This is a genomic window from Acinetobacter portensis (genome assembly GCF_010646905.1).
GTDB classification, from domain to species: Bacteria; Pseudomonadota; Gammaproteobacteria; order Pseudomonadales; family Moraxellaceae; genus Acinetobacter; species Acinetobacter portensis.
The window spans coordinates 1,960,832-2,076,174 of record NZ_JAAARQ010000002.1 but is presented as its reverse complement, the minus strand read 5'-3'; the positions used below and the strand labels follow the sequence as shown (position 1 = coordinate 2,076,174).

Below are 115,343 nucleotides of genomic sequence, written 5' to 3'. Positions count from 1 at the left end.
TCAATATCAACAGTCCAAGTTCCATCTGAGTTTCGTTGAAGTGTTTCAGGTTTTAATACTCCACCATTAATAATAATATTTTCAACGGTGAATGACTTATTGCTAATTTCTTTATCAAATTCAAATATTGCTTTTGCGATATTCTCTGTAGCTTCAACATCTTTAGTAACAACAACAGTTACAGTTGGTGGTTGCGTATCAACTTCAACACTTTGAGTTGCAATATTCTGCCCACCCAATTGGTTAATAATTTTTGCAGTTACACTATTATTTCCACCTTCTAGAAAATCTGAAGCTTGAACATTTAAAAACCATGTACCATCCTTAGATACCAAAAGCCCATTATCAACAGTGTAGGTTTGTCCATTTACATGAACTGAAATGGTTACATCATACTTCGGATCTGACCAGCTACCCGTAAGCGTAATAATAGGATCATGACCTGAACTTTCTTTTAAGTTAATAATATTATCGTCTGTAATTGGGTCAACCGTAATACTTGGAATAACCGTATTATCCTGCACATCTACATCATCTTGATTTTTAGTTTTAGCGGATATCCCCCCCCATTTACTAAAATCTCATCTGTAGAAATACTCCAAATACCATCCTCATTAGATTGTGTAGTCAATTCTTTTAGTACCACACCACCATCAATTAAAACTTCGACCGATACAACGACTTCTTGATTAGGTGCAGTGATACCCTTAATAGTTGTTACATCTTTATCATTCACTTGATCCTTAGATGTATTGATTTCATTAATTTTAATTGTAATAAAATTATCGTAATTTTCATTACCCAGATTTCCAACTAAATCTGTATAACTTTCAGGCTTAACCGCCACTTTTACAAGTTGACCTTCTTTTTCTGGCTTAACGTCAATAGACCAGCGTCCATCATCATTCTTTTTTAAACTTTCAGGAATTAAAACACCACCATCTACTTTAATATCATCTACAGTAAATGAGTCCTCATTAATTTCTTTATCGAATGTAAAAAATGCTTTTACTTGTTGGTTGTCAACTTCTTCAATATCGACTGTTACTCTTGGTGCTTGCTTATCAATTACTGGTGTTCTTTCTGCAGTATTTGAAATTACAATTGGATTTCCAAAAGTATCTAATTTTTTAGGATCAATAGCTTGTGCAGTAACATTTATCGTGCTGCCTGCAAGCAAATTACCAGTTCCTGAAAGTTTTAATGCCCATGTACCATCTTCATTCACTGTAAGTTGAGGGCTTTTACCTTCTGTATATTCTGCACCCTCCACATTCACAACAAGTACAACATTTGGATAGTCTGGATTACTTAGTGTACCTGTGATTACGAGTGGCTTATTTTTACTGTATTCCTCTACCTCATTAATATTAAAAACATCATCTTCAGCAATTACTTTAATTGCAACAAATGGAAGCTTAACTTCATCTTGAATGTCTTTGTTATCTTCATTTTTAGTTACAGCAACAACTGTATTTCCATCAATTAACTCTTTATTCGTCTGAGCGATCCATTCACCTTCTGAATTTGATTTTGTATAAATTACCTCTCCACCAGGGATCTTCACCGCTACATATTGATCAGGTGCAGTTTGACCAATAATCTTCGTTATATTTTGGTTATTCTCATCTTTTGATGGTATGACACTTTCAATCTTAATTGTAATGTACTGATCGGATTCACCAAGTCCTAAATTACCCGCTTTATCGGTGTAACTTTCTGAAAGCACAGATACATCTAATAACTGACCTTTCTCAGTCTTAATTTCTACAGACCATCGTCCATCAACATTCTTATGTAAGCTTTCAGGGAAGATCACTCCACCATCTACTTTAATATCTGAGACATTAAATGTAGCTTCATCGATTTCTTCATCAAATGTAAAAAAAGCATCTACGCTTGAGCCATTTTTTTCAATTATTTCTACATGAACACTTGGCACGTTTATATCAATTTTAGGTGTTCTTTCAGAAGTGTTTGAAATAACCAATTTATCTTGATCAAATGCTTGCGCTGTAACTGTAAAATTTGTATTAGATAGTAAATCTTTAGTATCTGTAAGTGTTAATACCCAAGTACCATCTGTATTTACGCTCAGTTCCGGGCTTGATTTTTCTGTATATTTTTTACCATCTACATTTACTACTAGCACTACATTCGGGTAATCAGGATTACTAATCGTTCCCGTTATTTCCAAGGGCTTACCATTAGTATATTCATTAGTTTCTCTAATATTAAAAACGTCATCTTCTGCAATCTTGTTAATTACAACAAGTGGAAGTTTAATTTCATCTTGAATAACCTCATTATCTTGGTTCTTCGTTTTTGCTGTAACAGTATTGCCTTCTAACAAAGGCTCACTTGTTTGGACTTTCCATTCACCCTTTTCATTAGATGTGGTTAATAGAACTTGCCCCCCTGGAATAGTAACTTCTACCTCTTGGTTTGATGCCGTTTTTCCAGAAATTATCGTTATATCTTTACCATTCAAACTCTTTGAAGGTACAGCACCATCAATCTTAATCGAGATATATACATCAGAATTACCGCCCCCCACGTTACCTGCTAAATCTGTGTAACTTTCAGGAATCACAGATACATCTAGTAATTGACCTTTTTGGTAATTCACATCAACAGACCAACATCCATCATCATTCAGTTTCAAACTATCTTGAATAGTCTTTCCACCTTCAACCTTTATATCTTCAAGCGTGAAAGTTGTTTCGCGAATTTCTTCATCAAACTTAAAAAAAACTTGAGCAATAGATTCACTTTTCTCAACAATATCCACCTCTACATTAGGCACTTTTGTATCAATTTTAGGTGTTCTTTTAGCAGTATTTGAAATAACCAATGTGTCTTGACCAAATGCTTGTGCTGTAACTGTAAAATTTGTATTAGATAGTAAATCATTAGTGTCTGTAAGCATTAAGACCCAAGTACCATCTTTATTTAAATTCAGTTCTGGGTCTACATTACTAATATATTTTTTACCCTCCACATCTACAATAAGCACTACATTTGGGTAATCAGGATTACTCATTGTCCCTTTTATTTCTAGCGGTTTACCTTTAATGTATTCATTCTTTTCTGCAAGATTAATAAAATCATCTTCTGCTATTGTATGTATAGCAACATATGGAAGGTCCACTTCATCTTTATTAATTTCATTATTATCAACATCTCTTACAGTTGCGGTCACTTTTTTAATTTCATTAATATTTTTACTACTTTCAACAACCCACTCCCCATAATTATTTGAAGTCGTATAAATTTTTTCTTCGCTATCTAATTGAATAGAAACTATTTTATTGGGTTCTGTTTTTCCTTTAATAATAACTATATCTTGATTGTCTTAAACTTTAGATGGCACTACATCATTAATTTTTATGGAAATATACTGATTAGCTCCAGCAACTCCTTCATTCCCAGCCAAATCCTCATAACTTTTAGGCCGCACTGAGACCTGTAAACTATCACCTTTTTTAAATTCGATATAAGCAGTCCACTGATCATCTGTTTCTTTTTTCAAAGTTCCAGCAACTAACTTCCCACCATCTACTTTAATATCTGCTTCGGAAAAAGAATCCTCATTAATTTTTTCATCAAATGTAAATATCGCCTTTACAATATTTAAATTACCAGAACCATCAACTTCATTCACAATATTCACAATATTCACATCAACTTTTGGCACCCGCGTATCAACAAGCGCAAGCTGTGTTACTTCATTTCCAATACCTAACTTATGAATAATCTCCGCAGTCACATTATTATTCATCCCTTCGTTAAAGATAGAACTAGGTACTTTTAAATTCCATGTTCCATCCTTTGAAAGCAATAATCCATTATTTACAGTATAAATTTCACCATTAACGATAACTCTAATAGTTACATCATCCCCCGCCCCTACCCAAAAACCAGATAAGGGTACACCATCTTTCAGAGAGCTTTCTTTAGAATTAATAACATTATCCATTGCAATAAAGTCGATACTAATTTTTGGTCGCTCAACCTCATCTTTAGCTTGCGGTTGGTTTCCTTTATTCGAGGGTATTTCAGCAACAATATTTTCTAACTCAGTCATCTGTTTTGATGTTGGAATTTCCCAATTTCCATCTTCATCAGATTTAATTTCACCAAGAATTTCATTATTTACTTTCACAACAACATTTGAATTTGGTGTTGCTGCACCACTGATGACAGACCCACTTCCCCCTTTACCAACTTCAGAAGAATCTATTGGACTAATATTTGTAATTTTAATTTCAGGTGCAGGGGCTCTATCATTTGAACCTGAGCCACCACTACCCGCTGCGAGGCCACCTAAAAGCGCAGCCCCACCACCCAACAACCAAGGTGTCATACCACTAAACACAGATGTAGACATTGCTGGTAGTAATTCTTCTAAACCTGAAATTGATTTAAAACTTGCAATGCCATTTTCATAATTAAACCAAAGGAATGCGCACGCATCATCTTCAAAAACCAAATCTGAAGTTACATTCTCTTTATTTTTTTCAAAAAAGTTTTCTAAAGTTAAAATTTCACCATTTTTTAATTTAACAATCAAAGTATTGCCTTGCTGAATAAACTCAGCGACATCCTCTCTCTTAACTTTTAGATGAACAATTGAAGCTGTATTTAAGCTTAATTTCTCCTCATTAAAACTCTTTTTATCAAGTGAAAATTTATTTACTACAACTACATCTTTCATCTAAAAAATAACCATATCTTATGTAACATCTAGTAAACATATTAACAAAGTGTTATTTTTCACACAATATTTTTAATTAATACTATTGGTTCTCATTATTTTAATTAATTTTAAATTAATTGATTACTATATGGTTAATATTGTTTTAACAAAGGTCAAATATCGTGCTAAATAAAGTTATTTTTTATACAACCCTGTGTATTTTAATATCCTCTTGCAGTATATTAAATAAACAAAATAATTATAAAAAACCAATAGATTTATTATTTCAAAACAAAGAGATAGATAGTATAAAAATCCACGTCCAACGTGATGATAAATTATGCAAAGATGAAACAAACAATAATCAAGATTGTCCAATTAAATTATATGTAGATGATTTTAAATCTGGAGAATTCTTTACAAATAATGAAGCATCTTACTACTTAAAACCAAATGAACATATTTTAAAAGTTAAAAATTGCACAAATGAATGCTCAAAATACGAACTAAAAATAGATTTAAATAATCAGTTAAAATATGTAAATTATGTTTTATCGATCGATAATGAATCAAATCCAATCATTATCCAAAAATAAATATTTTAGTCAGTCTAATTATTTAAATTAGACTGACTTATTAATTATAAAAATATAGATGCTTTATTTTTAATATTTACACAGTACAATTGTTCCATCATTCATCTATAAATGATCATTCATGCACGAGTTAAGACGTCAAATTCGTAAGCAACGCAAACAGCTTTCTTCTTTTCAGCAAGTACAGGCTGAAAATTTTGCTTTGAATCATCTTCGACGTTTTCATCAGTTTCAATCTGCAAAGCATATTGGTATTTATTTAGATGCTTTTGGTGAAGTTAAAACAAAGAAAATCATTGAACTGGCTTTTCAACAATCTAAACGTGTTTATTTACCTGTTATTTGCAATATGAATCAAAAACTCGTTTGGGTTGAAATTTCACAACATCAATATAGAAATAAACGCTTTGCTAACCATATTTTAGGTATGCAAGAACCTCGAAAAAGTCGTGGTTTTCATGTTAATCAATTAGATTTACTGATTCTGCCCTTATTGGCATGTGACGCGGTTGGGACACGTATTGGCATGGGTGGTGGTTTTTATGATAAAACCTTAGCAAATTCTACTCACAAACCCTATCGTTTAGGTTTAGCGCATGAATTTCAATATATTAGACAAAAACTACAACGGCAAACATGGGATCAACCCTTAGATGCTTTACTTACACCGACAAAATTGTATCGGTTTAAACGCTAAATCATCTTTCAATCTATATGTATCACTTAAAAATCACATATTTAGTCAAATTTCATAGATTTTATTTCGCATTACCCTTGTAATTTTTTAAATACACATCACTATAAAAACATGGCAACACCGTTGTTACTCATTAGGAGTGCCCATGTCTGAAAATATTATGAATGAAGAAAGCTTAGAATCTCCAGTTCCAAGCATATTACCGCTTTTAGCGTTACGTGACGTGGTCGTTTACCCTCACATGCAAATTGCCTTATTTGTGGGTCGTGAAAAATCGATCAAGGCTGTTGATGTCGCTCGTAACAATGACAATTTAGTATTTGTTGTTGCACAAAGAGACTCTCTCACAGAAGAAATTGATCACGACAACTTATATCAATACGGTACTGTCGCGAAGATTGTCCAAGTTGTGAATCATGAAAATGATGAAAACTGTATAAAAGTATTAATTGAAGGTTTACATCGTTCTAAGCTCGTGAAAATTATCGATAACGATGATTATCTTACAGCGGAACATAGTTTAAGCGACATGACTGTTGCTGTTGATGCTGCAACGCAGTCTACTCGTATTGAAGAATTACGTGCTTTGTTTGCTCAATATGCTGAAGCAAAATTACGTAATGCACGTGAATTGATTGCTGCGGCAAATAAAATTGACGATTTATTGCAATTATTATTCTTTGTTGCAACACGTGTTCCTTTGAATATTGATGTAAAACAAAAGTTCTTAGAACACGATGAATTTGAAGCACATTTACAAGAAGTCATGATTTATTTATTGCAACAATCTGAAGAACAACAGATTGAGCAAACTTTGCATGATTCTGTAAAACGTCAAATGGAAAAGAATCAACGCGAATACTTCTTAAATGAAAAAATGAAGGTTATTCAGCGTGAACTTTCCGATATTAATGGCGGTGCTGAAGATGATGTTGCAGAAATTGAACGTCGTTTAGCAGAAGCAGATTTACCTGAACATGTGCGTAAAAAAGCTGAATCTGAATTCCGTAAATTAAAAGCAATGCAACCAGCTTCAAGTGAAGCGGCTGTCGTTCGTAATTATATCGAGGCAATTTTAGATACGCCTTGGAATAAAGCGAGCAAAGTCAGCATTAACTTAGCGAAAGCTCAAGATATTCTTGATACTGACCATTACGGCTTAGATGAAGTTAAAGAACGTATTGTTGAATATCTTGCTGTTCAATCACGTGTGAAAAAACTTCGTGGTCCTATCCTTTGTTTAGTTGGTCCTCCGGGTGTGGGTAAAACGTCGCTTGGTGAATCTGTAGCGAAAGCAACAGGTCGTGAATTTGTTCGTATGGCGCTTGGTGGCGTACGTGACGAAGCTGAAATTCGTGGTCACCGTCGTACTTATATTGGTGCGATGCCGGGTAAAATTGTTCAATCTTTAACAAAAGTTGGCGTTAAGAACCCATTGTTCTTACTCGATGAAATTGACAAGATGGCGCAAGATTACCGTGGCGACCCTGCTTCTGCATTACTTGAAGTGCTTGACCCATCACAAAATAGTAAGTTCAACGATCACTACTTAGATCTTGATTTAGACCTTTCTGAAGTGATGTTCATTTGTACTGCAAACAGTATGAATATTCCTGAAGCATTGCTTGACCGTATGGAAGTGATTCGTCTTCCGGGTTATACCGAAGATGAAAAAGTGAATATTGCAGACCGTTACCTTGTTCCTAAAGCAATTAAGAACAATGGTTTACGTGCGAAAGAATTGACTGTTCATGAAGAAGCAATTCGAGACATCGTACAGCGTTATACGCGTGAAGCAGGTGTTCGTAGCTTAGAGCGTGAAGTGTCTAAAATTGCACGTAAAGTGGTTAAAGAAGCGGTAAGCAAAAAAGCGAAGAATCTTCAAGTTGAAGTGACCTCTGCAAACTTGCCTGATTACTTAGGTCCGCATAAGTTTGACTTTGGTATGGCTGAAGAAGAAGCTCAAGTGGGTCGTGTCAATGGTCTTGCTTGGACTTCGGTTGGTGGTGAACTTCTGAATATTGAAGTTGCTGCTGTGCCAGGTAAAGGTAAGTTCATTACGACAGGTTCGCTTGGCGATGTCATGAAAGAGTCGATTACAGCAGCAATGACTGTGGTTCGTACTCGTGCAGATGAGCTTGGTATTGAAGCTTCTCGCTTTGAAGAAACTGACGTTCACGTGCATTTACCTGAAGGTGCAACACCGAAAGATGGTCCATCAGCAGGTTTGGCTTTAACACTTGCGCTTGTTTCTGCGTTTACTAAAATTGCGATTCGTCCTGATATTGCAATGACAGGTGAAACGAGCTTGAGCGGTCGTGCGATGCGTATTGGTGGTTTAAAAGAGAAGTTACTTGCTGCTCACCGTGGTGGTATTAAGCTTGTCTTTATTCCTCAAGAAAACGTTCGTGATTTAATTGAAATTCCTGACAATGTGAAAGAAGGATTGGAAATTAAAGCAGTTAAATCGATTGATGAGATTTTAGCTTTAGGTCTTGTTTCTACGCCTAAGCCGTTGGTGAAAGCGCCAATTGTTAAAGCGGTAGATGAAGCGAAAGCTGCCCGTCATTAATTTCACGAGCAAATAAAAAAAGTACACTTCGGTGTGCTTTTTTGTATCTGAAAGGTTCTAAAAATGATATTTTTTTAATATTTATAATTTATTTTTAATCATTAAATGAGAAAAATCAAACTCTTTTTAAAGGTAAGGACAGCAATTTTTCTATATTCCGCTGACACTCATAGACACTCTATAAAAATATTTGATATATTAAAAAAATGAGAACTACTTAACACATTTTATTAATAATTAATTTAAAGCTCAATTTTATAAAAAAGAAGATAAACATATGAAAGCGATTATTACTCAAGGCGCAACTACAACGCATGGTGGTGTAGTTTCTGAATTTTTAGATACTTTTACAATTGACGGTAAAAAAATTCATTTAGATGGTATGACCCATTATTGTCCATTATGTAAAAAGACCGTTTCTGCTATTGGTACAGATAGCACCAAAATAGTGATGGGTAAAAAAATGGTTTTTGAGGGTGATAAAACCAGTTGTGGTGCGACTTTTATTGGTAATCAAACTCTTGCTTTTAGTACAACTGGAAGTAAGGCGCTTGGTATGGATTTAATTAGTAGTCTGATTCTAAATAAAGAAAGTCATGAGTTTGCGGAACGTTTTTTATTACAAAGTGAAGTTACCAATGAGCCAGTACGTAATGGGAAATATGAAGTTTATAAAAATGGTCAACTCGTTTTAACGGGTACGACTGATGAAAACGGTATGACTCAACTCATTACAGGAACGAATAGTGAAAAAATAGATATTCGCATTGTTGGTAAAAGTAATGACTGAATGGTATCAAGCTGTATTAAAAAAAGCGAAAGAAGAAGCTGCTAAGAATCCAACGGTGATTAAAGTAGATAGTGATAGATATTTAACCAGCGGTGAAATATCTTTAGCTAAGTTGATTTATAAAAACTCTATTGATTATGAAAAAGTTAGAATTATTAATGGTGGGCTTTTAGGTATTCCAAATAGATCAAATAATGCTATGGCACCATATGGAAACATACATTTCCCTACAAAGCATTATGAAAAAATTAAAGATTTTTCAAAATCTACGTCATCAAATAAAATTTGGTTTATTCATGAAATAGCACATGTTTGGCAATATAGACTAGGTTTAAGTGTTGCCCTTAGAGGAATAGATATTGGTCTACGAGGTGGTTATTACAAGGCGAAAGCTTATGGTTATGATTTAATTTGTGATGATCAGTATCTAGAATTTAATCAATTTAATTTTGAGCAACAAGCTGAAATCATAAGCCATTATTTCGATGCTTTTTACTTGCCAGAAAAAGGTCATAACGATCTTGATTTACACAATAAAAATTTAAAACAGAAATTTGCATTACAAAAAGTTTTAAGTGTATTTATTAAAAATCCCTTAGATAAAAATTTAATCTCAAAGAACCATGGGAAACTTTATTATGGGAAAGAACCTATACAATACTAGAAATATTAGCTACATAATATTTTTACTGCTTCTTCCAAATTTTTCATACGCTATTTCTAATCCTTATAGAGGTGGGGCTGTAATAATTTCAATGAAGGATAATAGTCCTTGTTTTTCTGTAGATGATGAGAATAGGAAAAGTAGTTTTAGTGTGGTTGTTTCGGGTGAAAACCCTGAGGCTGGAGAAAGTTGGTCTTATGTAAACACTTCCCTAACTCAGCTCCCTAATACTAGTAACTGCATAAAAATAAAAGATTTTTCATTATTGGAGGCTAAGTTAGATACGCTTTATAATGTTACTTTAGGTGCTACTAACATAGCCTATCTGACAGATTTTTGTATAGCAAAAAAAAATGAGGATTATGTTATACAAGATTATGATTTTAAAAATAATAAATGTGTAGACAAAGAGTTGAGTTTTTGGGAAAAAATTAAGTCGTTTTTTAATAAAATTTTTTCACATTTATCTTAGTAATAAAATTGTTAGGGGCTGTAGTAGATTAACTTTGTGATAATCTACTACAGCCCCTAAATTTATATTTCTACAAATATTATTACCTGCTCACTGGGCTTTATATAAACTATAAAGTCCAATGAAATCTCATCATTTTATCCGTTATTTTTATTCCCCAATCCCAGCTTAACGCCCAAATAACAATCTCCCCCTCTCCCATTTCAAGGTATAATTCAATCCTGTTTTAAATATTTGCTTCTTATGAAAATTCGCATTCTCACCATCGGTCAAAAAATGCCTGCTTGGGTACTTACAGGTTTTGAAGACTACTTCAAACGCATCCAACCCTTTGTGCAAACTCAAATTATAGAATTGCCAATGGCAAAGCGTGGCAAAAATGATTCCGAAGCAGACATTTTAAAATACCGAAATATCGAAGGTGATAGCATTCTCAATGCTATGAAACAAAACGAAGTGCTTATTGCCTTAGAAGTAGGCGGACGTGAATTTAGCACCGAAAAACTTGCAGAAACCATGAAAAGTTGGATGCTAGAAGGCAATGACATTGTACTTGCAATTGGTGGGCCTGACGGTCACTCTGAAGCTGTACGTAAAGCCGCTGCATGGCACTGGTCATTATCTAAATTAACGCTTCCACACCCAATGGTACGTGTCATGCTCATTGAACAGTTGTATCGAGCGATGAGTATTAACAACAACCATCCATACCACCGTGCAGGCTAATCGACTTTGTTCCACTTTTAGAACGATTTGTTGATTATTTTGGATTTATCTTATTTTTATTATCTTAGATAATACCCATAGATTATTTATTTAGGCATAAAGTCATGAACTTACAAACTTTACCAGGATTGTTTATATCGCATGGTTCACCCATGCTTGCAGTTAATCCTGAACAAGTTGGCCCTGCATTAGAGCGTTTAAGCTTCAACCTTCCAAAACCTGAAGCCATTATTATCATGTCTGCACATTGGGAAAGTAACGCTCTAGAAGTAAGTTCAGCGGTACGTCCTGAAACTTGGCATGACTTCCGTGGCTTTCCACCTGAACTTTATGAAATTCGTTACCCTGCCCCGGGTCAACCTGAGTTAGCCGAAGAAATTTTGCATTTACTTGCACAAGCAGGTTTATCTGCACATGCAAATAGTACGCGCCCACGTGACCATGGTGTATGGATGCCACTGCTTCATATGTATCCTAACGCAGATATTCCTGTGGTTGAAATTTCATTACCAATGAATATGTCGGCTGAGGATATTTATAAAATTGGACAAACCCTTGCACCACTGCGTGAAAAGCAAATTTTAATGATTGGCTCGGGAAGTATCACGCATAATTTACGTGAACTATCTTGGAATGGTGATGCTCAATCTGTGCCTGAATGGGCGTCAACATTCCGTAATTATGTGGTTAGCAAATTAAATCATAATGATTTTGATGCTGTTCTAGATTGGAAAACCATTCCTCATGTAAGTCGTAACCACCCGACAATTGAGCATTTTGCACCTATATTCTTTGCAATGGGTGCAGGTCGTCGTTTTAGTATTGTTCATAGTAGTTTTTCTATGGGTTCATTGGGTATGGATATTTATCGTTTCGACTAAAACCACCTTATATCGAAAAATAAAATAACAATATATTAAATAATGGATACATTTCTCTACTGAAAAGATAGAAGTGTATCCATTTTATTTTCGCTTCTTTCCGTTATTCTTTAAGTATTAACTTTTCAATAAAGAATAGACCGAAAATGAAATTAAAATATCTTGCTATTGCTCTCTTTCCTTTAGCACTTGCTGCATGTCAATCTAGCGATATTCAAAAAGTTGGAGATTTAGCTGTGTCTGTATTACAACAACAAAATGCCGATAAGACATTAACTTCATATACATGGAGTGCCAAAACTGAAAATGCACAAAATCCAATTGTTCTGACATTTGATGATAAAGCTCGTTTAAGTGTTTCAACAAGCTGTAATACACTTGCAACGTCTTGGAAAGTTGAAAACAACACAATTACCACGGGTAATATCGCATCTACAATGATGGGATGTGGTGAAGATGCAATGAAGCAAGAACGTTTTGCTGGCAGTTTATTTAGCGAACGTAAAGCACCTTTCGTTTTAAACTTGAATGATGTTCAAAACCCTACATTAACCATTGTTGCACCAAACGGTGAAAAAATTGTTTTCACTGGGAAAATGACACCAGAAGTAAAATATCAAACTCAAGCTGAAACAATTTTCTTAGAAGTAAGCCCTAAGACTGTTCAATGCCAAGGTGTAGCTCCACAAACTTGTTTGCAAGTTCGCGAAATTAAATACAACGAACAAGGTATCAAAACTCAAGTAGATGCAAATTGGTCAAACTTTTATGACCAAATTGAAGGTTTCGAACATACACCAAATGAGCGTCAAATCATTCGTGTAAAACGTTACGAAATTAAAAACCCTGCTGCCGATCAATCTAAATATGCATATATCTTCGATATGGCTGTTGAACGTGAAGCGGTAAAAGGTTCTCTTTAATTTAGTATCTTAAATGTGACTTCTTTTATTTATGATTGTTTTTTTCTTCCCCAATTGAAAAAATTGAAAATTTTAAAGAAGTCTTAAAATAAAAAAACCGATGCAGTTGCATCGGTTTTTTTATGATTCTAGCCTAAAGCTTAGAATACACCTTGCGCTAACATCGCATCAGCAACTTTTACGAAGCCTGCAATGTTTGCACCGTTTACATAGTTAACTGTACCGTCAGCTTCAGTACCATATTTAACACAGTTACGGTGAATTTCTTTCATAATTGCATGAAGACGTTCGTCAACTTCTTCAAATGTCCAACCTAAACGAATTGCGTTTTGAGACATTTCAAGACCTGATGTTGCAACACCACCAGCATTCGATGCTTTACCTGGTGCATAAAGAATTTTCGCTTCAACGAATTTTTCTACAGCTTCAAGTGTTGAAGGCATATTTGCACCTTCAGCAACAGAAATTACGCCATTTGCAATTAATTGTGCAGCATCTTCAGCATTCAACTCATTTTGAGTTGCGCATGGAAGTGCGATATCACATTTAATTGACCAAGGACGTTGACCTTCTAAATATTCGAAACCGTGTTTAGCGGCAAATTCAGAGATACGACCACGTTTAACGTTTTTAAGTTCCATTACCTCAGCAAGTAATTCTTCTGTAAAACCGTCTTTAACGTAAACTGTACCAGCAGAGTCAGAAAGTGAAACCACTTTCGCACCCAAATACATTGCTTTGTCAGCAGCATATTGAGCAACATTACCTGAACCAGAAATTGTTACCACTTTATCTTTAAAGCTTTCGCCACGAGTTTTGAGCATTTCCTCAGCGAAATACACAGTACCGTAACCTGTTGCTTCAGGGCGAGCCAATGATCCACCGAAAGATAAACCTTTACCGGTAAATACACTTGAAGTGTCATTGCTTAGCTTTTTCATCATGCCAGCCATGTAACCCACTTCACGACCACCAACACCAATATCACCCGCAGGAATATCTGTGTTAGAACCTAAATGACGGTAAAGTTCAATCATTAACGCTTGGCAGAAACGCATGATCTCACCTTCAGACTTACCTTTAGGATCGAAGTCTGAACCGCCTTTACCACCCCCCATAGGAAGTGTAGTTAAAGCATTTTTAAAAGTCTGCTCAAAACCTAAGAATTTTAGGATTGAAAGGTTCACAGATGGGTGGAAACGCATACCACCTTTAAATGGACCAATTGCAGAGTTGTACTGTACACGGAAGGCACGGTTTACATGAGTTTGACCTTGGTCATCTACCCAAGAAACGCGGAATTGAATAGCACGTTCCGGCTCTACAAGGCGTTCAAGCAAACCATATTGAGCATACTGTGGGTTCTTTTCAATGAAAGGCCAAAGGCTTGTCATTACTTCTTCAACGGCTTGAAGAAATTCTGGTTGATGTGAATCACGTGTTTTAACGTAATTTAAAAAGTCATTAAGACTGGTATATTTCAACGCTTAATCCTCAGCAGGAATGAATCAAAATTGGTCAAAATTTCAATTAATGTTTTATTTTGGCGCAAAACATTAAATATCTTTTGTAATAAATCTACAACAATTATTTAAATGAAATGTAATTAAATATTAAATAACAATTATTTATATTTATTATATCCAACAAAAATCCTATATTTTTCAAGTATCTCTAACAAATATATTGCCCCAAATAAAGACATATTTTGTATCAATTTAGAGCGCAAGATTATTAAAATAATTCATGTTAAAATCATCAACTTAATAAAACCTCTCCTTTTTTAACTACATACTCTGTAGTTGTGGTACCTAAATGAATTCGCAAATCGCACTCATCCAAAATATTGATGCCTTACTTCCACAAACCCAATGTGGTTTATGTGGTCATCGAGATGGGTGTTTACCTTATGCAAAATCTATCGTAAATGGCGAAGATGCAAACAAATGTGTTCCTGGCGGACAACCTGTTGCCGATGCTTTGGCTACATTACTTGCGCGTCCAAAACTAAAAGCTGAAGAAAGTGTTTGGCCTATTCAAAGCGATGGTCGCCCACAACGTATGAAAGCTGTTATTCGTGAAGATGAATGTATTGGTTGTACAAAATGTATTAGTGCCTGCCCTGTAGATGCCATTATTGGTTCAGGAAAACTCATGCATAGTATTTTGACCGACCTTTGCACAGGCTGTGAATTATGTATTCCACCTTGCCCTGTCGATTGCATCGATTTAGTTGAAGACTTAAAAGAAGTACCAACCGAAACCCTCCAAATTGCTGAACAAAACGATTTAAGACAACGCTACTATTCACATATTCAACGTGAAGAAAAACGTCGCATTCACCGTAAAGGACCTGTCGTTCGTGCCGAAATTGACACTGAGTTATTTGCACAATTTTCTGCACAAATTTCAAATATTCCTGAAATAAAAATAATAGAAAAAGCCAAAGCAGGCATTGTTCAGCAAGATGCTAAAACCACGATTGAACTTGCAAAAATTAGAACACAAATCAAAAAGTTAGAAAAACAGTTAAGCGTTCGTGATGATGAAAAAAAACGTGCACAATTAGATATGTTGCTACAACAACTTTCAGCTTTAGGAGCTTAAACATATGACCGTTAAAAATATGACCAAAAAGCAAATTCAAACGTTTTTTGAACGGTTACGTGAACAACGCCCCCATCCTGAAACAGAACTCAATTATTCAAATCCATTTGAACTTCTGGTTGCTGTGACTTTATCTGCGCAAGCGACAGATGTTAGCGTGAATAAAGCAACAGACAAACTTTTTCCTATTGCAAATACACCTGAAGCAATTTACGCCTTAGGTGTCGATGGATTAAAGACATATATCAAAACCATTGGTCTATATAATTCCAAAGCAGAGAATGTGATTAAAGCCTGTAAAATGCTTATAGAGAAGCATAACAGCGTTGTACCCAATAACCGTGCAGACTTAGAAGCTTTACCGGGTGTGGGTCGTAAAACAGCGAATGTGGTGCTTAATACGGCATTCGGACAACCTACCATGGCAGTCGACACGCATATTTTCCGTTTAGGCAATAGAACAGGCTTGGCTGTTGGGAAAAATGTATTAGAAGTAGAGCATCGACTAGTAAAAGTTATACCTAAAGAATTTATTATCGACTCACATCATTGGCTGATTTTACATGGTCGTTATTGTTGTATCGCGCGTAAACCCAAATGTAATGAATGCATTGTTTCAGATGTGTGTAATTGGCCAGATCGCTTTGAATTTGGTGCTGAAAGAGCCATTAAACTGAAAAATATAGATGCATAATGCATCTATATTTTTATAACTATTTATTCTTTTTTTTAGCGTCTAATTCTGCTTTTAATTTTGGATGAAGCTGATATTGCGGGCGCTGATCTTTCTTTTCCAAAGATTCTTTCTTTTGCGTTTCGCGTAACATTTTGAAGCTCACATATAACAAGCCAATCAGCATTGCAAAACAAAGAAGTACCAAAACAATTAAACCCACTTTTAGCAAAATCTAACCCTCAAAAATCAAAGCAATAAAAAAGAGCCCCAATATGACTTAGGACTCTTTTCTTGTCAAAATAATTACAGATTTAAAATCTAAATTATTTTGATTGATCTAAAATTGCGAATAAATCAGTTTGAACTTCATCAATTGGACGAAGACCATTTAATTTATTGTAAGTTGGCGCATTTACACCTGAAGCTGCACGACCTTGGTAGAAACCAACAAGTTGCTCAGTTTCTGTATGGTATGAACCCAAACGTTTACGAATTGTTGCTTCAAGGTCATCTGGACGTTGAATAAGATCTTCACCTGTTTCATCATCTTTACCTTCCACTTTTGGTGGGTTGTAAACGATGTGGTAAACACGACCTGACGCAGCATGTTGACGACGACCAGAAAGACGTTGAACAATTTCTTCATCTGGAACATCAATTTCAATCACGTGATCGATATTAATGCCTTCGTTTTCCAAAGCTTCAGCTTGTGGAATAGTACGAGGGAAACCATCAAAAATGCAGCCATTCACGCAATCTGGTTGAGCAATACGTTCTTTCACAAGACCAATGATCAGTTCATCTGAAACAAGACCACCGTTGTCCATCACGCTTTTAGCTTTAAGACCTAATTCAGTACCTTCACGAATTGCAGCACGGAGCATATCACCGGTTGAAATTTGTGGGACATTGTAGCGCTTACAGATCAACTGAGCTTGAGTACCCTTACCTGCTCCAGGTGGTCCTAGTAAAATAATGCGCATAAATAAACATCCTCATTTAACAATGTACATGACGCGTCGTTTATGGCGAACTCCAAGATTCGTCATTTGGATCAGCATCGAATTATAAAAAAGCCACAAACAAATGTATTAAACCAGCAACAAATCCGGTTACACCACCCAATAAAATCAAAATCCATTCGTCTTCCTGAAATGCAGGACGTAACAGATTCTGAAACTCTTTCGGGGTCAACTCGCGAATACGCTCTCGGAACATTTGAAAGATCTTTTGTGCACGGCTCGCATTGAACGCTGGGTCGCTTACAGGAACCATCGTAATTTCAATCGAGCGATCGATCAAGTCTGTCTTGAGTTTTGCATATTCTTTTGGCCCTAAAGAGAGCTGTAAAGATGTACGAACCAAAGGTGTTTCCATAATCTCATTAATATGTCGTTTTACAATACGGCGAGTTTTCTCTTTTTTACTGCCATACATCATTTCCGACATAATCGATTTTAAGGTAATTAAATCCTCTGTTACGACTTTTGCAAATACATCTGAGACTTCATCTTGACGCTTCATAAAAGCACCTTGGACATTATATGTTCCTATACGTGGAACAATTGGCTTAATCCAAGGAAATTTATGATCTTTTGTTCTTTCAAAAAACTGTAAATAACGAACATAATGTGGTTCAAGTGGATTAAATACCATCCAAATTGCAATCCAATTCGTTAAAAAACCCCAAACAGATGCCCAAAATGGAACCGTCCAATGCCATGGTATCACAAACCAGACAATCATTTGAAAAACACCAAAGACAATACCAATTAATGCGCTGATATGCCAAATAAAATTAATCTCTTTTTGCCCAACTTTAAGGAACATTCGAACCATTAAGTGGCGATCATTTTCCATTTGGCTGACCACCATTTCACGCATATCGACTAGAGATTCCACATTTACAGTCAAATCAACGACTAAATTTTCTAAAACAGCAGGCAACTGTTTATTGGCTTGTGCATAAATACGACGTTTTATAGCATAAGGCATATTTTCCCAAAGCACCGCATTTCGGTCCATCATCACTTCATCAATAAGATATTCAAGTTCTGTCCCAACTTGCTGACCAATAATATGCGCCATATCTTTCGGGTCCATTGCATCTAAAAACTCCTGCAATGACCCTAATTTAGACAATGTATTGTCTGTGATAATACCTGAAATTCTGCCCGCTTTTCGAGGCACAATGCCTTGCCAGCCAATAGGAAGTGATCCGAGATGAAATCCCCAGAAATGGATAGGAAAAAACACCATTTTTAGTGCCATCCAAACATGCGCCCAAGTTACAAATGCAGTGACAGGAATAATACTTAACACCGCCCAGAAATCTGGACGTTGCAAAAATGTTTGCCACAACTGATTGATGTACTCAAGCATGCATAAATTCCATATATCTTTCTATTTGCAAGATTTTAAAACTTCAATAAACACCCTATTTTGTCTATTCACAGACTACAACAGTATAGGAAAATTGTATTTCAGAGCCAAAACCTTCAACTGCACCTTTATGCTAACCAAATGAACTAGATTCTGTGATATTTCACACAAAATACGCGATTAATAAAAGTAATTTATTCAATCTCCCTCAACAAATTACGCTTATTTTTAATCTGATATAATTTGTATAAGTATAGATATCATAACTGTTTTTTTGATACTCAGCTCAATAGATATCGCTCACTAATTCAGCATCTATTTTCTTTTATTTGTTATTTATGCAAAAACGACAATATTTATATATTTAGCTTACATATTTAACAAGAAATAAGACACTTAAAGCTGATTTTAAACTGGCTTGAGAATCTTTCAATTTTGGACTTCGATCAAAAAAATAATGAAACTCCAGGTTTCTTTTTCTGTATCAAAAACAGCTATTCAAAACTTATTATTGAAATTGTTCTCAGAGATTTCCCCGTCATGACATTCAACAAAATCCTTATGCAGTTGAATGTAGCAGAATTATTGAAAATCTTATAGGCACGCCCTCCTAATTTTTATGTCGCATAAGTCAAAAAACCTTCTTTATATTATTTAATTTAAATAGACCTCCATCTTTCGCAAATGAAGTTGAGTTGCGTTAGAATATCGATCAAACTCCCTCACCCAACAGACCTAAGTACATTGCGTATGAAACAGAACTTTCCATTAAAAAATGTTCAACAAGAAAAGCGCATCTTTCGCAATCGTGTTTTAGTGTCTGTCGGAATTGTCAGTTTTTTCCTTTTGCTGCTTGTTGCCCGCTATGCATATTTACAAATTTCAAGTTTCGATGAGTTCTCAACAGCATCAGATAAAAACCGCATACGCTTACAACCACTCGCTCCTGCACGTGGCTATATTTACGACCGTAACGGCACATTATTAGCAGATAATTATCCTGTATTTTCGGCAACATTAAGCCGTGCTGATATTGATGATATTGATGACACTATTGATCGCTTAACCCCTATTTTAGAGCTCACTCAAGAAGATATTGACCGTTTTAAAAGTCGTATTAAAGTTTCACGTAAAACTGAACGTGTCGTGATTAAGCTCAATTTAAACGAAACAGATATCGCACGTTTTAGTGAAGTTAAATTTAAATTCCCAGGCGTAAACATTGAAACTCAAATGACGCGCTACTATCCACATGGCGAATTATTTGCACATGTGATTGGTTATGTTGGTCGTATTAACGATAAAGAATTAAAAGAAATTGATAAAGATGCTTATGCAGGCACCAACTTAATTGGGAAAATTGGTGTAGAAAAATCATACGAAGACTTATTGCATGGTGTTCCGGGCAATGAATCGATTGAAGCAGATGCACACGGTAATGTATTACGTCATTTAGGCCGTAAAGATCCTATTCGTGGTAACGATTTATATCTTTCTTTAGATTATGGTCTTCAAATGGTTGCAAGTGAGCAACTTGCAGGTCGTCGTGGTGCAATTGTTGCTTTAGACCCAACTACAGGGGAAATTTTAGCACTTGTATCTAGCCCAAGTTTCAACCCAAATTTATTCGTAACAGGCATTAGCTCAAAAGATTATTCAGAGCTTCGAGATAATCTAGACCAACCCCTTTACAACCGTGCAGTACAAGGTGCTTATCCACCGGGTTCTACCATTAAACCAATGTTTGGTTTGGGCGGGATTCACTATGGTTTAATCGATTGGCAAACAGCCATTCAAGATCATGGTTATTTCAACTTACCTGGCGATAGTCACCGTTTCCGTGACCATAAAAAAACAGGTCATGGCGTGGTCGATTTACACAAAGCTCAAGTTGTCTCTTGCGATACTTTCTTCTATGTTCTTTCTTACCGAATGGGCATTGAAAAAATGAATGCGTGGATGCGCCAATTTGGTTTTGGTGAAAAAACAGGAATTGACTTACCAAGTGAAAGTACAGGTTTGTACCCAAGCCCAGAATGGAAACTTCGTACACGTAAAGCGAAATGGCTACGTGGCGAAACAATTTCAGTCAGTATTGGACAAGGTGCATTTACTGCAACACCATTACAACTTGCCATGGCAACCGCTATTACATCCAACCAAGGCGCACATATTACGCCCCACGTTTTACGTGAAAGTAAAGGTGCTAAACCTTATACCGTTCATAACTCAACAGATGGCGTAATTCCATTCAACGGTAAACCTGAAGATTGGGTGAAAATGCGTGAAGCTATGGTTGATGTTGTAAACTCAGGTACAGGACGTGGAATTCGCACTCACCTTTATGATATTGCAGGGAAAACAGGTACAGCCCAAGTAAAAAGTATTGCACAGGGTAAAAAGTATAACGAATCTCTCCTGACTGAACGCCAACTTGACCATGGTCTTTTTGTTGGCTTTGCTCCTGCTGAAAAACCACAAATTGCCATTGCTGTTGTATGGGAAAATGGTCGTCATGGTGGTTCTGCCGCTCAAATTGCCAAACCATTATTCGATTATTGGTTGCTCACTCGTAAAAAGAATCCAATTAAACCTGCTGCTGGTCAAATGAGTGGTGGTCTTATGACGGCAGGTATTAAACCAAGTGAACTTCCAAGTGGCGATGGAAATCTACGTGCAACCACGCCAACGGCTAGTACAGATCAGACATCTACAACGAATCAACGCACAACGAATACAACAACACCTACAAATATTAACCCTCAAGTAAGTTCGCATGCTGCTTCTCAAGCAGTTAGCGAAGAGTAACGCTAAAGTATGAAAAATCAATTACGTATTATTGGTGGCGAATGGAAACGTCGCCAACTCCCTTTTGCTAGCATTGATGGTTTGCGTCCAACACCTGACCGTGTTCGAGAAACACTTTTTAATTGGTTAATGTGGGATATTCAAAATACACATGTTTTAGATATTTGTGCAGGTTCTGGTGCTTTAGCATTCGAAGCATTATCGCGTGGCGCAAGTCAAATCGTGATGATTGAACCAAATGCACAACAAGCAAAATTTTTGAAAGACAATCTAGAGCTTTTAAAAGTCACCAATCAACGTGCAAAATTAAAAATTGCCACAGCACAGCAAACGTTACCCACATTAAAAGAGCAATTTGACGTGGTTTTTCTAGATCCGCCCTATGGTTTAGATTTATGGGAAGAATTAGCGACTTTGGCAGATCCACTCATTAAAAATGATGGTTTTATTTACATTGAAGCTGACCGTGAATTATCTCAATTAAAAATCCCTGCAAGTTGGATTCAAATTAAGAATACAAAAGCAGGTACAGTTCGCGCTGGTCTGTATAAAAAGTCGAATCATTAAACAATAAAAAAAGGATGCTTATGCATCCTTTTTTTATCCCCCCAATTATGGGCGAAGTGGTCTTTGTGAGTTGGGTAAACCGTGTGATTTAGGCTGATTAGAATTCCAATTTGGCCTATTTTTCGTTGGCTTTTGCCCTTGATAATTTGGCCTGTAGTTTGGCTTATTATTCGGTTTATTGTTTGACTGATGTTGTGATGGCTTATGACCATTAAAATCAGGTCTGTTGTTTACAGGCGGTCTTGGTTTTTGTTGATTAGGACGATAATTGGGTCTGTAATCTGGTCGATGCGCTCCGCCATTATTCCAAGTCGGACGATCATACGAATGATTTCCTGAATAATTTGGACGATCATCATACGGAGCCATGACACAGCCTGTTAAAGCAAGACCTAGTGTCGATAACAACAATATTTTTTTAATCATCATAATGACCCTCAAATTTATATTCAAAGTATGGAATACAGACATGAATACTTCAGGGATCTGTCGTTTATTTTGTGTATAAGTTCATCCATGATTTGCTCATATTGTGCAGAACTTATCTACAATAAACATAAGAAAATATAGAAATAAACCTCTTTAATTCAATAAGATCACCTAAAATCACTTTTATTAATTTTTCCATTTTTAATTATGACTTGGCTTCTTTTTCTTCTGGGTGCAATCATTGCAGGCTTTGTACAAGGCTTAACAGGCTTCGCTTTTGGGCTTGTTGCTATGTCATTTTGGGTTTGGGCATTAGCTCCACAGCTTGCAGCCCCTCTTGTGGTTTTTGCATCTTTATGGAGTCATATTATTTCCCTATCAAGTGAAAATAAAAGCTATCACTTCGATAAAGCACTTGTTCTTCCTTATATTTTAGCTGGACTTATTGGCGTTCCAATTGGCACATGGTTACTTGACCGTGTAGAACCAGAAACATTTAAACTCGTATTGGGTACATTCTTGATGATTTGGAGCCCACTGATGTTATTTAATCCAAAATTTATCTTTATACAAAAATCAGGAAAATATGCAGATAGCTTCATTGGTTTTTTAGGCGGTATTTTAGGAGGATTAGGTGGCTTTAGTGGCGCTCTACCTTCTGCATGGCTAATGCTCAAAAATCTACAAAAAGATAAACAGCGCTATATTATGCGTCACTTTAATTTCGCTATTCAGGTTTTCACTCTTAGTGCATATTTAATTCAAGGAAACATTAAAAGCCAACACATCACTTATATTTTAGTTCTTATGTTTACAGTCAGTATTCCTGCAATTTTAGGAGCAAAGCTATTTTATAAAATTTCAGAAATTCAATTTAAAAAAATTGTCTTGAGCTTACTTTTTGCTTCAGGCGTTTTTATGAGTTTAAACAGCTTCATTTGAGTTTTTTCAAATCATGCATCATTAAAATTTCTTAGACCAAAAGAAACGAACCATTTGCCCACGATCATAAGGAAAACTAGATACATATTCATATCCAACCTTATGTGCCTGATCGAGCTTAAACTCCATGCCATAACCAAATGAAACCGCAAAATCATCAACGCCAACATTGTTCTTTTGCCCTGCCATAAACTTATTTTGCGCACCTTCAAACTGATACGCAGTATTGTTATAAATCCTTAAATTTTCATCTTCATAAAAATTGTTTTTTAAGAAACTATAATCCCTAAATTCTTCATCAATTTTTTCTATTTTTTCTTTTTGCTCTTTTTCTTGGGTTTCAAACAAAGTTTCTTTTATCTCTTCTTCATTTTTATTGTTATGTTCCTCTGCTGCGTTCATTTCCATGCAGTAGCAACCTAATACACATAAAATAAGATATTTATTCATCATTACCCCATTTAAATGACCTTTCCAGCCCAAAACATAACGCCTTACCCAAAAATCGAGAACCTCTACTTTTATATTCATTAAAATGAGATATTTTATTCAATATAAATTTAACCATAGAATTCAAAGAAACGAGTATAAAAAGCGTTAATTCTCATCAAAAACTATATTTTTTAATCACAAAACGCATAATTGATTGAAAAGAAAGCAATCAAGCATAAATACACTTGCCAAGATTTATTTCGTCCTCTATTATTGCGCACATGCCCGAGTGGTGAAATCGGTAGACACAGGGGATTTAAAATCCCCCGCCCACAAAGCGTGCCAGTTCGAGTCTGGCCTCGGGCACCATTTTAATACTTCTTAAAATGGTGCATTAAAAATTCCAGCTATATGCTGGTTTTTTTATGTCTGAAATTTAGTAAACTTCATATTCCGTCAATAATAATATCTATAAAAAATGCGACTACATATATCTTTTTATTTATTTACTTTCATTTTCTCTGCTTCAAACACCTTGGCTTTTACCCCCTATGAAACCAACTCTGAAATAATGACCGAGCAAACAAATCAAGCTGCTCTTATAGTAAGTGATACAGATGTTTCAAATGAGGATACAGAATATTTAGATTTTTATGCTGGCACTATTCAATATAATAATCATCAATATATTCTCAAACGCTGCACTTTAGGTAGTTATGAATACATACTCTCTTTCAAAAATCTAAAAGATAAAGATCAAATCGATCAATTATTAAAATCGAACTCAAATTTTTGGTTAAATACATTCAGCCACTATAATTCAATTAATGATGAACACCATCTAACAGTTAACGAAATCGAAGCCATCCATAGCAATGAAAGTTGTCATTTTGAAGACTTATTTGACAGTTTTGAAGAAAATCCCGAATTGTTCAATCAACTTAAAGAACTGATTACACCTAATAAAAAAAGAGAGTGAATTACCACTCTCTATTACCAATCAATTCTTCCATTTCAATATCCATATATCCCTCTTCTTGCACCACCATCATCATTGCCTCAGCAATATAATCAGCAGCTGAATCATCTAAAGAGGAATCTAGATCTTCAAACTGAGGCTTCAATTTATTAATTTCAGCCACAGCTTCATTTGCAAAATGGTAAATATCTTTTTCAGAGATATTTGCTTTTGCCACTTTCTTTGCAAATCTAAAAATACACTGTCTAACTTCAGCAGCAAGAACATCGGGATAATATTCATCATCAAACATTGGGAGAAGTAAATCACTTAACATAGCTAAACTCAATTTTTCAGCATTTTAAAAAACCGAGTTTATATACCACAAAGTTATAGCTTTATCCTAATTGTTCTTTTAATTCACCTAAACAAAAAAAAAGAGCAACCACTGTTACCCTTTTAAAATATTATTTTGTTTAAATCATTTTTTAAAAATCAGTTCTAGGCTTGCATCGCTTTCCAAATTATCAATGCCTCACTTGTGGCTTTTACATCATGTACACGCACCATCGATGCACCTTGCTGAACAGAAATTAAATGAGCAGCAACTGATCCCACCGCCCTGCTTTGTGCATCAGCACCACCCAAGGCTTCACCAATAAAGCGCTTACGTGATAATGCTGAAAGTATCGGATATCCCATTTCTGAAAGTTTATAAAATTCATTTAATAGCTGCAGATTTTGCTGTGCATTTTTTGCAAAGCCGAAACCAGGATCAATCATAATATTTTCAGACTTAACTCCTGCATTCAAAGCATCATTTACACGCTGTTGTAATTCAGAAATGACATCCGCAGTGACATTATCGTATTGATCTAAATTATTCATTGTGGTCGGCTCACCACGCATATGCATAATAATGACAGGAATATTTAATGATGCTGCTGTTTCTAATGCATAAGGACGTGTAAGTGCGCGAACATCATTCCAAATATGCGCGCCTGCTTTTACCGCTGCTTTAATAACTTCTGGTGATGAAGTATCAATTGAAATAACCACATTATGTTTTGCAAGTTCTTCAACCACAGGAACAACACGCGCTATTTCGTCTTCTACAACTACTGCTGAAGCACCTGGACGCGTAGATTCACCACCCACATCAATAACTGTTGCACCCTCAGCAATCATCACCAAAGCGCGAGCTACAGCGTCATCTTTACCATTATGTAAGCCACCATCACTAAATGAATCAGGGGTTACATTTAAAATCCCCATCACATGTGGCTGCGATAAATCTAAACTTAAATCACCACATTGCAAAACACGTTTTGGCAAAGAAACAAGCTGCATATTTTCTTCCTAAATCTCATCTCGCATCATTCTAACAATTCTAAATTATGCAATGCTGAATTCTTTTCAAAATAGCAGGAATAAAAAAAGAGCCTCATATGAGACTCTTTTTTAATAAACAACTTAAACTTTTGGTAAAGACTCTAAAGATGGTAATGGTGGAGGTGTTGCTGGACCATCAGTTGGAGTTACATCAACCACAGGGTTATCTGAAACATAAACTTTTGGTGGTTGTGGCTCACGACCTTCCATAATGTCACGGATTTGGTCACGATCAATCGTTTCCCATTCCATAAGCGCTTTCACCATTGCATGTGCGATATCTTTATTACTTTCTAAGATGTCACGTGCAATACGATATTGCTCATCTAGGATACGACGAACTTCACGATCAACCTCTAACTGAGTTGTTTCAGAAATCGTACGACTACCAATGCTTCCCATGAATGATTGCTGAGAGTCATCTTCATAAACCATTACGCCCATTTTATCGGACATACCGTACTTAGTTACCATTGCACGCGCCATTTTTGTTGCACGTTCAAAGTCGTTCGAAGCACCTGTAGACATTTGATTGATGAAAACTTCTTCTGCAATACGACCACCAAAAAGAATAGAAAGTTCATTCAACATCTTATCTTTATAATGGCTTGTTTGATCATGTTCAGGTAACTGCCAAGTTACACCTAAAGCCCAACCACGCGGCATAATTGTTACTTTATGCACTGGGTCTGTACCCGGTAAAATTTCAGCAACAATCGCATGACCTGCTTCATGATAAGCCGTAGCTCGACGTTCTTCTTCACGAATCACCATCGATTTACGTTCTGGCCCCATATAAAGCTTGTCTTTTGCATCTTCAAAGTCGTGCATATCAACGGTGTTCTTATTACGACGTGCAGCAAATAATGCAGCTTCGTTAATAAGGTTAGCCAATTGAGCACCAGAGAAACCAGGTGTACCACGTGCAAGAACCTGAATATCCACGCCCGCAGTTGAAGGTAGTTTCTTCATGTGAACATTTAAAATTTGCTCACGACCTTTAATATCTGGAAGACTCACCACAACTTGACGGTCAAAACGTCCCGGACGAAGCAATGCTTTATCAAGTACATCTGCACGGTTTGTTGCAGCAATAACAATAATACCTTCGTTGCCTTCAAAGCCGTCCATTTCTACAAGCATTTGGTTTAATGTTTGCTCACGCTCATCATTACCACCACCTGTACCTGAACCACGATGACGACCCACTGCATCAATCTCATCAATAAAGATGATACATGGCGCATGACGTTTCGCTTGTTCAAACATGTCGCGCACACGAGATGCACCAACACCCACGAACATTTCTACAAAGTCAGAACCCGAAATACTAAAGAATGGAACTTTTGCTTCACCTGCAATTGCTTTCGCAAGTAAAGTTTTACCCGTACCTGGAGGACCAACCATTAATACGCCTTTAGGAATCATTGCACCTAGACGTTTAAATTTTGTTGGATCTTTTAAGAAATCTACAATTTCAACAACTTCTTGCTTCGCTTCATCACAACCCGCAACATCTGCAAATGTCACTTTAATTTGGTCTTCCGAAAGCATTTTTGCCTTCGATTTACCGAAACTCATCGGGCCGTTCTTACCACCTGCACCGCCACCCATGTTGCGCATAAAGAACATGAATAACAAAATGATTAAAAGTACAGGGAAACTCGCAATAAGAAGCTGCATCAACAAACCTTGACGTTGAGGCGCTGTGCCTTCAACAACAACTTTGTTTTTGATCAAGTTCGGCATCAGTTCAGGGTCTTGAACTGCTGGACGAATACTTTCAAATGATGAACCGTTAACCTTTTCACCATTAATTCTTTCGCCATCAATTGTAACTTGCTTAATTTGACCTGCATTAACCGCAGTCACAAACTCTGAATAGTTCAATGATGTTGGTTTTTCGCTGCCATTAATGTTGCTGAAAATAAGAATCAGCACACCAAGTATAATCAACCACAATACGGCATTCTTGAAAAGATCGCTCAAAGCTTTATTCCCATATCAATCTAATTTGATCATGCCCAATTGGGTGACCTTTTATTTCAAAACGCTGAAAACCAGCTATATAAATCATTAAAAAGGTACAAAATGCACAATTTTTAAGGACTTGGCAAGTAAACTTTACTTAGGCGCTTTTTTAAGCCCTTGTCCAATTAAGAAAACCTCTTTTGAACGAGCTCGCGAAGCAGCAGGTTTCGCTGTTTTTAACACAGTAAAACTATCAACAACCTGTTTACGGAATTCATCAAAACCTGTCCCTTGGAAAACTTTTACCACAAATTGACCTTTAGGTCCCAGTACTTTATTGGCAAAATCTAGAGCAAGTTCACATAAATAAATTTGGCGCGGTTGATCAACAGCCTTATTACCTGATGTATTGGGGGCCATATCCGAAATTACAACGTCTACGGTACGTCCATCTAAAATATTTAACAATTCTTCAAAGACAGCTTCTTCTCGAAAATCGCCTTGTAGGAAGGTAACATCAGGTAATGCATCCATTTCTAAGATATCAGATGCGATCACGATACCTTTGCTACCGACTAATTTACCGGCAATTTGTGACCAACTTCCCGGAGCCGCCCCCAAGTCAACCACAACCATACCTGGTTTAATGAGCTTATATTTTTCTTGCATTTCTAGAAGCTTATAAGCTGCACGAGCGCGATAGCCTTCCTTTTGTGCTTTTTTAACAAAAGGGTCGTCTAAATGCTCTCTCATCCAATCACGACTACTTTTAGATAACTTTTGGTTGGTAATGCGTGTAGCCATAACTCTCTAATAAATTAAATCTTCTTAATATTCATTGTACGTGAAAAAATTCTGTCATGCAGTATACATCTGTATCTAAATATCGGCTTTGGTTTAGATTTTTTCTATTACATAAATCGCTTATTTCGTACAACACAAGATATTGATAATAAAGTTATTTAAATAAAAACAGTAGAATAACACTCTTAACCCAAACCATTTCTAACTGATATTTACGATAAAATACAGCTTAATTTTAAAAATACCGCTTCTGAATTTTTAATATCAAATAAATGTTTATGGATGCTTGAGAATTTACAGCGATTGATTGTGCAATTTGTTATACTAGGGCGTTTTTTAATTTAGGTTATTTTTATGGCGGCTTTATCAATTCAGGAACGTAAGCGTTTACGTCAAATTGGACATGCTTTAAACCCAGTTGTAATGGTGGGTGATAAAGGTTTATCAGAAAGCGTGATTGAAGAGCTAAACCGTGCTTTAAATGATCATGAACTTATTAAAGTTAAAGTAGTTGCTGAAGACCGCGAAGCGCGTTCAGCTTTAATTACAGAACTTGTTGAAGCTTCAGGATCTGAAATTGTACAAACGATTGGTAAAATTGCACTACTTTATAAAAAGGCTGCAAAACAAAACCAAAAGCTTTCTAACCTTGTTCGTCACGCACATTTAGGTAATTAATTTTTAACTTATGGCAAGTTATGACCTGAGTGCTTTTGATCGCCGATTTCAGGCAATCTCCTTAGTTGGTGCAATTGAACAACAAAGCCCCTTTACATTAAATGTTGGCTTTTGGTTACGTGATCCTAATCAGTTTGTTCAATGGCCCGAGCTAGTTACATCAAACCCTCGTGTTGATTTCCTTTGGGAAGACACCTGTTATGAGATTTTTATTGGAGTTAAAGAGGAAGATTTTTATCGTGAAATCAACCTATCTCCTTCTCAAGCATGGCAAGCGTATCAATTCGAAGAATATCGTTATCCAGAGGATATGCCTCCTCAAGTTGCTGATGACATTGAACTGAATCAACTTAAACGCACACATTATGGTTTAAGTGTAAGTTTAGATCTGACTGAATTTATGTTGAAACATAAACTGAAATGGGATGATGTATTTATTGGTTTATCTGCGGTACTTAAAACATCGCAGGGACATCATTATTATGCAATGCAGCATAGTAGCCCAAATGCCGATTTTCATAATAAAAGAGATTGGCTACATCAGTTTTAAAATAAAAAAAGCAAAAGGCATTTACCTTTTGCTTTTTTTATATCTTGACGTTTGGTTTAAGTGCAATACTTTCTCAATTTATAAAACTCATCACACACTCACAGATGCGATATTAGCTTTTAGGTGACTTACTTTTCACTGAACTCTCTTTAGATGTATTTGGAATCACTTTTTTCCAAGCTTCCAAAGTATGTTCTTTTGAACGTTTTAAGGTTTCAGTCAAATGATCTTTATGTTTAAAAGAGATGTGATTGACATCTTCCTTCAATTCTTTCGTTAATTGAGATAAATCATCTAAAACAGTATTGAATTCTGTTTTCACAAAATCTTTAAGATCGATTAAATCTTTTTGTGAAGTTCCAAACTGCTCCTTCAAATCATCCAATTTTTGAATCAGATCTTGTTTCAATTGTCGTAATTGATCTTGCACACCAATATTGAGTTGTTTGGCTTCTTGGCTCAGTTTTTCTTGAGCATCAACCACAATATCAACTGCCTGATCTTTAGCCTCGATTGCTACTTTTTCAATCTTATCAGTACCTTCCAAAATCGTATTTTTTAGCTCAGTTTGTGCAGGTACTTTCTTTTGTCTTGTTGTCATCATATTCCCCTGTTGTTATACATTCTTTATTAAGAGAATATTCCTGTTTGATAAAATTTAAGTTCTGATTTGTCTAACAATTATTATTTGCTTACATTTTTCACTGCACGCTCAAGAAACAAGCTATTACTTAAAATGCAAGTGATTTATATTACTTATTCGCTACAAATTGAATGGACTTTTAGCGCTACTGTCCGTATAATGCCGTGTTAAGTTCAAGCGAGCAGACATAGGAGGGTAGGTTTAAAAAATAGCCTTCCTTTTTTTTCGTCTTCTCGCTTTTTTACAGCCTAAATTTCAGGAGCTTTGGTTTGAGCACCCCAGCAATTTTAGCCCTTGCCGACGGAACTATCTTTAAAGGTACTTCTATTGGCGCATCGGGTAGTACGACTGGTGAAGTCGTTTTTAACACTGCCATGACTGGCTATCAAGAAATTTTGACTGACCCAAGTTACGCACAGCAACTTGTCACTTTAACTTACCCGCATATTGGTAATACTGGTTGCAATGAAGAAGACGCTGAATCAGGTCGAATTCATAAAGTATGGGCAAACGGTTTAATTATTCGTGACCTACCTTTATTGCACAGTAACTTCCGAGCTACACAATCTTTAGGTGAATACTTAGAACAACATAATGTTGTAGCGATTGCAGATATCGACACCCGTAAACTTACACGTATTTTACGTGATAAAGGCGCGCAGAATGGTTGCATCCTTGCTGGCGAAAATATCACGGCAGAAGAAGCTTTAGAAAAAGCTCGTGCATTTGGTGGTTTAAACGGTTTAGATCTTGCAAAAGAGTGCTGTGATCCTGAAGGTTTCGAATGGACTGAAGGTTCTTGGACACTTGGTCAAGGTTTCTCTCAGCCAGAAGCTAAATTCCATGTTGTTGCATACGATTACGGTGTCAAAACCAACATCTTACGTATGCTCGCAGACCGCGGTTGCAAGTTAACTGTTGTACCTGCGCAAACTCCTGCTGCCGATGTGCTTGCACTGAATCCAGATGGCGTATTCTTATCAAACGGTCCTGGCGATCCGGCTGCATGTGACTACGCAATTGAAGCTGTAAAAACAATTGTTGAAGATGCTCGCAACATCCCTGTATTTGGTATTTGCTTGGGTCACCAAATTTTAGCTTTAGCCTCTAGTGCTAAAACTGTAAAAATGCCTCATGGTCATCATGGTGCAAACCATCCTGTTCAGAACATTGAATCTGGCATAGTGATGATTACTTCGCAAAACCATGGCTTCGCTGTAGATGCAGAAACATTACCTGCAAACCTGAAAGCTACGCACAAATCTTTGTTCGACCAAACCCTTCAAGGGATTCATCGTACAGACAAACCTGCGTTCAGTTTCCAAGGTCACCCTGAAGCAAGCCCTGGTCCACATGACTGCGCACCATTGTTCGATCATTTCATCGAACTTATCGAAGCATCTAAGAAGTAATTAAGGAAGCATCATGGCTAAACGTACAGACATTAAAAGCATCTTAATTATTGGTGCTGGTCCAATTGTAATTGGTCAAGCATGTGAGTTTGACTACTCAGGTGCTCAAGCATGTAAAGCGCTTCGTGAAGAAGGTTACCGCGTTATTTTGGTAAACTCTAACCCTGCGACAATCATGACTGACCCAACAATGGCAGACGCAACTTACATCGAGCCAATTACTTGGCAAACTGTTGCAGCGATTATTGAGAAAGAACGCCCAGATGCTGTTCTTCCTACAATGGGTGGTCAAACAGCATTGAACTGTGCCCTTGCTCTTGATGAGCATGGCATTCTTGCAAAATACAATGTTGAATTGATTGGTGCGTCTAAAGAAGCGATTGAAAAAGCTGAAGACCGCAAATTATTCGACCAAGCAATGCGTAAAATTGGTCTTGAATGTCCAAAAGCTGACATTGCAGAGTCAATGGAAGAAGCTTTAGCGATTCAAGCTCGTTTCGGTTTTCCTGTAATCATTCGTCCATCATTCACGATGGGTGGTTCAGGTGGTGGTATCGCGTACAACAAAGAAGAATTCATTGAAATCTGTGAACGCGGTTTCGATCTTTCTCCGACTAAACAATTATTGATCGATGAATCTTTAATTGGTTGGAAAGAGTACGAAATGGAAGTTGTTCGTGACAAAAACGACAACTGTATCATCGTATGTACCATTGAAAACTTCGACCCAATGGGCGTGCACACAGGTGACTCAATCACTGTTGCCCCTGCTCAAACGCTTACAGACAAAGAATTCCAATTACTACGTAATGCATCTTTAGCTGTACTTCGTGAAATTGGTGTAGAAACAGGCGGCTCTAACGTTCAGTTCGGTATTTGCCCGAAAACTGGTCGTATGGTTGTTATTGAGATGAACCCACGTGTATCACGTTCATCTGCTTTAGCATCTAAAGCTACTGGCTTCCCTATTGCGAAAATTGCTGCGAAATTGGCTGTTGGTTACACGCTTGATGAGTTGAAAAATGACATCACAGGCGGTACAACACCTGCATCATTCGAACCTGCAATTGACTATGTAGTAACTAAGATTCCTCGTTTCAACTTCGAGAAATTCCCACAAGCTGACGCAACTTTGACTACACAGATGAAATCTGTGGGTGAAGTAATGGCCATTGGTCGTAACTTCCAAGAGTCTATGCAAAAAGCACTTCGTGGTCTTGAAGTGGGTGTTTGTGGCTTCGATGAAAAACTTGAAGTAGGCACTGAAGGTGCAAAAGAAAAAATTCTTCAAGAACTTAAAGTTCCAGGTCCTGAGCGTATTTGGTTCGTAGGCGATGCATTCCGTCATGGTTTCACTTTAGACGAAGTATTTGCTGCAACCAACATCGACAAATGGTTCTTGATTCAAATTGAAGACATCATCAAAACTGAAGCTCAAATTAAGACTTTAGGTTTTGGCGATTTAAACGCTGACAATATCCGTTCGTTCAAACGTAAAGGTTTATCTGACCTTCGCATTGCGAACTTAATGGGTATTTCACAAAAACAATTCCGTAAACATCGTTGGAACTTGGGCGTAACCCCTGTTTACAAACGTGTAGATACATGTGCAGCAGAATTCGAATCTGATACAGCTTACATGTACTCTACTTACGATGAAGAATGTGAAGCAAATCCGTCTACTAAAGACAAGATCATGGTGATCGGTGGCGGTCCTAACCGTATTGGTCAAGGGATCGAGTTCGATTACTGCTGTGTACACGCTGCATTAGCAATGCGTGAAGATGGCTACGAAACAATCATGGTCAACTGTAACCCTGAAACTGTTTCTACAGACTATGACACATCAGATCGTTTGTACTTCGAACCAATTACTTTGGAAGATGTGCTTGAAATCGTACGTATCGAGAAGCCAAAAGGCATTATCGTTCAGTACGGTGGTCAAACACCTTTGAAATTGGCTCGTGCTTTAGAAGAAGCTGGTGCGCCAATTATCGGTACATCACCTGATGCAATTGACCGTGCAGAAGACCGTGAACGTTTCCAACAAATGATTCAACGTCTACAACTTCGTCAACCAAACAACAGCATTGTAAAATCTGCTGAAGAAGGTATGGCTGAAGCATCTAAAGTAGGCTACCCACTTGTAGTACGTCCTTCGTATGTACTTGGTGGACGTGCGATGGAAATCGTATACAACGATGACGAACTTAAACGCTACTTACGTGATGCTGTTCAAGCATCTAACGAAGCGCCTGTTCTTCTTGACCGTTTCTTAGATGACGCAATTGAAGTTGACGTAGACTGCGTATCTGACGGTAAAGACGTTGTGATTGGCGGTATTATGCAACACATCGAACAAGCTGGTATTCACTCAGGTGACTCTGCATGTTCTATTCCTCCTTACTCTTTATCTAAAGATGTTCAGGACGAAATGCGTCGTCAAACAATTGCTATGGCAAAAGAGCTTGGTGTAATTGGTTTAATGAACGTACAGTTTGCAGTTAAAGGCAATGACGTTTATATTCTTGAAGTGAATCCACGTGCATCTCGTACTGTTCCATTCGTATCGAAATGTATTGGCGAATCTTTAGCGAAAGTTGCTGCACGTTGTATGGCGGGTCAATCTCTTGTGTCACAAGGTTTCACAACAGAGATTATTCCAACTTACTTCTCTGTAAAAGAAGCAGTCTTCCCATTCAACAAGTTCCCTGGTGTTGACCCTATTCTTGGCCCTGAAATGAAATCTACAGGCGAAGTAATGGGTGTTGGTAAAACTTTTGGTGAAGCGTTCTATAAAGCTGTTTTAGGTGCAAATGAACGTTTACCTGGCTTACCAACCGAAGGTGAAGTGAAGCATGCATTCATCTCTGTACGTGAATCAGATAAACCACGTGCAGTTGCAATTGCAAAACAACTGATCGATTTAGGCTTCAAGATTCTTGCGACCGGTGGTACATTTAAGGTAATCAGCGAAGCTGGTCTTGAGTGTGAACGCGTGAACAAGGTTACTGAAGGTCGTCCTAACATTGTGGACCGTATTAAAAACGGCGAAATCCACCTTGTGATTAATACGGTTGAAGGTAAACAGGCTCAAGAAGATTCATTCTCGATCCGTCGTTCAGCACTTCAAGGTAAGGTGTATAACACTACAACTTTGAATGGTGCAGAAGCTGTTTGCCAAGCTTTAGCTATCCAATTACCAATGGATGTTTACCGCTTGCAAGACCTTACTAAAGGTTAATTAAGTTACCAAGAAGTCCCGCTACCTCTTGGTGGCGGGCTTTTTTTCATTTGTAAATCAATATTTTTTTATTGATTTAATTTCTCTTACAAACTAGAGGGACAACAATGCAACGTTATCCTATGACTCCCGAAGGCAAAATTGCCCTAGAGAAAGAATTACAGCAACTTAAAAGTGTTGATCGTCCACGTATTATTGCAGCAATTGCTGAAGCGCGTGAACATGGGGATTTGAAAGAAAACGCTGAATATCATGCTGCTCGTGAGCAACAAGGTTTCTGTGAAGGTCGAATTCAAGACATCGAAGGCAAATTAGGCGCAGTTCAAGAAATTGATGTTAAATCGCTTGAACAAAATGGTCGTGTTGTTTTTGGTGTGACCGTGACTATTGAAAACTTAGATACTGAAGAGCAAAAAACTTACAAAATTGTAGGTGATGATGAAGCTGACTTCAAAATTAATAAGATTTCTGTCAACTCTCCAATTGCACGTGGTCTTCTAGGTAAAAGTGAAGGCGATGACGCTAAAATCACGACACCTCAAGGTGAAGTTGAATACGAAATTGTAAAAGTTGAATATCTTTAATTCATAAAGATTTCATCTTAAAGCCCCTCTTTTGAGGGGTTTTTATTTGTATAAATAAAAAATAAATCATCTTGTATTCTGCATATCTACACGCTTATGCTTAAATGAATTTGCTCTTTGTTTACATTATTATGCAACTTATTTGGTTCCGACAAGATTTACGTATTCACGATCATGCAGCACTGTGGCATGCGAGCCAAGCGGGTTCATGTATTGCGCTTGTTGTTTTATCACCAAAGCAATGGCAATTGCATGATGATGCTGTTATTAAAATTGATTTTTATCTTAGACAATTACAAGAACTCAAAACGAAGCTCAATAGTAAAAATATTCCGCTCATTGTACTGAATATTGATCTTTGGTCAGATCTGCCACAACATATTTTAAAACTCTGTCAGCAACATCAAATTCAATCATTACATGCCAATATTGAACTTGGAGTAAATGAACTTAAACGTGATGCTGAAATTCAACATCTGCTAGAAAAAAATAAAATTGATTTTGAGCTTTATCATGATCGAACTATTTTTCCTGTTGGCAGCATTCGTAATAAAAGTGATCAACCCTATCAAGTTTTTGGCGCATTTAAAAAACAATGTTATGAGAAGCTCAGTATAAGTTTGCCTGCGTGTTATCCACCTATTGAGGCTCAAAACCCAATTTCACAGCATGAAGATTTTGAACAACCAATTTCCAGTCTTTCCGAGTTTTATCCAAATCGGCATATCTCTCATGATTTACAACAAATTTGGCACGTGAGCGAAGCATCTGCATGGCAACTTTTAGATGATTTTATTCATGATCATGTACAGTATTATCAGCAAGAACGAGATTTCCCTGCTTTAAATAGCACAAGCAAACTTGCCGCTTATTTAAATATTGGAATATTGTCTATCCGCCAGTGTTTACACGCCTTATTTCGCCATAGTCATGGCTATATGGAATTTGAAAATGATGGTCAACAAATTTGGTTAGATGAACTGCTTTGGCGTGAATTTTATCAGCATATTTTGTTCGACCACCCGCGTGTATCTAAGCACCTACCTTTTAAATTAAATACGCAAAAGTTGATTTGGCGTGATGCAACTCATGATTTAGTGGCTTGGCAAAATGGACAAACAGGCATTCCAATTGTAGATGCAGGCATGCGTCAACTGCTTGCAACAGGTTGGATGCATAATCGAGTTCGTATGATTTGTGCGATGTTTCTCACTAAAAATTTGCTCATAGATTGGCGTTTAGGTGAAGCATGGTTTATGCAGCATTTAATTGATGGTGATTTGGCTGCCAATAATGGTGGCTGGCAATGGTGTGCATCTACAGGAACAGATTCTGCACCCTATTTCCGTATTTTTAATCCTGTCAGCCAATCGCAAAAGTTTGATGCCAATGGCGATTATATTCGTCAATGGGTGCCTGAACTTTCACATTTAGATGCGAAACACATTCATGAACCTTATGCGAAAAATCCACAATTAGAATTGAACTACCCAAAACCTATTGTCGATTTAAAAAGCAGTCGTATTCGTGCCATTGATGCCTTTAAGTATTTGGCTTAAGTTCGGCTATAATGACTTTACACTCGTTCTTTGATTGTTCTTATGGCTGAGCCTTTAATCAATTCCCCTGTTAAGCATTGGTGCGAATTCGAATTTATTTCCAAAACTGTGAAAAATCCGAATATTCACATAAAGGGAAACTATTCTTATTATTCTGCCTATTGGGATCAGGGTTTTGAGCGTTGTGTTGTGCGTTATTTGCATGATAAGCCTTCTACACCTGATAAGCCGATTGATCAGCTTTATATTGGTAATTTCGTGTGTTTTGGGGCGGAATGCGTGATTATGATGGGCGGTAATCAGTTGCATCGTACAGATTGGATTTCGGCTTTTCCTTTTGACACACGTAGTTTTGTACCTGCAGGCGATACTGTTATTGGCGATGGGTGTTGGATTGGTTCTCGTGCCATGATTATGCAGGGTGTGAAGCTTGGCGAAGGTGCCGTGGTTGCAACAGGTGCTGTGGTAACGAAAGATGTACCACCTTATGCGGTTGTGGGTGGTGTACCTGCAAAAATAATTAAGTATCGTTTTCCTGAAGAAGATATAGAAAAACTGCTTTCTCTAAAGTTATATGATTTAGATGAGAAGCAGTTTTTAAAGATGCGTGAGCAATTGCAAACGGATGATGTGAGCCAACTACTACTTCATATCCATCAATTCAAATAATTTTTAATAAATTTCCTTTTTAATACAGTGTCTGTTCACCATAGACATGACGATCTAAACTTATGTTTTGGAAAGAATCCTTTTTCAAGTGTAGAGTTATTTTTTGCATTTGTAGCTTATCTACAGCATCTGTATAATTTATAATAATTATTAATTCACAGCTATTCGATGAATCAAAAAAAGGTTCATTTGATATATTAAAAGAAACTACACCCCCTTCAGAACTATCTCTTAAAATATTCATATTTCGATGTTTTAAAATCTTATAAGCTGAGCCCTCTTCATAAGCGTATGTAAAGAATATATTTCTACATATAGTTCTACTATTAGAAATCTTAAACATTACCAACAAACTATCAAAAGTATCATTTTCACATTCACAACAAACTTCTAAATCAGAAAAGTGAAAAAATGGTTGCAACTGTTTTTTTAGATAAAATTTATCAAAATTATTTTTTTCATTATTAATTTTAATTTGCTTTTCAGTAGTTTTAAGTAATTTTTTCTGCTCATCAACTTGGAGATTTAAAGCCCTTGTTGATTGTTTTAACTCAGCTACCTGAATCCTCAAAGCTTCGGAATTCTGCTTCAAACCTCGCCCTTGTTGATAAAATCCAAAAACGAGCCAAAGAAATGCTAAGGGTGCAAAAGCACCTGCAAAAAAATCTCCTATTTCATTAAGCTTATCTGGAAAAGCTTTACCTTTACAAAGATAGCAAATAAAAATTAACCATAAAATAGTAATTCCCCACAATAAAATAGTTCCCATTTTAGAACTAAAACATTTTCTAAATTTATTCACCATTTTTAATTCATTTTCATAAAGTACATCATATTAATATACTTAAAATTTTCATAAACATAAGCGCAATTTATTAATTTTTAAAACAATAAATTCAATACCAAAATTTAAATTCACCCACCTCCAAAATTAAACAGTCGCTTACACTTTAATTTTTTTTGCCATTGCCCAATTACTGTAAATATTTATTAATTAATACATTAAGTTAGCGATATTTCACCAAGCATTTTACTAGGTTTTAATCTTTTTAAAATCAATATATTATGATTACAAGAACAGATGAAAACCACATAATTTTATGGTTGTATTATTTAGAAAAAAGGAGAAATAAAATGTCTTTTAACAATATTTTAGTACCTGTAGATGGTTCAGAAACTTCATATGCTGCAATTGAAAAAGCAGCCGACCTAGCAAAAGCATTCAACAGTAAAGTGACTGTTGTTCAGGTGCTTACTTTAGATCCTTATATCGCTGCGGAATACATTTCTGCATCTCACACAAACGAACTCATTGAACGTGCTCGTAAATCACTTCTTAAAACACTCGAAGAAGCAAAAGCAAAATTTGCTGAATATGGCGTAACTGTTGAAACTCAACTTCTAGAAGGACAAGTCATTCAACGTGAAATTGTAAAAGCTGCCGAAGCTGCCAATGCAGACTTAATTGTGATTGGTTCACATGGTCGCACAGGCTTCAAAAAATTAGTTTTAGGTAGCGTTGCACAAAGCGTACTTGCAGAAGGAACAGTTCCTGTTCTTATTGTTCGCAAGTAATTTTCAAATCAAAAAAAAGCTTCTTATTTAAGAAGCTTTTTTTATTCATGGATTCCATTGATACCGTTTTAAATTTACCCTGCCATCTATAACCACAACACCTTCCGATTGTAATTTAATAGCTTGAATATTTTCACCAAAGCCATCTTCCTTACTTAGGCTAATTTTTCCTTGTGAGTTAATTACTCTATGCCAAGGTACAACGCTATCATCAGCCATATTTTTTAAAGCAAAACCAACATGACGTGCATGCTTAGGCAAACCTGCAAGTTTTGCAATTTGCCCATACGTTGCGACTTTTCCTTGAGGAATTAACTGAATAATGCCATAAAATTCGCGCACATAATCTTGCATTGCTTTTAGAAATTACCCGGACTTTCTAGTCGCTTAACTTCTTGTAATTTATCTGGATGATGAAGTTTTGCCACACCATCATCCGTTTTTTGATCGACAATTGAATCAGTTCTATGCACGCTAATGATTTCATTACCTTGCTCATCTTCCTCAACAATATATTGAAATCCTTTTTTATTCATTTTATGGCACATACGCTGATACCAACCTTTGAAGCCAGTTTTTTCTTCATTCGGATTGTAATAAAAGGCATTCATTACCGCAGGCAAACCTAAGCCACAAACCAAACCAGACAACAATACAGAAATGAAGGTATAGCCAATTAAAATACTACTATATTCACTTAACTCTGGAATGTTCGCTACCGCCAAAATTAAGGCAAGTGAAATACCACCACGTACCCCACCCCAAGACAAAATCGCTAAACTACCGTTATAACTTTTATGTCTGAAGCTTGGGAAAAATGCAAATGATAAAAAGTTAGCGGCAAAACGTGAAGCATGTAGAATAATAAAGGCAACAATACCACCCAAAATTAAGCTAATACTTAAATCTAAAATGAAAAGTTCTAAACCAATTAAGGTAAATAAGAACGAGTTAATAATGCCTTCAACCGTATGCCAAAAATGGTTTACTTCACGAATTTCTCTTTCTTGAAGAATCTCTTTCCACTTATTCCCTACAACCAAACCACCAATTACGCAGGCAATAGGCGCAGAAGCATGGGCGAACAAAGCAACCAAATACGAACCACATGCCAATAATGCTGTGGTTAAAATAAGTGATTCCATTTCGTGCTTACCACGTAATAAACGCAATATCGCTAAACCAAAACCCCAACCAATAATCACAGCAACAACAATTTCGTAAAGCAGCGTTTCCAATACACCAATCAGCGTAAAATGCTCACCTTGCAATACATTCAATAAGGTCATAAACAATGCAATACACATTGCATCATTAAATAAAGATTCACCTTCAAGCTTCACAATAAGATGATGTGGTGCACGAACCGAACTTAATACACCCTTAATACCAATCGGATCCGTTGCTCCAAGTGCAGCACCTAAGAGTAAAAGCACCAACAAATCGACATGATTACCGACTAAAATTTGGTAACCATAAAGCAAAACCCCCACAAATACCGCACATAAAACTAAGGCAATACTGGCAAGAATAGTAATGGGTTTCCAATAACTTTTTAAATCTGACACCTTAAATTTAAGTGCCGATGAGGTCAAAATAAAACAAATAACGCCATTAATTAAAAAGTCATAGAAGTCGATATGTCTAACAGCATTTTCAATATTATGAATATTAATGGTAATAAATTCATTACCACTTAAAAGGCTTGCACCCCATTGTAAAATAAAGACAAAAATTGCAGAGACTAAGGGAACACCTATGGCTTGAGGGAAACCCAATACTCGTTTATTAAAAATTGTAGTTGCAATTGAAAGTGCAAAAATTACCGTAAAAACTTGGAGGAAAAAATAATTACCCATCAGTATTCCATATGCTGCAACCGAAAGTGCCCTTAACATTTCCACATAAAATAGGAGAAATTTAAGGATTTATTATTTGAATAGTGTACCGTTTTTTCAAAGTTTCACTCGAATTCAGTAAACTTTTTTAACATAATTTTTTACATTTAAAATGAATTCATTTTAAATGTAAAAAAGGGAGTGATCTCCCTTCTATACATGTGCTTAAACTCTATATTTAGACTTTATATATTTTGATTAAAAGTGTCGCAATCATTGATGTTTCCACTTTTTAAACCTGTTTGAAACCACTTCATTCGCTGTGCGCTTGTACCATGTGTAAAGCTATCTGGTACAACCTGACCCGTTGCACTTTTTTGTAGATAATCATCACCAATTTTATGTGCAGCATCCATCGCTTCTTCAATATCACCTTGCTCTAAAAATTGTGTACGTTGTTGAGTATGAAATGCCCAAATACCCGACAAACAATCTGCTTGTAACTCTTGACGTACAGAAAGCTGATTGCCTTGTGTTTTTGATGCTTGAGAGCGTGCTTTATGCACTTGATCTGAAATACCCAACAAGGTTTGAATATGATGCCCTACTTCATGTGCAACAACGTAAGCTTGGGCAAAATCGCCTGCTTGATCCTGACGAGATAATTCAGTTTGATTTTGCTCACCTGAAATACCCATTTGAGTTTTCATATCTTTAAAGAAAGATGTATCAATATAAACTTTTCGATCGCTTGGACAATAAAATGGTCCCATCGCAGCTTGTGCAGTACCACAACCTGAATTCACAACGCCATTAAACATGACCAGTTTAGGTGGTTGATATTGTGCATTTAGTTGCTCACGGAATACTTGCGTCCACGTATCTTCCGTATCTGCTAAAACAGTTCCGACAAAATCAATAGCTTCTTGTTGATCTGGCGTTGGGTTGCTTAAACCACTCGTTTCAGCAGGTTGCACTTGGGCTGTAACTTGTTTAGTTGCCTGATAAGCTTGCTGAGGATCTACCCCAAAAAACTTCCATGCAACAAAAGCCACAACCAAACCTACAATACTAATTCCACCTGCTTTACCCGCACCACCACCACGGCGATCTTCAATATTATTACTTACACGACGACCTTTCCAACGCATAGTCATTATCCTTATTGTGCATATGCTGTATATATGCTTTATTTTAGCGATCTTTAATTACTTATACTTCAATTATTTATGCTTGTTTAGTCTTTGAAAAAACTTTGTGTCCTAAAGATATAACAATCAACACGATTAAACCTGCAACAAAACCTGTGACTAAATTAATCATTGTTGGTGTCAATGCTCCCACAATACTTCCAATATTTGGAATCAACTCAATATGATCTACTGCATCTTCAGTCCAATGATGAAATAGTGGAATAGCATGGTTGATAATGCCACCGCCCACCAAAAACATTGCAATTGTTCCGACAATTGTGAGTGTTTTCATCAATTTTGGGGCAAAAGCGAGCAAAGCTCGACCAATACTTTGTTTTATTGAAGATGCTTGATCTACCAAATACAAACCTAAATCATCAATTTTCACAATCATCGCGACAAAACCATAAACCCCAACAGTCATGACGATTGCAATAACAGCCAATACACTCAACTGTGTCATAAAGGCTGCTGTGGCAACTGTTCCAAGTGAAATCACCACTATTTCAGCAGATAAAATAAAATCGGTACGAATTGCACCTTTTATTTTATCTTTTTCAAATGCAGCTAAATCGATGTCTTCAATATTTTCATGTTCTGTGAGGTTTTCTTCATGACTTTCTGCATGATTTTTTTTCTTATGTAAAGAATGTAAAACTTTTTCAACGCCTTCGTAGCAAAGAAACAAACCACCAATCATTAACAGCGGGTTAATAAGCCAAGGTGCAACCACACTAATTAATAAAGCAAGTGGAACTAAAATAAGCTTATTTACAAAGGAACCTTTCGCAACTGCCCATACCACAGGAAGCTCACGATCGGCTTTTACACCACTAACTTGTTGTGCATTCAAAGCCAAATCATCACCAAGGACGCCTGCTGTTTTTTTTGCTGCCATCTTACTCATGACTGCAACATCATCAAGTACAGTAGCAATGTCATCTAATAATAGTAATAAGCTGCTCGCCATTTTTTATTCCACGCATTTTTTTATTTATTCTATCTTTAATATATCGCCTTAAAAAGAAAAACATCAGATTGTTTAAAAGCCTATTTATTTTCAAAAGGATCTTTCAACCGTGCTTTATTTATCTGTTATGTTAATTTGCCCATAAATTATGTAATTGAGTAAATATAAGTTCTTATTAAATATCATTCATATTCATTAAATACTAAGATTTTTCAAATTCAGTATTTATTCTTGCTGACATTAAAAAAAAAATTACCGTACAATATCTGCATTCTTTGTATATATGAGTAGCGCTGGCTACTGTTCTGGAATTCATAATGAGTAATCAAGATAATCGTCCAGTGATTTTGACTGGCGACCGCCCTACAGGCCAACTTCACTTAGGTCACTTTGTAGGTTCTTTGCGTTCACGCGTGGGTTTACAAGATTCACATCATCAGCATCTTTTATTAGCTGATGCTCAAGCATTTACAGATAATGCTGACAACTTCGAAAAAGTACGTCGTAATATTATTGAAGTAGCAACAGACTACTTAGCTGTAGGCATCGACCCAACAAAAACAACAATTTGTGTTCAATCGGGCTTACCTGCTTTAAACGAACTCACTATGTTGTATTTAAACTTTGTGACCGTATCTCGTTTAGAACGTAATCCAACCATTAAGTCTGAAATTCAGATGCGTGGATTTGAACGTGATATTCCTGCAGGCTTCTTATGTTATCCAGTTGCTCAAGCAGCCGATATCACAGCATTTAAAGCAACGGTTGTACCTGTTGGCGAAGACCAAATTCCAATGATTGAACAAACCAATGAAATTGTTCGTCGTTTGAACCGTCAAATTGGTCAAGAATTACTTCCTGAATGCAAAGCATTACTTTCAAATGTTGGACGTTTACCTGGCTTCGATGGCAAAGCAAAAATGTCTAAATCTTTAGGCAATACCATTGTGCTTGATGCTTCTGATAAAGACATTAAGAAAGCCGTTAATGCAATGTACACCGATCCAAACCACTTACGTGTTGAAGATCCTGGTCAAGTCGAAGGCAATATCGTATTCACTTACTTAGATGCTTTCGATCCAAACAAAGAAGAAGTTGAAGAACTTAAAGCACATTATCGTCGTGGTGGTTTAGGCGATGGTACGGTGAAAAAACGCCTTGAAGGTGTACTTAAAGAATTAATTACACCTATTCGTGAACGTCGTATGGAACTTGCAAAAGATCCTGACTACATCATGGATATCTTAAAAGCAGGCACAGAAAAATGCCGTGATATTACTCAACAAACCTTAGATGAAGTTAAGTCTGGTTTGGGTGTTTTTCACTTCTAAGATAGACATCAATTTTACGATACAAAAAAGCTCATCTTTGAGCTTTTTTGCTTTTAATACATTGTGATAAATAGATCACCAAAAACAACACTAATTACATGCTTTAACACTAGATCAACAATAGACTAAAAGACCCAATTCAATTTCTCTATTATTATTACTTCATAGAAATTAATCTTATATGTTTAATTTCACTAGTTACCCCCGAACCTGTGTAAACAGTTTCGATTTTCTGCGCAACAGTCACCCCAATTGTTGCGCATTTTTTTGCCTAAAATTTAGTGAAAACGTGATATAATTTACACAATAATTATTTATATTTATTAATTTTCAAAAACTTACAACCAACCCAAATAAACTAGAGAAATTAAATTATGTGGGAACTACTCACACATCCTTCCAACATTATTTTTAGCATTAGTCTTTGTTTACTTTTCCTACTTGGCACACTCGAAATCATTCTGATGATATTTGGTGGCGGTTCACAAGGTTTCCTCGATCAATTTTTACCAGAAGAATTAAGTACTTCCAAAGATGTTGATGTACATATTGATGGGGAAGCGAATCTTTTTAATTTAATTCTAGATTGGCTATATATCGGAAGAATCCCCCTTTTGGTCTGGTTCATTGTATTTCTTACAGGATACGGCTTAACAGGTTTTATCGTTCAATCTATTTTCCATCAATTTACACAGCATTTTATTAATGTATGGATTATCTCCCCTACCTGCCTAGTTCTTACTATGCCAATTGTGCGTTATAGCTCAATGATCATTTCAAAAATTTTACCTCAAGATGAAACAACAGCAATATATAGTCATGAATTGATTGGACGATCTGCCACAATTATTTTAGGCAAAGCTCAAATCAATTCGCCTGCCGAAGCCAAAGTGATAGATCAACATTCACAAACGCATTATGTATTAGTCGAACCTGAATCAGATGAAACGTTTAATCAGGGTGAAACTGTACTTTTAACTGAAAAAACAACTCTAGGCTTTAAAGCAATAAAGAGCTAAATCGAATACAACTAAAGAGAACATGAAGAATGGCTATTTCTAATTTTTATAATGTACTGATTATTGCGGGTGTTATTTTTGCCGCACTTATTTTCATCGGTATTATCATTGCGCGTCTTTATCGACGTTCGAGTAAAGAAATATCTTTTGTACGCACAGGTTTTGGCGGTGAAAAAGTCATTTTGGGTGGTGGTGCAATTGTACTTCCTGTTTTACATGAAATTATTCCCGTAAATATGAACACGCTTCGCCTTGAAGTTAAACGTGCAGATGATCAAGCACTCATTACACGTGATCGCATGCGTGTAGATGTAATGGCAGAATTTTATGTTCGTGTTAAGCCCACAGCAGAATCTATTGCGACAGCTGCCCAAACATTGGGTCAAAAAACCATGTCACCCAATGAATTAAAAAATTTGGTTGAAGGTAAATTTGTAGATTCTTTACGTGCTGTTGCTGCAGAAATGGCAATGGAAGAGCTTCACGAAAAACGTGTCGATTTTGTGCAAAAAGTTCAACAAGTCGTATCAGAAGATTTATTTAAAAACGGCTTAGAATTAGAAACGGTTTCTCTTACAGGGTTAGATCAAACAGGCTTCAAATACTTCAACCCACAAAATGCTTTCGATGCTGAAGGTTTGACGAAGCTTACTGAAACGATTGAAGATCGTCGTCGTAAACGTAATCACATTGAACAAGATGCCGATCTTGCAATCAAAACAAAAAACCTAGAAGCAGAACAAGCTCGTTTACAAATTATTCGTGAAGAAGAATATGCAAAACTTCAACAAGAACGTGAAATTTCTATTCGTAAATCTGAACAAATTGCTGAAATTGCAACACAAGAAGCGGCTAAAAAACGTGAAGCAGAAGAAGCTCAAATTGCCGCTGAACGTGAAGTTGAATTAAAACGAATTGCATCTGCACGTGATATTGAAAATGAAAATATCTTAAAAGCACAACTTATTCAAAAAGCACAAGTGGAACAAAAGAAAACCATTGAACTTGCTGAACAAGATCGTGCCATTGCAATTGCTGAAAAATCACGTGCTGAATCTGAAGCAAAAGCCCAAGCAGATCAAGCCCGTGCAGAAGCAGTAAAAGCTGAAGAGTTAGTACTCACCGTTCGTGAAACACAACGTGCAGAACGTGAAAAAGCCGTTGAATTAGTTGCCGCAAAACAAGCCGCAGAAAAAGATGCCATTTCAATTACCGTTGCTGCTGAAGCAGGTAAAAAAGCAGCCGTAGATGAAGCTGATGCTATTCGAACAACTGCTGAGGCCGAAGCAGAAAAAGTCCGCTTAAAAGCAAAAGGTGAAGCGGATGCAAAAATACTTTTAGCAGAAGCAATGGAAAAACAATATCAGGTAGATGCAGAAGGTACGAGAGCAGTTAACGAAGCAAATAATATTCTTTCAACAGAACAAGTTGAAATGCAAATTCGCTTAGCATTACTTAAATATTTACCTGAAATTATTCGTGAAAGCGTTAAACCAATGGAGAATATTGATGATATTAAAATTCTTCAAGTAAGCGGTTTAGGTGCTATTTCAGGAACAGGTACAACTGCAGAAAATAGTGAAAATGGCTCAGTTGCTTTATCTGATCAGGTTGTAAATAGTGCTTTACGTTACCGTAGCCAAGCACCGCTTATTGATAGCTTAATGAATGAATTAGGCATTCAAGGTGGCGATATTAATGGCCTAACTCAAAGCTTAAAACCACAGCAAAAATAGTCATATCAAAATAACAAAGTACTAGATAATTTAATTTTTTAAATGATCTAGCACAATAAAAAAGCCCTCAATCGAGGGCTTTTTTATTTAGATTCAGATTAAACCAAACCTTTTTCTTTAAGTACTTGATACATTGTAGAACCTAATTCAGCAGGACTACGCGTATAAGCCATACCTGCTTTTTCAAAGGCTGCAAATTTCTCTTCTGCTGTACCTTTACCACCCGAAATAATTGCTCCCGCATGACCCATACGTTTGCCTTTCGGTGCTGTTACACCTGCGATATAACCCACAACAGGTTTGGTCACATGCGATTGAATATATTCAGCAGCTTCTTCTTCAGCAGAACCACCAATCTCACCAATCATAATAATAGCTTCAGTTTGTGGATCTTCTTGGAATAATTTCAAGCAATCAATTTGGTTCATACCTGGAATAGGGTCACCACCAATACCAATACACGTAGACTGACCTAAACCAAGCTTGGTTGTTTGAGCAACAGCTTCATAAGTCAGAGTACCTGAACGTGAGATAATTCCAATTTTACCTGGTTGATGAATGTGACCCGGCATAATACCAATCTTACATTCACCTGGAGTAATAATACCCGGACAGTTTGGACCAATTAAACGCGTGTTATTGCCATAAGTTTCTAGGTAACGCTTCGCTTTTAACATATCAATTGTTGGAACACCTTCTGTGATCACAACAATAAGTTCTACACCTGAATCTACCGCTTCAACAATAGAATCTAAAACAAATGGTGCAGGCACATAAATAACTGAAGCATCTGCCTGAGTTTCACGTACCGCTTCTTTCATTGTATTGAATACAGGAAGATCTAAATGAATAGAACCGCCCTTGCCCGGTGTAACACCACCAACAACTTTTGTGCCGTACTCTAAAGCTTGAGCTGAATGGAAAGTACCATTTTTACCAGTAAAGCCTTGTACCAATACTTTTGTGTCTTTATTAATTAATACGCTCATGATTGATACTCCTTAAGCTTTTACTGCAGCAACAATTTTTTCTGCAGCATCGGCTAAGCCATTCGCAGAAATAAGTTTTAGACCCGATTCATCAAGTAATTTCGCACCAAGTTCAGCATTGTTACCTTCAAGGCGAACAACAACAGGAACCGATACATTTACTTCTTGAACCGCTGCAATAATTGCCTCAGCAATCATGTCACAACGCACAATACCACCAAAGATATTAATTAATACGCCTTGAACAGAGCTATCTGCAAGAATGATTTTGAACGCTTCAATTACGCGATCTTTCGTTGCGCCACCACCAACATCTAGGAAGTTTGCAGGTTGACCACCATAAAGCTTAATGATATCCATCGTTGCCATTGCAAGACCAGCACCATTCACCATACAACCAATATTACCTTCTAAAGCAACATAGTTCAGCTCAAATTCAGATGCTTTAAGCTCACGCTCATTTTCTTGAGATTTATCACGTAAAGCCGCAACTTCAGGTAAGCGATAAAGTGCGTTTGAGTCGATACCCACTTTGGCATCAACACATAAAATTTCACCATTTTCACGAACAGAAAGCGGATTAATTTCAAATAATGCAAAATCATTTTCAACAAATGCTTGATAAGCAGCAGTCATAATTTTTACAAATTGATTAACTTGTTTGTCTTTTAGATTTAATGCGAAAGCAACTTCACGTGCTTGGAAAGGTAATAGTCCAACTAATGGATCTACTTCTACTTTAATGATTTTTTCAGGTGTTTCTTCTGCAACTTTTTCAATTTCAACACCACCTTCAGTAGATGCCATGAAAGTTACGCGACGACTTGAGCGATCTACAACCGCACCAAGATATAATTCACGTTCAACAGGATAAACATCTTCCGCAACAAGTATGCTATTAACAGGTTGACCATCGGCATCTGTTTGATACGTTACAAGGCGTGTACCAATAATGCTATTTGCGTAGTCACGAGCTTCTTGTGCAGATTTTACAACCTTAACACCGCCTGCTTTACCACGTCCACCAGCATGTACTTGGGCTTTCATTACGGCAAATTTGCCACCTAGCTGTTCAAATGCTTGCACCGCCTCATCGGCATTCGATGCAATAATACCCTCTTGAACAGGCATACCATATTTTTTTAAAAGAGCCTTTGCTTGATACTCGTGTAGATTCATTTAGTTATTTACCTTTTACTACTTTTCACGTTTTTATGGTCACTGATACTTATGTCGCTTCCGCAATAAGCATCAGCATTTATTAAAAATTATAATTTTATTATTAGATGATTATTCAAACGAAAACAACCACCAAATGTAAAAAGAGCGGCCGAAGCCGCTAATTTTTAATTACTTACGTTTACGCTGAATCGCGTGAATTGCTCGTCCATCAACAGCCAACGCCGCTTCATGAACAACTTCAGAGAATGTTGGGTGACCAAATGTCATCAATTGAAGATCTTCAACAGATGAAACAAACTCAAGTGCAATCATACCTTGGTGAACGATATCAGACGCAGCAGGTCCAATGACGTGCATACCAAGTAAACGGTCAGTTTTTGCATCAGCAACAAACTTCACGAAACCTGCATTTTCACCAGCAGCCATAGCACGACCATTCGCAGCAAAACCAAATTGACCAGTTTTAACTTCGTGACCTTTATCGATAGCTTGCTGTTCTGTTAAACCTACCCACGCAGCTTCTGGATGTGTATAAATTACAGAAATAATTGTATCGTAGTTTACTTGAGCAGCATGACCGTGAATACGTTCAACTGCCATTACGCCCTCTTCCATTGCTTTATGAGCAAGCATTGGACCACGTACCAAGTCACCAATTGCGTATACGCCTTCAACAGAAGTTGCACACCAATCATTAACTTCAACTAAACCACGTTCAGTTAATTTAATACCGCAATCATCAGCCAATAAGCCTTCAGCATATGCACGACGACCCACACAAACGATTAACTTGTCGAATGCTTGAGTTTTTTCTTCGCCACCTTGCGTGTATTTAACTGTAACTTCAGAACCATTGATTTCTGTACCAGCAACTTTAGCGCCAACACGAATATCAAGACCTTGTTTAGTTAATAATTTTTGGTAGTCTTTTGCCAAAGCTTTATCAGCCATTGGTAAAAATGCATCCATTGCTTCAAATACAACAACTTCCGCACCCAAACGACGCCAAACAGAACCAAGTTCTAAACCAATTACACCTGCACCAATTACACCTAAACGCTTAGGTACTTCTTGGAATTCTAATGCGCCAGTAGAATCAACAATAATATCTTGATCTACAGGGGCTACAGGAATATTTACAGGTACAGAACCAGTCGCAAGAATTACGTATTTAGGTTCTAAAATTTGAGTTTCACCTTCGTGAGAAACAAATTCTACTTTTTTACCTGCAAGTAATTTACCAGTACCTTTTAACCATTCGATACCATTGCCTTTTAATAAGCCATCGATACCCATTGTTAATTGGTCAACAATTTTGTCTTTACGTGCAAGTAGTTTTGCAAGATCAAACTTAACATCACCCGTTGTAATACCGTGATCATCTAAATGATGAACTGTATCTTCGTAGCGATGAGAAGAATCAAGTAAAGCTTTAGAAGGGATACAACCTACGTTTAAGCAAGTACCGCCTAAAGATGGTTTACCTTTATGAATACGCTTTTCAATACACGCAACTTTAAAACCAAGTTGAGCTGCACGAATCGCCGCTTCGTAACCACCTGGGCCACCACCGATTACAACTAAATCGAATTGAGACATTTGTATCTCCAAGCAATCCCCCTCAATCTCCCTTTTTAAGGGGAGAGTTTCCCCTCTTTTTTAAGAGGGGTTAGGGGAGATTTTTAATTAATAAATTATAGATCAAGAATAAGACGTGCTGGCTCTTCTAACAATTCTTTGATTGTTACAAGGAAACCTACAGCTTCTTTACCATCAATTAAACGATGGTCATAAGAAAGTGCTAGGTACATCATTGGCAAGATTTCTACTTGACCATTTACTGCCATAGGACGATCTTGGATTTTATGCATACCCAAAATAGCAGTTTGTGGTGTGTTCAAAATTGGAGTAGATAATAATGAACCGAAAGTACCACCATTAGTAATAGTGAAAGTACCGCCAGTCATATCTTCAATACCCAATTTGCCGTCACGTGCTTTCGCAGCGTAAGCACGGATACCATTTTCAACTTCAGCATAGTTCATACGATCTGTATCACGTAATACAGGTACTACTAAACCACGCTCAGAAGATACAGCAACACCAATGTCATAGAAACCGTGATAAACGATGTCTTCGCCATCAATTGAAGCATTTACAGCTGGGTAGCGTTTAAGTGCTTCAGTTGCAGCCTTAACAAAGAATGACATGAAGCCTAAACGAGCGCCATGACGCTTTTCAAAAGCATCTTTATATTGAGCACGCATTTCCATGATTGGTTTCATGTTCACTTCGTTAAACGTAGTCAACATTGCAGTTTCTTGAGTTGCAGCAAGAAGACGTTCAGCAACACGCTTACGAAGACGAGTCATCGGAACACGTTTTTCGATACGCTCACCAACAGCAACACTTAAAGGTGCAGCAGCAGGTTTAGCTTGATGATTAGCAACGTCTTCTTTAGTGATACGACCACCACGACCAGAACCCGCAACATCACTAGCAGCAATACCAGATTCTGTTAATGCTTTACGAACTGCAGGCGCTTGATCAGCAACTTGCGCACGCTCAACAACAGCTGAAGCACCTGCTTGAGTCTGAGCCGTAGCAGCTTCTACTTTCTCTTCAGATTGAACTGCTTGAGTTTGAGTAGCGCCAGAAACAGCACCCTCTTCAAACTGAGCAATCACTTCATTTGAAAGAACTGTATCGCCTTCATTTTTGATGATTGACGCAATTGTGCCATCAGCAGGAGCTACCACTTCTAAAACAACTTTATCTGTTTCAATATCACAGATTACTTCGTCACGTGATACTGCTTCACCTGGTTGTTTGTGCCAAGTTGCGATTGTTCCATCCGCAACTGATTCTGGGAATACAGGTGCTTTAATTTCGGTTGCCATGATTTTAGAATCTCCTGATTATTCTACGATCGCTAAAGCATCATTTACGAGCTGAGCTTGTTGTTTTGCATGTAAATATGGTGAACCACACGCTGGTGCAGCAGATGCTTCACGGCCCGCATAGCTAATACGTACTTGTTTACCCGTATTCATTACATCGTCATATAAACGTGGAGCAATGAACAACCAAGCGCCTTGGTTTTTCGGCTCTTCTTGAGCCCAAACAATTTCTTTTACGTTTGGATAAGTCGCAAGTACTTCCGCAATACGTTGTTCTGGGTACGGATACAATTGTTCAATACGAATAATTGCCGTATTTTCCAAACCTTTATCACGACGTTTTTCAAGTAAATCGTAATAAACCTTACCACCACAAAGTACTAAACGAGTTACGTCAGCTTTGTTGATGTTGTCGATTTCATCGATCACAGTTTGGAATGTACCAGTTGCTAGCTCATCTAAAGTAGATGTTGCTAACTTGTGACGAAGCAATGATTTCGGTGAAGTCACGATCAACGGTTTACGAATTGGGCGAAGTGCTTGACGACGTAAAGCATGATAAATCTGTGCTGGTGTAGTCGGTGTAATCACTTGCATGTTGTCTTCTGCACAAAGCTGTAAGAAACGCTCTAAACGTGCTGAAGAATGCTCAGGACCTTGACCTTCAAAACCATGAGGAAGAAGCATGGTTAAACCACATGCACGTTCCCATTTGGTTTCACCAGAAGAGATGAATTGGTCAATAACCATTTGCGCACAGTTAGCGAAGTCACCAAACTGAGCTTCCCAAATGATCAAGCTCTTAGGAAGAGTTGTTGCATAACCATATTCAAATGCAAGTACAGCCATTTCCGACAATAATGAGTCATAAATTGCAGTACGTGGTTGGTTTTCTTTCAAGTTGCAAAGTGGGATGTAAGTAGAACCATCTACTTGGTTATGCAGTTTTGCATGACGGTGTGAGAACGTACCACGACCAACATCTTCACCTGTTAAGCGAACCAAGAAACCATCATCTAAAATAGATGCATACGCTAAAGTTTCAGCAGCACCCCAGTTTAGAGGTAATTCACCTGTTTGCATTTTCAAGCGATCATCAATCACTTTAGACACTTGGCGTTGCATTACGAAGCCTTCTGGAAGCTCACGCATTTTTTGACCAAGTTCTTTTAAGCGTTCGATTGGGAAAGTTGTATCCCAAACATCTGTGTATTCATGACCCACGTATGGAGACCAATCTACAAACATTTTTGTATTTGGTTCTAACACAAGTGCATTAGCAACATGTTTACCCGCTTCAAGATCTGAACGATAATCTTCGATCATTTGATCTGTAGCTACGCGTTCTAATACTTTTTCTTGAACCAATTGATCAGCATATAAAGCACGAGTAGTCGTCTTTTTGTTGATCACTTGATACATCATCGGTTGAGTTGCAGCAGGTTCATCCGCTTCGTTATGACCACGACGACGGTAGCAGAACATGTCAATCACAACATCTTTACGGAATGTATGACGGAAATCATGCGCCAATTGAGTTACAAAAATTACAGCTTCAGGATCATCACCATTTACATGGAAAATTGGAGCCTGAATCATTTTTGCAATATCAGTACAATATTCGGTAGAACGTGCATCACGCGGATCTGAAGTTGTGAAGCCCACTTGGTTGTTTACAACGATGTGAACTGTACCACCCACTGTGTAACCACGAGTTTGCGACATTTGGAAGGTTTCTTGGTTTACACCTTGACCAGCAAAAGCAGCATCACCATGTACGATAATTGGCAATACATCATCACCGCCAATATCTTTACGACGTACTTGACGCGCACGTACAGAACCTTCAACAACAGGTCCTACGATTTCTAAATGAGATGGGTTAAATGCTAATGCTAAGTGAACTTCGCCACCTGGAGTCATTACGTTAGAAGAGAAACCTTGGTGATATTTAACGTCACCAGAACCTCTTTTATGAAGAGACTTACCTTCAAACTCACCGAATAAATCGGCTGGGTTTTTACCCATGATGTTAACAAGAAGGTTCAAACGACCACGGTGTGGCATCCCGATAACAACTTCTTTACAACCTACAGAACCTGCACGTTGAATCAGTTCGTTCACCATAGGAATGAAAGATTCACCACCTTCCACACCAAAACGTTTTGCACCAACGTATTTATTACCAAGGAATTTTTCTAGACCCTCAGCAGCAGTTAAGCGTTCTAATACGTGCTTTTTCTGATCTGCATTAAATCCAAATTGCCCACGTGCACTTTCAAGGCGTTGCTGAATCCAACGTTTTTCCTTGGTGTCCACAATGTGCATGTATTCAACACCAACGGTAGAGCAATAAGTTGCTTCCATTGCTTCAATCATTTCACCTAACGTAGCTTCTGTTTTGCCAATCGCTAGATTACCTGTATTGAATACTGTATCTAAATCAGATTTAGTTAAACCGTGAGCGCTTAATTCTAAATCATAAGCATCTTCACGTTTTGCTAAACCTAATGGATCCAATTTAGCCTTTTGATGACCACGGTTACGATACGCAGCAATAAGTTGTAATACGCCAATTTGACGTTGTCCATGCTCAGAACTTGCACTTTGTACAACAGACTGAACGCGGCTTGAATTACGACCTAATAATAAAAATTGCTCACGCACATTACTATGTGGTTGATCACCTTTTGGAAATTTATCGAAGTATTTACGCCAATCTTCTCCAACTGAATCTGGAGCCGTTAAATACTGCTCATAAATTTCTTCAATATACGCTGCACTATCAGCGGAAAGTTCAGTGTCTAGACGCAACGCGTCAACAACTTCTTGCATTTTTGGACCCATTTCCTATTGCAAAAATATTTACAGGATGCGTTTTAAAGCAAAACCCATGATTTGTAATGTCAAATTGGTGACACCACATTACTCCCCTTTAGGCGTAACCTTTGAGGCGTTATCGCTACATTAGGAGATCCCAATGTAAACAATGAATCATAACGCCCTCAGCGGCATCATCATTCACATATACTCGGCGATACCGAGCAATTTTCTGCAAATCGACTTAGAAAAAATAACAAAGTAGATTACTTTTTCTAAAGCGATTATCTCTCATCACGATTAACCACTGTCTTTTTGACTAAAATTCACACATAAAATGTATGGTTTTTTCAAATATAGTGATACCCGTTATTTTAACACGAACTTTCAACTTGAATTGATTTTTTTGACACATACCTTTAATAAATTGGCTAAATACAGTACATATAATCGCCTATATAATATTGGGCTTTAAATTCTTTAAATCAAGCTCTAAATTATTAAAATTTGATAAAAAATCTTGTTAGCATTCCATTAAATATCACTGTATTTAGCAATATCTATACTAACATTTCAAATTTTAGTTTTCAGCAGAACTTTAAAATTCACACTAAATTCAGAGAGATTTAAATTCTGAAACACATTATAAAAATACTATAAAAGATCAAATGCATTTGTATCATTTTATTACTTATCACATAAAAAAAAGCACACCAAATTAGGTGTGCTTTTTTAACGGTTACAGATTAACCCGCTTGATCAAACATCATGCTACGGATGTGACCAATAGCTTTAGTTGGATTCAAACCTTTAGGGCAAACTGAAACGCAGTTCATGATACCTTTACAACGGAAAAGAGAGAACGGATCGTCAAGACGAGCCAAACGCTCTTGAGTTGCAGTATCACGTGTATCAATAATAAAGCGATACGCATTCAACAATGCAGACGGACCCAAGAATTTATCTGGGTTCCACCAGAATGATGGACATGAAGTAGAACAGCATGCACATAAAATACATTCATACAAACCATCCAAATGTTCACGATCTTCAGGAGACTGTAAACGCTCTTTTGCAGGAGCTGGCTGGTTATTAATCAAGAATGGATGAATTTTATCATACTGATCATAGAACTGATTCATGTCTACAACCAAGTCTTTCACAACTGGAAGACCAGGCAATGGACGAATAGTGATTTCATTTGGTAAATCGTTTAGGTTCCAAAGACACGCTAAACCATTTTTACCATTAATGTTCACACCATCTGAACCACAAATACCTTCACGACATGAACGACGGAACGTTAAAGATTCGTCTTGTACTTTCAATGCAAGAAGCGCATCAAGCAACATACGGTGCTTATCAGTCAACTCAAGTTTGAAAGTTTCCATGTACGGTGCTTTATCCTTATCAGGATCGTAGCGGTAGATATTAAATGTACGAGTACCTCTACTCATCTTACTTCTCCCAATTAGAATGTACGTGGTTTAGGTGGAATTGCATCAACCGACAATGGACGGTAACGCACTGGCTTGTACTCAAGATGGTTATCTGATGAGAACCATAATGTGTGCTTCATCCACTCATCATCACGACGACCGTAAGAATAAGTTGGGTGATCTGGTGGTAATTCGAAATCTACAACCGTATGCGCACCACGACACTCTTTACGAGCAGCAGCTGAAATAAGAGTCGCTTTAGCAACTTCATATAAGTTTTCAACTTCAAGTGCTTCAATACGTGCAGTATTGAATACTTTAGATTTGTCTTTTAAATGAATGTTACGTACACGTGGTTCAATTGCAAGAATCTGCTTAACACCCTCTTCAAGAAGCGCAGATGTACGGAATACACCAGCATGGTCTTGAACGATGTCACGGATTGCATCAGCAACTTCTTGTGCATTCTCACCCGAAGTTGACTCATCAAGATGAGCAATACGTTTGAATGTATTTTCAAGCACAGTTGTTGGAAGTGGTGCATATTCATCACCGTGATGTTTAGTCACGTAATCGATGATGTGTTCACCAGCCGCCTTACCAAATACAACCAAATCAAGAAGTGAGTTCGTACCTAAACGGTTTGCACCATGTACAGATACACATGAACATTCACCAATTGCGTAGAAACCTTTCACTGGTTTAGTGAAGTTACGACCATCTTGGTTTGTAGAATAAACATCTGTGTCTTTATTGTAGTTAGCAACAAGCGCTTCAGTTTCGCGAGATTCTGGTACAACAACTTGACCATGAATGTTTGTAGGAATACCACCCATTTGATAATGGATTGTTGGTACAACTGGAATTGGCTCACGAGTAATATCTACGTTCGCAAACTTCTTACCAATTTCAAACACTGATGGAAGACGCTTCATGATCGTTTCAGCACCCAAGTGCGTCATATCAAGTAGGATGTAGTCTTTCTTAGGACCACAACCACGACCTTCTTTAATTTCTTGGTCCATTGAGCGTGATACGAAATCACGTGGTGCCAAGTCTTTTAAAGTTGGTGCATAGCGTTCCATGAATGGCTCGCCTGAATCGTTACGAAGGATTGCACCTTCACCACGACAACCTTCCGTCAACAATACGCCTGCGCCTGCAACACCCGTTGGGTGGAACTGCCAGAATTCCATATCTTGTAATGGAATACCTGCACGAGCAGCCATACCAAGACCGTCACCAGTATTGATATAAGCGTTTGTAGATGCACGATAAACACGACCTGCACCACCAGTAGCGAATAATGTCGCTTTCGCTTGGAATACAGCAATTTTACCAGTTTCTTGGTCAATCGCAGTTACACCAAGTACATCGCCTGCTTCGTTACGAATAAGATCAAGTGCGATCCATTCTACGAAGAATTGAGTACCCATCTTCACGTTGCTTTGATAAAGCGTATGAAGAAGTGCGTGACCTGTACGATCGGCAGCAGCACATGCACGTGGCACAGCTTTTTCACCGTAGTTTGCAGAGTGACCACCAAATGGACGTTGGTAAATCGTACCATCTGCGTTACGGTCAAAAGGCATACCCAAGTGTTCTAATTCATAAACAACTTGTGGTGCTTCGCGAGTCATAAACTCGATTGCATCTTGGTCACCTAACCAGTCCGAACCTTTAACAGTGTCGTAGAAATGGTAGTGCCAATTATCTTCTTGCATATTACCAAGAGATGCACCAATACCACCCTGCGCTGCAACAGTATGCGAACGAGTTGGGAATACTTTAGTAAGGACAGCAACTTTCAAACCAGCTTGAGCAAGTTGGTAAGACGCACGCATACCTGAACCACCACCACCAACGATGACTGCATCGAAAGTTTCGTGTGGAATGTTTGAGTAGTTTTCTTTAGGGGTTATAGCGCCCATGATATCTTCCTATCAATTCGCCCAGAAAATCTGGATTGCCCAGATTGCGTATGCTAGTACAGCAATAATCACTGCTGAAGTCAGTACAAGGCGTAAACCTGATGCTGAAGGACCCATTTGACGAGTAGTCACATAATCTGTGAATACTTGCCACATACCGATCCAAGCATGTGCAACAAGAGATAAGACTGCCAATAAAGATAATGTCTTCATTGGTGTTGTCATCATAAAACCGTACCACTGTTCAAAGCTGAATCCACCATTACACAGAATCCAACCCAATACCACTACGGTATAAACAGCCAATACAACAGCACTTACGCGTTGGATAAACCAATCACGAGAACCTGAACCCGTAAAACCTGTAGCACTTTTCATTAGAGTACGATCCATACAAATGCTGCAACAATACCGATTGCAGACAAGATTAATGAAATAGTAGCTGCAATACGACCACTTTGCAGTTCTTCTGCAATACCTTGGTCAGCAAGTAAATGCTTAACACCAGCAATAAAGTGGAAAATTAAGCCAGCTACAAATACCCACACGATGAAACGCACAATAAAGCTATCGAAGATGGCTTGAACTTGTGCAAAACCTTCTGGAGAAGACAATGACTTGTCTAGGATCCATAAAAGTACCGGTACGAGTAAAAATACGATGACACCTGAAAGACGGTGTAAAATTGATGCAATAGCCACAGGGGATTTTAAGTTTACTTCTAAAACTTGACCCATGGACAAATTGACAGGTCTGTTGCTTTTCACAGCGGGCATCCTGTAAGTAAAAACTCCATCCGGAGTTTGTTGGAATTAGTTCGAAGGAAAGCTGGCATAGATAGGCAAGCTTTTGCCTAAATTCAAAACGACACTGAATTATAAAACGTCAAGTTTCAAATTACAAACGGCTCACAAGCCCAATTTTAGTAAAATTCTTTAAATAAGAATCATTAACAGATAATGCAGCACTATAAATTTTATCTATAAAAGTATTAAAAAACACTCCAACCTACTGTTTCACTGTATTTATAAGGTTTAGATGCTACTTTTCACTACAATATCGGGGTGTTAATTTGACTTATGACCTACGACTAAAGGCGGGTGTAAATAGAAAGGTATTGGTTTTTCCCATAAGACAAGCGATAAATATAATCAAGCCTTCATTTCCAAACTAAATACCAATCACCACTTTGATAAACTTTCCAAATATATCCTGAGATTTTATAAAGACTTAATTAGATAAAACATAAAATCACATTCACTTTTATCCTGATTATTTACTCAATGCATCTATTTTTAGATTGTTTTTCAAACAAATTTAAATTTTATTATAAATCAACCAACTATTTTTTAACCAAACAGCACATCAAAACATGATGCTTATATCATTTTCTTTATAGTGATCTAACGATTGGTTTTGCGCTAAAATTTAATGTAAGTTACGAAATTTATAATCTTTTACGCTATTTAGCCATTTACTTAATCAATATTAAGTATGACTTCAATACTTATAATTACTTACAATTAAATAAATATGCATATTTTTTTCTGCAAATTCGTATCAATTTGACATATTATATCGTCCCGATACTGTGATTCTATTATGTTTTTTATAGAACAGGCTTTTGACAAAACAAGTCTTTGTACGTCACTTTTTAGCCCTAAGTATAATTGACAAATTTTCAGTAGCTACTAATCTTATAGCAAATTTGATCTGTCTGATTCGTCCATTCAAAGATGAACTTTTAGAATCAGACCAACATTCACCAGGACAGGAGATCTATTGAATGTCTGAAGCAACTGGCAAAAAAGCCGTTTTACAACTTGATGGCAAAGAAATTGAATTACCAATTTACAGTGGTACATTGGGCCCAGATGTAATCGACGTTAAAGATGTGTTGGCCGCAGGTCACTTCACTTTTGATCCTGGTTTTATGGCTACTGCTGCATGCGAGTCTAAAATCACGTTCATCGATGGCGGCAAAGGTGTTCTTTTACATCGCGGCTATCCGATCGACCAATTAGCAACTAAAGCTGATTACCTTGAAACTTGCTACTTATTATTAAATGGCGAGCTTCCAAATAAAGAGCAAAAAGAAGATTTCGACGCTAAAGTTCGTAACCACACTATGGTTCACGATCAAGTTAGCCGCTTCTATAACGGTTTCCGTCGTGATGCTCACCCAATGGCTATTATGGTTGGTGTAGTTGGTGCGCTTTCTGCGTTCTATCACAACAATTTAGACATTGAAAACGTTGATCACCGTGAAATCACAGCGATCCGTTTAATTGCTAAAATTCCTACTTTAGCTGCTTGGAGCTACAAGTACACTGTTGGTCAACCATTCGTTTACCCACGTAATGACTTGAGCTACGCTGAAAACTTCTTGTACATGATGTTTGCTACTCCTGCAGATCGTGACTATAAAGTTGATCCTATTCTTGCAAAAGCAATGGATCGTATTTTCACGCTTCATGCTGACCACGAACAAAATGCTTCTACATCTACAGTACGTTTAGCTGGTTCTACTGGCGCTAACCCGTATGCATGTATTGCTGCTGGTATCTCTGCACTTTGGGGACCTGCTCACGGCGGCGCGAACGAAGCTGTTCTTAAGATGCTTGATGAAATCGGCTCTGTAGAAAATGTTGCTGGCTTCATGGAAAAAGTGAAAACTAAAGAAGTTAAACTTATGGGCTTCGGTCACCGAGTTTACAAAAACTTCGACCCACGTGCGAAAGTAATGAAAGAAACTTGCGACGAAGTGTTAAGTGCACTTGGTATCAACGACCCTCAATTAGCTTTAGCTATGGAACTTGAACGTATCGCACTTTCTGACGAATACTTCATCAAACGCAACTTATACCCTAACGTAGACTTCTACTCAGGTATCATCCTTAAAGCGATTGGTATCCCAACAGAAATGTTTACTGTAATTTTCGCTCTTGCGCGTACTGTTGGCTGGATCAGCCATTGGTTAGAAATGCACAGCGGTCCTTACAAGATCGGTCGTCCTCGTCAGCTTTACACTGGCGAAGTTCAACGCGATATCGTTCGTTAATACGAACTGCGTTGATCGACAAAAAAAACCACCCTTTCGGGTGGTTTTTTTAGATCTAAACTCAATCATTCTTTTTAGTTATACCATTTATTCCAAAGTCAAATTATTTCATTTCAATGACACATAAACACAATAATTTGTATTAAATACACATCACTTTATTACTATTCATCATCAATAGATGCATACAAAAGCCCATATATTGAATATTCACCATGGAATTCAGTAAATATAAATGGACTTTTTATATGCATCAGGATTTAAATAAATACGATCAAGCTTTCTACGGACATCCAAAACCACTCAGAGGATTATTCTTTACTGAACTTTGGGAACGATTTTCCTTTTATGGTATTCGCCCATTATTAGTTCTATATATGGCAGCAATGGTTTCTCAAGGTGGTTTGGGGTTAGCCTTACCTACAGCATCTGCCATTGTTGGTTTGTTTGCAGGCTCTATGTACTTAATGACCGTATTTGGCGGTTGGGTTGCCGACAACTGGTTAGGTCAAGCGCGTGCTGTTTGGTACGGCTCAATTATTATGGCATTAGGGCATCTATCTATTGCGCTAACAGCCTTTTCAAGTAATTTCTTTTTCTATTTTGGACTTGTACTCATTGTTCTTGGATCGGGCTTATTCAAGACCTGTATCTCAGTCATCGTGGGCACATTATATGAAGCCAAAGATTCACGACGTGATGCAGGTTTTTCCATTTTCTACATGGGGATCAACCTAGGCTCTTTTGTCGCTCCACTTATTACAGGTTTCTTAATCAAAGATCATGGTTGGCACTTAGGTTTCGGTATTGGCGGTTTAGGTATGCTGGTTGCGCTTATTCTATTTCGCATGATTGCAGTGCCAGAGCTTACAGAATTTAATCAAATTAGAAAAATTGATAGCTCTTGGAAACAAGCCACCAATCTAAACCCTCATGCACCTAAAATTGTATTTGGTTTCTTAGCAGCTTTTGCAGTCCTTATTGCATTAATAACACTAGGTGTTATTACAATTAACCCAGTTGCACTCGCAACTTATTTAACAGCTATTATTTGCATAACCATTGTTGGTTACTTTGCTTACTTATTAATTTTTTCAAAAACCACCAAAAAAAGAGAAAAAACAGCTCGTTATTTGTTTCATCTTACTTATTATTGCCGCTTTATTCTGGTCTGCATTTGAGCAAACACCAACATCTTTCAACCTATTCGCGCAAGATTTCACAAACAAATATGTGTTCGGATATGAAATTCCAGCCGTTTGGTTTCAGTCTATCAACCCATTATTTGTGATTATATTTGCTCCTATTATGGCTTGGCTGTGGGTAAAACTTGGCAAATCGAATAAAGACCCAAGCTATATCTCAAAATTCATTATTGCCTTAGTGTTTGCAGCCATAGGTTTTGGATTAATGGCACTTGCAAGTTATTCTGTTATTTCTAGTGGTGGTGCCTTAGTTTCACCTTGGTGGCTTATTTCAACCTTCTTCTTACTCACAATTGGTGAGCTTTGCTTAAGCCCTGTTGGTCTTTCAACAATGACCAAATTAGCACCAAGTATTATTCGTGGTCAGGTCATGGGCTTATGGTTTACAGCATCGGCACTTGGTAATTTAATGGCAGGATTAATTGGTGGTCATGTATCTCCAGATTCACTACAAGATTTACCCACTCTATTCATACGCTGTGTAGTTGCATTGATGATTGGTGCTATTGTGTTACTTATCCTTAAAAAACCAATCCTCAAACTTATTTCAGATTGTGATGATAAAGTTAAAACAACGGAAACTGTATAATGAATGCTTCAGAGAAACTTAAGTGCTTACGTGAGCACATGCAACAACACCATATTGACGCTTTCATTGCGCTAAGTGCCGATCCCCATATGTCAGAGTATTTACCTGATTTTTGGAAAATTCGTCAATGGCTCACAGGCTTTACAGGTTCGGTTGGAACAATCGTTGTTACTCAAGAAATTGCAGGTTTATGGGTAGATGGTCGTTATTGGGTTCAAGCAGAAACGCAGCTTAAAAACACAGGTTTTAGCCTCCAAAAACTCACAAGTGATGAAAGCTCAACACATTGGGCTTGGTTAAGTCAAAATCTAAAATTGAACGCAAAGATTTCTGTAAATACGCAAACAGTTTCAGTTCAGCAATTTGAAATTTTAAATCAAATTGCAAAAGAAAAGAATTTTGAGATTATTGAAGATGTCGATTTAATTACAGAAGTTTGGCAAGACCGCCCTGCTTTGCCGCAACAACCTATTTATGAAATGCAAGATGGTATTAATGCATTATCTCGTGCAGAAAAAATTGCAAAAATTCGTGCAAATTTATCATCAAAAAACATTGAAGGACATTTCATTTCTGCTGTAGATGATATCGCGTGGATTTTAAATTGCCGTGGTGCTGATGTTGAATACAATCCTGTGTTCTTGTCTCATCTTTATATCGATAATCAACAAGCAATTTTATTCTGCGATATCAATAAGTTTAATGATGCTTTACGCACACGTTTTACAAGTGAAAACATTTCTATCTTAGATTATACGCAAAGCCATTCATTCTTAAATGAACTACAGGTTTCTAGTATCTTAATTGATCCTGCAAAAGTGTCTTACTACCACCAAAATACTTTAGCTTCTCACATTAAGATTCATCACGATATTAATCCAAGCACTCTATTCAAGTCACAAAAACACGAAAGCGAAATTGCACATATTCGTAATGCTATGCAAAAAGATGGTGTTGCGCTCTGTCATTTCTTTCACTGGTTAGAAACTGCATTAAAGCAAAATGAAACAATTAATGAACTCACTATCGACGAGAAAATTACAGCTTATCGTGCAGAGCAAGAAGGTTTCATTGGTTTAAGTTTCTCAACCATTGCAGGCTTTAATGCCAATGGTGCACTTCCGCATTATCGCGCTACCCCTGAAAACTATAGCGATATTCAAGGTGATGGCTTATTACTAATTGACTCAGGCGGTCAATATCTAGATGGCACAACAGATATTACCCGTGTGGTTCCTGTGGGCACACCATCGGCTGAGCAAAAACGTGATTACACACTTGTTTTAAAATGCCACATTGCTTTGGCGCAAGTGGTTTACCCTGAAGGTTTAGCTGCACCATTACTCGATTCAATTGCACGTCAACACTTGTGGCAACATCAACTAGATTATAGACATGGCACAGGTCATGGCGTTGGTTTTGCATTAAATGTACACGAAGGTCCACAAGTTTTATCGTATTACGCACCTATTCATGCTTACTCTAAACTTCGTGAAGGGATGATTATTTCCAATGAGCCAGGTTTATATCACGAAGGTCAACACGGTATTCGAATTGAAAACTTAGTGGCAAACCGCTTAAAAGAAAATACAGGCACTATTTATGGCGATTTCCTAGAGTTTGAAACTTTAACATTATGCCCAATTAATATTGATTGTATTGATCAAAGTCTTTTAACAACCGAAGAAAAGGCTTGGTTAAATCAATACCACAGTACTGTTCGTGAAAAGCTTTCACCGTCACTTTCAGATGAAGTTCTAGATTGGCTAATCTACAACACCCGTAATATTTAAAACACGTATATTTAAAACACGCATATCTGAAACTAGAAACCACCCTTCGGGTGGTTTTTTTCACTAAAACACAATTTATGCTTTTATGGCACTTACTTTAAAGTCAAATAAATCCACTTAAATAAAACATAAAAATAATAATTTAAATCAAATAAACATCAATTCATTACCATTCAGCATCATTCTGTACATAAAAAAGCCCATATATTCAATATTAAAACTTAATTCAATAATTAAAAATGGAATTTTTATGCAAAATGATTTGAATAAAGCCGACCAAGCATTTTATGGACACCCTAAACCTTTAAGCGGTTTGTTTTTTACCGAATTATGGGAACGTTTTTCTTATTATGGCATTCGCCCATTACTTATTCTTTACATGTCTGCCATGGTCATCAATGGAGGCTTAGGTTTAGACCGACCTACCGCAGCTGCAATTGTGGGCTTATTTTCAGGTTCTATGTACCTAATGACCGTATTTGGTGGTTGGGTTGCAGATAACTGGCTTGGACAAGCACGTTCCATTTGGTACGGTTCTATTATTATTGCTCTCGGTCATCTTTCAATTGCTTTAACTGCATTTTTTGGGCATTTCTTTTTCTATTTTGGACTTGTACTTATTGTTTTAGGCTCAGGCTTATTCAAAACCTGTATTTCCGTGATTGTAGGTACACTCTATTCAGCTCAAGACTCAAGACGTGATGCAGGCTTTTCCATTTTTTATATGGGAATTAATTTAGGTTCTTTTGTAGCTCCTCTTTTAACAGGCTTACTCATTAAAGATAATGGATGGCACTTAGGTTTTGGTGTTGGCGGCATTGGAATGTTGATTGCCTTACTTATTTTCCGTTTTATTTCTGTTCCACAACTCATGAAGTTTAATGAAATGCGTGGCATTGAAAACACATGGAATAAAGCAACCCATTACAATTCTAAAGCACCTAAAATTGTGTTGGGATTTTTGGCAATATGCGCTGTCATTATTGCACTTGTAACCGTTGGTACTATCACGATCAATCCAGTTTTACTTGTTACATATTTAACCATTTTTATTTGTTTGGCTATTGTTCTGTACTTTGCTTATTTACTCCTTTTTTCTAAAACAAATGCCAAAGAGAAAAAACAACTCATCATCTGCTTTATTCTGCTCATTGTTGCTGCTTTGTTCTGGTCTGCTTTTGAACAAAAACCGACGTCTTTTAATTTATTTGCTCAAGATTTTACTTACCGCTATGTTTTTGGTTTTGAAATTCCAACAGTTTGGTTTCAATCTATTAACGCCTTATTTATTATCATTTTCGCACCAATTGCAGCATGGCTTTGGGTAAAACTAGGCAAGTCAAATAAAGATCCTAGCTATATTTCAAAATTCATTATTGCCTTGGTTTTAGCTGCAGCAGGCTTTGCTGTCATGGTATTTGCAACCCAATCTGTAATTTCTAGTGGCGGCGCTTTAGTTTCACCATTATGGCTTGTATCAACACTTTTATTACTTACGCTTGGCGAGCTATGCCTCAGCCCTGTTGGCCTTTCAACCATGACCAAATTAGCACCTACCGTTATTCGCGGACAAGTCATGGGTTTATGGTTTACGGCTTCTGCACTAGGTAATTTAATGGCGGGTTTAATTGGTGGTCACGTATCTCAAGACTCACTTCATGATTTACCTACCCTATTTATGCGCTGTGTGATTGCCCTCATAATTGCCGCAGTTGTTCTATTTTTACTAAAAAAACCAATCCTTAAACTTATTTCAGATTGTGATGACACACCAAAAACAACTGAAATATAAAGATGAAAAGCATAATTTTTAAATTGATATCTAAAAAGTAAAGACCAAAAAGTAAAAAAGACCAAGCTATTATGCTTGGTCTTTTTTATATCTAATTTTAACTGGTATGACTTGATGTTTTTTTTGAAGCTCTTATAGTTAAAAGTTCTCTGTATATATGTAGTCCCATGAATTTTCCTATAAAACTTATCCCCTTACTCATTCGTATATTTAAATTAGAGCAATTTAAATATCGTATTTTAACTATTGGGGAAATTGCGCTTTGCAAAACAGTTTTTGGTGATTTAATCGATTACGAACAAGTTAAAATTACCAATCAGCCTTATCTTCCTTGGCAATCCGCACATGTCTTAATGGCACCTAGCGGTTATATTCAAACCCGTGATGCAACATATTCCAATGATTATTCAAAAGAAAACTTAAGCTATCAAGCCGTTTTTATTCACGAAATGACGCACATTCTGCAATATCAAAAAAATATTAATGTCGTTTTAAAAGGTGCCATTTTACAAACTACTTTCTTCCTCAGCTTTAAACAATACAATCCATATAAATATCAATTTATTCAAGGCAAATCTTTTTGGGACTATAATATTGAACAACAAGGCGATATTGCTCGTGATATTTTCCTCAAACGAATAGACAATATTATTCTAAATCCATCATAGTTTTCTTCTCAAACAAGCAAGCTTCTAAAGCATTCATGATGAACTTATAAAATAGAATAAAATACGGTTGAAGGATTCATATAAAAATTAGCAAAAAATAAACAACTTATAGATGAATAAACATCATTAAAGCCTAGTATCTCAGCCAATTTAATATAAAATGATAGAGCGCTGTTTTCACACTGCTAAATTTAATACTTTTCAGTGAAACAATTATGGTTTTTGCCTTGTGGCAGTTTTTTTAGCATCAAACACATCAAACCGAAACAAAATATAAAAAGTATCAATTGGTTAAATGTGTTTCCCCTATAGGAATAGGATTAAATTTAAATGAAATCTTTTAAAATTGCCTTAGCTCAGTTCTCTCCGGAAATTGGCAACATTGACGCTAATGTTCAGAAAATGATTGAACAAGTAAATGAAGCGAAAAAACAAAATGCTGAATTAATCGTTTTTCCAGAACTTTCTACTATTGGCTACCCAGCTGAAGATCTCATACTACGCCCTAGTCTAACAAAACGTAGTGAAAATGCATTTAAAGCATTAAGCAAAGTAAAAGATATTGTGATGGTTTTCGGCTTTGTAAATCAAACTGAAGATGGTCAACGATATAACGCTGCTGCCGTAATGAAAGATGGACAAATTCTAGGAATTTACAACAAACAAAACCTACCAAATTATGGTGTTTTTGATGAAAAACGTTATTTTAGCGAAGGACATCAACACCTTGTATTTGAATATTTAGGTCATAAGTTTGGCGTATTAATTTGTGAAGATGTTTGGTCACTTCCAACAGTTCAACAACTTGCTCAACTCAATGTTGAAACAGCTTTGGTACTAAATGCATCGCCATATGAAGTGGGTAAACCACAACATCGCGTAGCAACAATGTCTGAACTTGCTAAGCAACTTAACATCAATTTGGTTTATACCAACCAAGTTGGCGGTCAAGATGACTTAATCTTTGATGGTACAAGCTTTGTCGTGAACAATAGCGGTGTTGTTGCACTTCAAGCAGCAACATTCAAAGAAGAACTTCTTATTGCTGAATACGAAGCTGAAAATAAAGCATTTAAACAAGGTCAAATCACACCTGCATTAGATACAATGGCTGAAATTTACCAAAGCCTTGTATTGGCAACGCGTGATTACGTAACACGTTCAGGTTTCCCTGGTATTATTTTAGGTTTATCTGGTGGTATCGACTCTGCTTTAACACTTGCGATTGCTGTAGATGCAATTGGTGCAGACAAAGTACAAGCTGTGATGATGCCTTATACTTACACAGCACAAATCAGTGTTGAAGATGCCGCAGAACAAGCGAAAAACATGGGTATTACATTTGGTATTGCCGAAATCAACCCAATCGTAAATAGCTTCATGCAAACGCTTTTCCCATTCTTTGGCAATAGCCCTGCAGATGCAACAGAAGAGAATCTACAAGCACGTGCTCGCGGCACATTATTGATGGGCTTATCAAACAAATTTGGCAACCTTGTTTTATCGACAGGTAACAAGTCAGAGCTTGCTGTTGGATATTGCACATTGTACGGTGACATGGTTGGTGGTTTTGCCGTTCTTAAAGATGTGTACAAAACGATTGTCTTTGAACTTGCTAAATACCGTAACAGCATTTCAGAAACACCAGTTATTCCTGAACGTGTGATTAGCCGTCCACCTTCTGCTGAATTGCGTCCAGATCAAAAAGATCAAGACTCTTTACCTGCTTATGATGTATTAGATGCCATTCTTTATGCTTATATTGAAGAAGACATGAGCCAAGATGACATTATTGCAAAAGGCTTTGATAAAGCAATTGTAGAAAAAGTCATTAAACTTGTAGACCGTAATGAATACAAGCGTCGTCAAGGTGCAATTGGTCCACGCATTACATCTCGTGCATTTTCACGTGAACGTCGTTATCCAATCGTAAATGGTTGGAAAGCAGGAATCTAATTTTCCCTAATTAAAAAAGCCCAAACAGATGTTTGGGCTTTTTTATTAAAAATATTTTTAACTTAATGCTTATTCTAAATTTTAAAGATAAAAAAAGACCACGTTTTGGAACGTGGTCTATAAAAATGGTGGCTATGACGAGACTTGAACTTGTGACCCCCGCATTATGAGTGCGGTGCTCTAACCAACTGAGCTACATAGCCTTAAACTGTGGACGCATTATCTAGATTTCAACAACCATCGTCAAGCACTTAAAACACTAAATGTTCAGACTTTATACGAAATAATACTTTTTTATTCATTTTTAATTTAATTTAACTTTCATTGGCTAAAAAACGAGATTATGGTACTAAATATGTGATTCAAAATTATTCTTAAAATATGAAGCTTTACCAAATATCGAGTATCAGTATTGCTATTCTAAGCTTAACAGCATGTTCAATCATTTCTCCTTTGGTCGTGAACTACAATGGCGTTAGACGTGATGTTGCCACTGCAATTAATCAAAATAGTTTGCTAACTATTTCGAGCAGACAAGTGCTCGTTGCTTATGCCAAAGAACAGCAAAAAATTCTCAGTTCACAATATCAAAGTAACGATCAACAACAACTTTTAGCAAAAGAAAGAGCTATAGGCACTTATTGCTCACAGCAAAAAGTATCTACTAAAAAATTAAATTGGGTCGATTCAAAAATCTTCGCATTGCCAGAACAGCAAGACAAATTAAAGTACAACCAAGCCTTACAAAGCAATATAAACTTAGATACAACCCAAATAGATTGCACCAATAAATTTTAGATTTATTAAAAACACAAAATTTAGATAAAAAAAAGACCACGTTTTGGAACGTGGTCTATAAAAATGGTGGCTATGACGAGACTTGAACTTGTGACCCCCGCATTATGAGTGCGGTGCTCTAACCAACTGAGCTACATAGCCTTAAACTGTGCGCGCATTATCTGCTTATATGACATGCGCGTCAAGCACTAACCGTGCTATTTGTACAAAATTTAGTGAAGTGAGCCGATAAGCCGGGTTCTGTCGTGAACGATCATTCCTCTAGGCGCACAATCACTCATGCGCTCAAGCGACCTACCCGAATCCAGCATGGGCCATGCCTAATGGATTCCTATTTGGTCTTGCTTCCGGTGGGGTTTACCTCGCCATGAACTGTTACCAGCCATGCGGTGCGCTCTTACCGCACCCTTTCACCCTTACCTTCGATTCTAATTGCTTAGAAACATAATGAAGGCGGTCTTCTCTCTGCTGCACTTGCCGTCGGTTTACACCGCCCAGGCGTTACCTGGCACCTTGCCCTATGAAGCCCGGACTTTCCTCCCCTGCTTCAATCACGGAGATTTCCACAGCAGCGATCGTCTGGCTCACTTCGAGGCGCATATTAACAAATATACGAACTAATTGCTTGATGTTTTTTGATCAGTTAGTTTTTCATACTTCGCTTGAAGTTCTTCACGTGTTTCAGCATGATTCGGATCAAGCGGAATACAATCGACCGGACAGAATAACTGACATTGTGGTTTATCATGATGACCTACGCATTCAGTACATAAATCTGGGTGGATTTCATAAATGATCTCCCCCATAAATATGGCATCATTTGGGCACACAGGCTCACATACGTCACAATTGATGCATTCATCCGTTATATATAAAGACACACTACCAACCTTGTTTATGCTTGCGTTCGAAAGCTTCTACCACAGCATGTGGCACAAACTGCGTTACATCACCTTTTAAGCGAGCAATCTCACGCACTAATGTCGATGAAATAAATGAATATTGTTCAGATGGTGTTAAAAAAACGGCTTCAAATTGAGAATCTAAACGTCGATTCATATTTGCCAACTGAAATTCATATTCAAAGTCAGAAACAGCGCGCAAACCACGCAATACAGCCGTTGCTTTTTGCTCACGGAAAAAATTCACGAGCAAACCATCAAAACCAATAAATTCAACATTTGGCAAATGCTTTAAAGACTCACGCGCCAATGCTACACGTTCTTCCAGAGTAAATACTGGGTTTTTATGATGACCAATTGCAATTGCCACAACCACTTCATCAAACATTTTAGCTGCTCGAGAAACTAAGTCGATATGACCATTGGTAATTGGATCAAAAGTCCCTGGATAAATTACGCGAGTTTTAGACATCCATTTTGCTCTGTTTCAATGACAGATGGCTATTTTATCAAAAAGTAATTTTTTAGGTGAATAAACCTGTTATTTTTATGAAATATCTTAAATAAACACTTTAAATTCCTTGAGTACCTTTACATTTTTCAATTGTCTTTAAGCCTCTGTTTGAGGCACAATAGACATAAGTTTGGAAGTAATTGATTATGGCGAAGGTAGAAGTTAAAAAAAATTCGAGTGGAACAATTGCGTTAAACAAACGCGCCCGCCACGATTATTTTATTGAAGAAAAATTTGAAGCAGGTCTTTCATTACAAGGCTGGGAAGTTAAGTCTATGCGCGCAGGTCGCATGACTATTGTAGAAAGCTATATCACCTTTAAAAATGGTGAGGCTTTCTTGTTTGGTGCACAAGTACAACCTCTGCTTAGTGCTTCAACTCACGTGGTACCTGAAGCAACGCGTACACGCAAACTATTGCTGAACCGTCGTGAAATTGAAAAGCTCATGGGTGCGATTAACCAAAAAGGTTATTCGTGTGTACCTCTAGCGTGTTATTGGAAAGGTCCAAATGCCAAACTTGAAATTGCACTTGTAAAAGGTAAACAACTTCATGACAAACGCGCCACTGAAAAAGACCGCGATTGGCAACGTGATAAAGCACGTATCTTCCACAAATAAAGATTCATAAAAAAACCTCCACTTAGGAGGTTTTTTTATTTTGACCGATTTTCAGAAAAGTTTTAATTTAAACGCAAAGTTTGTGAAGCTATATGTTTTCCAAACCAAATTGCGGTGTCTAAATCGCCTTTTGGTGGTGTGATATCTACAGATGCATTATCAGATTGCGTCATCAAACCTAAAAAGCTCGACATACGATTTACATCTTCCACACTGCGCCCTGTTGCCATTAAAGGCAAACCTGACCAAAGCATGCCATGTTGCATCGCAAATAAATTGATTTGCTGCAACACAGCCAATTTATCGCCACTTAAACCACCACCATTGGTAAACGCTGCGGCAAGTTTTCCTTGCCAAGTACGTGCTAACCAACGCTTCGATGATTGTTCCATGAATACTTTCATTGCAGCACTAATACTACCCATGTAGGTCGGACAACCAAAAATTATGGCATCTGCTGTATCAAGCACATCCCAATCAATTTGTTCCACATTCATTAATGAAACTTGAACACCTGCTTGCTGCGCACCTTGTTCAATATGACGAGCAACTTTAGCTGTGTGTCCATAAGGACTGTGATAAACAATAGCGAGAGATTTAGAAGATACGGACATATCGATCAAAGCAAAAAATTTGAAGAAAGTTTAGCATTTTCATTGGATAAAGACGAATGTTGTCATACGCCCTGTTTTCGCTTCACGGCGATATGAAAAATATTCCTCTACTTGCGTATAAGAACATTGATCACCACCCAGTACGGTGTCGATTCCATGCTGATTTAAAATATAACGCGCTATCGCATATAAGTCTGCATGGAATTTTCCATCGACTTTTCCTGCAATAAATGCACTTTCTAAAACTGGATACTTCGTACAAAAAGCCTCTTTTACTTCCGCACCAATTTCAAAACAAGGTTGGCTAATGGCAGCCCCCAACCAAGCCCAAGTGGGTTTGGTTTGCATAGTCGCAATGGTATTTTCAATAATACCATTTGCTAAACCACGCCAACCTGCATGTAAATTTGCAACTTCAGAACCTTCAGCATTACCCAAAACTACAGGTAAACAATCTGCTGTCATCATCATAAGTACATGAGATTTAGATTGTGTGACCAATCCATCCCCCACCAAAGCATCAAAAGTCATTTGATCATTGACCGTATGACAAATAGTGCTATGGGTTTGCGTCATCCAAGTCATTTTATTGACACCAAATTCAGCAAAGTCTTCAAGCAACGTCATACGATGTTGCTGAACACGATGAGCTTGGTCATTGACATGCAATGCAACATTAAAACCTGCCAATTCAGGCTGTTCAGCGCTTAATGTTTTTTCATGATGCACTCTTGTCTGCCCCACAAAAACACCTTGCGGTAAGCCTTGAACAAATTGCATGTCAATATCCTTATAAAATCGTCAACAAAATATAAATGATTAATACGCTTTGTTTTCAGTACGAAGCACTTCAACCAACTGTGTGAAATCTTCAGGCCATGGCGCATCAAACATCATGTCTTCACCTGTTTTAGGATGTACCAAGCCTAATTTAGCAGCATGCAATGCTTGGCGTTTAAAGCCACGCAAAGTATCAGCCAAAAGCTCAGATGAACCTGCTGGTAAACGCACACGCGGCATATAAACCTGATCACCTATTAGACCGTAGCCAATATAGCTAAAATGCACACGAATTTGGTGCGTACGACCTGTTTCTAAACGGGCTTGTACACGCGTAAAATGCTGGAAACGCTCTTTTACGTTGTAATGTGTAACAGCATCTTTACCACCAGGTAATACCGTCATTTTTACACGGTCTACAGGGTGACGTTTGATTGGTTCGTCAATTGTACCGCCAGCGATGATATTGCCATAAACAATAACGTCATAAATTCGATATACCGATTTTTTCGCCAATTGCTTGGTTAAAGAGAATTGTGCTTCAAGGTTTTTTGCAATAACCAACAAGCCGCTTGTGTCTTTATCGATACGATGGACTAAACCTGCACGTGCAAGTTCAGAAGATTTTGGATAATAATGAAGTAATGCATTCACCAAAGTACCTGTTGAATTACCCGCACCAGGATGAACAACCATTCCAACTGGTTTATTAATAACCAAAATATCGTCATCTTCATAAACAATATTCAATGGAATATCTTCTGGCAGGCTTCTTGTCTGTGCTTCAAGCTCTACATTTAATGTTAAAAGCTCATCACCTTCGCACTTGTACTTTGGCTTAACACTGTTACCATTAACCAATAAATGACCATCTTTCAGCCATTGTTTAAGTCTTTCTCTGGAATAATCGTTCCAAATCAAGGCTGCAACTTGGTCGATACGTTGCCCCAAATAGCTTTCATCCAGTTGAAATTGCAACGATAAACGTGTTGCAGTTAAGTCCGAAGTATGGTTATCTGCTTCCACAGAATCATCAAATATATGGAAATCAGTTTCAGGGGTATTCGAGTTGGAAGATTGTGCTTGGCTCATTTGATCATTCAGAAAAAAGTGGTTTAATTGTGCAATTGTAGCTCATTGCCCGGAATAACAGAGGAATTTTTATGTCGCTACCACATTATAAAATTACAATGCTTGCTTTAGCGATTGGTATTACTACGTCAATCGTGGGTTGTAGCAGTAATCCAAAAAAAGAAGTGGTCGATACAGGTCCGCAGTCTAGCGAACAAATTTATATTCAAAAAGCAGAAAAAGCACTTGAACGTGGTCAATATTCAGATGCTTTAAAACATTTAGAAGCGATCGAAACTTATTACCCAACAGGTGAATATGCTCAACAAGCTCAACTTGAGCTTTTATATGCAAAATTTCAGCAAAAAGATTATGAAGGTGCGCTTGCACTCGCCGATCGTTTTATCCGTATGAATCCTCAACATCCTAATGTTGACTATGCTTACTATGTTCGTGGTGTGGCGAATATGGAGCAAAATTACGATGGTCTTATTCGTTTTACTTCGCTTAAACAATCTCATCGTGATGTAAGTTATTTAAAAGTGGCTTATCAAAACTTTGTAGATTTCATTCGTCGCTATCCTTCTAGCACTTACGCTGTAGATGCAGCGCAGCGTATGAAGTTCATTAGTAATGAACTAGCAGAATCTGAAATGAATGCTGCTCGCTTTAATGAAAAACGTAAAGCTTGGGTTGCATCTATTGAACGCGCACAGTGGGTTGTAGAACATTATCCAAATGCACCTCAAGTTCCTGAAGCTTTAGCCATGATGTCTAATGGTTATGCACAACTTGGTGATCAACAGCTTGCTAAACAATATGCAGATGTTCTAAAGATCAACTCACCTAAACTTGTAAAAGCTGATGGCACAGTCAATATGCGTGCTGCACGTAATCAAGGTAGCTTATTAAACCGTGCAACTTTAGGTTTATTTGGTCGTGAAGCAACAACTTCAACAGAAACTGAAGTGCAAGCACCTCAAGATGAAAACAAACCGAGTTTGTTAAACCGTGCAAGTTTCGGTTTATTGGGTCGCCCTGATACACGTAAAACACCTGAAGGTTATACACCTGCAGGTGAAAGCTTATATGACGGTCAACGTAAATAAGCACCAATAAGCATCGCAATTTCAGCAAGGGCAAGTTATCATACTTGCCCTTTTGCTTTTGCATGTTTTAAAACTTTAAGCATGATTAAAAGCTAGACAAACTAAACATCAGTAGCTAAATTGTGATTATAGATTAAGCACATACTGAAATATTCGTATCGACACAAAACCAATTTAGACCGACATAGAAACGATAGAAGACTTATGGCAATTCCTCAGCACACGATAGATCAAATTTTAGATCGTACAGATATTGTCGATTTAATTGGTCAACGTGTGAAATTAAAAAAGTCAGGTCGTACATATTCGGGTTGTTGTCCCTTCCATCAGGAAAAATCACCATCGTTTCATGTTTATCGCGATAAACAGTATTTCCACTGTTTTGGTTGCCAAGCCAATGGTAATGCCATTCGTTTTTTAATGGATATCGACGGTCGTAATTTTGTTGATGTCATGAAGGATTTATCTAGCCAAACAGGAATTGAACTTCCGAAGGACAATCAAGAATCTAAAAAAATTCTCTATAAACGAGAAGCAAAAAAAACAGTTGAAACACCAACGGTATCTACAGAAAAATCAATCTCAACGGCTGAAAATAATGTACCCGTTGCATTTGATCCATTTGAAGAATATCAAGCACCAAACGACCCATTTTCAGGTTTTGAACAATTCCAAGTTGAAGATGAAGCACCTGCTCAAGATGGTAATCTTTTCGACTTATTAGAAAATATTGCACAGTTTTACGAAAGCCAATTACCCAATAGCCAATCTGCACAACAATATTTTAAAAAACGTGGCTTAACTGAAAAAACCATTCAATTTTGGCGTTTAGGTTATGCACCTGAAGATTGGCAACATTTAGAAAAAGCTTTTCCTCAAGATATTGAAGGTTTAAAGCTTTTAGGACTGATTCGCACAAGCGATAGCGGACGTGATTTCGACCTATTACGTGATCGTGTCATTTTCCCGATTCGTGATACAAAAGGTCGTGTCGTAGGTTTTGGTGGTCGTGCGCTCAATGATGAAATAAAGCCCAAATACATCAACTCACCAGATTCTGAAGTTTTCCATAAAAACCAACTTTTATACGGTTTATATGAAGGACGCAAAGAAAAAGCGCAAGATTACTTAATGGTTGAAGGCTACATGGATGTCATTGCTTTACAGCAATATGGTATTTATGGTGCGGTAGCAACTTTAGGTACAGCAAGTAATACAGAACATTTAAATATTCTGTTTAAGCAAAATAATCGTATTACTATTGCTTTTGATGGTGATGCTGCGGGACAAAAAGCAGCACGTCGTACATTAGAAATTGCTTTACCATTATTGAATGATGGTCGTGAACTGAAATTTTTTGTTTTACCCAATGACCATGACCCAGACTCACTGATCAGACGTGAAGGTGTTGAGAACTTCAAACGCCTGCTTGAACACGCACCACTGATGTCTGAGTTTATCTTTAGTCTTTTATCTCGAAATCATCATGTCACAACACCTGAAGGTAAAAGTCAGGTGATGGCGGAGCTAAAACAACTTACTGAACTCTTACCTAAAGTGGGTTCGTATCGCTATTTATTGCAACAATATTTCCGTGAAAAATTAGGCTTTAACCGAAAATGGCAACCACAAGTTAATAATGATGCAGCACTGAGTTTCAGTACGAAAATTGACGCTGAAGAATATGTTGCCGCAATTTTAATGAATCACCCCTATTTATATATTCATTTTGAACCCTTACGTGCACTTATTCCGCAAGATCAATTGCTATATAAAATACTCAATATCTTCAATATTATTTTTGATGAATTACCCGATGATGCAGAACAAGCGAAATATTATGTGATTGGTGCATGTGCAAACCATCATTTTGAATTACAACGTATTTTGCAACAAGCCAATGTTAGTGATTACACAACATCACCTGAACAAGTCGACAAGCTTGCAGCCGATTTTTCAACAAAATTACAACACCAATATTTACAGCAAAAAATTCGCTCGAAGAAATTCACAAGCATTGCCGAAATGAAAAATTTAAAACATCAAATTTATATGATTGATAAAAAAGATCGCTTACTCTCATTGATGAGTAAACGATCTTCTTCTGTTTAATTTTATGATGTTTTAAGCTTTCGGTTTACGTCTTTTCGCAATCACATCATCTAAACTATTTTGTAATAATTCCAAACACTCTGGATCTTCTGCTTTTGCCGCTTCCTTCATGAAAACAGAGGTTGGATGTAATAGTTTTTGCGTTAAGCGATGTGAAAACTCTTGTAAAACCTGTTCAGCATTGTCACCTTTTTCTAAACGCTGCATTGCGAATTTAAGCTCTTCTTGTCTTAATACCTCACCATGCTCACGATAAAGTTGAATTGCCCCACCAGCACCCTTAACTTTTTGCTGAGTGATTAATTCTGTTGCAAGCTGATTCACCATCACTTCAGCTTCAACCGCAGCTTGTCTGCGCTGTGCTAAGTTTTCCTCAATCACGCTTTGTAGGTCATCTACACCATACAAATAAACACCATCAAGCGTTTCAACTTTAGCATCAATATCGCGAGGTACAGCTAAATCAACCAATAACATTTGTTGGTAGCGACGCTTTTTAAGTGCAGCCTTAACATCGGCAAAATGAATAACTTGATGCAAACTTCCTGTACAGCTTGAAATCACATCTGCTCGATGTAAATTTTCTGCAAGCTGATCAAACTCAATAATTTCCACTTGTACACGATGTGCAATTTCTTGTGCCAAACTTTCAGCTCTTGCTCGCGTACGATTACAGATTAGAACTTTCCCAACCCCTGTTTCAGCTAAATGTTTTGCAACAAGACTATTCATCTCTCCTGCTGCAACCACCATTACCGTTAATTCTTCTGGTTTACTAAAAACTTGTAATGCCAATTGAGCAACAGCATAACCCATTGAAACAGCATGACTTCCCACAGCTGTTTCAGAGCGCACACGTTTTGCTGCATAAAATGCATATTCAAAAATTTGATTAAGTTCAGGAGAAACGGTTGCTGAATCTTTCGCTAAAGATAAAGCTGTTTTTACTTGTCCAAGAATTTGCGGCTCGCCCAACATTAGCGAATCTAGACCACTTGAAACTCGCATTAAATGCGTTATAGCTTGAGTATCTTCATAACGATAGACATGATTTTCAAGTTGTTTTACATCAAGACCGTTTACTTGGGCGAGCCAATCTAGCACCATGTCAACATTCTCTGACATCGCGTAAACTTCTGTACGATTGCACGTAGATACCACCACCATTTCATTTAAATCTTGGTGTTGGCTTTGACTAGAAAGCAAAGTACTTAACTTTTCAGGGTTAAATGCAATTTTTTCACGCAACTCTACAGATGCAGTTTGATGGTTGACACCCAATGCAAAGAAAGACATATCAGATCATCATTCCGCTAAATTTATGCTATTGTGGAGTATTGGTGTCATAAAAACATTACTTGGATTAAGAAAAATTCGTCAAATAAACAGCCGAATAAGCGGCGTAAGAATCAAGCAATATTCTACCACAATCTTACTCATTGGTAGCATGCTCTCTGCTGCACAACTTCATGCAGCTGGAGAAATATACCATGCAAATTCAAACTATAATGCCATAAAACAAAGTATGATTGCTGAATTTGCAATTGCATACCACGACATTCCAACCGCTCTACACAATTATACCGTGCTTGCAATCAAGGGCAATTCCGCGTCAGTCAAGCAACGCGCCTTAAATATTGCGATAGAACAAGAAGACCTAAGCGCAGCATTAGAAATCGCAACGCACTGGGTTTTACAAGAACCTAAAGATGTTCCTGCATTATTTTACTTATCACATATTGCATTAAAATCGCATGAATATGAACTCGCATCGGAAACACTCGATAAAATTTTAAAAATAGATCCAAATGCAGAGTTAGAAGAAATTTTAGCCAGCATTTCACCCGAATCTGTTGCTGATCGTGAATATTTAATTCATGCTCTACAAACAAGTAGCTCGAAGGATAATCCTTCTATTCTTGTTTTAATTGCAGGTCTTGAAGCACAAAATGGTCACTTAGAAGATGCTCTAGACATCATCAATCTTGCTTTACGAAAACGTCCTAAAGCAACAAGTTACATCTTAATGAAAGCCAATTTTTTAAATGCGCTAGGTAATCAAGAAGCGACTTTAGAATGGTATGAAAAATCGAGCAAAAAACACAAAAACAACTATGAAATACACATTGCTGAAGCAAAATATTTAGTTAAACAAAATAAAACGACGCTTGCTTTAGATAAATTAGAAAAAATTATAAAGAAATGGCCAAAGCAAGAAGAAGCGCTATTTATTGCAGGTTTAACCAGTATTGATTTACGCGAATATGAAAAAGCTGAAAAATACTTAGTCGAGTTACGATCATCCAATCAATATCAAAACGAAGCTTATTATTATTTAGCGGTAAATGCAGAACGTAAAGAGCATTTTGAAACGGCAAAAGCCTATTATCGTCTTGTAGATGGCAGCTTATATTCCATCTCACGTCGAAGCATGATCTCTATTTTTGCAAAACAAAATCAATTAACCGATGCACTTCGTTTTTTAACCCAAGAACGCGTAAATTATCCTCAGCAAGCCAGCTTCTTATATCAAGCTCAAGCTGAAATTTTAATCATGATGAATAATAAAAAAGCAGCTTTACGCCTATTAGATGAAGCCATCAAAAACATACCCGATGATCCTGAGCTTATTTATGCTGAAGTTCTATTACTTGATGCTCATGCAGATCGAGAAAAACTAGACAAGCTCCTCAAAAACCTATTAGAAATTGAGCCTAACAATCCATCTTATCTCAATGCTTATGCCTACACCCTCGCATTGCAAAATCGTTATTTAAAAGAAGCTCGAGAAGTTGCAGAATATGCGACTGAACTTGCACCAGAACAAGCGTCTATTTTAGATACACTTGGATATATTACCTATTTGCAAAATGATTTTGCAGCTTCTGCGAAAGCACTCAAACAAGCATATGAACTCAGCAATAGTGTGAAAATTGGTGTTCGCTATGCAAAATCCTTATATATGCAAGGTGAAATTGCTCAATTTGAGAAGGTGTTACAAGAATTACAAGCAAACCACCGAAATGATCCTCAATTGGAATCATTAAATTCTTTACTATTACCGCAACAAATAAAAAAGAGTTAAATCACTTATGGGTACGTTGACCAAAATCAGTCTCAGCCTTATCACCTGTTCAATGTTCTTAACAGGCTGCCAGCAATTTACCCAACCACTTGGCACTGCACCAACACAAATGGTTGAAGCCAATAATCAATTTAACTTACAAGGGAAAATTGGCATTCGCACACCTCAACAATCTGGCAGTGCTTTTTTCCGTTGGGTGCAAGAACAGCAAGAGTTTGATATTGAGCTGAGTGGAATGTTGGGAATTGGAAAAACACAAATTTCAGGGAAGCCTGGTCAAGTTACCCTAAATAGTGCAAATACGGGTTTAGTCACAGCAAGTACACCTGAGGAGCTGCTAGAACAAGCAACAGGTTGGAAAGCACCCATTACGCACTTAGTCAGCTGGATACAAGCACGACCTGCAACAGCCACAGCTAAAATTCAAAAAAATGAAAATAACCGCCCAATTCAATTTATTGAAAATGATTGGACTGTCGATTTAAGTTATAACGATCAAGCCACACTTCCAAATAAACTTATTTTGAAACAGTCGCTTGAATCTGGACAAGAAAATCGTATTACAATGATTATTCAAAACCGTTAATTTTGTATGTCTATGATTCGTGTTGCCTCGCCTGCCAAACTCAACCTTTTTTTGCACATTACTGGTCGTCGTGAAAATGGCTACCATGAATTACAAAGTATTTTTCAGCTTATAGATTTATATGATTGGTTGGAATTCACCAAAACAGAATCGAGTGAAATCCATATTGACGGTTTAAATAGCGTCGATTTACAGCAAAATTTAATTTTCAAAGCCACAGAAATCTTAAAACCTTATGCAAAAAAGCAAACAGGCTTAAATATTTCAATTGAAAAAAATATTCCAATGGGTGCAGGTTTAGGCGGTGGATCATCCAATGCTGCAACAACACTGATTGTGGTCAATCAACTTTGGCAATGTGGTTTAAGCATTGAGCAACTTGCAGATTTAGGTGTCAAATTAGGAGCTGATGTTCCCATTTTTGTTCACGGTTTAAATGCTTGGGCAGAAGGCATTGGCGAACACTTAACATTCATAGACTTAGATCAAAAAAAATTCATTGTGCTTAAACCTGATTGTTTTATCAGCACTCAATTGCTTTTTTCGCAAAAATCATTGACAAGAGACACGAAGCCTACTAAATTTTGCGCCTATCAGTTAACGCCATCCAATTTTGGAAATAATTTTGAGCCCCTGGCAAGAAATTTATATCCTGAAGTGAATGAAGCAATGCAATACTTAGATCAGTTCGGTAAAGCAAAACTTACAGGTACAGGTGCTTGTGTGTTTATTGAGATAACGGAAAAAATGAATATTGATGACATTCTGAAAAATGCGCCATGTAAATCTTACTTGGTTAGCAGTTTGAAAGAGTCACCATTACGTCACTTTGAAGTTTGATAGGGGTATCGCCAAGTGGTAAGGCACCGGGTTTTGATCTCGGCATCCGTTGGTTCGAATCCAGCTACCCCTGCCATTTAATTCACCTGTAAGATGTACTGTATTAGGGGTATCGCCAAGTGGTAAGGCACCGGGTTTTGATCTCGGCATTCGTTGGTTCGAATCCAGCTACCCCTGCCATTTTACAGTCATCAAATTTAGGGGTATCGCCAAGTGGTAAGGCACCGGGTTTTGATCTCGGCATCCGTTGGTTCGAATCCAGCTACCCCTGCCATTTTCTCAAAAAAGACAGAACAAGACTTTACTGCTCAAATGTTAATTAACCTTGACATCGTGCTTTAAAAATATTAAAGTTCTGCCGCATTAGGGGTATCGCCAAGTGGTAAGGCACCGGGTTTTGATCTCGGCATCCGTTGGTTCGAATCCAGCTACCCCTGCCATTTATTCCCATATATTCCAACCGCCAAGGGTGCTTCATGCCCAATCTTGTCGTTTTTAGTGGAACCGCGCATCCACAATTCGCTCAAAAAGTCGTAAGTCACTTACATATTCCTCTAGGCGCCGCCTCTGTAGGTCAGTTTTCTGATGGCGAAATTGCTGTCGAGATTACTGAAAATGTTCGTGGTAAAGACGTATTCTTAGTACAACCTACTTGTGCACCAACTAATGATAACCTTATGGAAATCTTAGTTATGGCTGACGCGTTACGCCGTGCAAGTGCTGGTCGTATTACAGCAGTTATTCCTTACTTTGGTTACGCTCGTCAAGATCGTCGTCCTCGTTCAAGTCGTGTGCCAATTACCGCTAAAGTTGTAGCAGATATGCTTACAACTGTTGGTATTGACCGCGTTGTAATGATCGACCTTCATGCCGACCAAATCCAAGGTTTCTTCGATATCCCTGTAGATAACATCTACGGCACGCCAGCGCTTTTAGCTGACCTTCGCCAACAGTCGCACCACAACCTTATGGTTGTATCGCCTGACGTTGGTGGTGTAGTTCGTGCTCGCGCTGTTGCTAAACAAATGGGTGATATTGATCTTGCGATCATCGACAAACGTCGCCAAAAAGCAAATGAATCACAAGTGATGCATTTAATTGGTGATGTAAGAGATCGTGACTGTGTCATTGTTGATGACATGGTGGATACTGCAGGTACTCTATGTAAAGCTGCTGATGCACTAAAAACTTTTGGTGCTCGCAAAGTAATCGCTTATGCAACTCACCCAGTTTTATCTGGTAAAGCGATTGAAAACTTAAAGAACTCTGTTATTGATGAATTAGTTGTTACAGACACTATTCCTCTTTCAGAAGAAGCTTTAGCTCTTGGTAAGATTCGCCAAGTTTCAGTAGCAAGTATGGTTGCTGAAACAATTCGTCGTATTAACAACGAAGAATCTATTAGCGCAATGTTCGATTCTTATCTATAATAGAACGCTAAATTTTCAAAGCCCTGCTTTTTGCAGGGCTTTCTAGTACTAAATCGGTCGCAGATTTAGTCCAATTAAACTTAAATAGGATGTCTAATCATGGCAAACTTCGTATTAAACGCAGCAGCACGTGAAGAAGCAGTACAAGGGAAAGGTGCGAGCCGCCGCCTTCGTCTTCAAGCTAAAGTTCCAGCTATCATTTACGGTGGCGAAGCAGCTCCTGTTGCAGTTACTTTAGAGCTTCGTCAACTTGTTAAAGCTTTAGAAAACAATGACTTCTTTGAAGAAGTAATTGAAATTAACATCGACGGTACAGTTGAAAGCGTTAAAATCCAAGCTTTACAACGTCACCCAGCTAAAAACACACCTATGCACGCTGACTTCAAACGTGCATAAGTGTTAATGGTATAAATTAGTGTCAAATATTTCACTGATTGTAGGTTTGGGCAACCCAGGTTCTGAGTATGCCCAAACTCGCCATAATGCAGGCTTTTGGTTCGTTGAACGCCTTGCAGAACAATATGGTATTTCACTCAAAACTGATCCTAAATTCTACGGAATTAGCGGTCGTGGTAAAATTGAAGGTCAAGACGTTCGTCTACTTTTACCAACAACCTTTATGAATGCCTCAGGCAAAAGTGTTGTTCCCTTCGCAAAATTCTATCAAGTCGCTCCAGAAGAAATGCTCATTGCACACGATGAACTAGACATGAACCCTGGTATTATTCGCCTAAAAACAGGTGGTGGTCATGGTGGTCATAATGGTTTACGTGATATCGTCCCACACACAGGTCCAAATTTTCATCGTTTACGTATCGGTATTGGTCATCCTGGTTCTAAAGAACGCGTGTCAGGTCATGTATTAAGCAAAGCACCGCGTAGCGAACAAGATTTAATGGATGATGCTCTTGCACATGCTTTATCTCGCATTAAATTGCTAGTAAACGGTGACATACAGCAAGCCATGAATCAAATCAATGCTCATAAACCAAACTGATCATTCTATATTTGTTGAACAATCATGCTTGCCATGCTGCTTTTTTCAGAGCAAAATGCGCTCTCGATGAAAATACCATTCATTCAAAATAACTTGTTCATTCAGACAAAATCTTAGGTCAACTAAGGAGACGCTAGCCATGCTATCTCGTTTATTAAAAGCTAAAATTCACCGTTGCGTCGTTACACAAGCAGAATTACATTATGAAGGTTCTTGTGCAATTGACGGTATTCTTTTGGATTTAGCAGGTATCCGCGAATATGAAGAAATTCATATGTGGAACGTGACGAATGGTAAACGCTTTACCACTTATGCAATTCGTGGTGAAGAAGGCTCAGGCATCATTTCTGTAAATGGTGGCGCTGCACTTCAAGCAGATGTTGGTGATTTAATGATTATCGCAACATTTGGTGATTTTACAGAAGCTGAAGCAGATGCGCACAAACCACGTCTTGTTTATGCAAATCCAAACAATACTGTAAATCACACAGCAAATTGCATTCCTGTACAAGTTGCCTAAATGTTCGCTATGTAAATTAACGACCTAAAAAATAAATTAAGCTCGCAATATGCGGGCTTTTTTATGCCATGTAATTCATTAGACTTTTTTATCACAGCCTTTTTCCCCTGTTTTCATGAAAAAATTTAAAAGATGGCAATTCATTATGAAATAAGTCGATTAATTATGAATTATTTATTCTATAGATAGCACTGATCGTTCTAAAAAAAGCACTCCGCTCTACCTCGAACAGGTCTATAATCATTACACATCGCTTCAGGGCGGGGTGTAATTCCCCACCGGTGGTAAATTAAATATACATTTCATGTATAACTTAATGAGCCCACGAGCCTATTGTAACTTTACAATTCGCAGATTTGGTGAAACTCCAAAGCCGACGGTATAGTCCGGATGAAAGAAGACGACAGCACATAAATGTTCACTTAATCAATCTTTTATCGATTGCTAAATGAATTCGCTACGAGCCTATTTTCAAACGTCCTGAAATGTTCAATCGTACTTAAAATTTACGCGAGCGTTTCAATGTCTAGTTTAATTCAACCCGAAATTTTCTTTTCTACCCTCACTCCTGCAGAAGACCGCATTCAACAAGCATTAGAAGATATCCGCCAAGGCAAACCTGTTCTTGTGATGGATGATTTCGACCGTGAAAATGAAGCAGATTTAATTGTTGCGGCAGAAACTTTAACTGTAGAAACCATGGCACGCATGATTCGTGATGGCTCAGGTATTGTTTGCCTGTGTTTAACCGATGAATTGGCAGATCATTTAGAACTTCCACCCATGGTTAGCGATAACTCAAGCCAATTCAAAACAGCCTTCACCATTACCATTGAAGCTGCCGAAGGTGTTACCACAGGCGTATCTGCAAAAGATCGCACAACTACCGTAAAAGCTGCAATTAAAGATGGCGCTATTGCTACAGACTTGAATCGTCCGGGTCATGTATTCCCCTTACGTGCACGTAAAGGCGGTGTATTAACCCGTCGTGGTCATACTGAAGGTACTATTGACCTTGCTCGCTTAGCGGGTTTAAAACCATCGGGAATTTTATGTGAACTTACTAATCCAGATGGAACAATGGCATCAGGTATTCAAGTATTGGCTTATGCACAAACACACCACTTAACCGTGATTACCATTGAAGAAATTGTGCAATATCGTTTAAAGCACAACATCTAAATTTTAAAATCCCAATCTTAATCTAGATTGGGATTTTTTTTATCTTGGCTATGCCATAAACCCAAGCCATATAAAGGCCAAGCTTGCTTACTTCGAAAATTATTAACGCAATACGCAATCACCACCAATAAGATTGAACCAAGTAATACAGGAAAAATCAGAAACTCCCAACCATAATGAACCGATTGAGCTGTCAATAAAATAACCAAAGGATTCGCACCAGCGGGTGGATGAACACAGCGAAAATATTGCATTAAGCAAATTGAAAAACCCACAGCAATTGCAGTACTAAAAACATTCGCACCTAAAATTTTTAATGCTAATAAACCAATGGTTGCCGAAATGAGATGTCCAAAAATAATATTTCGCGGTTGCGCCAATGGAGATTGAGATACAGCATAAAGTAAAACACAACTTGCACCAAAGGGTGCCATAATCCAAATATGACCCGACCAATGACTCAGTAGCATTAAAATACCAATACTTAAACTTGCCCCAACCAAGCTTCTTAACAAATCGCCTAGTCTTGGTTTTACTGCTAATTTTTCTTTCCCCTCAAATAAAACTCTCATCCCCACCCTCATTGCATTCATCATATCTGTGCGATAGAATCAAAATAGTACAGATCTGTACTTATTGTAAATAGCATGATAGTGAATATGTCGAAATCTGCCGATAAAATTTTAAAAACTGCTGAAAATTTATTTAATAAGCATAGTTTTGTTGCTGTTGGCGTCGATTTAATTCGTGATGAATCGGGTTGTTCTAAAACTACGATGTATACCTATTTTAAAAATAAACAACATTTGGTTTATGAAGTTCTCAAAAAACGAGATCAGCGGTTTCGATCATCTTTAGTTGAAGCAACTGCAAATAAAAATGGAATGGATGCTTTAGATGCAATTTACGATTGGCATATACAATGGTTTCAAAGCGATTATTTTAAAGGATGTTTATTCGTACGAGCCGTGGGTGAATCATCACCTGCTGAAAATGAAATTCACCAACTTTCTCAAAATCATAAAATATGGCTATATGATTTTATTTATGCAAAAGCGAAAAAATTGGAACAAGCCAAAGAAATCACCGAACTTTTTTACACCCAAATTGAAGGTTTAATGAGCCGTTTTATGGTCGAAAAATTTAATAAAGATGTTGCGATGAAACAAAAGAAGATGATATTTCAGCTGATTAATTTTCTTCAAATAAATACTGAACAAATACCGTAAATAGCAACAATCACCAAAATAAATCCACACAATGCCAATAAGTGCGGATAGATCTGTGACTTCGATAAACGATTAAATCCCAAATACACAAATGAAAGAGTTAGAAAATCTAAGCAAATCCATGAAAGAGTCAAAATAATTAAGCTTAGATTTAAATCTAAAGTAATACCTACAAACTGCGGGAAAAATGAAGCAAAGAAAATAATATCTTTAGGGTTTGAAATACCTATTAAAAATCCTTGTTTAAACCCACCTTGAGAAGATTCCAAACGAATTTCATTTTCTTGTGTTTGTCTCCCAGTAATTTCCCGAATAATCTGCACACCCAAGTATGCAATATATAAACAACCTGCAATTTTTATAGCATTAAACAAAAACTCATTTACATCTAACAAGCCTTTTAAAATGAATATAGAGAGTGCTATTAAAATTAAAGAAGCTAAATTTGTTCCAAATATGGTTTGTAAAGCCCGTTTATAACCACCTTTTAAGCCTGCACTTGCAACCAACAACATCACTGGCCCAGGTGTTGCAATCATGACCACAACAGCAAAACAATACAAAAAATACTCAGCCCAATTCACCGCAACTTCCCTTTTTACTTTTCTATATTACAAATAAAAAAGAGAACTTAATTGCTCTCTTCCACATCTTTTAGCAAACTTAAACTCATGACATCTGCTCTTAAAAATGCCATTTCAAAACTGGCTGTCGCCAAAGCCAAAACTCGTCTTTCAAATTCTTGCCAAATCTTTTTCACTTGATGTGATTGAATACCTAAACCACTATCATCTGCAAAGTTTTTATTTTTTTCACAAATTTTTAAAGCGTGATAAAGCTTACGCCCTTTAGATGCATCTTCACGTAAACGCACACGTTTAGACAGTACAAATTGTTCAGCCAATTCAATATTTGCCAAAGGCAACATAGGTACTAAAATTTGATCTAACTGTAAATCTAAACGACGCCACACTGCCGTTTGTTGATCGATTGAATATGTATTCCACTTAATTACTTCATGATTAAAGCGACGGCAACCACGACATACTGAGTCACCAAATACAGTAGAACAACGCCCTGCACAAGGTGTTAATGATGCGATTCGACGATCAGTACTCAAAACTCACTCCAATACAAATATGATAATGATTGAATCAATCTGATTATGCATCATACCTGTTGAATGCAGATTTAAAAACCATAAATACGAATGGGTTTTCTCGCCAATTCCAAGTTTTCGGGTTAGAATACGCCCCTTATTTTTCATCCTACATATATTCGGAGTACTCCATGAACGCTACTGTAGAACAGCTTGCACCTGTAGAACAGCAAGCGACCACTGATTGGGTTGTTGCAGCACTTTATCAATTCAAAGAAGTTCAAGATCCAGCCGATCTTCAACAACGACTTTTAGACTTGGTAAAAACAATCAATCTTTGCGGTACTCTTATTGTTGCAGGCGAAGGTATTAACGGCACTGTTGCTGGTGATCGTCAATCTATTGATACCATTCATCAATTTCTTTTGAATGAAGGTTTTACTACAATGGAATACAAAGAGTCTCACAGCTCTGATAAACCATTCCGTAAAATGAAAATTAAACTTAAACAAGAAATTGTGACTTTAGGTGTTGAAGTTAAACCACGTGACTTAGTTGGTCACTACTTAGACCCTAAAGAATGGAATGAGTTAATTGCTCGTGATGATGTAATTCTTATCGACACGCGTAATGACTACGAATATAAAGCAGGTACATTTAAAGGTGCCGTAGATCCAAAAACTGAAACATTCCGCGAATTTCCTGAGTACGTAAAACAAAACCTTGAGCAGCACAAAGACAAGAAAATTGCGATGTTCTGCACTGGCGGTATCCGCTGTGAGAAATCAACATCTTTGCTTCTTCAAGAAGGTTTTAACGAGGTTTATCACCTTAAGGGCGGCGTTTTAAAATACTTAGAAGAAACCCCTGCTGAAGAAAGCTTATGGGAAGGTGAATGCTTCGTGTTTGATGGTCGTACCGCCGTTACTCACGGTATGGAAGAAGGTGCAAACATTAAGTGTCATGCTTGCGGATGGCCTCTTCTTCCTGAAGAAGTTGAACTTCCTAGCTACGAGCATGGTGTTTCATGCAAACACTGTATCGAGAAAACATCAGAAAAACAAAAAGAAGGCTTCCGTATGCGCCAATCGCAAATTACAGCTGCAAAACGCAAACGTCTTTAATATTTAATCAAAAAAAGGGTCATAATTTTGACCCTTTTTTTACAACTTAACAATTCACGTACAAAGACAAATGTTTCTACTTTAAATTTCCCCTCAGATGTAAGTCACGTATCACTCTATTTTTTTCTCTTAATATTCAGCAAGCTAACCTAAAAACAACAAATTATACTTTTAGATAACAAATATGTGCTGCAATGCCACAAATCTCCAATATTTTCGTTCCTATAGTTTGTTAATTTGGCTTTAACGTACATTTATTAATCAATCGAATCTCTTAGAAAAATTAAAATAGGTGCTAAACATGTCAAATTTAATTAAAGATACATCCACCAATATCACGCATGTAAATTACGCGTATTCAGATTTTCATCTAGAAGAAAAATATATTGAACTAAAAAATATTCTTGAACAAAAATCACATGCTTTTATTGTGTTTTTAGGTGCTTTAATTGGTGGAGTGTTCTCTTTATTTGTTGCTTACCATGTAGATATATACTTTTTAAATTATATTTTTTTCACTATTTTACCCATTGGATTTGCATATCTTTTACGAAAAATTTACATCAATACCATCATCAAAATTGAATAGCTTATGTAAAAAAGATTCCCGTAAAATTAAGCCCTTCATTAGATTATGCAATAAACCAAATGCATTATTTCTTTCATAAAATAACTTAGCTATCTTTGAATAGCCGTTTCCACACTCCTAAAAAAATGAATTTTCATCCATTTATTATGAAATAATTATACCTTCAGCAGAGTACTCAACTGCATAAAATAAGCTCTTATTCACAAAGGTAATAATCGTAAATTTTCACAAATCACGATCTATATAACCAATAACACCTCATTAGATTTATTAAAAATTTAAGCGACATACGATTTATAAATTTTCCTATTGATATATAAAAACTCTATTCATCAAATATTTAAGATGGAAGATATTTCATCATTGAGATCATCAGTAATATTCTTGTCTAAATATGATATCGTCACTATCAGCATGAATCTTGCTTTTGAAAAAATTGATCGGCTTTATTTTTATTCGGGGAATTTATGTCACGCTATTTAAAACACTTTGCTGCCGTATATAGTATTGCTTTGGTGCTTGTAATCACAGTATTGATTTTTGGTCTAAAGTTAGGTGGAATTACCCTTCTTCCTGCACTTATCGCATCAGCATTTATAAGTGCGGGACATTTTGTGAAAAAACAACAGCGCCTTCCTTTCCCCGAAGAAAAAATACAACTTATTTGGGGCTCAAGTGCAGTAGCGCTTATTATTGGAAGCATTTTCATTTTCTTTTTAATATTAATGAATCCAAATGCTGAACAAATTATTAAATCGGCAGACAACGCAGGCTTAGTGCTTTCAGCAGTCGTGATGCTATGTCTGGTTGCCATACACGGTGCTATTTTTTATATTGCTTATGGTTGGTATGCAAGGTTTAGTTATAAAAAAATCAATCACTAATGATTAAAAAAAGCACCTAGATAGGTGCTTTTTTTAACGTCAATAAATTAACTTGGCGTGTGATACATAAGATACAATTCATTCAAATTGTCTGGAATTTCTTCCGCAATCTCATCCATCAATTGACCATTGCGACGGAAAGATTCCATTTGTGGATCTTCTTCATCTACACCACTGAAAACCATCATTGGCAATGTTAAGTCAATCAATTGATCTTCAAACTCAGGTGTAAACCATGCATCCTCATTCAAAAACATTGCATCAACAAATCCTACACTCCAGTCACCAAGACTAGACTCAGTATCTGCTTCTTCAATTTCAAACGGAAAAGTAATTCCTTCCTCGTTCGCCAAATTTTGACGAAGTGATTCCAACCAAGCTTTTACTTGTGCAATAATTTCGGCTGGTACTTTTTTCTGATTATTATCAAAAAGCTCATCCAACCACTTACTAAATTGGGGACCAACTGCAACTGCACATAAAAAACCATGAGTTGCTGCGAAGTCTAGACCATGTTCGTTTTGGTCACCATCTAGATATTCACTCAACTGGTCTAAATCTAAAGCACTCATTTCAAATCCAAACTTAGATATTCAAGACTTATAGCATAGCATTTTACATTTACTTTACTGTAGATTTTAGTCATCTAAATCGTCATCATCGTCGAAGTCATAATCAAAATCTTTTAATTCGCGCTCTAAGCGACGTTGTGCAAGTAGCTCATCAATCAAACGACGTTTTTCCAATGACTCTTTCGCACTAATTTTACTCGATGCTTCATCAAAATTAACGTCATCATCTCCACTGAAGCTATCATCTAGTTCAAAATCTGTTGAAGACACTTAAACTACCTCTGAATAAAAAAGTGAATGGGTCTAGGCGCTATTTATCGTCCTTTACAAATCTTGTCAAGTTTTTTTTGTTTTTTTGTATTTTTATTACTATTTTCTACTTGTAATTATTCCTCAAATTTGTGTATTTATTAACAAGTTAGTTTGATATTATTGTTATGGTAAAATTAAAAAAATATTTTAGCGGTAAAAGGAGTGAAGACTTGAATAAATTCAGTCTAGCCCCATATCTATTTACAATTGTTAATTCAGACACATTAATAAATTTTGGTTTGATTGATCAATTCAGAACCTATTTAAAGCAAATTGTGCTATCATGCACGGTTTTTCCCTGCCACAGATTCAATGAAGAGTAAGCAAAGATGAGCGATATGACTTCCCCTACTTCTCAAGTAGCGGCTCTGATTAGCCGAGGCAAAGAGCAAGGTTACTTAACTTATGCCGAGGTTAACGATCATCTACCCGACTCAATCACAGAGAGCGAACAGATTGAAGACATTATTCAAATGCTTCAAGACGTTGGTATTCCTGTGCATGAGCGTGCGCCTGAATCTGATGATACGATGTTCGAAGGCAACAATGAAGCAACAGATGAAGTTGCTGAAGAAGAAGCCGCAGCCGTACTAGCCTCTGTAGAAAATGAGCCTGGTCGCACAACTGACCCTGTTCGCATGTATATGCGCGAAATGGGTACAGTAGAGCTTTTGACACGTGAAGGCGAAATCAGTATTGCTAAACGTATTGAAGAAGGCATTCGAGATGTTCTTCATTCAATTGCTTACTGGCCAAACGCTGTAGAAGTTGTACTTCAAGAATACAAAGATTACGAAACAGGCGAACGTCGCCTTGCAGATATTCTTTCTGGTTACTTAGACCCTGAAAGCGACGAAGAAATTCCTGAAGTTATAGAAGAAGCTGAAATTGAAGTAGAAGATGATTCAGCAACTAAATCAGCGAAAAACGTTAAGCTAGATGATGAAGAGGAAGAAGAAGAATCTGATAGCGATGATGAATCTGAAGGTGAATCTGGCCCAGATCCTGAAATTGCAAAAGCACGTTTCACAGAATTAGCAAATGCTTGGCAAACAACACAAGCTGTAATTGCTAAACATGGTCGTAATAGCACTGAAGGTGCTGCTGCCCTTGAAGCGCTTGCTAGCGTGTTTATGATGTTCAAATTTACACCTCGTTTATTTGAAATCATTTCAGAGATGATTCGTGGCACACATGAGCAAATTCGCGTATCTGAACGTGAAACTATGCGTTATGCAGTTCGTCGTGGTCGTATGGATCGCAACCAATTCCGTACATCTTTCCCAGGTCAAGAATCAAACTTTGCTTGGTTAGATGAACAAATTGAAAAAACACCTGTTGAATTACGTGGTTATTTAGAAAAAGTTCGTCCTGATGTATTGGCGTTCCAACAAAAAATTGCTGATCTTGAAAAAGACTTAAATCTAACAGTTAAAGAGATTAAAGAAATTTCTAAGCGTATGACTGTTGGTGAAGCGAAAGCTCGTCGTGCTAAGAAAGAGATGGTTGAAGCAAACTTACGTCTGGTAATTTCGATTGCGAAAAAATATACCAACCGCGGTCTTCAATTCCTCGATTTAATTCAAGAAGGTAACATCGGCTTAATGAAAGCCGTAGACAAGTTTGAATACCGTCGTGGTTACAAATTCTCGACTTATGCAACTTGGTGGATTCGTCAAGCAATTACACGCTCTATTGCCGACCAAGCACGTACCATTCGTATTCCAGTACACATGATCGAAACCATCAACAAGATCAACCGTGTATCTCGTCAACTACTTCAAGAAATGGGTCGTGAACCTACTCCTGAGGAATTAGGCGAACGTTTAGAAATGGACGAAGTTAAAGTTCGTAAAGTACTTAAAATTGCAAAAGAACCTATTTCAATGGAAACGCCAATTGGTGATGATGAAGATTCGCATCTTGGTGACTTCATTGAAGATGGCAACATCACATCTCCAATTGATGCTGCCACTTCTGAAGGACTTAAAGAAGCAACACGTGAAGTTTTAGAAAACTTAACTGAACGTGAAGCAAAAGTCTTAAAAATGCGTTTTGGTATCGATATGCCAACGGATCATACTTTGGAAGAAGTAGGTAAACAGTTTGATGTAACACGTGAGCGTATTCGTCAAATTGAAGCAAAAGCTTTACGTAAATTACGTCATCCTTCTCGTTCTGAACATCTTCGTTCATTCTTAGAAAATGACTAATTCTTGATTACATAATGGAGACTTGAAAATTAATTGCTCGTCTCCATTAAGTATTTAAGAGATCAACACAACGCCTGCACTCTTGCAGGCGTTTGATATAAAGGGGGACTACAATGTTAGACCGTACACCATCTCGTGAACTTCAAGAACATCTTTGGGTTTTCCCAATGGACTACCCTATCAAACTCATTGGTTTGGCAGGTGATGAATTGCGTGTTGCTGTTGTCGATATTTTGGTGAAACACTTCCCTGACTTCGATGGTAAAAATCTTGATACTCAACCATCACGTACAGGAAAATATCATTCTTTGACTGCACAATTACGCTTTGAAGAGTTAGAACAAGTACATAAGCTTTATGCAGATTTAGCTGCATGCCCGCTCATTAAAACCGCACTATAATTTTAAAACACGCTTTCGAGCGTGTTTTTTTATACATATTAGATAACGAACAACTCCCGCTGATCTTTTGAATTTACTATAATAAAATGTATTTAAAATATTTAAGGACGCATCAACATTGAATGCTGTTTCAAAGCCAAATCTTGTGATTCGTCAATACAATGATTTAACCAATTACGAAGCGCGTTTTCATGAAATGAAAAGCTTAACGGAAAACCGTGATGAATCTACCCCTGATGAATTGTGGATTTTGCAACATCATGATGTTCTTACTCAAGGTCAAGCAGGTAAACCTGAACATATTTTAATTCCATCAAACATTCCCGTTGTGCAAACAGACCGTGGCGGACAAGTAACTTGGCATGGCCCTGGTCAAATGGTGATTTACTTTATGTTTGACTTAAATCGTTTGGGTTGGAATGTTCGAACATTAGTGTCTTATGCTGAAAACCTAATGATTGATCTAGCTAAAAAATATGGCATAACAGCATATGCCAAACCCGATGCACCTGGCGTTTATGTGAATGAGCGAAAAATTGGTTCTTTAGGCTTTAAAATTCGTAAAGGTCGCAGTTATCACGGTTTAGCAATGAACATTGATTGTGATTTAATGGGTTTTCACACCATCAACCCTTGTGGTTACGCAGGACTCGAAATGGTTCGCATGATGGATTTAATGCAAGATTACCCAAAATTCACAAAGTTAAGTACAGATGTAATTGAAACTTTCCAAAACAGCGGTTACTTTAATGACGTGAAAGTCATTCAATATTGATTGAATAGCTTTGCATTACAGATTAAAATAAATTAGAGTATTTACTCTAAATAAATAATTATTGTTAGATGGGATGCAAGTGTGATTTCAACAAAATCCGTAAAGCCCGCTTTTCAACAAGCCTACGTTAAACTCATGATGGATGTGATTGGACGTGGCTTGGTCATGGCAAGTCAAGTTGATGCAGAAGTTAAACAAGAAGTTGCAAAATTTCCTGCAAACTTTGTACTTTCAATGAATGTATTTCCAAATGGTCCTGCATTTATTGCTAAAGTCACTGAAAATCATCAACTTGTATTACTATCATCAAGTGAAACCAAGCCAGATTTAACAATCACGTTTAAGCACTTAAGTCATGCTTATCTTGTATTTTCATTTCAAGAAAGTACAGCACAAGCTTTTGCCAATGACCGAATGATTGCAGATGGCGATTTATCTTATGCCATTCGATTAGTTCGCTGCTTAAATAAAATGGAATCTCTGATTTTACCTAAATTACTTGCTGAACTCGCAGTTAAAGAATATCCAACAAATTTAACTTTAAAAGACAAATTGGTGGGAGCTGCCAATATTTACTTAAAAGTTGCACAATCATATTTTAAACGGAGTGCTTAATCATGACCAAATCCTACTATGAATTTTTCTGCCCTGTAAAAGTCATTGCTGGTCATGCTGCACTTGAGCACATCCCTTTTGAGCTTTCAACATTAGGCTCAAAACGCCCAATGATTATTACCGATAAAGGCGTTCGCAGTAACAAGCTACTCTCACCCATTGAAGCAGCTTTTGAATCTACAAGTACAGAAATTGGTTATATTTTTGATGATGTACCACCAGATTCAAGCCTCGAAACAGTGCGTAAAGCTGCACAGTTTTATCGCGAAAATAATTGCGATTCTATTATTGCTGTCGGTGGCGGCTCAGTAATTGATACATCTAAGGCAACCAATATTTTGGTTTCTGAAGGTGGTGATGATTTACTAAAATATTCAGGCGCACACAATCTACCAAAACCGCTCAAACCTTTTTTTGTTGTACCGACAACATCTGGAACAGGTTCAGAAGTGACCATGGTGGCAGTTGTATCTGACCCTGAAAAAAATGTGAAACTTGCATTTGCATCATACTATTTAATGCCACATGCAGCCATTTTAGACCCTCGTATGACGCAAACGCTACCACCTCATTTAACAGCTATGACAGCGATGGATGCGATGACACATGCAATTGAAGCCTATACTTGCATGGCAGCCAACCCTATTTCTGATGCGTATGCGACTGCTGCAATTAAAAAAATCAGCAAAAATTTATTTAATGTTTTAGATAATCCTTCTGATGCTGAAGGACGACTTGAGCTTGCACAAGCTTCAACAATGGCAGGCATTGCATTCTCAAACTCAATGGTAGGTCTCGTACATTCACTTGGGCATGCTTTAGGTGCTGTTGCACATTTACCTCATGGCTTATGTATGAACTTATTCTTGCCTTATGTGCTGGAATACAATAAAGATGTGAATGGCGATAAAATTGCAGATCTACTCCTGCCTCTTTCTGGTGCAGATGTTTATGCGCAAACACCAGCACATTTACGTGCAGAAAAAACCATTTCAAGTATTTCAGCAATTCGCGACAGACTTTATGCTTTAACAAAATTACCGCGTAATTTACGTGAAACAGCTAAAGTTTCTGAAGCACAATTAGATGAAGTGGCCGAAAAAGCATTAAATGATGGTTCAATCATTTACAACCCGAAAGAAGCAAATTTAGAAGAGCTTAAATCTATTCTAAAAAAGGCTTGGTAATTTAGTAAAAATAAGACAATATAGCGAAAAATAAGCCTGATGCTTTTTTAAACATCAGGCTTTTCACTGTGTTATCAAATTATTAATTTTTCTGAAAGAACTTGGCAGAAAAATTGCTAAAAAAAATCAGAAAGTTACTAGTAAACGCCATCAATTTAGAGTAGATTGGCGCACTTTGTTTCAAATGTAGGGGGGATCGTTCGTCTCAAACGATCCTTATAAACATGACTGATCCTTGATCAACGATTAAGAGGATAACGCCGTTGACAAATATCTCTGGGACTCAATCGACAGCTAAACTACAAAAGACCCTTGGTCTTTGGCACATCATCATTATTGGTTTGGCATATATCCAACCAATGACATTGTTTGATACGTTTGGTTTAGTATCTGAAGAAAGTCACTACCACGTGCCGACTTCATATGTTGTTGCCTTGATTGCTATTCTATTTACCTCGATTAGTTACGGTCATATGATTCGCCGTTACCCATCATCAGGTTCGGCATATACCTATGCACAAAAATCAATTCACCCGAACGTAGGCTTCATGGTGGGTTGGTCTTCTTGGTTAGATTACCTGCTCTCTCCAATGGTCAATATTATCCTTGCGGTAATTTACCTTGAAGCATTATTCCCAGATGTAAATCATTGGGTATGGGTAATTGTATTAACAGCATTCATGACAGGTATTAACCTTCGTGGTGCTAAATTTGTAGCAAACTTTAATAGCTTGATCGTCTTGATTCAACTTATTATTATTGCTGCATTTACTTATCTTATATTCACAAAACTACAAGCTGGTTTCAATGCTGACGGCCCAATTACAGCCGAAACACGTTACCAACTTTGGAGTTTAGACCCATTTTGGAATCAGCTCACGGCTGTTGGCCCGCTGATTACAGGTGCAACATTACTGTGCTTCTCCTTCACAGGTTTTGACTCATTAAGTTCACTTGCTGAAGAAACAAAAGACACTGAGAAAACTTTGCCTAAAGCGATTTTCTTAACTGCACTCATTGCAGGTGTCATTTTTATTATCAGCACATACTTTATGCAGCTTTACTTCCAAAATGACCCAAGTACATATTTCAAAAATATTGCTGAAACTCAACCAGAAATTTTATTATTGGTGGGTGGATCATTATTCCAAGCTTATGTTCTGGCATTTGCAATTGTAACTGTTATGGCATCAGGTATTTCTGCACACGCAGGCGTATCACGTTTGATGTATGTAATGGGCCGTGATGGTGTAATTAATAAAAAGATTTTTGGTCATATTAGCCCAAAAAGCTTTACGCCTTCATACAATATTATGATTGTTGGTGCTGTTGCATTAACTGCTGGCTTTATGGATCTAGACATTGTTATTTCAATGATTAGTTTCGGTGCTTTAACTGCGTTTACATTCGTGAATTTATCTGTAATTTCACGTTATGCATTACGTGATGGGCGCACAAAGACTGCTAAAGATATCTTCAGTTTCGTTATTATTCCTCTTTTAGGTTTCATCAGTATTTTCGCGATGTGGCTAGAAATTGAAGAGACCGCACTGAAATACGGCTTATGGTGGGCGATGTTCGGGATTATGTACCTTGGTTATAAAACTAAAGGTTTCAAACATCCTGCTCCTCAACATAACGAATTTGAATAATCTGTTTCAAATTATTCTAAAAATAAAAAAGGCGCTTCATGCGCCTTTTTTATTTACTTAAATTCAGCTTTTACTTAACGTAAACGACAGTTAAAGCCCATTTTGGTATCCACAATATTATCTTTATAGCCAAAACTTTGAATAAAAAGATTACGATCTTCTATTATGTTTTGATCGACTTCTGGAAGGCGAGCTTTATTATCTACTGCAAGCTTAAAAGTATGATCAATAACATCTTGGAAAATACCGCAAACCTCTTGGCGCTTTTGCTTATTAAGCTGTCTTCCTGTCCAACTTCGCTCAAAATCTTCAGGCTTTAAGTTCGCACCCCATGCTTCAATGCGATCATGTAAACCTTGCTTCATGGCTTGCATACCTTGTTGCATTTCAGCTTTAGTAAATGGCTGAATATCAGCATCAAGTTCCTCGGCATGTGCCACTGTGCCCATCATCAATGCTAAACAAAACATTGGAACATTCATTTTTTTTAATAATATAATCAACTTTAATCACCCTCTACTTTTACAACATCGTCCTTATACACATAATTTAATGATTTCCATAGTTTTGTTAAAGAAGCTTTACATAAATATTAACGTTTTGCATGAAAAAAGCCACCCAAAGGTGGCTTTAATAATGTCATTCAATTTAGATTAATGCTTTAAATTCTTGCTGACGCCAAGCTTCATATAAAATAACAGCCGTTGCATTCGACAAGTTTAAACTACGTGAGTTCTCTGCCATTGGTAAACGAATCCAATGTTCTTGTGGGAACATCATACGGACATTTTCAGGTAAGCCACGTGTTTCAGGTCCCATTAATAAGGCTATAGGACGGTTTAGATTTGATGTATGCGGTGTTTCAGAACCCTTTGTGGTTAAAGGATAAATCGCATCTAACTCAATACCCTGTGACTTTAAGTTCACAAGACATTCATCAAAATTTTCCCAAATTTGCATACGTGCATATTCGTGATAATCCAAACCCGCACGTTTCAATTTTTTATCATCTAGCTCAAAACCTAGCGGTTTAACCAAATGTAATTGTGCACCTGTATTCGCACATAAACGAATGATATTCCCCGTATTACTTGGAATTTCAGGCTCGTATAACACTACATGAATCACAGGCTTTCTCTTCTCTTTCAATGTAACAAGGCTTAACCTTGCCACTGTAATTGTTCACGCAAGCTTACCACTTCACCAATAATAGTGAGTGTGGGCGCTTGTATTTGATGTTCTGAAACTTTAGATGCAATATCTGCCAACGTTCCAACCACCACTTTTTGCTCTGGCGTTGTTCCTTTTGAAATCAATGCAACAGGCATATTCGATCTTTGACCATGAGAGATCAATCTTTCACAAATTTTTTCCAATCCAACCAAGCCCATGTATAAAACGAGCGTTTGGTTTTCATAAACAAGTTCATTCCAAGGCAATTCAGGCGAACCTTCTTTCAAATGCCCCGTTAAGAAACGAACACTTTGCGCATAATCACGATGCGTTAATGGAATGCCTGCATAAGCAGAACAACCCGATGCTGCTGTTATCCCAGGTACAACTTGAAATGCAACGCCTGCATCAAATAGTTCTTGAATTTCCTCTCCGCCACGACCAAAAATAAACGGATCACCACCTTTTAAGCGGCAAACACGTTTACCTTCACTTGCATACTTAACCAATAAAGCGTTAATTCCTTCTTGCGGTACTGCATGATTTGATCGCGCTTTCCCGACATAAATTTTTTCCGCATCACGACGGCATAAATCCATAATCGGTTCAGAAACCAATCGATCATAAATAACAACATCTGCTTGTTGCATTAAACGCAAAGCTTTAAGCGTTAAAAGCTCAGGATCCCCCGGCCCTGCACCGACTAAATAGACTTCACCTTTCGGTTTTTGCCATTCAATTAATGCTTGCTCTATTAAGCGATCCGCTTCTGCAATATTGTTATTAAATACTTGTTCTTTTAATGGACTTGCATACAAGTCTTCCCAAAAGATACGGCGCTCATCAGGATTTTCAATTTTTGCTTTTACAGCTGCACGCCACTTTCCTGAAAACTCAGCAAGTTTTCCCATTCCATGCGGAATTGTACTTTCTAATTGAGTTCGAATTTGACGAGATAAAACAGGAGATGTTCCATTGGTCGCAATAGAAATCACCAAAGGTGATCGATCTACAATTGCAGGCACCATAAAGCGACAATGTGGTGGATCATCCACACTATTGACTAGAACTTTTTCAACTTCACATGCTTCAAACACAGCTTGATTGACAGCCTTATTGTTTGTTGCAGCAATCACAAGTCTGTAGTCACGCAAAGAAATATCTAAACTGAAATGTGCTTGAACAAATTGCCCTTGGCTTTGTTGAACGATGTCTAACAAACTTTGTTCAATTTCAGGTGCAATCACATGAATTTTTGCACCAGCTTTCGCAAGCAATACTGCTTTTCGATAAGCAATTCGTCCACCACCAACAATCAGACAAGGTTGCTGCTGCAACTTTAAAGAGATTGGAAAAATATCCACCGAATACCTCAAAACTTCATCTGATTGTTTAAAACAAAAGTGCACAATATTTTGTGCACTTTATCGAACTTACAAAGACAATTTAGTCGATGTATGCAGTACCGCCCATATATGGACGTAATACTTCAGGAATTTCAATAGAACCATCGGCACGTTGATAGTTTTCCATTACCGCAAGTAATGTACGACCAACAGCCAAACCTGAACCATTCAATGTATGAATAAATTCAGTTTTCTTTTGGTCTACACGGTAACGTGCTTTCATACGACGCGCTTGGAAATCACCCATACATGAGCAAGATGAAATTTCACGGTAAGTATTTTGGCTTGGAACCCAAACTTCTAAATCATAAGTTTTAATTGCACCAAAGCCCATGTCACCAGCACAAAGTACAACTTTACGGTATGGAAGACCTAATGCTTGCAAAATACCTTCAGCATGACCTGTTAATTCTTCCAATGCATCCAGAGAAGTTTCAGGCTTAACCATTTGAACCATTTCAACTTTGTCGAATTGGTGCTGACGGATTAAACCACGCGTATCACGACCATAAGAACCTGCTTCACTACGGAAACATGGTGTATGCGCTGCGTATTTTAATGGTAAACGATCTGCATCGATAATTTCATCACGCACGAAGTTTGTTACAGGCACTTCAGCTGTTGGAATTAAATAGAATTCTTTTTCGCCTTGAAGTTTGAATAAATCTTCTTCAAATTTAGGCAATTGACCTGTGCCACGTAAAGAATCTGCATTCACTAAATATGGAACATACGCTTCTGTATAACCATTTTTAAGTGTGTGCGTATCTAACATGAACTGAGTTAAAGCACGTTGTAAACGAGCCAAAGGTCCTTTTAAAACACTAAAACGAGAGCCTGTAAGCTTCGTTGCTGTTTCAAACTCCAAACCACCCATCATTTCGCCAAGGTCAGTATGATCTTTCACTTCAAAATCAAATTGACGAGGTGTGCCCCATTTCAAGATTTCAACATTATCGTTTTCATCTTTACCTTCAGGAACAGATTCGTGCGGCATATTAGGAATAGATAAAGACTTGGCTTCGATTTCAGCTTGCAATTCGTTTAAAGCAACTTCAGCAGCTTTAATTTCATCACCAATGGCAGACATGCGAGCCATGATTTCAGATGCATCACCACCGGATTTTTTAATCTGACCGACTTGTTTTGCGCCCGCATTACGTTCTGCTTGTAATGATTCTGTCTTCGATTGAATTTCTTTACGGCGAGATTCTAAAGATGCCCACTCTTCAACATTCAGTTGGACACCACGTTTAGCTAAGGCTAAATTTACAGCCTCAATATTATTTCTGAGTAATTTCGGGTCGATCATAGCCAATCTTTTGGAAAGAAAAAAACTGGCTATAGTGTAAGCTCTAAACAGCAAAAAATATAGTAAAACAGCTTACACATGCACCTTATTAGAACAATAAAATACAGATCTTATTGAAAACTTACTGATTTGCGTACTTTGGCAAACTTGGCATAAATTCAGGCTTAAATAATGCTTTTGCAGATCGATAAGGCAAAGTCAGCTCACTCATTCCTTCTGCATAGCTTGCTAACTCATATAATGGGTAAACAAACACCAAACCATTTACACCATAATAAAAATTATCACTCAGTTGAAATTTCGCACGCTCAATCACATGATTCTCCAACCAAATTGAATTTGCATCATAAAGTGCATTTAAAATTTTAGGTTGTGCATCTTTCATCACAATATCTTCAAGTGCTAAACGCTTTTTATTTTTTAAATCAAAATTTACATATTCTGTATGATACATACCATGTGCTGCACCTGCATTATAACTATAACTATCAATAGCAAATGTCGCAATATAACCAAATTGACTAATATAGCGAACCGTTGTTGTACTCTGACTCAAACCCACATTAGCATTGTCATTAAACACAATCTTTTCAGTTGGCTTCTCAGTAAAAGCAACAGGATCTGCTTTATGAATTCGGTCAAGGAAATAATCATTAATCCAATCAATATTGGTTTCTACCGTTTGTACGCTATATTGAGTACAACCTTCCACACTACATGCTTCTGCATTTGGTAGTTCTACAGTAACCACTTTTGAAAGAATTGTTGGAATAGCAGTCGCTACAGATTCAGTTTTAGGTGCTTTTTCATCGACTACAGGCTCATTCACAGGCTTACACCCTGAAATACCTCCAACAAGCATCATCGCGGTTACAAGCCCAATGACTTTAAATTGCGAACTCTGCATTTCTCCCCCTAGCTATTATTTTATGTCTTAACATTCATACTATACAAACAACACGCCATGGTTGATAGACAGAAATAGTATTGTTTATATTAATGATCTATTTTCCCATCTAATACATAAAAAAAAGCAACTTTTCAGTTGCTTTTTCACTTTCACAATCAATTATTGATCAATAATATCCGTGCCTTTAGGTGGCGTAAAATCAAAGACAGATGAAGAAACACCTGCATTTACTTTTACATTATTAAAACGGACATAGGTCGTTTGACCTAATGAGTCTTGTAAAATCATTAAAGTCGGCGCGCTATTCGCACCAAAACTAATGGTTAAACTTTGAAAAGCACCATCTTTTTGTTTTGGATATAAAGTGTAATAAGTTTTTGCTTTATTCGGCTGAGTTACACGATAGGTCTTCATAATCTGACTTGTGTTTCCAGACAGCAATAATGCAGGCGTATTCGCAACTTGCTCATCTAAACTTTGGCGTACAGCTTGCTGTAAATCTGGATCATAAATCCATACCGTTTTACCCGAAGTTACAATGGTTTGTTTTACAGGTGATGTAATTTCCCAATAAAATTTACCTGGTGTCGCAACTTTCATTACACCTTTAAAAGTCTGATTCATATGTTGAGATGAAAGACCTTTATTCTTTACAGCTTTTGCATTTTCAACTGTTGTTTTTTGCTCAAAATTTGCTGAAATACTTTTTAAGCTACCCAATTGTTTGACCAAACTTGCAGTTGCTTGTTGCTCCGAAGCTGCAACTGGTGTTGCCGCAAAAACAGTTGTACTTACCACAGGTGCTAATGTTGCAGCCCCAATTGCTACAGCACAGATCGTTTTACGAAGCATATTCATATATTCACCTTTTATATTTGCTCAACGCAATTCATTTTCATACTTTTATCTTAAACCAAAATATGTTGCTAAATTTAGAGTAAATAAGAAGTTTTGTATTGTTATTAGTATTAAAAGTCGAAATTCATCCATCATGATGAAGATTATTTTTAATTTTCACAATCTCTAAGCATAAAAAAACCCGCAATAAAGCGGGTCTTTTTCTACTAAAGCTTACGCTTCAACAGATACGTAGCGACGACCGAATTGGCCTTTCACTTCGAATTTGATTACGCCATCAGCAGTCGCAAACAAAGTATGGTCACGGCCCATACCTACGTTTTGACCAGCGTGGAATTCTGTACCACGTTGACGAACGATAATGTTACCAGCAGTCACAGATTGACCGCCGTACATTTTAACACCTAACATTTTAGGATTCGAGTCACGACCGTTTTTAGTCGAACCACCGGCTTTTTTAGTTGCCATGTCTATTTACTCCTCGTAATTAGCCTGAAATAGCTGTAATTTTCAACTCAGTGAACCATTGACGGTGACCTTGTTGTTTACGATAGTGTTTACGACGACGCATTTTAACAATACGAATTTTGTCGTGACGACCATGGCTAACTACTTCAGCAGTTACAGTAGCACCAGCAACAACTGGAGCACCGATTTGAATGCTTTCACCGTTAACTAGCATCAATACGTCATCAAACGTAATAGTTGAGCCAGTTTCAGCTTTCAACAATTCTACTTTAAGGGTTTCACCCTCAACTACACGGTGCTGTTTACCACCGCTTTGAATTACTGCGTACATATTGTACTCCAACGTACCCGTGTCGTCGTGCCGATAAAGGAATATACCGATCTTAATACGACCGCCACTGGGGGTTATACAAGGGCAAAGATTTTAATAGATATTCAATCAAACAACAAGCAATTTGCCACAAATAATAGTAGAGTTTGTTGATTATTTTATAAACACTATGGATTTTCTAGCTTTGTCTGTATTTTATACAAAGTAAAGTACTATAGAAACATCTATTCCTGAATCGTAAAATAAACAAAAAGTTGTCTTTTTCAATTGTATATTTAATTACACTAACAACTACTGTTACTATTCTCACGTTGTAGATAAAAAATAGTATGATTTGGCAGGCTTACATAGGTAATTACACCTATATACGACCAGATATTTGTTAAACTAAGATTCAATTCAAAAATGAGGTTTCTCTTCACATGACCATCGATTTTAAGCAAGATATTCTCGCTCCTGTTGCTTCTGATTTTGCCGCGATGGACACATTTATTAATGAAGGGATTACTTCTAAAGTTGCTTTAGTGATGGCTGTAAGCAAACATGTTGTGGAAGCTGGTGGTAAGCGTATGCGCCCAATTATGTGCTTACTTGCAGCAAAAGCATGCGGTGAAACAAACTTAGATCAGGCAACAAAACTTGCGGCTATTATTGAAATGTTACATACCGCAACTTTGGTTCATGATGATGTTGTAGATGAATCTGGGTTACGTCGTGGTCGCCCCACTGCAAATGCAACATGGAACAATCAAACAGCCGTATTGGTTGGTGACTTTCTTATTTCACGCTCATTCGATCTTTTAGTCGATTTAAACAATATGACTTTATTAAAAGACTTTTCTACGGGTACATGTGAAATTGCTGAAGGTGAAGTACTACAATTACAATCTCAACACCAACCAGATACAACCGAAGAAACATATTTAAGTATTATTCACGGCAAAACTTCACGATTATTTGAGCTTGCAACAGAAGGCGCTGCAATTTTAAGTGGAAAAGATGAGTTCCGCGAACCACTTCGTAAATACGCTGGTCACTTTGGTAATGCATTCCAAATTATTGATGATATTTTAGATTACACATCTGATGCTGAAACATTAGGTAAAAATATTGGTGATGATTTAATGGAAGGTAAACCAACTTTGCCATTAATCTCAGCATTACAGAACACATCAGGTGAAGACCGTGAAATTGTTCGCAAAAGTATTGCTACAGGTGGAACAGAAAACTTAGAGCGTGTAATTTCAATTGTTCATTCATCTGGCGCATTAGATTATTGCCGTAAACGTGCAACTGAAGAAACTCAAGCCGCACTTGGAGCTTTAGCTGCATTACCTGACACGGAATATCGTCAGGCACTTGAAAACTTGGCTAAATTGGCTTTAAACCGTATTCAATAAAGCATAGCCAAATCATAAATTTTACTTAATAAAAGATTTAACACTTGCTTATGCATCTAAAACTCAATGACTTATTCCTAAAAATGCAAGAACAGCTTGATCAAAATCAAGCTGTTCTTGATGATACCTTACTGATTGAGTTAGTAAATCGTATTCGTCCTAATGACACACGCAATCAAGACGAAGTTCAAATAAAATTTAATGCCTTTATACAAGCAATTTTAATTACCCCAGATGCAGCATCTACTTTACAAAGCTTTGTTTTAAAACTGATAAGCCAATATAAGCAAACAAGTTTATATGCAGATACAGGTATTTTGTCTCTAGAAGGTTTTTGGAACCAAATTTTTCAGCGTTTAGGTTCACACTTTCTTCCTCTAATTAATGATGAAAGCCAACTTCAAGAACTGGTTCGAAATGTTTTTCATCAATATTCAGATCAATATTGGTTAGACAGTATTCAAGACAAACAATGGCAACAACTCTTTAGGTTACTCAATCAAGGGCATAGCAACCAAGAAGAAAAACGTTTAATTCGAAGTGAAATTATCAAATCGATTACTGTTTTATCTTATCGGGTTAGCGGTATTGGCTTATATCCTGAATTTATTAATGCACACCCAGAATTAACTGAATACGAGTCGCCATTTCTTGTTCAAAACCGTGAAATTAATGAGTTTATTCAACAATATAAACTTCTAGATTTAAACGACGATCAATTAACGGCTATTACCCCACCCGATGCAGCTCAAGCACTTGTTATGCTTGAACAATGTAAAGATGTTACCGCAAAAATTCGTAGATCAACCAAACGAATTGGGGTCAGTATCAGCTTAACTTATTTACTTTCATTACTTGAACAATGCCTAGAACGAATTGAAATTCTTATTAACTTTATAGTTGAAAAAGATGATGTGCGTTACAACTCTTTAGGCTGGCTGCTTAACGATATTACGACCGCCATTTATAGTGAGCGAAGCGTTCGATCATTATTGGTCACAAACAGTGAACTTATTGCATTACAAGTGACTGAAAATGCGAGTAAAACAGGTGAACATTATGTAAGTACCGATAAAGCAGGTTTTTTCGGTATGTATAAGTCTGCTGCTGGAGCAGGTGTCATTATTGCCATTATGGCAACATTAAAAGTCCTTATGGCGCGTGCCGCTTTAGCACCATTAATGCAAGCTTTTTCATATAGCATGAACTATTCACTAGGTTTTATGCTTATTCATGTTTTGCATTTTACCGTTGCAACAAAACAACCTGCTATGACGGCGGCAGCACTTGCCTCTACCGTTCAGCATCAAAAAGGCTCTAAAACAGCTCAAATCGCTGAACTTGCAGCATTGATTATTAATATTATTCGTACTCAATTTGTTGCTATTTTAGGTAACATTTCTATTGCCATTCCTGTTGCAGCAATTATTGTTATGTTTTGGGATTTCGCTTTACATGAACCATTAATGAATCATTATAAAGCAACTAAAACCTTGCATGATTTAAATCCGTTTACATCTTTAGCTGTTCCACATGCTGCCATTGCTGGTATTTGCTTATTCTTTTCGGGTTTATTGGCGGGTTACTTCGACAATATGGCGGTATATCGTAAAGTCGGACCTCGTATTCAAGCTCATCCTAAGCTAAAGAAATACATTAAAAAGGAACGTTTAGATAAATTTGCCAACTATATAGAGCGTAACTTAGGTGCTTTAGCAGGTAACTTCTTGTTTGGTATTATGCTGGGTAGCATGGGAACCATTGGTTATATTTTAGGCTTACCTTTAGATATCCGTCATATTGCCTTTGCTTCTGCAAACTTTATTCAAGGCTTAATGCTCATTAATGGTACGCCAGAAATTGGCTTAATTATTGTGTCCTTTTTAGGTGTACTACTAATTGGTTTAACCAACTTATTTGTGAGTTTTACACTCACAATTATTGTTGCCTTACGTGCCCGTCGTGTTCGATTTGAACAATGGAAACCCTTGGCGAAACTTGTATTAACCCATTTTTTAACTCGTCCAAGTGATTTCTTTTGGCCACCCAAACAAAATTTAGAAATTAATGATGTTACTGATCACCAAAAAAACCATCATTAAATATTAATTATTTTTACAGATCATAAAAAAGTGAAAATAAAATTAGCGTAAATTATATGCGCTTGAAATAAAGTGTACTGACGGGTACACTTTGTTTCATTCAATAATCTCGCTTTAATCGGTTGAAATAGCAAGGATTTCAACATGCCCAAAAAGTTGACTATCTGCGGTTGTTATTTTTTATTTATCAGTATCTTAGTTATAAATACACCTAGTCTCAATCATTTTGAAACTCACATTTTGAAAGGCTTAAGTACTTATAGAACAGATCTATTAAGTGAAATTTCAATCGGCTTATCAACTATTGGAAGCACAATTTTTGTATTATTTATAACCACATTATGTGCTATATACATGGCATGGTTTAAAAAATACATTGAAATTATTTTCTTCTTTTCTGCAATTTTCGGGAGCATCGTGATTGCTTGGACACTAAAATATTTAGTTTCTAAACCACGACCACCCGAACAATTACATTTAGTAGAAAGCTTTGGTACTTCGTATCCAAGTGCGCATAGCGTATATGCTGCTACTTTAGGTTGCTTATTGATATACACCAATTTGCAACATCCTAAATATAAAGTATTTATTTCATTTGCTTTATTATGGATGATGATTATGGGCGTATCTAGAGTATACCTAGGTGTGCACTTCCCTTCGGACGTATTATCCGGTTGGGGCATAGGTTTAATTTGGACATCGCTGCTTTATCTGATTTTCATCAAATATTGTAGTGTAAGAAAATTTATAATTTAGATAGAAAATCTACTAGAGGTGGAAGAATGATGTCTGCAAAGCTTTGGGCACCTGCCCTGACTGCTTGCGCATTAGCAACAAGTATTGCACTTGTTGGTTGTAGCAAAGATCCAAAGGATGCTCAGCAAGCTGCTGCAGCCCAAAAAATGCCACCGACTGAAGTTGGTGTCATCATTGCACAACCTCAAAGCGTAGAACAGTCTGTAGAACTTTCAGGTCGTACAACTGCATTTGAAATTTCAGAAGTACGTCCACAAACAAGCGGTGTTGTACTTAAGCGTTTATTTGCTGAAGGCAGCTATGTACGTGAAGGTCAGGCGCTTTATGAAATTGACGCACGTACAAACCGCGCTAACGCTGACAGTGCTCGTGCTGCTTTAACACGTCAACAAGCAAACTTAAATATGTTACGTGTTAAAGAAGGTCGTTACCGTCAACTTGTTGGCTCAAATGCGATTTCTAAACAAGAATATGATGATATTGTCGCTCAAGTGAAATTAGCGGAAGCCGATGTAGCTGCATCTCGTGCTGAAGTGAAAAATGCTGAAATTAACTTAGGTTATTCAACAGTTCGCTCACCAATTTCTGGTCAAACAAACCGTTCAACAGTTACTGCTGGTGCATTGGTTACAGCAAATCAAGCTGAACCTTTAGTGGCTGTACAACGTCTAGATCCAATCTATGTTGATATTAATCAATCAAGTGCGGAACTACTTCGTTTACGTCAACAATTAAGTAAAGGTAGCCTAGACAGCAGCAACAACACAAAAGTGAAGTTAAAGCTTGAAGATGGCAGTGATTATGGCGTTGAAGGTCGTTTAGCATTCTCTGATGCAAGCGTGAATCCAGATACAGGTACTGTAACTTTACGTGCTGTATTCCCGAACCCAAATCATTTATTACTTCCTGGTATGTTTGCCAATGCGCAAATTGTACAAGGTGTCATTCCAAATGCTTATCTTGTTCCACAAGCAGCGCTTACTCGTACACCAACAGGTCAAGCGATTGCAATGCTTGTAAATGCAAAAGGACAAGTTGAAGCTCGTCCTGTAACAACTGCAGGTACACAAGGTAAAGACTGGATTGTTACTGAAGGCTTAAAAGCTGGCGACAAAGTTATTGTAGATGGTATTGCGAAAGTAAAACCTGAACAAGCTGTTGTTGCTAAACCATATCAGCCACAAGCTGCTGCACCACAAGGTGCTCAACCTGCGGCAAAGGCTGAAACTGAACAAAAAGCTACTTCAAATAAATAAGGGGTAGACTGAATGGCTCAATTCTTTATCCATCGCCCAATTTTTGCTTGGGTGATTGCATTGGTCATTATGTTGGCAGGTATTCTTACGCTAACAAAAATGCCAATTGCACAGTATCCGACGATTGCCCCACCAACTGTCACAATCTCTGCGACATATCCTGGTGCATCTGCTGAAACTGTTGAAAATACCGTAACCCAGATCATTGAACAACAAATGAATGGTCTTGATGGCTTACGCTATATTTCTTCAAATAGTGCAGGTAATGGTCAAGCGTCTATCGCAATTAACTTTGAACAAGGTGTCGATCCTGATATTGCACAAGTTCAAGTTCAAAACAAATTACAATCTGCAACTGCACTTTTACCTGAAGATGTTCAACGTCAAGGTGTAAAAGTAACGAAATCTGGCGCAAGCTTTTTACAAGTTTTAGCATTCTATTCTACGAATGACAGCCTTTCTGCAGACGACATTAAAGATTATGTAAACGCAAACATTTCAGAACCACTTAGTCGTGTTGCTGGTGTGGGTGAAGTACAAGTATTTGGTGGTTCATATGCAATGCGTATTTGGATGGATCCATCCAAAATGGCAAGCTTGCAAGTGACACCAAGTGACATTGCCACTGCTTTACGTACTCAAAATGCTCAAGTTGCAGTTGGTCAATTAGGTGGTGCGCCAGCTGTTGAAGGTCAAGTACTTAATGCAACTGTAAATGCTCAAAGCTTGTTACAAACACCTGAAGAATTTAAGAAAATCTTTCTTAAAAACACAGTAAATGGCGCTCAAGTTCGCTTAAGTGATGTTGCTCGTGTTGAATTAGGTGCAGATAACTATCAATTTGATTCTAAATTTAACGGTAAACCTGCCGGTGGTGTTGCAATTAAACTTGCAACAGGTGCAAATGCGCTTGATACAGCAAAAGCTGTTGAAGCTCGTTTAAAAGAGTTACGTCATAATTACCCAGATGGTATGAAAGACCAACTTGCATTTGATACAACACCATTTATTCAACTTTCTATTGAAAGTGTTGTACACACGTTAATTGAAGCAGTCATCCTTGTATTCCTTGTGATGTTCTTATTCTTACAAAACTGGCGTGCAACCATTATTCCAACAATGGCTGTTCCAGTTGTTGTCTTGGGTACATTTGCTGTTATTAATCTTTTCGGTTTCTCAATTAATACGCTCACCATGTTCGCAATGGTTCTTGCCATTGGTCTATTGGTGGATGATGCGATTGTTGTGGTCGAAAACGTTGAACGTTTGATGGTTGAAGATCATCTTGACCCTGTTACTGCAACAGAACGATCAATGAAACAAATTTCAAGCGCGTTAATTGGTATTACCTCTGTATTGACTGCTGTATTTGTACCTATGGCATTTATGAGTGGTACAACAGGTGTAATTTATCGTCAATTCTCGGTAACACTTGTAACAGCAATGATTCTTTCATTAATCGTTGCTTTAACATTTACCCCTGCACTTTGTGCAACCATGTTGAAAGGACATGATTCAAGCAAAGCTGAAAGCAACGGTATCTTTGCTCGTTTCTTCCGTGGCTTTAATACATGTTTCGACAAAATTGCAACTAAATATCAAGGTGGTGTAAACCGCTTAACGCACGCTAAAGTATTCTCTGGCGTGATCTATGTTGCTGTTATTGCAGTCATGGGACTATTGTTCACGAAACTACCTTCTTCATTCCTTCCAGATGAAGACCAAGGCGTTGTAATGACTTTAGTTCAATTACCACCAAATGCTTCATTAGATCGTACAGATAAGACCGTTACAGCAATGACAAACTATTTCATGAACAATGAAAAAGATTATGTCGAATCTGTATTTAGTGTAGCGGGCTTCTCATTCACAGGTGTTGGTCAAAATGCGGGCCTTGCTTTCATTAAATTGAAAGATTGGAGTGAACGTACGTCTCCAGAATCACAAGTGGGTGCAATCATCCAACGTGGTATGGCACTCAACATGATTGTAAAAGATGCATCTTACATCATGCCATTACAGCTTCCTGCAATGCCTGAATTAGGTGTAAGTGCCGGCTTTAACTTCCAGCTTAAAGATTCAAGTGGTAAAGGTCACGATGCTTTACTTGCTGCACGAAATGCTATTTTAGGTATGGCTGCACAAGATAAACGCTTAATGGGCGTACGTCCAAATGGTCAAGAAGATACACCACAGTACAAAATTGTTGTAGATCAAGCGCAAGCTGGTGCTATGGGAATTAGTATTGCTGAAATCAATGCGACTATGGGCATGGCTTGGAGCGGATCTTACATTAATGACTTCGTCGATCGTGGTCGTGTTAAGAAGGTTTATGTTCAAGGCGAAGCAGATTCACGCATGATGCCTGAAGACCTGAACAAATGGTACGTTCGTAATAATCAAGGTACGATGGTTCCATTCTCAGCATTCGCTACTGGCGAATGGACATATGGTTCACCTCGTCTTGAACGTTACAACGGTATTTCATCGATGAACATTCAAGGTACACCTGCTCCTGGTGTCAGTTCTGGTGATGCAATGCTTGCAATGGAAGAGATCGCTGCTAAATTGCCATCTATGGGCTTACAAGGCTTCGACTATGAATGGACAGGTTTGTCTTTAGAAGAACGTGATTCTGGCTCTCAGACTCCTTTCCTTATGGCACTTTCTATTCTTATCGTATTCCTTTGCTTAGCTGCATTATATGAAAGCTGGTCTATTCCATTCTCTGTAATTATGGTTATTCCACTTGGTATTATTGGTGCGGTTGTACTGACGTTCCTTGGCATGCTATTAACGAAAGATCCAAACCTTTCGAATAATATTTACTTCAAAGTTGCCTTAATTGCAGTTATTGGTCTTTCTGCGAAAAATGCGATTTTGATTGTTGAGTTTGCAAAAGAACTTCAAGAAAAAGGTGAAGAACTTTTCGATGCGACTCTGCATGCAGCAAAAATGCGTTTACGTCCAATCATTATGACAACCTTAGCTTTTGGTTTTGGTGTACTTCCTCTTGCACTTGCTTCAGGTGCTGGTGCTGGTAGCCAACACTCTGTAGGTTATGGTGTATTGGGTGGCGTAATCAGTTCAACACTTCTTGGTATTTTCTTTATCCCTGTATTCTTTATTTGGGTACGAAGTATCTTTAAGTACAAACCAAAACAACAAAATAATCAGGAGCAATCATCGTGATGCAAAAAGTATGGTCTATTTCAGGTCGTAGCATTGCGGTATCTGCACTTGCG

General features: G+C 37.3%; 106 protein-coding genes, 7 tRNA genes, 1 other RNA gene, 1 pseudogene and 1 riboswitch (2 of these 116 running past the window's edge). Of the genes and pseudogenes, 65 read left to right on the top strand and 50 right to left on the bottom strand.

Features of this window, described 5'->3' with window-relative positions:
- The 3 genes from GTK57_RS09860 to GTK57_RS09850 all read right to left on the bottom strand — a co-directional run.
- Nucleotides 1–524 carry the start of an Ig-like domain-containing protein gene (locus GTK57_RS09860; protein WP_163123172.1) on the bottom strand. 2,611 nt of this gene lie to the left of the window's left edge, so only the first 524 of its 3,135 coding nucleotides appear in the window; the start codon lies at nucleotides 522–524; the stop codon falls past the left edge of the window.
- 2 nt (nucleotides 525–526) lie between these two features.
- Nucleotides 527–3,202: a hypothetical protein gene (locus GTK57_RS09855; protein WP_163123169.1), complete on the bottom strand. Its 2,676-nt coding sequence runs from the start codon at nucleotides 3,200–3,202 to the stop codon at nucleotides 527–529.
- A gap of 153 nt (nucleotides 3,203–3,355) precedes the next feature.
- Nucleotides 3,356–4,717, bottom strand: coding sequence for a BapA/Bap/LapF family prefix-like domain-containing protein (locus tag GTK57_RS09850; protein ID WP_163123166.1), 1,362 nt, complete (start codon nucleotides 4,715–4,717; stop codon nucleotides 3,356–3,358).
- Nucleotides 4,718–4,881: 164 nt separating this feature from the next.
- On the opposite strand from GTK57_RS09850, the gene GTK57_RS09845 reads away from it, so the two are divergent.
- From GTK57_RS09845 to GTK57_RS09805, 9 genes are all read left to right on the top strand, one after another.
- Nucleotides 4,882–5,295 carry a hypothetical protein gene (locus GTK57_RS09845; protein ID WP_228720306.1) on the top strand — a complete coding sequence of 138 codons (414 nt, stop codon included), beginning with the start codon at nucleotides 4,882–4,884 and terminating at the stop codon, nucleotides 5,293–5,295.
- A gap of 121 nt (nucleotides 5,296–5,416) precedes the next feature.
- Nucleotides 5,417–5,992: a 5-formyltetrahydrofolate cyclo-ligase gene (locus tag GTK57_RS09840; RefSeq protein WP_163123163.1), complete on the top strand. Its 576-nt coding sequence runs from the start codon at nucleotides 5,417–5,419 to the stop codon at nucleotides 5,990–5,992.
- Nucleotides 5,993–6,137: 145 nt separating this feature from the next.
- Complete coding sequence (lon, locus tag GTK57_RS09835) at nucleotides 6,138–8,564, top strand: endopeptidase La (protein ID WP_152874249.1); 2,427 nt, start codon at nucleotides 6,138–6,140, stop codon at nucleotides 8,562–8,564.
- Between the two features lie 277 nt (nucleotides 8,565–8,841).
- The gene (locus GTK57_RS09830; RefSeq protein ID WP_152874248.1) at nucleotides 8,842–9,354 is read left to right on the top strand and encodes a PAAR domain-containing protein; all 513 of its coding nucleotides are present in this window, start codon (nucleotides 8,842–8,844) and stop codon (nucleotides 9,352–9,354) included.
- Nucleotides 9,347–10,018, top strand: coding sequence for a zinc protease (locus tag GTK57_RS09825; RefSeq protein ID WP_163123160.1), 672 nt, complete (start codon nucleotides 9,347–9,349; stop codon nucleotides 10,016–10,018). Before GTK57_RS09830 ends, GTK57_RS09825 begins: the two co-directional genes overlap by 8 nt.
- On the top strand, nucleotides 9,993–10,490 hold the full coding sequence (locus GTK57_RS09820; protein WP_152874357.1) for an NF045616 family extracytoplasmic (lipo)protein: 498 nt from the start codon (nucleotides 9,993–9,995) through the stop codon (nucleotides 10,488–10,490). Before GTK57_RS09825 ends, GTK57_RS09820 begins: the two co-directional genes overlap by 26 nt.
- A 243-nt stretch (nucleotides 10,491–10,733) precedes the next feature.
- Complete coding sequence (rlmH, locus tag GTK57_RS09815; RefSeq protein WP_152874356.1) at nucleotides 10,734–11,216, top strand: 23S rRNA (pseudouridine(1915)-N(3))-methyltransferase RlmH; 483 nt, start codon at nucleotides 10,734–10,736, stop codon at nucleotides 11,214–11,216.
- Between the two features lie 104 nt (nucleotides 11,217–11,320).
- Nucleotides 11,321–12,097, top strand: a complete 777-nt coding sequence (locus tag GTK57_RS09810; protein ID WP_163123157.1) for a DODA-type extradiol aromatic ring-opening family dioxygenase — start codon at nucleotides 11,321–11,323, stop codon at nucleotides 12,095–12,097.
- A gap of 146 nt (nucleotides 12,098–12,243) precedes the next feature.
- Nucleotides 12,244–13,020 carry an META and DUF4377 domain-containing protein gene (locus GTK57_RS09805; RefSeq protein WP_163123154.1) on the top strand — a complete coding sequence of 259 codons (777 nt, stop codon included), beginning with the start codon at nucleotides 12,244–12,246 and terminating at the stop codon, nucleotides 13,018–13,020.
- Between the two features lie 140 nt (nucleotides 13,021–13,160).
- Here the strand turns inward: GTK57_RS09805 and gdhA are convergent, their stop codons facing one another.
- The gene (gene gdhA / locus GTK57_RS09800; protein ID WP_152874353.1) at nucleotides 13,161–14,504 is read right to left on the bottom strand and encodes an NADP-specific glutamate dehydrogenase; all 1,344 of its coding nucleotides are present in this window, start codon (nucleotides 14,502–14,504) and stop codon (nucleotides 13,161–13,163) included.
- A 331-nt stretch (nucleotides 14,505–14,835) separates the two neighbouring features.
- On the opposite strand from gdhA, the gene GTK57_RS09795 reads away from it, so the two are divergent.
- Nucleotides 14,836–15,627, top strand: coding sequence for an RnfABCDGE type electron transport complex subunit B (locus tag GTK57_RS09795; RefSeq protein ID WP_163123151.1), 792 nt, complete (start codon nucleotides 14,836–14,838; stop codon nucleotides 15,625–15,627).
- A 4-nt stretch (nucleotides 15,628–15,631) separates the two neighbouring features.
- Nucleotides 15,632–16,321, top strand: coding sequence for an endonuclease III (gene nth, locus GTK57_RS09790; RefSeq protein WP_152874351.1), 690 nt, complete (start codon nucleotides 15,632–15,634; stop codon nucleotides 16,319–16,321).
- A gap of 19 nt (nucleotides 16,322–16,340) precedes the next feature.
- Here the strand turns inward: nth and GTK57_RS09785 are convergent, their stop codons facing one another.
- The 3 genes from GTK57_RS09785 to GTK57_RS09775 form a co-directional block, all read right to left on the bottom strand.
- On the bottom strand, nucleotides 16,341–16,523 hold the full coding sequence (locus GTK57_RS09785) for a hypothetical protein (RefSeq protein ID WP_228720337.1): 183 nt from the start codon (nucleotides 16,521–16,523) through the stop codon (nucleotides 16,341–16,343).
- Nucleotides 16,524–16,626: 103 nt separating this feature from the next.
- A complete protein-coding gene (adk, locus tag GTK57_RS09780; protein ID WP_152874349.1) occupies nucleotides 16,627–17,286 on the bottom strand; it encodes an adenylate kinase in 660 nt (219 codons plus the stop codon).
- 82 nt (nucleotides 17,287–17,368) lie between these two features.
- The gene (locus GTK57_RS09775; RefSeq protein ID WP_152874348.1) at nucleotides 17,369–18,685 is read right to left on the bottom strand and encodes a hypothetical protein; all 1,317 of its coding nucleotides are present in this window, start codon (nucleotides 18,683–18,685) and stop codon (nucleotides 17,369–17,371) included.
- A 750-nt stretch (nucleotides 18,686–19,435) separates the two neighbouring features.
- Between GTK57_RS09775 and mrdA the strand changes: the two genes are divergently transcribed.
- A complete protein-coding gene (mrdA, locus tag GTK57_RS09770; RefSeq protein ID WP_163123145.1) occupies nucleotides 19,436–21,493 on the top strand; it encodes a penicillin-binding protein 2 in 2,058 nt (685 codons plus the stop codon).
- A gap of 9 nt (nucleotides 21,494–21,502) precedes the next feature.
- Nucleotides 21,503–22,060 carry a 16S rRNA (guanine(966)-N(2))-methyltransferase RsmD gene (gene rsmD / locus GTK57_RS09765; RefSeq protein ID WP_152874346.1) on the top strand — a complete coding sequence of 186 codons (558 nt, stop codon included), beginning with the start codon at nucleotides 21,503–21,505 and terminating at the stop codon, nucleotides 22,058–22,060.
- 45 nt (nucleotides 22,061–22,105) lie between these two features.
- On the opposite strand, the gene GTK57_RS09760 is transcribed toward rsmD, so the two are convergent.
- Nucleotides 22,106–22,486: a hypothetical protein gene (locus tag GTK57_RS09760; protein WP_163123142.1), complete on the bottom strand. Its 381-nt coding sequence runs from the start codon at nucleotides 22,484–22,486 to the stop codon at nucleotides 22,106–22,108.
- Between the two features lie 210 nt (nucleotides 22,487–22,696).
- Here GTK57_RS09760 and GTK57_RS09755 point away from each other — a divergent pair, with 210 nt between their 5' ends.
- Nucleotides 22,697–23,431: a sulfite exporter TauE/SafE family protein gene (locus GTK57_RS09755; RefSeq protein WP_152874344.1), complete on the top strand. Its 735-nt coding sequence runs from the start codon at nucleotides 22,697–22,699 to the stop codon at nucleotides 23,429–23,431.
- Nucleotides 23,432–23,452: 21 nt separating this feature from the next.
- Here GTK57_RS09755 and GTK57_RS09750 read toward each other — a convergent pair whose 3' ends face one another.
- Nucleotides 23,453–23,962 carry a hypothetical protein gene (locus GTK57_RS09750; protein ID WP_163123139.1) on the bottom strand — a complete coding sequence of 170 codons (510 nt, stop codon included), beginning with the start codon at nucleotides 23,960–23,962 and terminating at the stop codon, nucleotides 23,453–23,455.
- A gap of 184 nt (nucleotides 23,963–24,146) precedes the next feature.
- Here GTK57_RS09750 and GTK57_RS09745 point away from each other — a divergent pair.
- Nucleotides 24,147–24,232: transfer RNA gene (locus GTK57_RS09745), tRNA-Leu, on the top strand.
- 202 nt (nucleotides 24,233–24,434) lie between these two features.
- Nucleotides 24,435–24,842, top strand: a complete 408-nt coding sequence (locus GTK57_RS09740) for a hypothetical protein (protein WP_163123136.1) — start codon at nucleotides 24,435–24,437, stop codon at nucleotides 24,840–24,842.
- Nucleotide 24,843: 1 nt separating this feature from the next.
- Here GTK57_RS09740 and GTK57_RS09735 read toward each other — a convergent pair whose 3' ends face one another.
- The 4 genes from GTK57_RS09735 to rlmE form a co-directional block, all read right to left on the bottom strand.
- Nucleotides 24,844–25,158, bottom strand: coding sequence for a DUF5713 family protein (locus tag GTK57_RS09735; protein WP_163123133.1), 315 nt, complete (start codon nucleotides 25,156–25,158; stop codon nucleotides 24,844–24,846).
- Between the two features lie 164 nt (nucleotides 25,159–25,322).
- The gene (gene folP / locus GTK57_RS09730) at nucleotides 25,323–26,171 is read right to left on the bottom strand and encodes a dihydropteroate synthase (RefSeq protein ID WP_163123129.1); all 849 of its coding nucleotides are present in this window, start codon (nucleotides 26,169–26,171) and stop codon (nucleotides 25,323–25,325) included.
- Nucleotides 26,172–26,294: 123 nt separating this feature from the next.
- Complete coding sequence (gene ftsH / locus GTK57_RS09725) at nucleotides 26,295–28,202, bottom strand: ATP-dependent zinc metalloprotease FtsH (RefSeq protein WP_163123126.1); 1,908 nt, start codon at nucleotides 28,200–28,202, stop codon at nucleotides 26,295–26,297.
- Between the two features lie 135 nt (nucleotides 28,203–28,337).
- On the bottom strand, nucleotides 28,338–28,988 hold the full coding sequence (gene rlmE / locus GTK57_RS09720) for a 23S rRNA (uridine(2552)-2'-O)-methyltransferase RlmE (protein WP_152874339.1): 651 nt from the start codon (nucleotides 28,986–28,988) through the stop codon (nucleotides 28,338–28,340).
- A 354-nt stretch (nucleotides 28,989–29,342) separates the two neighbouring features.
- Here rlmE and yhbY point away from each other — a divergent pair, with 354 nt between their 5' ends.
- Both yhbY and GTK57_RS09710 read left to right on the top strand, forming a co-directional pair.
- Nucleotides 29,343–29,666 carry a ribosome assembly RNA-binding protein YhbY gene (gene yhbY, locus GTK57_RS09715; protein ID WP_152874338.1) on the top strand — a complete coding sequence of 108 codons (324 nt, stop codon included), beginning with the start codon at nucleotides 29,343–29,345 and terminating at the stop codon, nucleotides 29,664–29,666.
- 10 nt (nucleotides 29,667–29,676) lie between these two features.
- Nucleotides 29,677–30,216, top strand: a complete 540-nt coding sequence (locus GTK57_RS09710) for a DOMON-like domain-containing protein (protein ID WP_152874337.1) — start codon at nucleotides 29,677–29,679, stop codon at nucleotides 30,214–30,216.
- Nucleotides 30,217–30,328: 112 nt separating this feature from the next.
- Here the strand turns inward: GTK57_RS09710 and GTK57_RS09705 are convergent, their stop codons facing one another.
- The gene (locus GTK57_RS09705; protein WP_152874336.1) at nucleotides 30,329–30,817 is read right to left on the bottom strand and encodes a hypothetical protein; all 489 of its coding nucleotides are present in this window, start codon (nucleotides 30,815–30,817) and stop codon (nucleotides 30,329–30,331) included.
- 311 nt (nucleotides 30,818–31,128) lie between these two features.
- On the opposite strand from GTK57_RS09705, the gene carA reads away from it, so the two are divergent.
- The 5 genes from carA (at nucleotide 31,129) to GTK57_RS09680 (ending at nucleotide 38,327) form a co-directional block, all read left to right on the top strand.
- Entirely contained in the window at nucleotides 31,129–32,271 is a 1,143-nt protein-coding gene (carA, locus tag GTK57_RS09700; RefSeq protein ID WP_163123123.1) for a glutamine-hydrolyzing carbamoyl-phosphate synthase small subunit, read from the top strand.
- Nucleotides 32,272–32,284: 13 nt separating this feature from the next.
- Nucleotides 32,285–35,515: a carbamoyl-phosphate synthase large subunit gene (gene carB / locus GTK57_RS09695; RefSeq protein ID WP_163123120.1), complete on the top strand. Its 3,231-nt coding sequence runs from the start codon at nucleotides 32,285–32,287 to the stop codon at nucleotides 35,513–35,515.
- Nucleotides 35,516–35,622: 107 nt separating this feature from the next.
- Nucleotides 35,623–36,099, top strand: a complete 477-nt coding sequence (gene greA, locus GTK57_RS09690; RefSeq protein ID WP_152874333.1) for a transcription elongation factor GreA — start codon at nucleotides 35,623–35,625, stop codon at nucleotides 36,097–36,099.
- A 131-nt stretch (nucleotides 36,100–36,230) separates the two neighbouring features.
- On the top strand, nucleotides 36,231–37,658 hold the full coding sequence (locus GTK57_RS09685) for a cryptochrome/photolyase family protein (protein WP_163124695.1): 1,428 nt from the start codon (nucleotides 36,231–36,233) through the stop codon (nucleotides 37,656–37,658).
- Nucleotides 37,659–37,700: 42 nt separating this feature from the next.
- Nucleotides 37,701–38,327, top strand: a complete 627-nt coding sequence (locus GTK57_RS09680; protein WP_163123117.1) for a CatB-related O-acetyltransferase — start codon at nucleotides 37,701–37,703, stop codon at nucleotides 38,325–38,327.
- A gap of 19 nt (nucleotides 38,328–38,346) precedes the next feature.
- On the opposite strand, the gene GTK57_RS09675 is transcribed toward GTK57_RS09680, so the two are convergent.
- Nucleotides 38,347–39,132 (bottom strand): hypothetical protein, encoded by a 786-nt coding sequence (locus tag GTK57_RS09675; RefSeq protein WP_163123114.1) that lies wholly within the window; start codon nucleotides 39,130–39,132, stop codon nucleotides 38,347–38,349.
- A gap of 329 nt (nucleotides 39,133–39,461) precedes the next feature.
- Between GTK57_RS09675 and GTK57_RS09670 the strand changes: the two genes are divergently transcribed.
- On the top strand, nucleotides 39,462–39,902 hold the full coding sequence (locus GTK57_RS09670) for a universal stress protein (RefSeq protein ID WP_163123111.1): 441 nt from the start codon (nucleotides 39,462–39,464) through the stop codon (nucleotides 39,900–39,902).
- Nucleotides 39,903–39,947: 45 nt separating this feature from the next.
- Here the strand turns inward: GTK57_RS09670 and GTK57_RS09665 are convergent, their stop codons facing one another.
- From GTK57_RS09665 to GTK57_RS09650, 4 genes are all read right to left on the bottom strand, one after another.
- Nucleotides 39,948–40,256, bottom strand: coding sequence for an MGMT family protein (locus tag GTK57_RS09665; RefSeq protein ID WP_163123109.1), 309 nt, complete (start codon nucleotides 40,254–40,256; stop codon nucleotides 39,948–39,950).
- A gap of 5 nt (nucleotides 40,257–40,261) precedes the next feature.
- Complete coding sequence (locus GTK57_RS09660; RefSeq protein WP_152874325.1) at nucleotides 40,262–41,761, bottom strand: cation:proton antiporter; 1,500 nt, start codon at nucleotides 41,759–41,761, stop codon at nucleotides 40,262–40,264.
- A 224-nt stretch (nucleotides 41,762–41,985) separates the two neighbouring features.
- Complete coding sequence (gene ypfJ, locus GTK57_RS09655; protein WP_152874324.1) at nucleotides 41,986–42,891, bottom strand: KPN_02809 family neutral zinc metallopeptidase; 906 nt, start codon at nucleotides 42,889–42,891, stop codon at nucleotides 41,986–41,988.
- A 76-nt stretch (nucleotides 42,892–42,967) separates the two neighbouring features.
- The gene (locus GTK57_RS09650) at nucleotides 42,968–43,903 is read right to left on the bottom strand and encodes a DUF808 domain-containing protein (RefSeq protein ID WP_163123106.1); all 936 of its coding nucleotides are present in this window, start codon (nucleotides 43,901–43,903) and stop codon (nucleotides 42,968–42,970) included.
- Between the two features lie 317 nt (nucleotides 43,904–44,220).
- On the opposite strand from GTK57_RS09650, the gene trpS reads away from it, so the two are divergent.
- From trpS to GTK57_RS09635, 3 genes are all read left to right on the top strand, one after another.
- Nucleotides 44,221–45,234 carry a tryptophan--tRNA ligase gene (gene trpS, locus GTK57_RS09645; RefSeq protein WP_152874322.1) on the top strand — a complete coding sequence of 338 codons (1,014 nt, stop codon included), beginning with the start codon at nucleotides 44,221–44,223 and terminating at the stop codon, nucleotides 45,232–45,234.
- A 374-nt stretch (nucleotides 45,235–45,608) separates the two neighbouring features.
- On the top strand, nucleotides 45,609–46,253 hold the full coding sequence (locus tag GTK57_RS09640) for a YqiJ family protein (protein WP_163123103.1): 645 nt from the start codon (nucleotides 45,609–45,611) through the stop codon (nucleotides 46,251–46,253).
- Nucleotides 46,254–46,282: 29 nt separating this feature from the next.
- Complete coding sequence (locus GTK57_RS09635) at nucleotides 46,283–47,989, top strand: flotillin family protein (protein WP_152875569.1); 1,707 nt, start codon at nucleotides 46,283–46,285, stop codon at nucleotides 47,987–47,989.
- Between the two features lie 98 nt (nucleotides 47,990–48,087).
- On the opposite strand, the gene sucD is transcribed toward GTK57_RS09635, so the two are convergent.
- From sucD to sdhC, 9 genes are all read right to left on the bottom strand, one after another.
- A complete protein-coding gene (sucD, locus tag GTK57_RS09630; protein WP_152875570.1) occupies nucleotides 48,088–48,978 on the bottom strand; it encodes a succinate--CoA ligase subunit alpha in 891 nt (296 codons plus the stop codon).
- Between the two features lie 12 nt (nucleotides 48,979–48,990).
- Nucleotides 48,991–50,157 (bottom strand): ADP-forming succinate--CoA ligase subunit beta, encoded by a 1,167-nt coding sequence (gene sucC / locus GTK57_RS09625; RefSeq protein ID WP_163123100.1) that lies wholly within the window; start codon nucleotides 50,155–50,157, stop codon nucleotides 48,991–48,993.
- A 171-nt stretch (nucleotides 50,158–50,328) separates the two neighbouring features.
- Nucleotides 50,329–51,759, bottom strand: coding sequence for a dihydrolipoyl dehydrogenase (gene lpdA / locus GTK57_RS09620; protein WP_152875572.1), 1,431 nt, complete (start codon nucleotides 51,757–51,759; stop codon nucleotides 50,329–50,331).
- 95 nt (nucleotides 51,760–51,854) lie between these two features.
- Nucleotides 51,855–53,060: a 2-oxoglutarate dehydrogenase complex dihydrolipoyllysine-residue succinyltransferase gene (gene odhB / locus GTK57_RS09615; protein WP_152875574.1), complete on the bottom strand. Its 1,206-nt coding sequence runs from the start codon at nucleotides 53,058–53,060 to the stop codon at nucleotides 51,855–51,857.
- Nucleotides 53,061–53,078: 18 nt separating this feature from the next.
- Complete coding sequence (locus GTK57_RS09610; protein ID WP_163123096.1) at nucleotides 53,079–55,895, bottom strand: 2-oxoglutarate dehydrogenase E1 component; 2,817 nt, start codon at nucleotides 55,893–55,895, stop codon at nucleotides 53,079–53,081.
- A gap of 731 nt (nucleotides 55,896–56,626) precedes the next feature.
- Nucleotides 56,627–57,337 carry a succinate dehydrogenase iron-sulfur subunit gene (locus tag GTK57_RS09605; RefSeq protein ID WP_152875578.1) on the bottom strand — a complete coding sequence of 237 codons (711 nt, stop codon included), beginning with the start codon at nucleotides 57,335–57,337 and terminating at the stop codon, nucleotides 56,627–56,629.
- 14 nt (nucleotides 57,338–57,351) lie between these two features.
- Nucleotides 57,352–59,250, bottom strand: coding sequence for an FAD-binding protein (locus GTK57_RS09600; protein WP_152875580.1), 1,899 nt, complete (start codon nucleotides 59,248–59,250; stop codon nucleotides 57,352–57,354).
- A gap of 12 nt (nucleotides 59,251–59,262) precedes the next feature.
- Complete coding sequence (sdhD, locus tag GTK57_RS09595) at nucleotides 59,263–59,628, bottom strand: succinate dehydrogenase, hydrophobic membrane anchor protein (RefSeq protein WP_152875589.1); 366 nt, start codon at nucleotides 59,626–59,628, stop codon at nucleotides 59,263–59,265.
- Complete coding sequence (gene sdhC, locus GTK57_RS09590; RefSeq protein ID WP_152875582.1) at nucleotides 59,628–60,026, bottom strand: succinate dehydrogenase, cytochrome b556 subunit; 399 nt, start codon at nucleotides 60,024–60,026, stop codon at nucleotides 59,628–59,630. The genes sdhD and sdhC overlap by 1 nt, the downstream gene beginning before the upstream one ends.
- A gap of 1,010 nt (nucleotides 60,027–61,036) precedes the next feature.
- Here sdhC and gltA point away from each other — a divergent pair.
- From gltA to GTK57_RS09560, 6 genes and pseudogenes are all read left to right on the top strand, one after another.
- Entirely contained in the window at nucleotides 61,037–62,311 is a 1,275-nt protein-coding gene (gene gltA / locus GTK57_RS09585; RefSeq protein WP_152875584.1) for a citrate synthase, read from the top strand.
- A gap of 248 nt (nucleotides 62,312–62,559) precedes the next feature.
- Nucleotides 62,560–64,105 (top strand): annotated as a pseudogene (locus GTK57_RS09580) (peptide MFS transporter).
- The gene (locus tag GTK57_RS09575) at nucleotides 64,105–65,898 is read left to right on the top strand and encodes an aminopeptidase P family protein (protein ID WP_163123093.1); all 1,794 of its coding nucleotides are present in this window, start codon (nucleotides 64,105–64,107) and stop codon (nucleotides 65,896–65,898) included. Before GTK57_RS09580 ends, GTK57_RS09575 begins: the two are co-directional and overlap by 1 nt.
- A gap of 250 nt (nucleotides 65,899–66,148) precedes the next feature.
- Entirely contained in the window at nucleotides 66,149–67,690 is a 1,542-nt protein-coding gene (locus GTK57_RS09570; protein ID WP_163123090.1) for a peptide MFS transporter, read from the top strand.
- Between the two features lie 167 nt (nucleotides 67,691–67,857).
- On the top strand, nucleotides 67,858–68,358 hold the full coding sequence (locus GTK57_RS09565; RefSeq protein WP_163123087.1) for a hypothetical protein: 501 nt from the start codon (nucleotides 67,858–67,860) through the stop codon (nucleotides 68,356–68,358).
- 330 nt (nucleotides 68,359–68,688) lie between these two features.
- The gene (locus GTK57_RS09560; protein WP_163123084.1) at nucleotides 68,689–70,314 is read left to right on the top strand and encodes an NAD+ synthase; all 1,626 of its coding nucleotides are present in this window, start codon (nucleotides 68,689–68,691) and stop codon (nucleotides 70,312–70,314) included.
- Nucleotides 70,315–70,440: 126 nt separating this feature from the next.
- Here GTK57_RS09560 and GTK57_RS09555 read toward each other — a convergent pair.
- A tRNA-Met gene (locus GTK57_RS09555) sits at nucleotides 70,441–70,517 on the bottom strand.
- A gap of 178 nt (nucleotides 70,518–70,695) precedes the next feature.
- On the opposite strand from GTK57_RS09555, the gene GTK57_RS09550 reads away from it, so the two are divergent.
- Complete coding sequence (locus tag GTK57_RS09550; protein WP_163123081.1) at nucleotides 70,696–71,112, top strand: hypothetical protein; 417 nt, start codon at nucleotides 70,696–70,698, stop codon at nucleotides 71,110–71,112.
- A gap of 64 nt (nucleotides 71,113–71,176) precedes the next feature.
- Here the strand turns inward: GTK57_RS09550 and GTK57_RS09545 are convergent.
- The 4 genes from GTK57_RS09545 to coaD all read right to left on the bottom strand — a co-directional run bounded on the left by GTK57_RS09545 (nucleotide 71,177) and on the right by coaD (nucleotide 72,486).
- Nucleotides 71,177–71,253, bottom strand: a tRNA-Met gene (locus GTK57_RS09545).
- 72 nt (nucleotides 71,254–71,325) lie between these two features.
- Nucleotides 71,326–71,703: RNase P RNA component class A (rnpB, locus tag GTK57_RS09540), an RNA gene on the bottom strand.
- A gap of 26 nt (nucleotides 71,704–71,729) precedes the next feature.
- On the bottom strand, nucleotides 71,730–71,993 hold the full coding sequence (locus GTK57_RS09535) for a YfhL family 4Fe-4S dicluster ferredoxin (protein WP_163123077.1): 264 nt from the start codon (nucleotides 71,991–71,993) through the stop codon (nucleotides 71,730–71,732).
- A 1-nt stretch (nucleotide 71,994) separates the two neighbouring features.
- Nucleotides 71,995–72,486: a pantetheine-phosphate adenylyltransferase gene (gene coaD, locus GTK57_RS09530; RefSeq protein WP_152875475.1), complete on the bottom strand. Its 492-nt coding sequence runs from the start codon at nucleotides 72,484–72,486 to the stop codon at nucleotides 71,995–71,997.
- A gap of 188 nt (nucleotides 72,487–72,674) precedes the next feature.
- Between coaD and smpB the strand changes: the two genes are divergently transcribed.
- On the top strand, nucleotides 72,675–73,148 hold the full coding sequence (smpB, locus tag GTK57_RS09525) for an SsrA-binding protein SmpB (RefSeq protein WP_152875473.1): 474 nt from the start codon (nucleotides 72,675–72,677) through the stop codon (nucleotides 73,146–73,148).
- Between the two features lie 62 nt (nucleotides 73,149–73,210).
- On the opposite strand, the gene GTK57_RS09520 is transcribed toward smpB, so the two are convergent.
- The 3 genes from GTK57_RS09520 to rluD are packed head-to-tail and all read right to left on the bottom strand — an operon-like array spanning nucleotide 73,211 to nucleotide 75,634.
- Nucleotides 73,211–73,762, bottom strand: coding sequence for a flavodoxin family protein (locus tag GTK57_RS09520; protein ID WP_152875471.1), 552 nt, complete (start codon nucleotides 73,760–73,762; stop codon nucleotides 73,211–73,213).
- Between the two features lie 39 nt (nucleotides 73,763–73,801).
- Nucleotides 73,802–74,542, bottom strand: a complete 741-nt coding sequence (gene pgeF, locus GTK57_RS09515) for a peptidoglycan editing factor PgeF (RefSeq protein WP_163123074.1) — start codon at nucleotides 74,540–74,542, stop codon at nucleotides 73,802–73,804.
- A gap of 39 nt (nucleotides 74,543–74,581) precedes the next feature.
- A complete protein-coding gene (rluD, locus tag GTK57_RS09510; RefSeq protein ID WP_163123071.1) occupies nucleotides 74,582–75,634 on the bottom strand; it encodes a 23S rRNA pseudouridine(1911/1915/1917) synthase RluD in 1,053 nt (350 codons plus the stop codon).
- A gap of 71 nt (nucleotides 75,635–75,705) precedes the next feature.
- Here rluD and GTK57_RS09505 point away from each other — a divergent pair, with 71 nt between their 5' ends.
- Nucleotides 75,706–76,722: an outer membrane protein assembly factor BamD gene (locus GTK57_RS09505; protein WP_163123063.1), complete on the top strand. Its 1,017-nt coding sequence runs from the start codon at nucleotides 75,706–75,708 to the stop codon at nucleotides 76,720–76,722.
- Between the two features lie 204 nt (nucleotides 76,723–76,926).
- A complete protein-coding gene (locus GTK57_RS09500; RefSeq protein WP_163123060.1) occupies nucleotides 76,927–78,834 on the top strand; it encodes a DNA primase in 1,908 nt (635 codons plus the stop codon).
- 12 nt (nucleotides 78,835–78,846) lie between these two features.
- On the opposite strand, the gene hemA is transcribed toward GTK57_RS09500, so the two are convergent.
- Nucleotides 78,847–80,130, bottom strand: a complete 1,284-nt coding sequence (gene hemA, locus GTK57_RS09495; RefSeq protein ID WP_163123057.1) for a glutamyl-tRNA reductase — start codon at nucleotides 80,128–80,130, stop codon at nucleotides 78,847–78,849.
- Between the two features lie 76 nt (nucleotides 80,131–80,206).
- On the opposite strand from hemA, the gene GTK57_RS09490 reads away from it, so the two are divergent.
- The 12 genes from GTK57_RS09490 to ribB all read left to right on the top strand — a co-directional run bounded on the left by GTK57_RS09490 (nucleotide 80,207) and on the right by ribB (nucleotide 87,474).
- On the top strand, nucleotides 80,207–81,919 hold the full coding sequence (locus GTK57_RS09490) for a tetratricopeptide repeat protein (protein WP_194240569.1): 1,713 nt from the start codon (nucleotides 80,207–80,209) through the stop codon (nucleotides 81,917–81,919).
- Nucleotides 81,920–81,926: 7 nt separating this feature from the next.
- Nucleotides 81,927–82,505 carry a lipoprotein insertase outer membrane protein LolB gene (gene lolB / locus GTK57_RS09485; RefSeq protein WP_163123054.1) on the top strand — a complete coding sequence of 193 codons (579 nt, stop codon included), beginning with the start codon at nucleotides 81,927–81,929 and terminating at the stop codon, nucleotides 82,503–82,505.
- Between the two features lie 12 nt (nucleotides 82,506–82,517).
- The gene (ispE, locus tag GTK57_RS09480) at nucleotides 82,518–83,345 is read left to right on the top strand and encodes a 4-(cytidine 5'-diphospho)-2-C-methyl-D-erythritol kinase (protein WP_152875485.1); all 828 of its coding nucleotides are present in this window, start codon (nucleotides 82,518–82,520) and stop codon (nucleotides 83,343–83,345) included.
- A gap of 1 nt (nucleotide 83,346) precedes the next feature.
- A tRNA-Gln gene (locus tag GTK57_RS09475) sits at nucleotides 83,347–83,421 on the top strand.
- 29 nt (nucleotides 83,422–83,450) lie between these two features.
- Nucleotides 83,451–83,525 (top strand) — tRNA-Gln (locus GTK57_RS09470).
- A gap of 19 nt (nucleotides 83,526–83,544) precedes the next feature.
- Nucleotides 83,545–83,619 (top strand) — tRNA-Gln (locus GTK57_RS09465).
- Nucleotides 83,620–83,710: 91 nt separating this feature from the next.
- Nucleotides 83,711–83,785, top strand: a tRNA-Gln gene (locus tag GTK57_RS09460).
- A gap of 36 nt (nucleotides 83,786–83,821) precedes the next feature.
- The gene (locus tag GTK57_RS09455) at nucleotides 83,822–84,775 is read left to right on the top strand and encodes a ribose-phosphate pyrophosphokinase (RefSeq protein WP_152875459.1); all 954 of its coding nucleotides are present in this window, start codon (nucleotides 83,822–83,824) and stop codon (nucleotides 84,773–84,775) included.
- Between the two features lie 99 nt (nucleotides 84,776–84,874).
- Nucleotides 84,875–85,171: a 50S ribosomal protein L25 gene (gene rplY, locus GTK57_RS09450; RefSeq protein WP_152875458.1), complete on the top strand. Its 297-nt coding sequence runs from the start codon at nucleotides 84,875–84,877 to the stop codon at nucleotides 85,169–85,171.
- Nucleotides 85,172–85,190: 19 nt separating this feature from the next.
- A complete protein-coding gene (pth, locus tag GTK57_RS09445; protein ID WP_163123051.1) occupies nucleotides 85,191–85,772 on the top strand; it encodes an aminoacyl-tRNA hydrolase in 582 nt (193 codons plus the stop codon).
- Nucleotides 85,773–85,911: 139 nt separating this feature from the next.
- On the top strand, nucleotides 85,912–86,292 hold the full coding sequence (gene panD / locus GTK57_RS09440) for an aspartate 1-decarboxylase (protein WP_153372096.1): 381 nt from the start codon (nucleotides 85,912–85,914) through the stop codon (nucleotides 86,290–86,292).
- Between the two features lie 248 nt (nucleotides 86,293–86,540).
- Nucleotides 86,541–86,698: riboswitch (FMN riboswitch) on the top strand.
- A 116-nt stretch (nucleotides 86,699–86,814) separates the two neighbouring features.
- Nucleotides 86,815–87,474 (top strand): 3,4-dihydroxy-2-butanone-4-phosphate synthase, encoded by a 660-nt coding sequence (ribB, locus tag GTK57_RS09435; protein WP_163123048.1) that lies wholly within the window; start codon nucleotides 86,815–86,817, stop codon nucleotides 87,472–87,474.
- 17 nt (nucleotides 87,475–87,491) lie between these two features.
- Here the strand turns inward: ribB and GTK57_RS09430 are convergent, their stop codons facing one another.
- Nucleotides 87,492–88,046 (bottom strand): HPP family protein, encoded by a 555-nt coding sequence (locus GTK57_RS09430; RefSeq protein WP_163123045.1) that lies wholly within the window; start codon nucleotides 88,044–88,046, stop codon nucleotides 87,492–87,494.
- A gap of 87 nt (nucleotides 88,047–88,133) precedes the next feature.
- Between GTK57_RS09430 and GTK57_RS09425 the strand changes: the two genes are divergently transcribed.
- A complete protein-coding gene (locus GTK57_RS09425) occupies nucleotides 88,134–88,703 on the top strand; it encodes a TetR/AcrR family transcriptional regulator (RefSeq protein ID WP_163123042.1) in 570 nt (189 codons plus the stop codon).
- Here GTK57_RS09425 and GTK57_RS09420 read toward each other — a convergent pair.
- Both GTK57_RS09420 and GTK57_RS09415 read right to left on the bottom strand, forming a co-directional pair.
- Nucleotides 88,676–89,287 (bottom strand): LysE family translocator, encoded by a 612-nt coding sequence (locus GTK57_RS09420; protein WP_163123039.1) that lies wholly within the window; start codon nucleotides 89,285–89,287, stop codon nucleotides 88,676–88,678. The two genes, GTK57_RS09425 and GTK57_RS09420, sit on opposite strands and share 28 nt — an antisense overlap.
- A gap of 47 nt (nucleotides 89,288–89,334) precedes the next feature.
- Nucleotides 89,335–89,823 (bottom strand): DUF1289 domain-containing protein, encoded by a 489-nt coding sequence (locus tag GTK57_RS09415; protein ID WP_152875448.1) that lies wholly within the window; start codon nucleotides 89,821–89,823, stop codon nucleotides 89,335–89,337.
- 170 nt (nucleotides 89,824–89,993) lie between these two features.
- Here GTK57_RS09415 and trhO point away from each other — a divergent pair, with 170 nt between their 5' ends.
- From trhO to GTK57_RS09400, 3 genes are all read left to right on the top strand, one after another.
- The gene (trhO, locus tag GTK57_RS09410) at nucleotides 89,994–90,926 is read left to right on the top strand and encodes an oxygen-dependent tRNA uridine(34) hydroxylase TrhO (RefSeq protein WP_152875446.1); all 933 of its coding nucleotides are present in this window, start codon (nucleotides 89,994–89,996) and stop codon (nucleotides 90,924–90,926) included.
- Between the two features lie 301 nt (nucleotides 90,927–91,227).
- Nucleotides 91,228–91,515: an FUSC family protein gene (locus GTK57_RS09405; protein ID WP_163123024.1), complete on the top strand. Its 288-nt coding sequence runs from the start codon at nucleotides 91,228–91,230 to the stop codon at nucleotides 91,513–91,515.
- 467 nt (nucleotides 91,516–91,982) lie between these two features.
- A complete protein-coding gene (locus tag GTK57_RS09400) occupies nucleotides 91,983–92,399 on the top strand; it encodes an ABZJ_00895 family protein (protein WP_163123021.1) in 417 nt (138 codons plus the stop codon).
- A 47-nt stretch (nucleotides 92,400–92,446) separates the two neighbouring features.
- Here the strand turns inward: GTK57_RS09400 and GTK57_RS09395 are convergent, their stop codons facing one another.
- Nucleotides 92,447–92,971, bottom strand: coding sequence for a YecA/YgfB family protein (locus GTK57_RS09395; protein ID WP_152874412.1), 525 nt, complete (start codon nucleotides 92,969–92,971; stop codon nucleotides 92,447–92,449).
- Between the two features lie 66 nt (nucleotides 92,972–93,037).
- On the bottom strand, nucleotides 93,038–93,241 hold the full coding sequence (locus GTK57_RS09390; RefSeq protein WP_163123018.1) for a PA3496 family putative envelope integrity protein: 204 nt from the start codon (nucleotides 93,239–93,241) through the stop codon (nucleotides 93,038–93,040).
- A gap of 371 nt (nucleotides 93,242–93,612) precedes the next feature.
- Between GTK57_RS09390 and rpoD the strand changes: the two genes are divergently transcribed.
- The 6 genes from rpoD to GTK57_RS09360 all read left to right on the top strand — a co-directional run bounded on the left by rpoD (nucleotide 93,613) and on the right by GTK57_RS09360 (nucleotide 100,126).
- On the top strand, nucleotides 93,613–95,496 hold the full coding sequence (rpoD, locus tag GTK57_RS09385; RefSeq protein ID WP_152874413.1) for an RNA polymerase sigma factor RpoD: 1,884 nt from the start codon (nucleotides 93,613–93,615) through the stop codon (nucleotides 95,494–95,496).
- 113 nt (nucleotides 95,497–95,609) lie between these two features.
- Nucleotides 95,610–95,897, top strand: a complete 288-nt coding sequence (locus GTK57_RS09380; protein WP_152874414.1) for a YbeD family protein — start codon at nucleotides 95,610–95,612, stop codon at nucleotides 95,895–95,897.
- A gap of 118 nt (nucleotides 95,898–96,015) precedes the next feature.
- On the top strand, nucleotides 96,016–96,672 hold the full coding sequence (gene lipB / locus GTK57_RS09375) for a lipoyl(octanoyl) transferase LipB (RefSeq protein WP_152874415.1): 657 nt from the start codon (nucleotides 96,016–96,018) through the stop codon (nucleotides 96,670–96,672).
- 81 nt (nucleotides 96,673–96,753) lie between these two features.
- Entirely contained in the window at nucleotides 96,754–97,287 is a 534-nt protein-coding gene (locus GTK57_RS09370; RefSeq protein WP_163123016.1) for an SCP2 sterol-binding domain-containing protein, read from the top strand.
- 2 nt (nucleotides 97,288–97,289) lie between these two features.
- Nucleotides 97,290–98,474, top strand: a complete 1,185-nt coding sequence (locus tag GTK57_RS09365) for an iron-containing alcohol dehydrogenase (protein ID WP_152874416.1) — start codon at nucleotides 97,290–97,292, stop codon at nucleotides 98,472–98,474.
- Nucleotides 98,475–98,737: 263 nt separating this feature from the next.
- Nucleotides 98,738–100,126 carry an APC family permease gene (locus tag GTK57_RS09360; RefSeq protein ID WP_163123013.1) on the top strand — a complete coding sequence of 463 codons (1,389 nt, stop codon included), beginning with the start codon at nucleotides 98,738–98,740 and terminating at the stop codon, nucleotides 100,124–100,126.
- 74 nt (nucleotides 100,127–100,200) lie between these two features.
- On the opposite strand, the gene GTK57_RS09355 is transcribed toward GTK57_RS09360, so the two are convergent.
- The 8 genes from GTK57_RS09355 to rplU all read right to left on the bottom strand — a co-directional run bounded on the left by GTK57_RS09355 (nucleotide 100,201) and on the right by rplU (nucleotide 106,584).
- On the bottom strand, nucleotides 100,201–100,629 hold the full coding sequence (locus GTK57_RS09355; RefSeq protein ID WP_228720305.1) for a hypothetical protein: 429 nt from the start codon (nucleotides 100,627–100,629) through the stop codon (nucleotides 100,201–100,203).
- Nucleotides 100,630–100,774: 145 nt separating this feature from the next.
- Nucleotides 100,775–101,254, bottom strand: a complete 480-nt coding sequence (locus GTK57_RS09350; RefSeq protein WP_163123010.1) for a tRNA (cytidine(34)-2'-O)-methyltransferase — start codon at nucleotides 101,252–101,254, stop codon at nucleotides 100,775–100,777.
- Nucleotides 101,255–101,286: 32 nt separating this feature from the next.
- The gene (gene cysG, locus GTK57_RS09345) at nucleotides 101,287–102,663 is read right to left on the bottom strand and encodes a siroheme synthase CysG (RefSeq protein WP_163123007.1); all 1,377 of its coding nucleotides are present in this window, start codon (nucleotides 102,661–102,663) and stop codon (nucleotides 101,287–101,289) included.
- 82 nt (nucleotides 102,664–102,745) lie between these two features.
- Entirely contained in the window at nucleotides 102,746–104,017 is a 1,272-nt protein-coding gene (gene serS, locus GTK57_RS09340) for a serine--tRNA ligase (protein WP_152874418.1), read from the bottom strand.
- 121 nt (nucleotides 104,018–104,138) lie between these two features.
- A complete protein-coding gene (locus tag GTK57_RS09335; protein WP_152874419.1) occupies nucleotides 104,139–104,924 on the bottom strand; it encodes an RsiV family protein in 786 nt (261 codons plus the stop codon).
- Nucleotides 104,925–105,086: 162 nt separating this feature from the next.
- The gene (gene lolA, locus GTK57_RS09330) at nucleotides 105,087–105,785 is read right to left on the bottom strand and encodes an outer membrane lipoprotein chaperone LolA (protein ID WP_152874420.1); all 699 of its coding nucleotides are present in this window, start codon (nucleotides 105,783–105,785) and stop codon (nucleotides 105,087–105,089) included.
- 213 nt (nucleotides 105,786–105,998) lie between these two features.
- Entirely contained in the window at nucleotides 105,999–106,253 is a 255-nt protein-coding gene (gene rpmA, locus GTK57_RS09325) for a 50S ribosomal protein L27 (RefSeq protein WP_005097774.1), read from the bottom strand.
- 19 nt (nucleotides 106,254–106,272) lie between these two features.
- Complete coding sequence (gene rplU, locus GTK57_RS09320; RefSeq protein ID WP_152874421.1) at nucleotides 106,273–106,584, bottom strand: 50S ribosomal protein L21; 312 nt, start codon at nucleotides 106,582–106,584, stop codon at nucleotides 106,273–106,275.
- 422 nt (nucleotides 106,585–107,006) lie between these two features.
- Between rplU and sdsA the strand changes: the two genes are divergently transcribed.
- The 6 genes from sdsA to adeK all read left to right on the top strand — a co-directional run.
- Nucleotides 107,007–107,984 carry an All-trans-nonaprenyl-diphosphate synthase gene (gene sdsA / locus GTK57_RS09315; RefSeq protein WP_152874422.1) on the top strand — a complete coding sequence of 326 codons (978 nt, stop codon included), beginning with the start codon at nucleotides 107,007–107,009 and terminating at the stop codon, nucleotides 107,982–107,984.
- Nucleotides 107,985–108,034: 50 nt separating this feature from the next.
- A complete protein-coding gene (locus GTK57_RS09310) occupies nucleotides 108,035–110,086 on the top strand; it encodes a site-specific recombinase (protein ID WP_152874449.1) in 2,052 nt (683 codons plus the stop codon).
- A gap of 144 nt (nucleotides 110,087–110,230) precedes the next feature.
- Nucleotides 110,231–110,842, top strand: coding sequence for a phosphatase PAP2 family protein (locus tag GTK57_RS09305; protein WP_163123003.1), 612 nt, complete (start codon nucleotides 110,231–110,233; stop codon nucleotides 110,840–110,842).
- 26 nt (nucleotides 110,843–110,868) lie between these two features.
- Nucleotides 110,869–112,098, top strand: a complete 1,230-nt coding sequence (locus GTK57_RS09300; RefSeq protein WP_152874424.1) for an efflux RND transporter periplasmic adaptor subunit — start codon at nucleotides 110,869–110,871, stop codon at nucleotides 112,096–112,098.
- Between the two features lie 12 nt (nucleotides 112,099–112,110).
- Nucleotides 112,111–115,290 carry an efflux RND transporter permease subunit gene (locus tag GTK57_RS09295; RefSeq protein ID WP_163123000.1) on the top strand — a complete coding sequence of 1,060 codons (3,180 nt, stop codon included), beginning with the start codon at nucleotides 112,111–112,113 and terminating at the stop codon, nucleotides 115,288–115,290.
- Nucleotides 115,290–115,343, top strand: partial view of a multidrug efflux RND transporter AdeIJK outer membrane channel subunit AdeK gene (gene adeK, locus GTK57_RS09290; protein WP_163124689.1) — the 5' portion only. Its footprint extends 1,410 nt past the window's final position; the window shows 54 of its 1,464 coding nt (coding positions 1–54); the start codon lies at nucleotides 115,290–115,292; its stop codon lies beyond the right edge, outside the window. The genes GTK57_RS09295 and adeK overlap by 1 nt, the downstream gene beginning before the upstream one ends.

Bases quoted from the DNA above. Each gene is read 5' to 3' on its own strand.
- GTK57_RS09850 (WP_163123166.1), bottom strand. From the start codon at position 4,717: ATGAAAGATGTAGTTGTAGTAAATAAATTTTCACTTGATAAAAAGAGT.
- GTK57_RS09840 (WP_163123163.1), top strand. From the start codon at position 5,417: ATGCACGAGTTAAGACGTCAAATTCGTAAGCAACGCAAACAGCTTTCT.
- lon (WP_152874249.1), top strand. From the start codon at position 6,138: ATGTCTGAAAATATTATGAATGAAGAAAGCTTAGAATCTCCAGTTCCA.
- GTK57_RS09830 (WP_152874248.1), top strand. From the start codon at position 8,842: ATGAAAGCGATTATTACTCAAGGCGCAACTACAACGCATGGTGGTGTA.
- GTK57_RS09825 (WP_163123160.1), top strand. From the start codon at position 9,347: ATGACTGAATGGTATCAAGCTGTATTAAAAAAAGCGAAAGAAGAAGCT.
- GTK57_RS09820 (WP_152874357.1), top strand. From the start codon at position 9,993: ATGGGAAAGAACCTATACAATACTAGAAATATTAGCTACATAATATTT.
- rlmH (WP_152874356.1), top strand. From the start codon at position 10,734: ATGAAAATTCGCATTCTCACCATCGGTCAAAAAATGCCTGCTTGGGTA.
- GTK57_RS09810 (WP_163123157.1), top strand. From the start codon at position 11,321: ATGAACTTACAAACTTTACCAGGATTGTTTATATCGCATGGTTCACCC.
- GTK57_RS09805 (WP_163123154.1), top strand. From the start codon at position 12,244: ATGAAATTAAAATATCTTGCTATTGCTCTCTTTCCTTTAGCACTTGCT.
- GTK57_RS09795 (WP_163123151.1), top strand. From the start codon at position 14,836: ATGAATTCGCAAATCGCACTCATCCAAAATATTGATGCCTTACTTCCA.
- nth (WP_152874351.1), top strand. From the start codon at position 15,632: ATGACCGTTAAAAATATGACCAAAAAGCAAATTCAAACGTTTTTTGAA.
- adk (WP_152874349.1), bottom strand. From the start codon at position 17,286: ATGCGCATTATTTTACTAGGACCACCTGGAGCAGGTAAGGGTACTCAA.
- GTK57_RS09775 (WP_152874348.1), bottom strand. From the start codon at position 18,685: ATGCTTGAGTACATCAATCAGTTGTGGCAAACATTTTTGCAACGTCCA.
- mrdA (WP_163123145.1), top strand. From the start codon at position 19,436: ATGAAACAGAACTTTCCATTAAAAAATGTTCAACAAGAAAAGCGCATC.
- rsmD (WP_152874346.1), top strand. From the start codon at position 21,503: ATGAAAAATCAATTACGTATTATTGGTGGCGAATGGAAACGTCGCCAA.
- GTK57_RS09760 (WP_163123142.1), bottom strand. From the start codon at position 22,486: ATGATTAAAAAAATATTGTTGTTATCGACACTAGGTCTTGCTTTAACA.
- GTK57_RS09755 (WP_152874344.1), top strand. From the start codon at position 22,697: ATGACTTGGCTTCTTTTTCTTCTGGGTGCAATCATTGCAGGCTTTGTA.
- GTK57_RS09750 (WP_163123139.1), bottom strand. From the start codon at position 23,962: ATGAATATAAAAGTAGAGGTTCTCGATTTTTGGGTAAGGCGTTATGTT.
- GTK57_RS09740 (WP_163123136.1), top strand. From the start codon at position 24,435: ATGACCGAGCAAACAAATCAAGCTGCTCTTATAGTAAGTGATACAGAT.
- GTK57_RS09735 (WP_163123133.1), bottom strand. From the start codon at position 25,158: ATGTTAAGTGATTTACTTCTCCCAATGTTTGATGATGAATATTATCCC.
- folP (WP_163123129.1), bottom strand. From the start codon at position 26,171: ATGCAGCTTGTTTCTTTGCCAAAACGTGTTTTGCAATGTGGTGATTTA.
- rlmE (WP_152874339.1), bottom strand. From the start codon at position 28,988: ATGGCTACACGCATTACCAACCAAAAGTTATCTAAAAGTAGTCGTGAT.
- yhbY (WP_152874338.1), top strand. From the start codon at position 29,343: ATGGCGGCTTTATCAATTCAGGAACGTAAGCGTTTACGTCAAATTGGA.
- GTK57_RS09710 (WP_152874337.1), top strand. From the start codon at position 29,677: ATGGCAAGTTATGACCTGAGTGCTTTTGATCGCCGATTTCAGGCAATC.
- GTK57_RS09705 (WP_152874336.1), bottom strand. From the start codon at position 30,817: ATGACAACAAGACAAAAGAAAGTACCTGCACAAACTGAGCTAAAAAAT.
- carB (WP_163123120.1), top strand. From the start codon at position 32,285: ATGGCTAAACGTACAGACATTAAAAGCATCTTAATTATTGGTGCTGGT.
- greA (WP_152874333.1), top strand. From the start codon at position 35,623: ATGCAACGTTATCCTATGACTCCCGAAGGCAAAATTGCCCTAGAGAAA.
- GTK57_RS09685 (WP_163124695.1), top strand. From the start codon at position 36,231: ATGCAACTTATTTGGTTCCGACAAGATTTACGTATTCACGATCATGCA.
- GTK57_RS09680 (WP_163123117.1), top strand. From the start codon at position 37,701: ATGGCTGAGCCTTTAATCAATTCCCCTGTTAAGCATTGGTGCGAATTC.
- GTK57_RS09675 (WP_163123114.1), bottom strand. From the start codon at position 39,132: ATGGTGAATAAATTTAGAAAATGTTTTAGTTCTAAAATGGGAACTATT.
- GTK57_RS09670 (WP_163123111.1), top strand. From the start codon at position 39,462: ATGTCTTTTAACAATATTTTAGTACCTGTAGATGGTTCAGAAACTTCA.
- GTK57_RS09665 (WP_163123109.1), bottom strand. From the start codon at position 40,256: ATGCAAGATTATGTGCGCGAATTTTATGGCATTATTCAGTTAATTCCT.
- GTK57_RS09660 (WP_152874325.1), bottom strand. From the start codon at position 41,761: ATGGGTAATTATTTTTTCCTCCAAGTTTTTACGGTAATTTTTGCACTT.
- ypfJ (WP_152874324.1), bottom strand. From the start codon at position 42,891: ATGCGTTGGAAAGGTCGTCGTGTAAGTAATAATATTGAAGATCGCCGT.
- GTK57_RS09650 (WP_163123106.1), bottom strand. From the start codon at position 43,903: ATGGCGAGCAGCTTATTACTATTATTAGATGACATTGCTACTGTACTT.
- trpS (WP_152874322.1), top strand. From the start codon at position 44,221: ATGAGTAATCAAGATAATCGTCCAGTGATTTTGACTGGCGACCGCCCT.
- GTK57_RS09640 (WP_163123103.1), top strand. From the start codon at position 45,609: ATGTGGGAACTACTCACACATCCTTCCAACATTATTTTTAGCATTAGT.
- GTK57_RS09635 (WP_152875569.1), top strand. From the start codon at position 46,283: ATGGCTATTTCTAATTTTTATAATGTACTGATTATTGCGGGTGTTATT.
- sucD (WP_152875570.1), bottom strand. From the start codon at position 48,978: ATGAGCGTATTAATTAATAAAGACACAAAAGTATTGGTACAAGGCTTT.
- sucC (WP_163123100.1), bottom strand. From the start codon at position 50,157: ATGAATCTACACGAGTATCAAGCAAAGGCTCTTTTAAAAAAATATGGT.
- lpdA (WP_152875572.1), bottom strand. From the start codon at position 51,759: ATGTCTCAATTCGATTTAGTTGTAATCGGTGGTGGCCCAGGTGGTTAC.
- odhB (WP_152875574.1), bottom strand. From the start codon at position 53,060: ATGGCAACCGAAATTAAAGCACCTGTATTCCCAGAATCAGTTGCGGAT.
- GTK57_RS09610 (WP_163123096.1), bottom strand. From the start codon at position 55,895: ATGCAAGAAGTTGTTGACGCGTTGCGTCTAGACACTGAACTTTCCGCT.
- GTK57_RS09605 (WP_152875578.1), bottom strand. From the start codon at position 57,337: ATGAGTAGAGGTACTCGTACATTTAATATCTACCGCTACGATCCTGAT.
- GTK57_RS09600 (WP_152875580.1), bottom strand. From the start codon at position 59,250: ATGGGCGCTATAACCCCTAAAGAAAACTACTCAAACATTCCACACGAA.
- sdhD (WP_152875589.1), bottom strand. From the start codon at position 59,628: ATGAAAAGTGCTACAGGTTTTACGGGTTCAGGTTCTCGTGATTGGTTT.
- sdhC (WP_152875582.1), bottom strand. From the start codon at position 60,026: ATGCCCGCTGTGAAAAGCAACAGACCTGTCAATTTGTCCATGGGTCAA.
- gltA (WP_152875584.1), top strand. From the start codon at position 61,037: ATGTCTGAAGCAACTGGCAAAAAAGCCGTTTTACAACTTGATGGCAAA.
- GTK57_RS09575 (WP_163123093.1), top strand. From the start codon at position 64,105: ATGAATGCTTCAGAGAAACTTAAGTGCTTACGTGAGCACATGCAACAA.
- GTK57_RS09570 (WP_163123090.1), top strand. From the start codon at position 66,149: ATGCAAAATGATTTGAATAAAGCCGACCAAGCATTTTATGGACACCCT.
- GTK57_RS09565 (WP_163123087.1), top strand. From the start codon at position 67,858: ATGAATTTTCCTATAAAACTTATCCCCTTACTCATTCGTATATTTAAA.
- GTK57_RS09560 (WP_163123084.1), top strand. From the start codon at position 68,689: ATGAAATCTTTTAAAATTGCCTTAGCTCAGTTCTCTCCGGAAATTGGC.
- GTK57_RS09550 (WP_163123081.1), top strand. From the start codon at position 70,696: ATGAAGCTTTACCAAATATCGAGTATCAGTATTGCTATTCTAAGCTTA.
- coaD (WP_152875475.1), bottom strand. From the start codon at position 72,486: ATGTCTAAAACTCGCGTAATTTATCCAGGGACTTTTGATCCAATTACC.
- smpB (WP_152875473.1), top strand. From the start codon at position 72,675: ATGGCGAAGGTAGAAGTTAAAAAAAATTCGAGTGGAACAATTGCGTTA.
- GTK57_RS09520 (WP_152875471.1), bottom strand. From the start codon at position 73,762: ATGTCCGTATCTTCTAAATCTCTCGCTATTGTTTATCACAGTCCTTAT.
- pgeF (WP_163123074.1), bottom strand. From the start codon at position 74,542: ATGCAATTTGTTCAAGGCTTACCGCAAGGTGTTTTTGTGGGGCAGACA.
- rluD (WP_163123071.1), bottom strand. From the start codon at position 75,634: ATGAGCCAAGCACAATCTTCCAACTCGAATACCCCTGAAACTGATTTC.
- GTK57_RS09505 (WP_163123063.1), top strand. From the start codon at position 75,706: ATGTCGCTACCACATTATAAAATTACAATGCTTGCTTTAGCGATTGGT.
- GTK57_RS09500 (WP_163123060.1), top strand. From the start codon at position 76,927: ATGGCAATTCCTCAGCACACGATAGATCAAATTTTAGATCGTACAGAT.
- hemA (WP_163123057.1), bottom strand. From the start codon at position 80,130: ATGTCTTTCTTTGCATTGGGTGTCAACCATCAAACTGCATCTGTAGAG.
- lolB (WP_163123054.1), top strand. From the start codon at position 81,927: ATGGGTACGTTGACCAAAATCAGTCTCAGCCTTATCACCTGTTCAATG.
- ispE (WP_152875485.1), top strand. From the start codon at position 82,518: ATGATTCGTGTTGCCTCGCCTGCCAAACTCAACCTTTTTTTGCACATT.
- GTK57_RS09455 (WP_152875459.1), top strand. From the start codon at position 83,822: ATGCCCAATCTTGTCGTTTTTAGTGGAACCGCGCATCCACAATTCGCT.
- rplY (WP_152875458.1), top strand. From the start codon at position 84,875: ATGGCAAACTTCGTATTAAACGCAGCAGCACGTGAAGAAGCAGTACAA.
- panD (WP_153372096.1), top strand. From the start codon at position 85,912: ATGCTATCTCGTTTATTAAAAGCTAAAATTCACCGTTGCGTCGTTACA.
- ribB (WP_163123048.1), top strand. From the start codon at position 86,815: ATGTCTAGTTTAATTCAACCCGAAATTTTCTTTTCTACCCTCACTCCT.
- GTK57_RS09430 (WP_163123045.1), bottom strand. From the start codon at position 88,046: ATGAGAGTTTTATTTGAGGGGAAAGAAAAATTAGCAGTAAAACCAAGA.
- GTK57_RS09425 (WP_163123042.1), top strand. From the start codon at position 88,134: ATGTCGAAATCTGCCGATAAAATTTTAAAAACTGCTGAAAATTTATTT.
- trhO (WP_152875446.1), top strand. From the start codon at position 89,994: ATGAACGCTACTGTAGAACAGCTTGCACCTGTAGAACAGCAAGCGACC.
- GTK57_RS09405 (WP_163123024.1), top strand. From the start codon at position 91,228: ATGTCAAATTTAATTAAAGATACATCCACCAATATCACGCATGTAAAT.
- GTK57_RS09400 (WP_163123021.1), top strand. From the start codon at position 91,983: ATGTCACGCTATTTAAAACACTTTGCTGCCGTATATAGTATTGCTTTG.
- GTK57_RS09395 (WP_152874412.1), bottom strand. From the start codon at position 92,971: ATGAGTGCTTTAGATTTAGACCAGTTGAGTGAATATCTAGATGGTGAC.
- rpoD (WP_152874413.1), top strand. From the start codon at position 93,613: ATGAGCGATATGACTTCCCCTACTTCTCAAGTAGCGGCTCTGATTAGC.
- GTK57_RS09380 (WP_152874414.1), top strand. From the start codon at position 95,610: ATGTTAGACCGTACACCATCTCGTGAACTTCAAGAACATCTTTGGGTT.
- GTK57_RS09365 (WP_152874416.1), top strand. From the start codon at position 97,290: ATGACCAAATCCTACTATGAATTTTTCTGCCCTGTAAAAGTCATTGCT.
- serS (WP_152874418.1), bottom strand. From the start codon at position 104,017: ATGATCGACCCGAAATTACTCAGAAATAATATTGAGGCTGTAAATTTA.
- GTK57_RS09335 (WP_152874419.1), bottom strand. From the start codon at position 104,924: ATGCAGAGTTCGCAATTTAAAGTCATTGGGCTTGTAACCGCGATGATG.
- lolA (WP_152874420.1), bottom strand. From the start codon at position 105,785: ATGAATATGCTTCGTAAAACGATCTGTGCTGTAGCAATTGGGGCTGCA.
- rpmA (WP_005097774.1), bottom strand. From the start codon at position 106,253: ATGGCAACTAAAAAAGCCGGTGGTTCGACTAAAAACGGTCGTGACTCG.
- rplU (WP_152874421.1), bottom strand. From the start codon at position 106,584: ATGTACGCAGTAATTCAAAGCGGTGGTAAACAGCACCGTGTAGTTGAG.
- sdsA (WP_152874422.1), top strand. From the start codon at position 107,007: ATGACCATCGATTTTAAGCAAGATATTCTCGCTCCTGTTGCTTCTGAT.
- GTK57_RS09310 (WP_152874449.1), top strand. From the start codon at position 108,035: ATGCATCTAAAACTCAATGACTTATTCCTAAAAATGCAAGAACAGCTT.
- GTK57_RS09305 (WP_163123003.1), top strand. From the start codon at position 110,231: ATGCCCAAAAAGTTGACTATCTGCGGTTGTTATTTTTTATTTATCAGT.
- GTK57_RS09300 (WP_152874424.1), top strand. From the start codon at position 110,869: ATGATGTCTGCAAAGCTTTGGGCACCTGCCCTGACTGCTTGCGCATTA.
- GTK57_RS09295 (WP_163123000.1), top strand. From the start codon at position 112,111: ATGGCTCAATTCTTTATCCATCGCCCAATTTTTGCTTGGGTGATTGCA.